General features: G+C 62.3%; 93 protein-coding genes, 5 tRNA genes and 2 pseudogenes (1 of these 100 cut by a window edge). 53 read left to right on the top strand and 47 right to left on the bottom strand.

Annotated elements, in window-relative coordinates:
* Positions 1 to 351 precede the first annotated feature (351 nt).
* From HU750_RS15730 to HU750_RS15685, 10 genes are all read left to right on the top strand, one after another.
* Positions 352 to 1,995: an acetolactate synthase large subunit gene (locus HU750_RS15730; RefSeq protein WP_186681032.1), complete on the top strand. Its 1,644-nt coding sequence runs from the start codon at positions 352 to 354 to the stop codon at positions 1,993 to 1,995.
* 197 nt (positions 1,996 to 2,192) lie between these two features.
* Positions 2,193 to 4,127: a flavin monoamine oxidase family protein gene (locus HU750_RS15725; protein ID WP_186681030.1), complete on the top strand. Its 1,935-nt coding sequence runs from the start codon at positions 2,193 to 2,195 to the stop codon at positions 4,125 to 4,127.
* A gap of 148 nt (positions 4,128 to 4,275) precedes the next feature.
* Positions 4,276 to 5,172 carry a nitrilase family protein gene (locus HU750_RS15720; protein ID WP_186681028.1) on the top strand — a complete coding sequence of 299 codons (897 nt, stop codon included), beginning with the start codon at positions 4,276 to 4,278 and terminating at the stop codon, positions 5,170 to 5,172.
* Positions 5,173 to 5,183: 11 nt separating this feature from the next.
* The gene (locus tag HU750_RS15715) at positions 5,184 to 6,335 is read left to right on the top strand and encodes a hypothetical protein (RefSeq protein ID WP_186681026.1); all 1,152 of its coding nucleotides are present in this window, start codon (positions 5,184 to 5,186) and stop codon (positions 6,333 to 6,335) included.
* Positions 6,332 to 7,321 carry an asparaginase gene (locus tag HU750_RS15710; protein ID WP_186681024.1) on the top strand — a complete coding sequence of 330 codons (990 nt, stop codon included), beginning with the start codon at positions 6,332 to 6,334 and terminating at the stop codon, positions 7,319 to 7,321. Before HU750_RS15715 ends, HU750_RS15710 begins: the two co-directional genes overlap by 4 nt.
* Positions 7,322 to 7,411: 90 nt before the next feature.
* Positions 7,412 to 7,963, top strand: a complete 552-nt coding sequence (locus tag HU750_RS15705; protein WP_027594714.1) for a UPF0149 family protein — start codon at positions 7,412 to 7,414, stop codon at positions 7,961 to 7,963.
* A 173-nt stretch (positions 7,964 to 8,136) separates the two neighbouring features.
* Positions 8,137 to 8,766, top strand: a complete 630-nt coding sequence (locus HU750_RS15700; RefSeq protein ID WP_027594713.1) for a glutathione S-transferase family protein — start codon at positions 8,137 to 8,139, stop codon at positions 8,764 to 8,766.
* Positions 8,767 to 8,793: 27 nt separating this feature from the next.
* On the top strand, positions 8,794 to 10,824 hold the full coding sequence (locus HU750_RS15695; RefSeq protein ID WP_186681021.1) for a pyridoxamine 5'-phosphate oxidase family protein: 2,031 nt from the start codon (positions 8,794 to 8,796) through the stop codon (positions 10,822 to 10,824).
* Positions 10,825 to 10,910: 86 nt separating this feature from the next.
* Positions 10,911 to 11,807, top strand: coding sequence for a LysR family transcriptional regulator (locus tag HU750_RS15690; RefSeq protein WP_027594711.1), 897 nt, complete (start codon positions 10,911 to 10,913; stop codon positions 11,805 to 11,807).
* A 172-nt stretch (positions 11,808 to 11,979) separates the two neighbouring features.
* Positions 11,980 to 13,275, top strand: coding sequence for an MFS transporter (locus HU750_RS15685; RefSeq protein WP_186681019.1), 1,296 nt, complete (start codon positions 11,980 to 11,982; stop codon positions 13,273 to 13,275).
* 145 nt (positions 13,276 to 13,420) lie between these two features.
* Here the strand turns inward: HU750_RS15685 and HU750_RS15680 are convergent, their stop codons facing one another.
* The 8 genes from HU750_RS15680 to HU750_RS15645 all read right to left on the bottom strand — a co-directional run bounded on the left by HU750_RS15680 (position 13,421) and on the right by HU750_RS15645 (position 21,400).
* Complete coding sequence (locus tag HU750_RS15680) at positions 13,421 to 14,290, bottom strand: aldose 1-epimerase (RefSeq protein WP_099430228.1); 870 nt, start codon at positions 14,288 to 14,290, stop codon at positions 13,421 to 13,423.
* A 25-nt stretch (positions 14,291 to 14,315) separates the two neighbouring features.
* Entirely contained in the window at positions 14,316 to 15,239 is a 924-nt protein-coding gene (locus tag HU750_RS15675) for an EamA family transporter (protein WP_027594708.1), read from the bottom strand.
* A gap of 53 nt (positions 15,240 to 15,292) precedes the next feature.
* Positions 15,293 to 16,573: a TRAP transporter large permease gene (locus HU750_RS15670; RefSeq protein ID WP_027594707.1), complete on the bottom strand. Its 1,281-nt coding sequence runs from the start codon at positions 16,571 to 16,573 to the stop codon at positions 15,293 to 15,295.
* Positions 16,574 to 17,101: a TRAP transporter small permease gene (locus tag HU750_RS15665; protein WP_186681017.1), complete on the bottom strand. Its 528-nt coding sequence runs from the start codon at positions 17,099 to 17,101 to the stop codon at positions 16,574 to 16,576. It abuts the gene before it with no gap.
* A gap of 66 nt (positions 17,102 to 17,167) precedes the next feature.
* Complete coding sequence (locus HU750_RS15660) at positions 17,168 to 18,139, bottom strand: TRAP transporter substrate-binding protein (protein ID WP_027594705.1); 972 nt, start codon at positions 18,137 to 18,139, stop codon at positions 17,168 to 17,170.
* 63 nt (positions 18,140 to 18,202) lie between these two features.
* On the bottom strand, positions 18,203 to 19,081 hold the full coding sequence (locus tag HU750_RS15655) for a glucurono-1,5-lactonase (protein WP_186681015.1): 879 nt from the start codon (positions 19,079 to 19,081) through the stop codon (positions 18,203 to 18,205).
* A gap of 25 nt (positions 19,082 to 19,106) precedes the next feature.
* Positions 19,107 to 19,913, bottom strand: coding sequence for an NAD-dependent epimerase/dehydratase family protein (locus HU750_RS15650; RefSeq protein WP_085272384.1), 807 nt, complete (start codon positions 19,911 to 19,913; stop codon positions 19,107 to 19,109).
* A gap of 248 nt (positions 19,914 to 20,161) precedes the next feature.
* A complete protein-coding gene (locus tag HU750_RS15645; RefSeq protein WP_027594702.1) occupies positions 20,162 to 21,400 on the bottom strand; it encodes an OprD family porin in 1,239 nt (412 codons plus the stop codon).
* A gap of 543 nt (positions 21,401 to 21,943) precedes the next feature.
* Here HU750_RS15645 and HU750_RS15640 point away from each other — a divergent pair.
* Entirely contained in the window at positions 21,944 to 23,164 is a 1,221-nt protein-coding gene (locus HU750_RS15640) for a type II toxin-antitoxin system HipA family toxin (RefSeq protein WP_186681037.1), read from the top strand.
* A 104-nt stretch (positions 23,165 to 23,268) separates the two neighbouring features.
* On the opposite strand, the gene pdxR is transcribed toward HU750_RS15640, so the two are convergent.
* Positions 23,269 to 24,747, bottom strand: a complete 1,479-nt coding sequence (gene pdxR / locus HU750_RS15635; protein WP_186681013.1) for a MocR-like pyridoxine biosynthesis transcription factor PdxR — start codon at positions 24,745 to 24,747, stop codon at positions 23,269 to 23,271.
* A gap of 101 nt (positions 24,748 to 24,848) precedes the next feature.
* On the opposite strand from pdxR, the gene HU750_RS15630 reads away from it, so the two are divergent.
* Positions 24,849 to 25,310: a GNAT family N-acetyltransferase gene (locus tag HU750_RS15630; RefSeq protein ID WP_186681011.1), complete on the top strand. Its 462-nt coding sequence runs from the start codon at positions 24,849 to 24,851 to the stop codon at positions 25,308 to 25,310.
* Between the two features lie 93 nt (positions 25,311 to 25,403).
* On the top strand, positions 25,404 to 25,643 hold the full coding sequence (locus HU750_RS15625; RefSeq protein ID WP_186681009.1) for a type II toxin-antitoxin system RelB/DinJ family antitoxin: 240 nt from the start codon (positions 25,404 to 25,406) through the stop codon (positions 25,641 to 25,643).
* Between the two features lie 123 nt (positions 25,644 to 25,766).
* Here the strand turns inward: HU750_RS15625 and HU750_RS15620 are convergent, their stop codons facing one another.
* The 4 genes from HU750_RS15620 to HU750_RS15610 form a co-directional block, all read right to left on the bottom strand.
* Complete coding sequence (locus tag HU750_RS15620; RefSeq protein WP_238348913.1) at positions 25,767 to 26,069, bottom strand: BRO-N domain-containing protein; 303 nt, start codon at positions 26,067 to 26,069, stop codon at positions 25,767 to 25,769.
* Between the two features lie 137 nt (positions 26,070 to 26,206).
* On the bottom strand, positions 26,207 to 27,457 hold the full coding sequence (locus tag HU750_RS15615) for a ribonucleotide-diphosphate reductase subunit beta (RefSeq protein WP_027594698.1): 1,251 nt from the start codon (positions 27,455 to 27,457) through the stop codon (positions 26,207 to 26,209).
* Positions 27,458 to 27,948: 491 nt separating this feature from the next.
* Complete coding sequence (locus HU750_RS27320) at positions 27,949 to 28,080, bottom strand: hypothetical protein (RefSeq protein ID WP_256208043.1); 132 nt, start codon at positions 28,078 to 28,080, stop codon at positions 27,949 to 27,951.
* 138 nt (positions 28,081 to 28,218) lie between these two features.
* The gene (locus tag HU750_RS15610) at positions 28,219 to 31,098 is read right to left on the bottom strand and encodes a ribonucleoside-diphosphate reductase subunit alpha (RefSeq protein WP_027594697.1); all 2,880 of its coding nucleotides are present in this window, start codon (positions 31,096 to 31,098) and stop codon (positions 28,219 to 28,221) included.
* Between the two features lie 623 nt (positions 31,099 to 31,721).
* On the opposite strand from HU750_RS15610, the gene HU750_RS15605 reads away from it, so the two are divergent.
* Positions 31,722 to 32,420, top strand: coding sequence for a response regulator (locus HU750_RS15605; RefSeq protein ID WP_099455097.1), 699 nt, complete (start codon positions 31,722 to 31,724; stop codon positions 32,418 to 32,420).
* Entirely contained in the window at positions 32,417 to 34,024 is a 1,608-nt protein-coding gene (locus HU750_RS15600; protein ID WP_027594695.1) for an ATP-binding protein, read from the top strand. The genes HU750_RS15605 and HU750_RS15600 overlap by 4 nt, the downstream gene beginning before the upstream one ends.
* Before the next feature lie 3 nt (positions 34,025 to 34,027).
* On the opposite strand, the gene HU750_RS15595 is transcribed toward HU750_RS15600, so the two are convergent.
* Both HU750_RS15595 and HU750_RS15590 read right to left on the bottom strand, forming a co-directional pair.
* Complete coding sequence (locus tag HU750_RS15595) at positions 34,028 to 34,729, bottom strand: 4'-phosphopantetheinyl transferase family protein (protein ID WP_027594694.1); 702 nt, start codon at positions 34,727 to 34,729, stop codon at positions 34,028 to 34,030.
* Positions 34,730 to 34,809: 80 nt separating this feature from the next.
* The gene (locus HU750_RS15590; protein WP_186681007.1) at positions 34,810 to 35,601 is read right to left on the bottom strand and encodes a dienelactone hydrolase family protein; all 792 of its coding nucleotides are present in this window, start codon (positions 35,599 to 35,601) and stop codon (positions 34,810 to 34,812) included.
* Positions 35,602 to 35,730: 129 nt separating this feature from the next.
* Between HU750_RS15590 and HU750_RS15585 the strand changes: the two genes are divergently transcribed.
* The 4 genes from HU750_RS15585 to HU750_RS15570 all read left to right on the top strand — a co-directional run bounded on the left by HU750_RS15585 (position 35,731) and on the right by HU750_RS15570 (position 40,193).
* Positions 35,731 to 36,336, top strand: a complete 606-nt coding sequence (locus HU750_RS15585) for an outer membrane beta-barrel protein (protein WP_027594692.1) — start codon at positions 35,731 to 35,733, stop codon at positions 36,334 to 36,336.
* 130 nt (positions 36,337 to 36,466) lie between these two features.
* A complete protein-coding gene (locus HU750_RS15580; protein ID WP_027594691.1) occupies positions 36,467 to 37,144 on the top strand; it encodes a response regulator in 678 nt (225 codons plus the stop codon).
* Positions 37,141 to 38,487 (top strand): ATP-binding protein, encoded by a 1,347-nt coding sequence (locus HU750_RS15575; RefSeq protein WP_186681005.1) that lies wholly within the window; start codon positions 37,141 to 37,143, stop codon positions 38,485 to 38,487. The genes HU750_RS15580 and HU750_RS15575 overlap by 4 nt, the downstream gene beginning before the upstream one ends.
* A gap of 383 nt (positions 38,488 to 38,870) precedes the next feature.
* Entirely contained in the window at positions 38,871 to 40,193 is a 1,323-nt protein-coding gene (locus HU750_RS15570) for a dicarboxylate/amino acid:cation symporter (RefSeq protein ID WP_027594689.1), read from the top strand.
* 58 nt (positions 40,194 to 40,251) lie between these two features.
* Here HU750_RS15570 and tsaA read toward each other — a convergent pair whose 3' ends face one another.
* The 5 genes from tsaA to rimO all read right to left on the bottom strand — a co-directional run bounded on the left by tsaA (position 40,252) and on the right by rimO (position 44,340).
* Entirely contained in the window at positions 40,252 to 40,947 is a 696-nt protein-coding gene (tsaA, locus tag HU750_RS15565) for a tRNA (N6-threonylcarbamoyladenosine(37)-N6)-methyltransferase TrmO (protein WP_099430217.1), read from the bottom strand.
* A 6-nt stretch (positions 40,948 to 40,953) separates the two neighbouring features.
* Positions 40,954 to 41,415 (bottom strand): YehS family protein, encoded by a 462-nt coding sequence (locus HU750_RS15560; protein ID WP_186681003.1) that lies wholly within the window; start codon positions 41,413 to 41,415, stop codon positions 40,954 to 40,956.
* A gap of 49 nt (positions 41,416 to 41,464) precedes the next feature.
* Positions 41,465 to 42,175 (bottom strand): rRNA pseudouridine synthase, encoded by a 711-nt coding sequence (locus tag HU750_RS15555; protein ID WP_027594686.1) that lies wholly within the window; start codon positions 42,173 to 42,175, stop codon positions 41,465 to 41,467.
* A 112-nt stretch (positions 42,176 to 42,287) separates the two neighbouring features.
* A complete protein-coding gene (locus HU750_RS15550) occupies positions 42,288 to 42,746 on the bottom strand; it encodes a GNAT family N-acetyltransferase (protein ID WP_186681001.1) in 459 nt (152 codons plus the stop codon).
* 262 nt (positions 42,747 to 43,008) lie between these two features.
* Entirely contained in the window at positions 43,009 to 44,340 is a 1,332-nt protein-coding gene (rimO, locus tag HU750_RS15545) for a 30S ribosomal protein S12 methylthiotransferase RimO (protein ID WP_027594684.1), read from the bottom strand.
* A 236-nt stretch (positions 44,341 to 44,576) separates the two neighbouring features.
* Here rimO and HU750_RS15540 point away from each other — a divergent pair, with 236 nt between their 5' ends.
* Complete coding sequence (locus HU750_RS15540; RefSeq protein WP_099455088.1) at positions 44,577 to 46,487, top strand: potassium transporter Kup; 1,911 nt, start codon at positions 44,577 to 44,579, stop codon at positions 46,485 to 46,487.
* Positions 46,488 to 46,732: 245 nt separating this feature from the next.
* On the opposite strand, the gene HU750_RS15535 is transcribed toward HU750_RS15540, so the two are convergent.
* The 5 genes from HU750_RS15535 to HU750_RS15515 form a co-directional block, all read right to left on the bottom strand.
* Entirely contained in the window at positions 46,733 to 48,025 is a 1,293-nt protein-coding gene (locus HU750_RS15535) for a virulence factor family protein (protein ID WP_186680999.1), read from the bottom strand.
* Entirely contained in the window at positions 48,025 to 50,667 is a 2,643-nt protein-coding gene (gene mprF, locus HU750_RS15530) for a bifunctional lysylphosphatidylglycerol flippase/synthetase MprF (RefSeq protein ID WP_186680997.1), read from the bottom strand. Before mprF ends, HU750_RS15535 begins: the two co-directional genes overlap by 1 nt.
* A 265-nt stretch (positions 50,668 to 50,932) precedes the next feature.
* A tRNA-Met gene (locus tag HU750_RS15525) sits at positions 50,933 to 51,009 on the bottom strand.
* A 133-nt stretch (positions 51,010 to 51,142) separates the two neighbouring features.
* Positions 51,143 to 51,219 (bottom strand) — tRNA-Met (locus HU750_RS15520).
* A gap of 134 nt (positions 51,220 to 51,353) precedes the next feature.
* Positions 51,354 to 51,430 (bottom strand) — tRNA-Met (locus HU750_RS15515).
* Positions 51,431 to 51,651: 221 nt separating this feature from the next.
* Here HU750_RS15515 and dinB point away from each other — a divergent pair.
* Positions 51,652 to 52,710: a DNA polymerase IV gene (gene dinB, locus HU750_RS15510; protein WP_186681034.1), complete on the top strand. Its 1,059-nt coding sequence runs from the start codon at positions 51,652 to 51,654 to the stop codon at positions 52,708 to 52,710.
* Between the two features lie 28 nt (positions 52,711 to 52,738).
* Here dinB and HU750_RS15505 read toward each other — a convergent pair whose 3' ends face one another.
* From HU750_RS15505 to HU750_RS15495, 3 genes are all read right to left on the bottom strand, one after another.
* The gene (locus tag HU750_RS15505) at positions 52,739 to 53,692 is read right to left on the bottom strand and encodes a YceB family lipoprotein (protein WP_027594678.1); all 954 of its coding nucleotides are present in this window, start codon (positions 53,690 to 53,692) and stop codon (positions 52,739 to 52,741) included.
* A 20-nt stretch (positions 53,693 to 53,712) separates the two neighbouring features.
* A complete protein-coding gene (locus HU750_RS15500) occupies positions 53,713 to 55,428 on the bottom strand; it encodes a proline--tRNA ligase (RefSeq protein WP_186680995.1) in 1,716 nt (571 codons plus the stop codon).
* Between the two features lie 160 nt (positions 55,429 to 55,588).
* Positions 55,589 to 56,872: an OprD family porin gene (locus HU750_RS15495; protein WP_186680993.1), complete on the bottom strand. Its 1,284-nt coding sequence runs from the start codon at positions 56,870 to 56,872 to the stop codon at positions 55,589 to 55,591.
* Positions 56,873 to 57,637: 765 nt separating this feature from the next.
* Between HU750_RS15495 and HU750_RS15490 the strand changes: the two genes are divergently transcribed.
* Together HU750_RS15490 and HU750_RS15485 are read left to right on the top strand one after the other, a co-directional pair.
* The gene (locus HU750_RS15490) at positions 57,638 to 58,060 is read left to right on the top strand and encodes an HIT domain-containing protein (RefSeq protein ID WP_186680991.1); all 423 of its coding nucleotides are present in this window, start codon (positions 57,638 to 57,640) and stop codon (positions 58,058 to 58,060) included.
* 1 nt (position 58,061) lies between these two features.
* Positions 58,062 to 58,268, top strand: a complete 207-nt coding sequence (locus HU750_RS15485) for a SlyX family protein (RefSeq protein WP_027594674.1) — start codon at positions 58,062 to 58,064, stop codon at positions 58,266 to 58,268.
* Between the two features lie 39 nt (positions 58,269 to 58,307).
* On the opposite strand, the gene HU750_RS27315 is transcribed toward HU750_RS15485, so the two are convergent.
* A complete protein-coding gene (locus HU750_RS27315; protein ID WP_186680989.1) occupies positions 58,308 to 58,901 on the bottom strand; it encodes a cold-shock protein in 594 nt (197 codons plus the stop codon).
* Positions 58,902 to 59,178: 277 nt separating this feature from the next.
* On the opposite strand from HU750_RS27315, the gene HU750_RS15475 reads away from it, so the two are divergent.
* The 18 genes from HU750_RS15475 to HU750_RS15390 all read left to right on the top strand — a co-directional run bounded on the left by HU750_RS15475 (position 59,179) and on the right by HU750_RS15390 (position 72,800).
* Positions 59,179 to 59,652, top strand: coding sequence for a Dps family protein (locus HU750_RS15475; RefSeq protein WP_027594672.1), 474 nt, complete (start codon positions 59,179 to 59,181; stop codon positions 59,650 to 59,652).
* A 181-nt stretch (positions 59,653 to 59,833) separates the two neighbouring features.
* Positions 59,834 to 60,163: a ribbon-helix-helix domain-containing protein gene (locus tag HU750_RS15470; protein WP_027594671.1), complete on the top strand. Its 330-nt coding sequence runs from the start codon at positions 59,834 to 59,836 to the stop codon at positions 60,161 to 60,163.
* 92 nt (positions 60,164 to 60,255) lie between these two features.
* Positions 60,256 to 60,477 (top strand): FmdB family zinc ribbon protein, encoded by a 222-nt coding sequence (locus HU750_RS15465; RefSeq protein ID WP_027594670.1) that lies wholly within the window; start codon positions 60,256 to 60,258, stop codon positions 60,475 to 60,477.
* Between the two features lie 93 nt (positions 60,478 to 60,570).
* Positions 60,571 to 62,346, top strand: coding sequence for an aspartate--tRNA ligase (aspS, locus tag HU750_RS15460; protein ID WP_085272419.1), 1,776 nt, complete (start codon positions 60,571 to 60,573; stop codon positions 62,344 to 62,346).
* A 114-nt stretch (positions 62,347 to 62,460) separates the two neighbouring features.
* Positions 62,461 to 63,207, top strand: a complete 747-nt coding sequence (locus HU750_RS15455; RefSeq protein WP_027594668.1) for a YebC/PmpR family DNA-binding transcriptional regulator — start codon at positions 62,461 to 62,463, stop codon at positions 63,205 to 63,207.
* Positions 63,208 to 63,331: 124 nt separating this feature from the next.
* Positions 63,332 to 63,856 (top strand): crossover junction endodeoxyribonuclease RuvC, encoded by a 525-nt coding sequence (gene ruvC, locus HU750_RS15450; protein WP_186680987.1) that lies wholly within the window; start codon positions 63,332 to 63,334, stop codon positions 63,854 to 63,856.
* A gap of 109 nt (positions 63,857 to 63,965) precedes the next feature.
* Positions 63,966 to 64,583 carry a Holliday junction branch migration protein RuvA gene (gene ruvA, locus HU750_RS15445; RefSeq protein ID WP_027594666.1) on the top strand — a complete coding sequence of 206 codons (618 nt, stop codon included), beginning with the start codon at positions 63,966 to 63,968 and terminating at the stop codon, positions 64,581 to 64,583.
* Complete coding sequence (gene ruvB, locus HU750_RS15440; protein WP_027594665.1) at positions 64,580 to 65,626, top strand: Holliday junction branch migration DNA helicase RuvB; 1,047 nt, start codon at positions 64,580 to 64,582, stop codon at positions 65,624 to 65,626. The genes ruvA and ruvB overlap by 4 nt, the downstream gene beginning before the upstream one ends.
* A 124-nt stretch (positions 65,627 to 65,750) precedes the next feature.
* The gene (ybgC, locus tag HU750_RS15435; RefSeq protein ID WP_027594664.1) at positions 65,751 to 66,203 is read left to right on the top strand and encodes a tol-pal system-associated acyl-CoA thioesterase; all 453 of its coding nucleotides are present in this window, start codon (positions 65,751 to 65,753) and stop codon (positions 66,201 to 66,203) included.
* Between the two features lie 2 nt (positions 66,204 to 66,205).
* Positions 66,206 to 66,901: a protein TolQ gene (tolQ, locus tag HU750_RS15430; protein ID WP_008090219.1), complete on the top strand. Its 696-nt coding sequence runs from the start codon at positions 66,206 to 66,208 to the stop codon at positions 66,899 to 66,901.
* A 14-nt stretch (positions 66,902 to 66,915) separates the two neighbouring features.
* Entirely contained in the window at positions 66,916 to 67,368 is a 453-nt protein-coding gene (gene tolR, locus HU750_RS15425) for a protein TolR (RefSeq protein WP_186680985.1), read from the top strand.
* Positions 67,368 to 68,492, top strand: a complete 1,125-nt coding sequence (tolA, locus tag HU750_RS15420) for a cell envelope integrity protein TolA (RefSeq protein ID WP_033694212.1) — start codon at positions 67,368 to 67,370, stop codon at positions 68,490 to 68,492. The genes tolR and tolA overlap by 1 nt, the downstream gene beginning before the upstream one ends.
* A 26-nt stretch (positions 68,493 to 68,518) precedes the next feature.
* On the top strand, positions 68,519 to 69,790 hold the full coding sequence (gene tolB, locus HU750_RS15415) for a Tol-Pal system beta propeller repeat protein TolB (protein WP_033694211.1): 1,272 nt from the start codon (positions 68,519 to 68,521) through the stop codon (positions 69,788 to 69,790).
* 54 nt (positions 69,791 to 69,844) lie between these two features.
* Entirely contained in the window at positions 69,845 to 70,342 is a 498-nt protein-coding gene (pal, locus tag HU750_RS15410; RefSeq protein WP_008090230.1) for a peptidoglycan-associated lipoprotein Pal, read from the top strand.
* Positions 70,343 to 70,348: 6 nt separating this feature from the next.
* Positions 70,349 to 71,164 carry a tol-pal system protein YbgF gene (gene ybgF, locus HU750_RS15405; protein WP_027594661.1) on the top strand — a complete coding sequence of 272 codons (816 nt, stop codon included), beginning with the start codon at positions 70,349 to 70,351 and terminating at the stop codon, positions 71,162 to 71,164.
* A 159-nt stretch (positions 71,165 to 71,323) separates the two neighbouring features.
* A complete protein-coding gene (gene queE / locus HU750_RS15400) occupies positions 71,324 to 71,971 on the top strand; it encodes a 7-carboxy-7-deazaguanine synthase QueE (protein ID WP_186680983.1) in 648 nt (215 codons plus the stop codon).
* A 17-nt stretch (positions 71,972 to 71,988) separates the two neighbouring features.
* Positions 71,989 to 72,663 (top strand): 7-cyano-7-deazaguanine synthase QueC, encoded by a 675-nt coding sequence (gene queC / locus HU750_RS15395; protein WP_027594659.1) that lies wholly within the window; start codon positions 71,989 to 71,991, stop codon positions 72,661 to 72,663.
* A gap of 61 nt (positions 72,664 to 72,724) precedes the next feature.
* Positions 72,725 to 72,800 (top strand) — tRNA-Lys (locus tag HU750_RS15390).
* 69 nt (positions 72,801 to 72,869) lie between these two features.
* On the opposite strand, the gene HU750_RS15385 is transcribed toward HU750_RS15390, so the two are convergent.
* The 3 genes from HU750_RS15385 to HU750_RS15375 form a co-directional block, all read right to left on the bottom strand.
* A complete protein-coding gene (locus HU750_RS15385) occupies positions 72,870 to 73,829 on the bottom strand; it encodes a cation diffusion facilitator family transporter (RefSeq protein ID WP_027594658.1) in 960 nt (319 codons plus the stop codon).
* A 138-nt stretch (positions 73,830 to 73,967) separates the two neighbouring features.
* Positions 73,968 to 76,034, bottom strand: coding sequence for a methyl-accepting chemotaxis protein (locus HU750_RS15380; RefSeq protein ID WP_186680981.1), 2,067 nt, complete (start codon positions 76,032 to 76,034; stop codon positions 73,968 to 73,970).
* A 66-nt stretch (positions 76,035 to 76,100) separates the two neighbouring features.
* Positions 76,101 to 77,453, bottom strand: a complete 1,353-nt coding sequence (locus tag HU750_RS15375) for an APC family permease (protein WP_186680979.1) — start codon at positions 77,451 to 77,453, stop codon at positions 76,101 to 76,103.
* 473 nt (positions 77,454 to 77,926) lie between these two features.
* On the opposite strand from HU750_RS15375, the gene HU750_RS15370 reads away from it, so the two are divergent.
* Both HU750_RS15370 and nadA read left to right on the top strand, forming a co-directional pair.
* Positions 77,927 to 79,435, top strand: a complete 1,509-nt coding sequence (locus tag HU750_RS15370) for a YdgA family protein (protein ID WP_186680977.1) — start codon at positions 77,927 to 77,929, stop codon at positions 79,433 to 79,435.
* A 215-nt stretch (positions 79,436 to 79,650) separates the two neighbouring features.
* Positions 79,651 to 80,709, top strand: coding sequence for a quinolinate synthase NadA (gene nadA / locus HU750_RS15365; RefSeq protein WP_027594654.1), 1,059 nt, complete (start codon positions 79,651 to 79,653; stop codon positions 80,707 to 80,709).
* Positions 80,710 to 80,827: 118 nt separating this feature from the next.
* Here the strand turns inward: nadA and HU750_RS15360 are convergent, their stop codons facing one another.
* Complete coding sequence (locus tag HU750_RS15360; protein ID WP_027594653.1) at positions 80,828 to 82,264, bottom strand: M48 family metalloprotease; 1,437 nt, start codon at positions 82,262 to 82,264, stop codon at positions 80,828 to 80,830.
* Between the two features lie 120 nt (positions 82,265 to 82,384).
* Between HU750_RS15360 and HU750_RS15355 the strand changes: the two genes are divergently transcribed.
* Together HU750_RS15355 and HU750_RS15350 are read left to right on the top strand one after the other, a co-directional pair.
* A complete protein-coding gene (locus tag HU750_RS15355; RefSeq protein ID WP_186680975.1) occupies positions 82,385 to 82,624 on the top strand; it encodes a sulfurtransferase TusA family protein in 240 nt (79 codons plus the stop codon).
* A 20-nt stretch (positions 82,625 to 82,644) separates the two neighbouring features.
* Complete coding sequence (locus HU750_RS15350) at positions 82,645 to 83,715, top strand: AI-2E family transporter (RefSeq protein WP_027594651.1); 1,071 nt, start codon at positions 82,645 to 82,647, stop codon at positions 83,713 to 83,715.
* A gap of 121 nt (positions 83,716 to 83,836) precedes the next feature.
* Here the strand turns inward: HU750_RS15350 and HU750_RS15345 are convergent, their stop codons facing one another.
* Entirely contained in the window at positions 83,837 to 84,310 is a 474-nt protein-coding gene (locus HU750_RS15345) for a peroxiredoxin (protein ID WP_013973794.1), read from the bottom strand.
* Between the two features lie 10 nt (positions 84,311 to 84,320).
* Positions 84,321 to 84,881, bottom strand: coding sequence for a glycine cleavage system transcriptional repressor (locus HU750_RS15340; protein ID WP_027594649.1), 561 nt, complete (start codon positions 84,879 to 84,881; stop codon positions 84,321 to 84,323).
* Between the two features lie 259 nt (positions 84,882 to 85,140).
* Here HU750_RS15340 and dapA point away from each other — a divergent pair, with 259 nt between their 5' ends.
* The 5 genes from dapA to HU750_RS15315 all read left to right on the top strand — a co-directional run bounded on the left by dapA (position 85,141) and on the right by HU750_RS15315 (position 88,836).
* Complete coding sequence (dapA, locus tag HU750_RS15335; protein WP_099430204.1) at positions 85,141 to 86,019, top strand: 4-hydroxy-tetrahydrodipicolinate synthase; 879 nt, start codon at positions 85,141 to 85,143, stop codon at positions 86,017 to 86,019.
* A 17-nt stretch (positions 86,020 to 86,036) separates the two neighbouring features.
* A complete protein-coding gene (gene bamC, locus HU750_RS15330) occupies positions 86,037 to 87,155 on the top strand; it encodes an NlpB/DapX family lipoprotein (RefSeq protein WP_186680973.1) in 1,119 nt (372 codons plus the stop codon).
* Entirely contained in the window at positions 87,156 to 87,914 is a 759-nt protein-coding gene (locus HU750_RS15325; protein WP_027594646.1) for an MBL fold metallo-hydrolase, read from the top strand.
* A 29-nt stretch (positions 87,915 to 87,943) separates the two neighbouring features.
* Positions 87,944 to 88,654 (top strand): phosphoribosylaminoimidazolesuccinocarboxamide synthase, encoded by a 711-nt coding sequence (purC, locus tag HU750_RS15320; protein ID WP_012315794.1) that lies wholly within the window; start codon positions 87,944 to 87,946, stop codon positions 88,652 to 88,654.
* Between the two features lie 92 nt (positions 88,655 to 88,746).
* Positions 88,747 to 88,836, top strand: a tRNA-Ser gene (locus HU750_RS15315).
* Positions 88,837 to 88,899: 63 nt separating this feature from the next.
* Here HU750_RS15315 and HU750_RS15310 read toward each other — a convergent pair.
* From HU750_RS15310 to HU750_RS15300, 3 genes and pseudogenes are all read right to left on the bottom strand, one after another.
* Positions 88,900 to 89,175 (bottom strand): annotated as a pseudogene (locus tag HU750_RS15310) (DUF3077 domain-containing protein).
* Between the two features lie 108 nt (positions 89,176 to 89,283).
* A pseudogene (locus HU750_RS15305) lies at positions 89,284 to 89,547 on the bottom strand (hypothetical protein).
* A gap of 384 nt (positions 89,548 to 89,931) precedes the next feature.
* Positions 89,932 to 90,549, bottom strand: coding sequence for a LysE family transporter (locus HU750_RS15300; RefSeq protein WP_186680972.1), 618 nt, complete (start codon positions 90,547 to 90,549; stop codon positions 89,932 to 89,934).
* Between the two features lie 205 nt (positions 90,550 to 90,754).
* Between HU750_RS15300 and HU750_RS15295 the strand changes: the two genes are divergently transcribed.
* A complete protein-coding gene (locus tag HU750_RS15295; RefSeq protein ID WP_027594641.1) occupies positions 90,755 to 90,946 on the top strand; it encodes a DUF4223 family protein in 192 nt (63 codons plus the stop codon).
* A gap of 85 nt (positions 90,947 to 91,031) precedes the next feature.
* Here the strand turns inward: HU750_RS15295 and HU750_RS15290 are convergent, their stop codons facing one another.
* From HU750_RS15290 to HU750_RS15280, 3 genes are all read right to left on the bottom strand, one after another.
* A complete protein-coding gene (locus HU750_RS15290) occupies positions 91,032 to 93,473 on the bottom strand; it encodes a TonB-dependent siderophore receptor (protein ID WP_186680970.1) in 2,442 nt (813 codons plus the stop codon).
* 220 nt (positions 93,474 to 93,693) lie between these two features.
* Complete coding sequence (locus HU750_RS15285; protein WP_186680968.1) at positions 93,694 to 94,659, bottom strand: FecR domain-containing protein; 966 nt, start codon at positions 94,657 to 94,659, stop codon at positions 93,694 to 93,696.
* 4 nt (positions 94,660 to 94,663) lie between these two features.
* Positions 94,664 to 95,194: a sigma-70 family RNA polymerase sigma factor gene (locus HU750_RS15280; protein WP_186680966.1), complete on the bottom strand. Its 531-nt coding sequence runs from the start codon at positions 95,192 to 95,194 to the stop codon at positions 94,664 to 94,666.
* A gap of 334 nt (positions 95,195 to 95,528) precedes the next feature.
* On the opposite strand from HU750_RS15280, the gene mqo reads away from it, so the two are divergent.
* Positions 95,529 to 97,166 (top strand): malate dehydrogenase (quinone), encoded by a 1,638-nt coding sequence (gene mqo / locus HU750_RS15275; RefSeq protein ID WP_027594638.1) that lies wholly within the window; start codon positions 95,529 to 95,531, stop codon positions 97,164 to 97,166.
* Positions 97,167 to 97,331: 165 nt separating this feature from the next.
* Here mqo and HU750_RS15270 read toward each other — a convergent pair whose 3' ends face one another.
* Positions 97,332 to 97,667 carry an ArsR/SmtB family transcription factor gene (locus tag HU750_RS15270; RefSeq protein ID WP_027594635.1) on the bottom strand — a complete coding sequence of 112 codons (336 nt, stop codon included), beginning with the start codon at positions 97,665 to 97,667 and terminating at the stop codon, positions 97,332 to 97,334.
* A 49-nt stretch (positions 97,668 to 97,716) separates the two neighbouring features.
* Between HU750_RS15270 and xenA the strand changes: the two genes are divergently transcribed.
* Positions 97,717 to 98,808, top strand: coding sequence for a xenobiotic reductase XenA (gene xenA / locus HU750_RS15265; RefSeq protein WP_085272428.1), 1,092 nt, complete (start codon positions 97,717 to 97,719; stop codon positions 98,806 to 98,808).
* A gap of 130 nt (positions 98,809 to 98,938) precedes the next feature.
* On the opposite strand, the gene HU750_RS15260 is transcribed toward xenA, so the two are convergent.
* The 5 genes from HU750_RS15260 to HU750_RS15240 form a co-directional block, all read right to left on the bottom strand.
* Entirely contained in the window at positions 98,939 to 100,195 is a 1,257-nt protein-coding gene (locus tag HU750_RS15260) for an NAD(P)/FAD-dependent oxidoreductase (RefSeq protein WP_186680964.1), read from the bottom strand.
* A gap of 3 nt (positions 100,196 to 100,198) precedes the next feature.
* Complete coding sequence (locus HU750_RS15255) at positions 100,199 to 101,776, bottom strand: aldehyde dehydrogenase (NADP(+)) (RefSeq protein WP_186680961.1); 1,578 nt, start codon at positions 101,774 to 101,776, stop codon at positions 100,199 to 100,201.
* 172 nt (positions 101,777 to 101,948) lie between these two features.
* Positions 101,949 to 102,896, bottom strand: a complete 948-nt coding sequence (locus HU750_RS15250; protein WP_027594631.1) for a dihydrodipicolinate synthase family protein — start codon at positions 102,894 to 102,896, stop codon at positions 101,949 to 101,951.
* Between the two features lie 56 nt (positions 102,897 to 102,952).
* Positions 102,953 to 103,879: a 4-hydroxyproline epimerase gene (locus HU750_RS15245; RefSeq protein WP_186680958.1), complete on the bottom strand. Its 927-nt coding sequence runs from the start codon at positions 103,877 to 103,879 to the stop codon at positions 102,953 to 102,955.
* 28 nt (positions 103,880 to 103,907) lie between these two features.
* A protein-coding gene (locus HU750_RS15240) for an APC family permease (protein WP_027594629.1) crosses the window boundary here: on the bottom strand, positions 103,908 to 104,730 show its 3' portion. It continues 794 nt past the right edge of the window; 823 of the gene's 1,617 nt are visible here — the last part of the coding sequence; its start codon lies beyond the right edge, outside the window; the stop codon is at positions 103,908 to 103,910.

The following is a 104,730-nucleotide window of genomic DNA, read 5'->3' as shown; positions in this document are numbered from 1 at the left end:
AACGATGCATCGCCGATGGTAGTGTGGGGTTTCCCCATGTGAGAGTAGGTCATCGTCAAGATTCATTTCGCAAAACCCCTATCTGCGCGAGCAGGTAGGGGTTTTGTCTTTCTGCCGTTTATAGCCGCAGATTCGCTGTCTCCAGGCAAAGATGTTTTGTCCGTCCTGTACCTCTCCAAACGCGCCCAAGGGTGCGACAATTAATCCTGTTCGTGCACGTGACTTTGCCCTGCCTAACCTGCGTCAAGACTTAGGTTCGGGGCACCCTCGCGCCCGAATAGAGCGATGCCAGCGTGCCGTGCTGCGCATTTATGGACTTTCACCGTCCTATCACTTGAGGTAGAGAGCAAGATGGCTAAGGCCGCCGATGTCGTTGTGCAATGCCTGGAAAACGAAGGTGTCGAGTATGTGTTCGGCATCCCTGGTGAGGAAAACCTCGACCTGCTGGAATCCCTGCGCAAGTCGAAGATCAAGCTGGTCCTGACCCGCCACGAACAATCTGCGGGCTTCATGGCCGCCACCTATGGCCGCCTGACCGGCAAGACCGGCGTCAGCCTGTCGACCCTCGGCCCTGGCGCGACCAACCTGGTCACCGCCAGTGCATACGCCTACCTCGGCGGTATGCCGATGATGATGATCACCGGCCAAAAGCCGATCAAGAAGTCCAAACAGGGCCGCTTCCAGATCATCGATGTGTGCGGCATGATGGCCCCCATCACCAAGTACACCCATCAGTTCGCCTCGGCCGACAACATTCCTTCGCGCATGCGTGAAGCGTTCCGCCTGGCTGAAGAAGAAAAACCAGGCGCCGTGCACCTGGAACTGCCGGAAGACATCGCTGCCGAGCAGACTGATGCCATGCCGATCCCACGCAGCCTGCACCGCCGCCCGCTGGCCGAGCACGTGGCCATCGAAGCCGCCATCGAAAAACTGCGCACCGCTCGCAGCCCGATCCTGGTGATCGGTGCCGGCGCCAACCGCAAGATGACCGCCAAGGTCCTCAAGCAGCTGATCGACAAGACCGGCATTCCGTTTGTTACCACCCAGTTGGGCAAGGGTGTGGTCGACGAGCGCAGCCCGCGCTTCCTGGGCAACGCCGCGCTGTCGTCCGGTGACTTCGTCCACCGCGCAATCGAAGCGGCCGACCTGATCATCAACATCGGCCACGATGTGATCGAGAAGCCGCCGTTCTTCATGGTCCGTGGCGGCACCGAAGTCATCCACATCAGCTTCCGCTCCGCCGAAGTCGATGCCGTGTACTTCCCGCAGGTCGAAGTGATCGGCGACATCGCCAACGCCGTCTGGCAGATCGCTGAAGGCCTGGGCGACACTTCGCACTGGGACTTCACCCGCCTCATGGCCATCCGTGAAGCCAACGAAGCGCAAATCGCCGAAGGCGCCGACGACGACCGCTTCCCGGTCTACCCGCAGCGCCTGGTCGCTGACATCCGTCGCGTGCTGCCGTCTGAAGGTATCGTTGCCCTCGACAACGGCATCTACAAGATCTGGTTCGCCCGTAACTACAAGGCCCACAAGCCGAACACCGTGCTGCTCGACAACGCCCTGGCGACCATGGGCGCCGGCCTGCCGTCGGCGATGGCAGCGCACCTGGTGTACCCGGACCGCCCGGTAATCTCGGTATGTGGCGACGGCGGCTTCATGATGAACAGCCAAGAGCTCGAAACCGCAGTCCGTCTGGGCATGCACATCACTGTGGTGATCTTGCGTGACGACGGCTACGGCATGATCCGCTGGAAGCAGGCCAACATGGGCTTCACCGATTTCGGCCTGGACTACGGCAACCCGGACTTCGTCAAATACGCCGAAGCCTACGGTGCCAATGGCCACCGCGTGGAAAGCGCCGAAGGCTTGCTGCCGCTGCTCGAGCACTGCATCAAGACCCCTGGCGTACACGTGATCGACTGCCCGGTCGACTACAGCGAGAACGACCGCATCCTCAACAGCGAGCTGCGTGAGCGCGCGCTGGCGGTGTAAGGCTTAACGGCCTATTCGCGGGGCAAGCCCGCTCCCACAAGTACTGCACAGTTCCTAAGGACTGTGCTTACCTTGGGAGTAGGCACGCCCCCGCGAATGCTTTGCGCCAGACACCAAGTGGTATTAAATAAACACCGCGCCTGTCACTCTACGATTCTCCATTCTCAGGTTCCCCAACCCTTGGCGAACACGAGAACATGACGATCGGATCGACTCACAACCACCCCGCACACTTGGCCGTTGAGCCGTCATCCCCAGCCCAGCCATGGGCTGCACGCTACCCCAATCCACCCGATCTCTGTTTTGATTACCGCCGGTTGCTCGAGCAAGCGGGAGGTATAGCCCGTGCTACTCAGCCGCATCACCGAATATGCATTATCGGTGCTGGTGTAACGGGGTTGACCGCCGCACGGGAGCTGTTGCGTTGCGGTTTTACCCATATCACCCTGATTGAGCAATCGAAGCGTGTGGGCGGGCGTCATTTGACTGTGGTGAACACGCTTGGGGATCACAAGCACCCCACCACCCCATTCGAAATGGGGGCTATGCGTATGCCGTTGTTCAATAGGACAGGAGAGCCACCCAAGGACGGTCGCTCGCTTATGGCCTATTACGCCAGTGTGTTCGAGCTGCGCCTGACTGACTTTCCCAATCCCGGTACGCCCTGGGTGAATGCCACCGGTATTTATCTGCGAGAGGGTCAGCTGGATGGGAAGGGGGATCCAACGCTGCTGATTTGGATTAACCCGGAAGGAGACACACCACCTCCCACCCTCACGCTGCAGAATGTCTACAACAAATGGCGGCGCTTTGCGGAGCATTTCGCCGAGCGGGTCGCTGCTCATTATGGGACGGGGGGTTGGGAGGCGATGTGGTCGGCAATCGTCGAACGTTATCACCGCTTGTCTTTCCGGGACCTAGTGCAGTTGCCTGCCCTTGACGCCTGGAGCGCTGAAAACCCCGGAGACTTCGGCGGGTTGGGGATGAACAGCGATGAGTCGGCAATTTTCTATGCAATCGGCATTGGAGATGGCAGCTGGGGCGCATTCTATGACGTCTGCTGCTTGTACCCGCTGCGTACTGCGATCTTTGGCTTCAGCAGCCATTTGCAGTTGGTGCATGGGCGTGTTGATGAGGGCGGCATACCCTACGTCGCACCGTATTTGGGAGCGGGCCAGTTACCCGATAGCAAAGGGCTCATGTTTCAGGCGCCTGCCTATTTGGGCCTTGCAGCGATGGATGATTGTCTGCTGTTCATGGACGTTGGGATGCAAGGTACATCGCTTTATGATCACTTCATTCAACGAGACGACGGTCTGCTGACCGACAGTTCAGTCTGCGCATTGCACAAGCAGTCTGATGGGCGTGTCCGGGTGGAGTATCGCTGGCAGCACAGTGATCCGGCACATAGCCAGGTCCTGCACGAGGATTTCGACAGCGTAATCCTCACCACGCCTTCATGGCTGATTGAAACCCAGATACAGATCGATGGCTTCAATCGAGAGATTTTGCCGCAACGGATCATCGATGCCTGGAAGCATGCCCACTGGGAAACCAGTTGCAAGGTCTATGCACCACTCAAAAAAAGCTTTCTCGACCGCAAAGTGGCCATCCCTCAAATCCTCGTCACTGACAGCTTCGTGCACGATGTTTATGCCTACCGCTACAACGACAGCTACTCCGATGACTGCATCCTGCTCAGTTATACCTGGGAAGATGACGCCACTAAATTGGGGGCGATATCAGATCAGGCGTTGGGCAACAAATGCATCCAGGAACTCGACCGGATTCTGATGCGCTGTACCAATATGGGGGAAGCCATATCGCCTTACATCGATACTCGAAACATCCGCATACAGCGCTGGATGACAGATAGAAATGCTCTCGGCTGCGCAAAGCTGTACAGGGCTGGTACCTATTACGACGCGCTCAGCCTGATGAAATACAACCGCGACCTCAGCGCGGCCTCCGGACTCTATCTGGCGGGAGAGTCCTTCTCTGTTGACGCGGGTTGGACTGAGCCGTGCCTGCGCACTGCAATCGATACCGTGATCAACCTCTGCAATCGCACGAAAGCCACCTTCAATGGTGGCTTCACCTTGGATCATTACCCGCATTATCAAGTGCGGTAATCAGGGCGTCGGCAATCAATATGTAGGACCCTTCCCTCAATAATTCTTCCTTGTCCCTACGATCTTGTGGGAGCGTCCTGACTGTCGCTCCCAGGCTCAACCCCGCTTTACTGGCGCCCTTCCACAACAAACATAAAAGGAAGCCGCCATGTCTGAACACTGCACCCCTGTCAGCCCCGTGCGCATCGCAGTCATCCAGTATGACCCTCAAGTGGGGGTCGAGCACGGTGATAGCAACGTGAGCAGGGGCCTGGCATTGGCCCGGCGCGCCGTACGCGAAGGTGCCAACCTGATTGTGCTGCCAGAGCTTGCCAACACTGGTTATACGTTCCACTCGCGGGCAGAAGCCTATGCCCATGCGCAGACTCTGCAAGACGGGCGCAGCGTCCAAGCCTGGGCGGACTTTGCGCGGGATCATCACATCTATCTGGCGGCGGGGTTCGCCGAACGGGATGGGATGAAGCTGTATGACAGCGCCGTACTTTTCGGCCCGGAAGGAATGCTTGGGCACTACCGCAAAGCGCACTTATGGAACCAGGAGAAGCTGTGGTTCACGCCCGGTAACCTCGGGTTCCCGGTGTTCGAAACCCCCATTGGGCGTATCGGCCTGCTGATCTGCTGGGATATCTGGTTCCCCGAAGTCCCCCGGCTGATGGCTGCACAAGGCGCCGACATCCTCTGCAGCCTCAACAACTGGGTGTGGACGCCGCCGCCGCTGTTCGATGAGGCCGGGCGCTGCATGGCTTCTTACCTGACCATGACCGCAGCGCACGTCAACAACGTCTATATCGCCGCTGCCAACCGAATTGGCAGCGAGCGTGGTGGTCGTTTTCTGGGCTGTTCGCTGATTGCCTGCACCAACGGCTGGCCGATCGGAGAAGTGGCAAGCGCGGAAGAGGAAAGCATCCTCTATGCCGATGTGGACCTCAGTGCGGCTCGGTCTGCGCCGATCTGGAACAGCCTCAATGATCTGCCGCGAGATCGGCGTACCGATCTTTATGACCACACCCTCGGTTATCGCCTGCATGCCCCGATGCCGCGCTGAGGAGGCAGAACATGAACGAGATAAGCATCCCGACCAGGCAAAGGCCACCGCTGGTGATATTGGCCTGCCTGAGCGTATTGCTGATAGTTAGCCTGGTTTTCGGCCAATGGCCGGACTACGCACAGCTCACCGCCACACTTGATCAACCCTTGAGCCGTTTGCGCTGGATAGTCGGCGACATCAGCGAAGTCGCTTTCTACAAGCACGAGTTGCCGGCTTTGGGCCTGCTGCTGGGGGCCTGTCTGGCGCATTGGGCCGGTCTTCGTGGCTACCGCTGGCAAGGTTTTGCCATTTGTTATGGCACTGGGCTGTGGCCGTGGGTGTTCACCAGCTCGCTGCTCGGCCTGCTGCTCAGCCACGTCTTGTGGGGGTGGACGCTGGCTGGGGGAGGGTGGCAACCGACCTTCGTCGCTTTCGTGTCGCTGCCGGCTGCCATGGTATTGCTGTTTGGCGGAGGCTGGCAGGTGACGATTACCGGGGCGCTACTCGGTGCGCTTCTGGTAACGCCTGCCAGCCTGCTCCTGGTCAATTACCTGTGCATTCCTTTGCAGTTGCCGGTGGTCATCGGCAACGTTGGCGGCATGGCGGTGGCGAGCGTAGTGGCTTTCCTGCTGTGCAAGCGTTTCCCGTCATGGGTGCAGCAAGGCAAAAGGCCCGCTGGGTTGCAGCCCGTCACCCGTCAACCTGACTACGGTGTGGTCTGGACCCTTCGACGTGTATTGGCTGACTTCAGTGAAGCGCCATTTTTCGGCAATGAGCTTGCCAGCCTCGGGTTGTTGTTGGGCCTGCTGTTGGCCTGCGTGATTGCTCCTGCTGCACCGGCCTACGGTTCGCAACTGGTCGTGCAGATGGTGGCAGGCCAGGCGCTGGCGTCATTGGTGGGGGTGCTGGTGTGGCGTCGTCAATGGCAGGCGCGCGGCTGGTACCCCACTTACATTCCCATTGTGTCGATCGTTCCGGCTGCCGTGCTGATGCACGGTGGTGACTGGCAGGTCGTGGTAACCAGCGCGGTGCTGGGTGCGCTGGTAGCGCCGCCATTGGCGGTGGCCATCAGTGGCCGGTTGCCAAGCTATATGCATGGCTACATCGGCAATGTCTTGTCCATGGCCTTCAGTACATTGGCGATCGTGCCGCTGGTGGGGCTGATAGGAGGTGCGGCATGACTGAGTCTCCACAGTTGCCTCGGCTGTCGATCGCCAGCCTGGGCGGCACGGTCAGCATGCAGGTCGATACGGTTGAGGGGGGGGTAACGCCAACGCTCGATTGTGAGAAGCAACTGTCCTTGCTGCCAGCGCTCAGGCAGATGGCGCACCTCGAAGTGGCGACGTTAGGCATGCTGCCCAGCGCTTCGCTTGGGTTTGTGACGCTGCTTGAAGTGCTGGCGTGGGCGCGTGGTCAGATAGCGCGCGGTGCGCAGGCCGTGATGCTCACCCAAGGGACCGATACGCTAGAGGAGACAGCTTACTTCTTCGACCTGCTCTGGCCATACGATGCCCCCTTGGTGCTGACCGGTGCCATGCGCTCGGCCAGCCAACCGGGAAGTGACGGGCCGGCCAATCTACTGGCGGCCGCGCAAGTGGCGTTAGCCCAGGCCAGTCAGGGGCGTGGCGTGCTGGTTGTGATCAACGACCAGATCCACAGCGCCGCGAAGGTTCGCAAGGTCGCCAGCCTGGCGATGTCCGCTTTTGAGTCACCAGGCAGTGGCCCCGTGGGCGAAGTGGTCGAAGGTGTTGCGCGCTATCACCACCAGCCTTCACCACGGGAGGTACTGCCACTGCCGCATCGTCTCGATCATCGCGTTGCCCTGTTGGAGGCCTGCCTGGATGCGGACACTGCCTTGTTACAGGCCTTGCCAGCGCTGGGTTACGAGGGGCTGGTGATTGCGGGGTTTGGTGCCGGGCACGTCTCGGGCGCCTGGTCCGAGATGCTGGGCCAGCTCACGCCTGGCTTGCCAGTGATCGTGGCTACCCGCACAGGCAGGGGGCCTACGGCACTAGCGACCTATGGGTTTGTCGGCGGCGAGATCGACCTGCAGAAAAAAGGGCTGCACATGGCTGGGCAACTTTGCCCGCGCAAGTGCCGAGTCCTGCTCTGGCTGCTGATCGGGTCAGGCAGGCAGGCCCTGCTGCCCACGTGGTTGCCACGCTAGCGAAACTGCCCGCAGCCTCGTCGCTGCGGGCAGCCTTCTGGTGCGTGCTGTGCTAGGGTGCTTGCACTTTTGCTTTTCAGGACAACCCCCATGCTCCCCGCGCTCAGCGAAAAAGAACTCGACCGCCTCGAAGACCTGCTGATCACCTACGGCAACGATTATTCGGTACTCAACCTGGCCGAGCTCAATGGTTTTTTTACCGCCCTGGCCAGTTCCCCCATCACCGTCCACCCCGAACAATGGTTGCCAGCCGTTGCGGGTGGCAAAGTGCCGAAATTCAAGAAGCCCGCGCATGAAGAGGCGTACACGGCGTTGATGTTGCGTTACGCCAGCCAAGTGGCGGACGAACTGGGTGACAACATCGATCAGTTCGAACCGCTGTTCGAGGAAAATGAAACCGACGATGGCGCTGTGATCATCATGGAAGAGTGGTGCTTCGGCTATATGCGCGGTACCCAGGTCGCCAGCTGGGACGCGTTGCCGCCTGAGCAGGATCAACTGCTCAAGGCCATTTCCCTGCATGGGCTGGAGGACAACTTCGAGTTGCTCGATCAAATGCGTGAAGAGGACATTCAAGCCTGTGTGCCTCAGGTGATCGAGGCGGCACGCCAGTTGTTCAAGTTCCATAATCAGCGGCATTGAGCCGAAGATGCAGCCTGTGCACTGCACTGTAAAAGCGGCCTAGCGCCGCTTCTACACGCATTATTCCGCCACGCGAAATTATGGTTTCCCCCCAGCACTGATTCTGCTGCCAGTCGAATCGGTCCAACATGGCCTCCACCAGCCCATTCCGGCGCTGACCAGGAGCCAAGCCCATGTCGACCAAGATCAAACTCTACAACTTCCCCAAGTCTGGCCACGCACACCGTATCGAGCTGATGCTCTCGTTGCTGAACCTGCCGACCGAGCTGGTTTTCGTCGACCTGGCCAAAGGTGAGCACAAGCAGCCTGCGTTCCTTGCCCTCAACCCGTTCGGGCAGGTGCCGGTCATCGACGACAACGGCACGGTCATCGCCGATTCCAACGCCATCCTGGTGTACCTGGCCAAGAAATACGACAACGGCACCTGGTTGCCCGAGGAGCCCGAAGCCGCAGCGCGCGTGCAGCGCTGGCTGTCGGTCGCCGCAGGCCCTTTGGCTTTTGGCCCGGCTGCCGCTCGCCTGGTGACCGTGTTCGGCGCCGCGTTCAACACCGATGAAGTCATCGGCCGTGCCCATACCCTACTCAAGGTGATCGACGCCGAACTGGCCAAGGCCCCCTTCCTGACAGGCAGTGAGCCCACCATCGCTGACGTTGCCAACTACTCCTACATCGCCCATGCACCAGAGGGCAATGTCTCGCTGGAGCCGTACGCCAACGTGCGCAGTTGGCTGGCACGGGTCGAGGCGCTGCCAGGTTTCGTGCCGATGCCGCGTACTGCCACGGGCCTGCAAGCCGGCGATTGAGCTCAACCCTTTTCGAGGAATGCCACCATGCATCAGCTCCCAGGCCATCGCGCGTCACCTTGGCACAGCGGTGAGAAGATCCTGCAGGAAAAGGTCGGTGTGTCGGAGCGCATGGAGGTGTTCGGGCAGAAGGTCATTCGCGACTTCATGCCAGACCAGCATCGCGCGTTCTATCAGCAGTTGCCGTTCATGGTGGCGGGCAGTGTGGATGCCCACGGCAGGCCGTGGGCAACCTTCCTCGAAGGCCCGCAAGGCTTCGTCAGCTCGCCCGACCCACGCCAGTTGCTGATCAACGTGGACCTGAAAGCTGATGACCCCGCCACACCAGGGCTGGCGAGCGGGCAGGCAATTGGGCTGCTGGGCATCGAGTTGCATACGCGCCGGCGCAACCGAATCAACGGCCTGATCGGCCAGGCACTTAACGGGCAACTGGAAGTGACGGTAGAGCAGTCGTTCGGCAACTGCCCTCAGTACATCCAGCTGCGCGAGTACACGCGTAGCGATGAGCTGGCAAAAGGGCGCGTCGATGCCACTGCACTGGATGCCCGCGCGGTTGCCATGATCGAAGCGGCCGATACCTTTTTTGTTGCAAGCTACGTCGAGCAAGACGATGGCCAGCGTTCGGTCGATGTGTCCCACCGCGGCGGTCGGCCTGGGTTCGTCAAGGTCGAGGGCAACCGCCTGACCATTCCCGATTACGCCGGCAATTTGCATTTCAACACGCTGGGCAACCTGTTGGTGAACCCGGTGGCAGGGCTGCTGTTCATCGACTTCGCCACCGGCAATGTACTGCAGCTTTGCGGGCATGCCGAAGTGGTACTGGAGAGCCCTGCCATCAATGCGTTCGAGGGCGCCGAGCGGCTGTGGACGCTGGACGTCGAGCACGTGGTATGGCGCCCGGCAGCCGTGTCGCTGCGCTGGGCCTTTAAAGAATACGCGCCGACCAGCCTGATGACCGGCACCTGGGCCGAGGCCGGCGAACGCCTGCAACAGCGTGAGCGTCAGCGTCAATGGCAGGCGTGGCGGGTGGTGCGCCTGGAGCAGGAGAGCCGTGATATTCGCTCGTTCTACCTGGCGGCAGATGCACCCGTGCAGTTTGCGCCAGGGCAGCATATTCCTGTGCGTATCGCGCTGGGCAGCGATGCCCCGCTGATTCGCACCTACAGCGTTTCCAGCGCCCCGTCGGACGGTTACCTGCGCATCAGCGTCAAGGCCCAGGGCGCGGCATCGCGCTATCTGCATGAGCGCATTGCGGTGGGGGACCTGCTCGATGTGCGCCTGCCCATGGGCAGTTTTACCCTGGATGAGCAAAGCGCACGGCCGATTGTACTGATTGGCGCGGGTGTGGGTATCACGCCATTGATCGCCATGCTACGAGCACAATTGGCCCAGCGCCAGTCGCGGCCTATTCACCTGTTTCACGGTGCGCGAAGCCTGGCTGACTTGCCCTTCCAGCAAGAACTGGCGGCGCTGCGCCAGCAAGCGGGCGAATGGTTGCGTGTGCACCGTTGCCTGAGCCAGCCTGAGGCCGATGCGGTCAGGGGGCGCGACTACGAGCATGCTGGCCGGCTGGGCATTGAGCAGGTGAAAGCCCAGCTGGTGCTGGATGACTACGATTTCTATGTGTGTGGCCCAGCGAGTTTTACCCAGGACCTGTACGAAGGGCTGCGTGCCGTGCATGTACCCGACGCACGTATCCATGCCGAAGCCTTTGGGCCATCGACGCTCAGGCGGCACACCGATGACGACCAGCCGGTGCTGCAGCAACCTCCGGCTGCCAGCGAACCGGTGCCGGTGTACTTCGCCAGCTCGGCCAAGGAGGCGCGCTGGGCACCGGGCAGCGGCACCTTGCTGGAGCTTGCCGAGGCGCGTGGGTTGTCGCCGGATTTCAGCTGCCGGGGTGGTTCATGCGGCACCTGCAAGACCAAGGTGGTGAGTGGGCAGGTGCATTACCCGAACCCGCCTGCCGAGATGCCGGAAAGCGGTGCGGCGCTGATCTGCTGTGCCGTGCCGGCTAAAGTGGAGGAGGGCGCGCAGGCCTTGGTGCTGGAACTGTAGTGCTGACTGTTGTGGCCTGCGCACAGGGCAGCGAAAAAACCGCAGATAATCGATAATCCACAACCCCCGACATCCCAGGAGCCGGCATGGATCAGATTCACCTGATGAAGGTGTTCGTAGCAGTCGGCGAGCTGGAAAGCTTCGCCGCTGCCGCCCGCCGGCTGGACATCTCGCCCGCCGCAGTGACCCGTGCCGTCAGTGCCCTGGAAGACCAGTTGGGGGTCAAACTGCTGCTGCGCACCACCCGCAGCGTGCGCCTGACCGAAGCGGGTGGCCGCTACCTGGAAGACACCCGGCATATTCTCGCCAGCATCCACGAGGCCAATGAAGCCGCGGCCGGTATCAACGCCACGCCCAAGGGGGACTTGGCCGTTACTGCGCCGATCCTGTTCGGCAAGAAGTTCGTCATGCCGTGCATCGTTCGTTACCTGCAGCAATACCCCGAGGTCGACGTGTCTGCGTACTTCCTCGACCGGGTGGTGAACATGGTCGAGGAGGGCATGGACGTGGCCGTGCGCATCGGCCCGCTGCCGGACTCCGGCCTGAAGGCGCTGCGGGTGGGCAGGGTGCGGCGCATGCTCTGCGCCTCGCCGGACTACCTGGCGCGCCACGGCGTGCCGCAACACCCATCGGACTTGCCAGGCCATGCGGTGATCGGCACCACCAACTTGTCGCCCCGGGCCGGTTGGCGCTTCGGCGTGACGGATGAGCCGACCTTGGTCCGCATGAAACCGCGACTGACGGTGACCAGCAATGATGGGGCGATTGCCGCAGCCAGTGGCGGGCTGGGGATCGCACGGTTGCTGTCGTACCAAGTGGCAGACGAGATAGCAAACGGGCAGTTGCAGGTCATTCTGGCCGAATACGAAGAAGCCCCCTGGCCGATCCATGTGCTGCACCGGGAGAGTAAGTACGGGTCCGCCAAAGTCAGGACCTTCATCGACATGCTAGCCCATGCGCTTCGAGCCCAAGGGCTGGATTGAGGTCGTACAACCCCCTGCAATAACACCCCCTATAGATACACATCCGTTAACAATTTATGTTGTACGACGACCTACGACATGGCAATCTTGCGCCTGAAACAAATTGTCTCAATTAGCGCTGCCAGCGTTGAGGCACTCACCCGCACCTCTAAAAATAAGATTCAGGTGACCCATGAAGATCAAAGGCATCCGTTGGTGGATGGTCAGCCTCGTCACGGCTGGGCTCGTCGTCAACTACCTCGCCCGCAATACCCTCTCGGTGGCTGCCCCCACCTTGATGACCGACCTCTCCATCACGACCGAGCAATACGCCAAGATCGTCGCCGCCTGGCAGGTGTGCTACGCCCTTATGCAGCCGATCGCCGGCTGGTTTATCGACTTCATCGGGACCAAGCTCGGTTTTGCCGTGTTCGCCATGGCCTGGTCGGTGGCGTGTGCTGGCGCAGCTTTGGCCACGGGCTGGCAAAGCATGGCCTTCATGCGCGGGCTGCTGGGCATGACCGAAGCGGCCGGCTTGCCTGCCGGGGTCAAGGCCACCACTGAATGGTTCCCAGCCAAAGAGCGGTCGGTGGCGATCGGCTGGTTCAACATCGGCTCCTCGCTGGGTGCGTTGCTGGCGCCGCCTCTGGTGGTGTGGGCGATCCTGCACAGCGGCTGGCAACTGGCCTTTGTGATGGTCGGGGTGTCCGGCATCGTCTGGACGGTTTTGTGGATGCTGTTCTACAAACACCCTCGCGATCAGAAGCGCTTGAGCAGCGAAGAGCGTGACTACATCCTGTCTGGCCAGGAAGCGCACTTCAAGGCAGAGAAGCGCGAGAAGGGCGCCTGGAAACGCATCTTCAAGACCCGGAACTTCTACGCCATCGCCTCCGCGCGAATCCTCTCGGAGCCGGCCTGGCAAACCTTCAATGCCTGGATCCCGCTGTACCTGATGACCGAGCGGCACATGAACATCAAGGAAGTGGCGATGTTCGCTTGGCTGCCGTTTCTCGCGGCGGACATCGGCTGTGTGCTCGGTGGTTACCTGAGCCCGCTGTTCCACCGTCACTTGAGGGTGTCGTTGTTCACGTCGCGCAAGATGGTGCTGGTATTCGGTGCCAGCTGCATGATCGGTCCAGCGTGCATTGGCTTGGTTGAAAGCCCGTATACCGCGATTTTGCTGCTGTGCATGGGTGGCTTTGCGCACCAGACGCTGTCGGGGGCGCTGTATTCGATCACGTCGGATTCGTTCAGCAAGGACCAGGTGGCCACCGCGACAGGTATGGGCGGGATGTGCGGGTACCTGGGCGCGGCGGTGTTTACCCTGGTGTTCGGCATCCTGGTGACGCAGATCGGCTACAGCCCGCTGTTCGTGGTGCTGGCAGCGTTCGATATCGTTGCGGCGGTGCTGGTGTGGAAGGTTGCGCGTGAGGTACGGGGTGAGCCGGTCGCGCGGCAGGGCGTGGCCACCGGCGAAGTGCTGGTTTAAAGCTTGAGATCGCGGGGCTGCTCTGCAGCCCATCGCCGGCAAGCCAGCTCCCACCCGAACGGTGTAGCCTCCAAGGCTAGCGCCGCACCTGTGGGAGCTGGCTTGCGGCGATGGGTCGCAAAGCGACCCCTATACAGGCAACCCCCTACAGCGCCCGATACTGCATCTTGAACCCCAAGCTCATCGCCTCACCCTGCTGCAACAACCGCAACCCTGGCCGCCCTGGCAGGTGATGCGCGTTGATCGGGTGGCTGACCGGCTCGAAGCAGAAAAACGCCTTGCCCGGTGGGCAGAACAACAGAAAGTGTTCACACCCACTGGCCGTGCATTCCAGGGCATAGCCTGCGCTGGGCTGTTCGATCACGCAGCTGCCAGGCCAACCACCGAACGCATGATCGACCACCCTGGTCGGCAACCCGGCCGGGGTGTCGAAGCACCAGTCATCAGGCAGCTCAGCCGGGTACGAAGGCAGCCGCCCCTCTTCTGCCAGCCACACATGCTGCGCCATAGCGCTTAGCCGGGTGTCCGGATAGCGCGGGAAGTAGGGGTGCAGCCCCAGCCCATACCAGGTGGCCGTTTCATCCAGGTGGGTTACATGCAAGTCGAGGTTCAGGCACCCGTCGAGCAGGTGCACATCCAGCGTCGCCCGGTAGGCAAAGGGCAACTGACTGTCGAGCGTCAGCCGGGCACGGCGTTCACTGTGGTGGTCCACCTGCCAGGCCTGCTGCCAGGCGGTGCCATGAATCGGGTAGGGGTCGTGTGCGGTGTTGGGCGCCAACGCCAGCCAACCTTCGGGGCGCTCGAACCCCCCTTGGGCAATCCGGTTGGACCAAGGCGCCAGTGGGTAGCACGCCAGTTGCCGCGGCGTGCCGCTGGCCAGCGCGTCTTGGTCAGAGTGGCGCAGCAGCGCCTGCCCGGTCGCTTTCACTTCCCAGTTGATCAGGCTGGCGCCCAGGTCCGGCGCCAGGCTCAGGCGGGTCAGGTGGTCTTGCAGGTGCAGTTCGGTGACAGCCATCAGCGGCTCCTTTCAGAATGTTTGCTCAGCTCGCCCGGCGATAGGTCAGCAGCACGATGCCGCACACCACCACGGCACCGCCGATCAGTTGCCAGGTACTCAGGCGCTGATCCAGCAACGCCCAGCCCAGCAGCAAGGTGGCGATCGGTTCGATGTTCATCACCGGCGCGTTCTGCGCCATGTTCAGCCGGGGCACACAGACAAACAGCAGGGTGAAGGCCACGCCATACAGCACCACCAGGCTTGCCAAGGCCGCCCACCCGCTGCTGCTGGCGGGCAGCGACAGCCCGGAAGGCATCACGCCGCTTGCGCCTGCCACCAGCATGCTGGAGAACACGATCAGCAAGGTCAGCAGGCTGCGTACCGGGCCGCGTACGGCGGCCAGTTTGTGATCGGTGATCCACAGCGCGCAGGCGAAGGCGCACGCGGCGCAGAAGGCCAGGCTGACGCCCAGGGCCCAGTGCGGGTTGGCGTCGGCGCTGTCGGCCAGCCGCGCCGGTACATCCAGCGCCAGCACCAGGCCGCAGAGGATCAGGCCCATGAACAGCACGGTGCGGCCAGTCGGGCGCGCGCCGCCCAAGGCCCACGTGAGCAGCGCCAGCAACATCGGGAAGGTATTGCCCACCAGTAGCGCCAGTGCCACCGGGATGCGCGCCACCGCCGAATACAGGCACAGGCTCTGCGTGGCGATCAGCAGCCCAAGCAGTAATTGCCAGCGCCGTGTGCCGGTCGGCAGGCCCACTGCCTGGCGTTGCCACAGCAGCAGGCAGGCCAGGACCAGAAAGGTGATGCCGGAGCGGCAGAGAATCGCCAGCAGCACGCCGGTGCCGTCATCGAAGGCGATGCGTGCGGCAACGTGGTTGGCGGCGAACGAGCAGGCCAGCAGCGCCAGTAGCGCCAGCGCCAGCTTGCGAGGAAAGAGGGGAGTGGCAGAGGAGGGAACAGCCATGTGCAGGATCCATTTGCAAAAGAGGATGGGGCCGCAAGCGGCCCCATTTGGCTTTACAGCACCACGCTGGGCAGCCAGAGCGAGATGGCAGGGATGTAGGTCACGGCCATCAATACCAGGAACAACGCCAGGTAGAAGGGCAGCAGCGCCTTCACCGTCGACTCGATGCTCACCTTGCCGACGGCCGAACCTACGAACAGCACCGCGCCCACCGGCGGTGTGATCAGGCCGATACCCAAGTTCACCAACATGATCATGCCGAAGTGCACTGGGTCTACGCCGATGCCCGTGATCACCGGCAGCAGGATCGGGGTCAGGATCAGGATCAGCGGCGCCATGTCCATCACCGTGCCCAACAGCAGCAGCATGAAGTTGATGCACATGAGGATCACGTAACGGTTATCCGACAGGGTCAGGAACGCCGTGGTGATTTTCGAGGGGATCTGCATCAGCGTCATCACGTAGCCGAAGCTTGCGGCAAAGCCGATCAGGATCATCACGATCGAGATGGTGCGTACCGTGCGGTGCATCAACTTGGGCAGGTCACGCCACTTGTAGTCGCGGTAGATGAACATGGTCACGAAGAACGACCAGACCACGGCCACGGCGGCCGACTCGGTCGCGGTGAATACGCCCGACAGGATACCGCCGAGGATGATGACCATCGCCATCAGCCCCCACAGTGCCTCGCCAGCGATTTTCAGCGCCTGGCGCAGCGGGATCACTTCGCCTTTGGGGTAGTTGCGCTTTTTCGCGAAGATCAGGCACAGGCCCATCATCACCGCGCTCAGCAACAGCCCAGGCATCACCCCAGCCATGAACAGCGAAGCGATCGACACCGTGCCCCCCGCAGCCAGCGAGTACAGCACCGAGTTGTGGCTGGGCGGGGTCAGCAGCGCCTGCACCGAGCCACTGACGGTCACGGCGGTGGAGAATTCACGCGGGTAGCCTTTGCGCTCCATCTCTGGGATCAGCACCGAGCCCACCGACGCGGTGTCGGCCACCGACGAGCCGGAAATCGCGCCAAAGAACGTCGAGGCCATGATGTTGACCAGCGACAACCCGCCCCGCACGAAGCCCACCAGTACCCCGGCGAACGCCACCAGCCGCCTGGACATGCCGCCCTCGGCCATGATCGCGCCAGCCAGTACGAAAAACGGAATCGCCAGCAACGAAAACTTGTTAACCCCACTGGCCACCTGGATCATCATCGCCTGCAGCGGGATATCGATCCACCAGGCGCCGATCAGCGCAGACAGGCCTAAGGCGTAAGCCACCGGCATGCCGATCAGGATCAGCGCGATGAAACTGCCCAACAGAATGAACGCATCCATTTACGCAGCTCCTTCGCTTTCTTCAGCCAGGTCGAAACGCACCACCTTGCGGTTGCTTTGGTCGCCCAGCAGGAGTTTTTCCACGACAAAGATCAGCGTCAGCACGCCCCCCACCGGGATCGGCGCGTAAGTCATGCCCACGCGTATGCCTGGCAGAGAAGCCAGCGACTGGTTCCAGGTGGTGATGCACAGCTTGGTGCCGTAATAGGTCATGAACACGCACACCACGATCATCAGCAGTTGCACCAGCAGTGAAACCAGCTGGCGCTGCAGGGCGGGCAGGCGGTCGGTGATCATCGCCACCGCCATGTGCGCCCCCGCCCGGTAGCTGGCGGCGGCGCCGACGAAAGTGAACACCACCATCAGCAAGATCGCGACCGGCTCAGGCCAGCTGGAACCGGTGCCCAGCACGTAGCGGGCGAAGATGCCCCACGGAATGATCAGCGTCATGGTCAGGATCGACAGGCCCGCAATCCAGATGCAGCAGCGGTACAGCGTGTCGTTCACGCTCAGGAAAAGCGATTTCATAGGCATCACCAAAGCGACAGGGCGGCGGCTGCCGCACTGTCGAGGTCGTCTTGGAAGGGGCCGGTATTACTGGACGGCGTCGATACGCTTCATCAGGTCGGCGTACGGTGCGCCGTACTTCTCGCGGACCGATGCGGTGGCGTCGAAGAACGGCTTTTTGTCGACGGTGATGAACTCGACACCGGCCGCCTTCAGCTTCTCTTCGCTGGCTGCGGACTTGGCGTCCCACAGCGCACGCTCTTCCATCTGCGCTTCACGCGCGACTTTCTTCACCAGTGCCTGTTGGTCTGCGGTGAGCTTGTTCCAGGTGGTCTTGGACATCACCACCGGTTCCGGCAGGATCAGGTGGCCAGTGAGGGTGTAGTACTTGGCACTCTGGAAGTGGTTGTGCTCGAGCAGCGTCGGCGGGTTGTTCTCGGCGCCGTCGATCACGCCGGTCTGCAGGGCGCTGAAGATTTCGCCAGTGTCCATGGCAATGCCGTTGCCGCCCATGGCGTTCATCATGTCGATGAACAGTGGGTTGCCCTGCACGCGGATCTTCATGCCCTTGAGGTCTTCAAGGCTGCGCACCGGTTTTTTCGTGTAGATGCTGCGCGAGCCGCCATCCATCCAGGCCAGGGCCACCAGGTTGAATTCGGAGTTAGTGATCTTGTCGAGGATCTCCTGGCCGATGTCGCCGTCGATGATCTTGCGCATGTGTTCATGGTCACGGAACACGAACGGCATGTTGAACACGTTCACGTCCGGCACCACCGGGCCGACGATCCCCAGGCTGACGCGGGTCATTTGTACGGCACCAATCTGTGCCTGCTCGATCACTTCCTTCTCGGAGCCGAGCACCCCACCGGCGAACATCTTGAAGGTGATCTCGCCATTGCTGGCGGCTTCGAGCTTTTTGCCCATGTTCTGTTCGGCGACCACGGTCGGGTAGCCGGCCGGGTGAATCTCGGCAAACTTGATGTCCAGCGCGGAGGCCGGCATCGACAGGCTGAAGGCGAAGGGGAGTACGGCAAGGAGCAGCTTGCGTTTGAAGGTCATGGTGAAACTCCGTGGTTTTTATTATCCGGTTTCGTGTGTGCAAGTGTGTGGCAGAGCGGGGGTTCAGCCCCGGAAGGCAGGCTCCTCCAGGCCTTTGATGCCGAGTTCGAAGGCAAATACCCCACCGGCCAGCGGCTGGTCGGAGAGGTCAATGCCCGCAGGGCGGATCGACGTGACGAACAGGGTGTCCAGGTTGGCGCCACCAAAGGCGCACATGGCCGGTTTTTTCACCGGCACATTGAGCGAGCGGTCCAGGCGGCCATCGGGGGTGAAGCGGTGGACCTGGCCGGCGTCGTTGCCGCAGATCCAGTAACAGCCGTCCTGGTCGATGGCGGCGCCGTCTGGGCGGCCAGGGTAGGCATGCATGTCGACGAACAACCGCTTGTTGTGGGGCGTACCGCTGTCGATGTCGTAGTCGAATACCCAGATCTTCTGCACGTTGGGGTGCGAGTCCGACAGGTACATGCGCGTGCCGTCGGGGCTGAAGGCCAGGCCATTGGGCACGATCATGCCGTCCTGCTGCAGGTGCAGGTGCCCTTCGCCGTCATGCCGGTACAGCGCCCCGACATGGGCACCCTGCGGCATGTCCATCAACATGGTGCCGGCCCAGAAGCGGCCCTGGCGGTCGCAGCGCCCATCGTTGAAGCGCATGCCGCCCTGGGCATGTTCGACGGTGCTGAGCAGGCGGCTGTCGAGGCTGCCGTCGGCCTTGGGTTCGAGGTGGAAGATGCCGCTTTCCATCCCCGCGACCCACCCGTGTTCGGTGCGGGCGATGCAGGCGAGCATTTCGTCACCTTGCCACGCCTGCTGGGCCCCATTGGGCTGCCAGCGGTGCAGTGTGCGGGCAGGGATGTCGACCCAGTACAGGGCCTGTTCGGTAGGGTGCCACACAGGGCTTTCGCCGGTACCGTTGCGGGCGTCGACGATCAGTTCGCAGTTCATGGCCGTGCCTCCTGGCGCGCGGGGGTCAGTTGAACGGTCCGGCCACGGCGAAGGCGCCGCCCTGATAGACCATGCTCGGGTCATCGGCGGCGGGCGCCGGTTGGGCTTCGACGGCCTCGCGGAACACCTCGGAGGTGTCTTTAGGCGCATAGCCCAAGTGCGCGGCATGGCGGTTGTCCCACCACACGGTGCGGTTGTCGGAGGCGCCATAGACGATGGTGTGGCCGACGTTGGGCGTGAACAGCCCGCGCTCGATCAGCTGGACCAGGTCGTCGTAGCTCAGCCAGGTGCAGAGCATCCGCGGGTTCTGCGGTTGCGGGAACGACGAGCCAATACGAATGCTTACGGTCTCGATGCCATAGCGATCGAAGTAGAAGCTGGCGACATCTTCGCCGTAGCATTTGGACAGCCCGTAGTAGCTGTCGGGGCGGCGCGGGGAGTGGGCGTCGATGCGCTCGTCCTGGCGGTAGAAACCGATGGTGTGGTTGGAGCTGGCGAAGATGATGCGCTTGACGCCATGCTTGCGCGCCGCCTCGTAGACGTGGAACACGCCGCAGATGTTGGGGCCGAGGATGTCTTCGAAGGAATGCTCGGTGGACACGCCACCGAAGTGGATGATGGCGTCTACGCCTTCGACCAGGGCGTGGACCGCTGCCTTGTCGGCGAGGTCGCAAGCCACCACCTCTTCATGCGGGCCCGCGGCAGGTGCCATCGGGCTGATATCGGAAAGGCGCAGGACCTCGGCGTAGCCTTGCAGGCGTTCGCGAAGGACCTTGCCCAGGCCGCCTGCGGCTCCGGTGAGCAGCAGGCGATTGAGGGGAGTTGGGGTCATGGCCGGCTCGTTGTTAGTTGTTGTAGGTTGTCGTATGACTATGTGAATTATTGGCAGTGGGGTTGGCTGTTGTCAATGAGCCGTGTTTGGGTTTTACCGGCTTACGCAATCCACTGTAGGAGCGGCCTTGTGTCGCGAAAGGGCTGCGCAGCGGCCCCAAACCTGCGCAGCCCTTACCATTACTGGGGCCGCTGCGCGCCCCTTTCGCGACGCAAGGCCGCTCCTACACGGAGCGCGCTAGCCTCTTGTTACAACAGCGACAACGGATAGTTGAAGATCAACCGGTTCTCATCAAACTCGTTGTTGCTGTAATCCCGGCGAATGCTCGAGTTCCGCCACTTCACACTCAAATCCTTGAACGCCCCGCTCTGGATCACATACGCAAGCTCCGTTTCCCGCACCCACTCCTTGCCATCGGTAACCGCACCGGTGTGCACATCCTGCCCACTGATATAACGGTTCATCAGCGTCAAACCCGGCACCCCGACGGTGACAAAGTTGAAGTCATGCCGCACCTGCCACGAGCGTTCGTTGGCATTGTCGAAACTGGAGTTGTAGCTATCGTTGGCCAGCGTCCCGCCGCTGGTGCCATTGACCCGCATCCAGGTATCGCCATCGACTTTTTGCAGCCCAACCCAGAAGGTGTTGCCGCCATACTTGGCCGAGAACATCCCCGAGTAGGTCTTGTTGTCCAACTGCCCGGCACGCTCGGAGCCGTCTTCATCGCCATGGAAGTAGCCCAGGTTGGCGCCCAGGGTCCAGTCACCCACTGGCTGGCTGTGGCTCAGTTGCAGGTATTGCTGCTGGTAGACGTCCTTGAGCACCGCATTCCACAGCCCGACCAGTGTGCGGTCCTGGTTGAACTTGTATTCGCCGCCGACGAAGTTGAAGCGATCCGAAAGCGCCCCGCCATAGCTCATGTCTTCCATGCTCGCGTCATTGCGCGGGCTGTTGCCACGGAACTGCCCGCCATACAGCGTCAGCCCGGCGATCTCGTTGGAGGTGACCTGCCCCCCGCGGAACGTCTGCGGCAGCGAACGGCCATCGTCGGAGCGCAGGATCGGCAGCACCGGCATCCATTCGCCGATCTTAAGCTCGGTCTTCGAGATCCGCGCCTTGCCCGCCACCGCGAGGCGCCCAAAGTCATCGGCTGGGCGCCCATCGTCGTGGCGCGGCAGCAGCCCGGTGCCGTAGGTGCCGCCACCGCCATCAAGCTTCACCGACCACATGCCCAGCACATCCACACCGAACCCCACCGGCCCCTCGGTAAAGCCCGAGCGGGCATCGAGGATGAAGCTCTGCGTCCATTCCTCGGCCTTGCTTTGCGGGTTGCTGGGGTTGGTGAAGTTGCGGTTGATGTAGAAGTTGCGCAGGCCGAGCGTGGCCTTGGCATCCTCGACAAAGCCCGCCGCCAGCGTGGTACCCGGCAGGCTGCCGAGCATGCCGACGCCGAGCAGGGCAAAGGGAAGGGTTTGGCAGATTCTCATTATTGTTGTGCTCCACAAAAGGGTGTGGCGGCCCGTCCACCGTGCACGCGCAAGCGGCCAGCGGTAGGGGCGGGTAGGTAACGGGCCGGTCACGGCCAGGGAGGGTGAAACGGGCTTACGGCCCTAGGTGGCCGCAGGTGACGAAATCGGGAAAGGTGCAACGCGGGGGTATAGCGCGATTGAAGTCGACATGGCGATCGTCCACGGATTGTTGTTTTTGTTATGCGTTGTCGTACAACTGTGGCGATTTTTATCAAGTGGTGGTGGGGATGTCAACGCTTTGTGGTGTGATGAGGGTCAGATGTTGTCGCGGCATTCTGCGTGGTATGAGGGGTGGTGGGCTCTATACCGGGGGCCAGGGGTTCGTGTGGAGATACGATGACTGAGTCTTGTGTAGGGTAGGGGTGTCTTGATTTTCTCTAACCTCCATGACGATCAAGATCGTGTATGCGTATCTTAATTTAATTCCATTATTTTGTTGCTAAACTGATTATTTCATCAATAAGACACAGAATATTGTGATTAGGTTGGGGTGAGCGCTGGCTGTGGGGCACGCTCGTGTCCACCACGGCCGTCTCTAGCCGTCCGCAGATTGTGTTCGAGTACAGCAGCGAAGCGAAGCTGCGTGGGCTTGAGTTGTCGTCGTATGCCATGCCGTTGCAAGGTGACGCATTGCGTAGAGGCTTCCCTGCCCATCAGTCCGGTTTGCCGGGGCCTGTCTACGATGCGATGCCCGATGGCTGGGGCATGCTGCTGATGGACCGCCTGTTCAAGCGTCGTGGGCTCAACGTTGCTCGCGTAGGGCCATTGGAGCGGTTGGCTTACATCGGCAATAACGCCATGGGTGCCCTGTCGTTCGAGCCCGTTGCGGCCGAGGGGCTGCAACCTGCGGAGCATATCCCGCTCGACCTGCTGGCCGCCGAGGTACAAGAGGTACTCAAGGGGGACGGAGCCGCGTTTGTGCAGAAGCTGCTGCTGGTAGGGGGCTCCCCTCAAGGCGCCAGGCCAAAAGCCTTGGTCTATCGCGATCCGCACACGGGGGCATTTACTACCGTTGCCAGGGCAGGCCTGGAAGCTTGGCTGATCAAGTTCCCGGCGAGAGAAGAGCACCCTGAAGTCTGCGCTATCGAAATGGTCTATGCCGAGTGCCTACGCCAGTGCGGCATTGCGACGCCTGATACCCAGCATTTCAGTTTGCCAAATGGGCTGGCCGCTTTCGCCAGCCGACGTTTTGATCGCCAGGGGGATCTGCGTGTGCCGATGCAGAGCTTGGCGGCCTATACCGGCGCCGACTTCAGGTCACCCGGTGCCCTGGATTACGTCAACTTCTTGCGGGCGACTCAGCTGTGCACCAACGACCTGCGAGAGAAAGCGCGCGCCTTTGAGCGAGTTGTTTTTAACGTGGTGTTCAATAACCGCGATGACCATCCCAAGAATTTTTCCTACGTGATGTCGCGAGCAGGCGAGTGGAAACTGGCACCCGCGTATGACGTGACCTTTTGCGAAGGCCCTGGCGGTTATCATCAGATGGATGTGATGGGGGAGGCCTTGGCGATCGACCGGGAAGCGATGCTGCGCCTGGCAAGCGAAGCAGACATTACGCCGGCGGCCGCCGCCGCCATCATCGACCGCATATGCGCAGCAGCGAGTCAGTTTAGGCGCATGGCCGAGCGTATGTATCCGCAGATGATCACCCAAGACACGCTTCAAACCGTGCAAGGCCGTATCAATGAAAACAGTGCGCTGCTCCAGTCGGTGAGTTGAAGCAGCTGCAATTGCTTCTAGACTTAGCAACGGTCTCACCCTCGACCACGTCTCTGGGCGCCCCAGTACGGCACATCGATGCCTTTGTGGCGGGGGCGAGGCCTCTACTTGAGCCCCGCAAACACCTTAGCCAGCTTCCCCACCGCTACACGCATCTCGCCAGGCGTCAGCGCCGCAAACCCCATCAACAGGCCCACATCATTCCTCGGCGATGCATACAAACTGCCGAGCCCCAGCAGGTCGATCCCCGCCGCATGCGCCGCCCTCACTACCGCATCCTCTGGCAAGACCTGCACGAAGTGGCAGGGCATCTGCAGCCCCCCGGCCGGAATGCTTGGCGCCAGAAACGCCCCCAAGTGCTTGTGCACAAGCTCGGCCAGCATGTCCCGGCGCGCGGCATACAGCGCCCGCATGCTCCGCACATGCGCCGTGTAGTGCCCGCCCTCCATGAACCGCGCCAGGGTCAGCTGGGCAATGGAGGCCGTATGCCCGTCCTGCAGCGTGCGTGCACTGGTCATCGGCGCGACGAGAGCAGGCGGCAACAGCAAGTAGCCGATGCGCAGCCCGGCGAACAGCGACTTGGTGAACGTGCCGATGTACAGCGTGCGTTCATGCGGGTCCAGGCCCTGCACGCAGGCAGTCGGCCGGCCTTCGTAGTGGAACTCGCTGTCGTAGTCATCTTCGATGATCCAGGCGCGCTGCTGCCTTGCCCACTCGATGGCCTGCAGGCGCCTGTCCAACGACAATGTGGCGCCGGTGGGATATTGATGGGACGGCGTCAGAAACACCGCCCTGGCATTGGCGGCCAACGGCGCCATGCGTTCCACCTGCAGGCCGTTTTCATCCACTGGCACGGGCACGCCTTCGAGGCCTGCTGCCGCGACGGCCTTGCGCGTGCCTTGGTAGAGCGGGTCTTCGACCAGTACCTGATCGCCTGCATCCATGAGTACCTGCGCGCATAGGCTAAGCGCCTGCTGCGAGCTGGTGAGGATCAGCACCCGGTCGGCAGACGCCTGCGCGCCCCGTTCGAGGTTAAGGTAGTCAGCGATCGCGCTGCGCAGGCAGGCCATGCCCTGTGGCGCACTGTGCTCCAATGCCTGGGTGCCAAATTCCTTGTACACCTGGCGCTCCAGCCTTTCCCAGATCGCCAGTGGGAAGTGCCGGGTCTCGGCTACGCCCGGTGCAAACGGGCGCGGCCCTTGGAAATTATTCACGCCCCCGCTCTGCAGCACGGCCATCGCCCGGCGGCTCAGTTGAGGTGGCTCATCGCAGCGCGTTTCGCGTTTTTGCTGTCGCCGTGGCAGATGCCGTGCGCGTTGCGAGACGAAGCTTCCGCTGCCCACCCGACGCTCGATGAAGCCCTCTGCATGCAACTGGCTGTAAGCCGCCTCCACGGTATCCCGCGAGACGCCCAGCGACTGGGCCAATGGGCGTGAAGCCGGCAGCGATTTACCGACCGGCAGCGCGCCATCAAGGATCAATTGGCGAATCGCCCGCTGGATCCGCACATGCAACGACAACGCGCCATGGGCCGGGTCGCTCATCCAGGCTTTGACCGATTGCAGTTGTGCGTGTTTGAACATTGGTCTGGTTCGCTTGCAAAAAGTGGCGGGGCTATTCAGGCCATTCTATCGCTATAAATGCATCTGTTTTCAGACCATTCCCACATTGAAAGGGGTCCACGATGACAGCACAAGCGTTGGTTTCGGTTCGTGAGTTGGAACAGAGCGATTTTCCACAATGGTCCCCCTACTGGGACCAGTACCAAGCGTTCTACAAAGTGGAACTGAGCAAGGCCACCACCGAGCTGACCTGGGCGCGGTTTTTCGACCCGGCAGAGCCCGTGCACTGCGCCGTCGCCACGGACGGTGAGCGCATCCTCGGTTTCGTCCATTTTGTGTTCCATCGCTCGACTTGGGGGCGTAACGACTTCTGCTATCTGGAAGACCTGTACGTTTGCCCAAACGCGCGAGGGAGGCAGGTTGGCAAGCAGTTGATCGAGTACGTTCAGGGCCAGGCACGGGAGAAACAGTGCGACCGGCTGTACTGGCATACCCAGGAAACCAACCAGACTGCACAGCGGCTGTACGACTGGATTGCTGAAAAGCCGGGGGTGATCGAGTACCGGATGGCGCTGCCTGCGTAGGGCACTGAGGCCAGCAAGAGACGAGACGCGCTTGCACTGCACCGGCAAACGGTGCAGTGTAATGACGAATGTCTTTACCTGGAGAGAGCGCCCATGGCATCCATCAACGTTCGTGTCGACGATGAGCTCAAGGCTCGTGCCTATCAGGAGTTGGAACGTCTTGGTGTTACACCCTCCGAGCTCATGCGCCAAGCGCTGCAATATGTAGCCGAGCGGGGCAAACTGCCCTTTCGGCCGGTGCTGATGACCGAGGAGGATGAAGACCTGATCGCGACCGTAAGCGAGCGGCTAGCCGCCCCGCAGCGCGTGAAGGTAGAGCTGGATGACCTATAGTCTCGAGTTCGAAGCAGCCGGCCTGCCAAGCCCGCTCCCACAGGCCCCGCTGAATCACTAATGAATGGGTTGTTCTACGAATGCGGTATTGCCGAGCGCGCGGGCAAAGCTGTAGCCGCTTTTTTACACCCCATGGAGCCGCAAGGCCCGCTGGGCACTCTGCCAATACAACAACGTTGCCGACACCCCACCAGGCCAACACATCTGCCCCAGCTGCGGTACACCCTCGACATCATCAACCTGCCTATCACGAAGCATCGCCACTACCTCATGGGTCAGCCACCAGCGCAGGTGCCGGTTCTCCGGAATAGGGTGATGTGCTAGCAAGGTATGGGTCCCGGACTCGCTGACCATGGTGGTCAGCTGGTACTGACCGTTGCGCAGTAACAGCACGCTACGGTGCTGGTCTGTGTCGAGCTTTCGCATGCAGTGTTCGTCAAAGAAGTGACCGCTCAGGCGGCCGAGCGCCTTCTCGAAGCTGAGCGGTGCGCTTCATAGAAGCGTTTAGTAAAGAATAAAAAAGGCTGCCATTCGGCAGCCTTTTCGATGCTCAGCCCGGACAATCAGTCCCAGCTCAACGCCCCACCGGTCTGATACTCGATCACACGGGTCTCAAAGAAGTTCTTCTCCTTCTTCAAGTCCATGATCTCGCTCATCCACGGGAACGGGTTGGTGGTGCCTGGGTACTCTTCCTTCAGGCCAATCTGGGTCAGGCGACGGTTGGCGATGAACTTGAGGTAGTCCTCCATCATCGCTGCGTTCATGCCCAGTACACCGCGCGGCATGGTATCGCGGGCGTATTCGATCTCCAGCTGGGTCCCTTGCAGGATCATCTGGGTCGCTTCTTCTTTCATCGAGGCATCCCACAGGTGCGGGTTCTCGATCTTGATCTGGTTGATCACGTCGATACCGAAGTTCAGGTGCATCGACTCGTCACGCAGGATGTACTGGAACTGCTCGGCAACGCCGGTCATCTTGTTGCGGCGGCCCATCGACAGGATCTGGGTGAAGCCGCAGTAGAAGAAGATGCCTTCCAGCACGCAGTAGTAGGCGATCAGGTTGCGCAGCAGCTCTTTGTCGGTTTCCGGGGTGCCGGTGTTGAATTCCGGGTCGGAGATGGCGCGGGTGTACTTCAGGCCCCAGGCGGCTTTCTTCGCGACCGACGGGATCTCGTGGTACATGTTGAAGATCTCGCCTTCATCCATGCCCAGCGACTCGATGCAGTACTGGTAGGCGTGGGTGTGGATCGCCTCTTCGAAGGCCTGGCGCAGGATGTACTGGCGGCACTCCGGGTTGGTGATCAGGCGGTACACGGCCAGGGCTAGGTTGTTGGCAACCAGGGAGTCGGCGGTGGAGAAGAAGCCGAGGTTACGCATGACGATGCGGCGCTCGTCTTCGGTCAGGCCGTCCTGGCTCTTCCACAGGGCGATGTCGGCGGTCATGTTGACCTCTTGCGGCATCCAGTGGTTGGCGCAGCCGTCGAGGTACTTCTGCCAGGCCCAGTCGTACTTGAATGGCACCAGCTGGTTGAGGTCGGCGCGGCAGTTGATCATGCGCTTTTCATCGACCGCAACGCGGGCAGCAGAGCCTTCCAGCTCGGCCAGGCCTTCGGCAACGTCGAGGGCGTCAAGGGCAGCCTTGGCGCGTTTTACGGCTTCGGAGTCAGAAGCGGTAGCGGCACGGGCTTCCAGGGCGGCGGCACCGCCGGCGCTGTCGAGCTTGTCGAGGGTGGCAGCGGCGTTGGCCTGCGCAGGGGTGTTGCCTTTGGCGGCTACTTCGCCGTCTTCCTTGTCGAATTCGTCCCAGCTCAGCATGGTTTGGCTCCTGCTTGAGGGTCGCCCTCAGGCAACCGGTTGGATTTTAAGAATGTGATGCCTGACGCAAGGCCGTTACGGCGAATGGACAGCTCGAGAGGCTGACTCTCGTTACATCTGGATGTGCTTGTGCCTGGCCAGGCCTCACCGAGGGGCCAGGGACTTGAAAGGTGCCCTTTTCAGAGGGGGCGCAGTATACCGGAATTCGCCTTCGATCGGGGTGCGAGTCTGGCCGGCGAGGGTAACTTTTTCGACCGGTTTAGCGCGCATCCGTTCACCAAGGGTGTGCCGTTCGTTCGGGCAAGAGTGTAGCCGCTAAACGAAGGTTTGGCACTATATGTTGTGGTTTTTTGTTTGTTAAACACTGTATATGGGGTTTGCGCGTCATGTAGGAGCAGCCTTGTGCTGCGAAGAGGACGGCGCATGCACAGCACATTTCGCTGCCATCACCGGCCTCTTCGCAGCACGAGGCTGCTCCTACACAGTGCGTGTTAGCTGCACTGCTTGCGCAGGGTCTCGACCACATGGGTCTTGGGGTGCTTGCGTGCTTCTTCGACCGAGGTGAAGCGGCCGGTTTCAGCATTGCGACCAATTTTGCGAGTTGCCACTTTTTTCCGCGCCATGGGGTACATCCTTTTTTTGAGAGGTCCTGCTCTTTTACCGAGCCGCGCGAGCGGTGGGCAAAGGGCAAGGCTTCTCTGGAGCGCGGATACAAAAATGCCGCAAGGGGCGCTCGTGGGCACCCCTTGCGGCATCAGGCCTTACTGGCAGGCTTCGCAGTCAGGCTCGTCGATCGCACACGCCTTTGGCACAGGTGCCGGGCCGGCGGCCTGAACCGGGGCGCTGTCGCCGCCGCTGGAAACGGCGTTGAGCTTGCCGGTGTTGATGGTCGACTTCTCGGTGCTGGTCGCAGCCAGGGCACGGAGGTAGTAGGTGGTTTTCAGACCACGGTACCAGGCCATGCGGTAGGTCACGTCCAGCTTCTTGCCCGAAGCGCCAGCGATGTACAGGTTCAGCGACTGAGCCTGGTCGATCCACTTCTGGCGACGCGAGGCAGCATCGACGATCCACTTGGTCTCGACTTCGAACGCGGTGGCGTACAGGTCTTTCAGCTCTTGCGGGATACGCTCGATCTGCTGCACCGAACCGTCGTAGTACTTCAGGTCGTTGATCATCACCGAGTCCCACAGGCCGCGGGCTTTCAGGTCGCGAACCAGGTACGGGTTGATCACGGTGAATTCGCCCGACAGGTTCGATTTCACGTACAGGTTCTGGTAGGTCGGCTCGATGGACTGCGACACGCCAGTGATGTTGGCGATGGTCGCGGTCGGCGCGATGGCCATGATGTTCGAGTTACGAATACCTTTTTGTACGCGAGCACGCACCGGCGCCCAGTCCAGGGTCTCGTTCAGGTCGACGTCGATGTACTTCTGGCCACGGGCCTCGATCAGGATCTGTTGCGAATCCAGCGGCAGGATGCCTTTGGACCACAGCGAACCCTGGAAGGTCTCGTAGGCGCCACGCTCGTCGGCCAGGTCGCAGGACGCCTGGATCGCGAAGTAGCTCACCGCTTCCATCGACTTGTCGGCGAACTCGACAGCAGCGTCGGAACCGTAGGCGATGTGCTGCAGGTACAGTGCGTCCTGGAAGCCCATGATGCCCAGGCCAACAGGGCGGTGCTTGAGGTTCGAGTTACGCGCTTGCGGCACCGAGTAGTAGTTGATGTCGATCACGTTGTCGAGCATGCGCACGGCGGTGTTCACGGTGCGTTGCAGTTTGGCGGTGTCCAGCTTGCCATCGACGATGTGGTTCGGCAGGTTGATCGAGCCCAGGTTGCAGACCGCGATCTCGTCCTTGTTGGTGTTCAGGGTGATCTCGGTGCACAGGTTCGAGCTGTGGACCACGCCCACGTGCTGCTGCGGCGAACGCAGGTTGCACGGGTCCTTGAAGGTCAGCCATGGGTGGCCGGTCTCGAACAGCATCGACAGCATCTTGCGCCACAGGTCTTTGGCCTGGATGGTCTTGAACACCTTGATCTTGTTGTACTCGGTCAGGGCTTCGTAGTACTCGTAGCGCTCTTCGAAGGCCTTGCCGGTCAGGTCGTGCAGATCAGGCACTTCCGAGGGCGAGAACAGGGTCCACTTGCCGTCATCGAAGACGCGCTTCATGAACAGGTCAGGGATCCAGTTGGCGGTGTTCATGTCGTGGGTACGACGACGATCATCACCGGTGTTCTTGCGCAGCTCGATGAATTCTTCGATGTCCAGGTGCCAGGTTTCCAGGTAGGCACAGACAGCGCCCTTGCGCTTGCCGCCCTGGTTGACCGCAACGGCGGTGTCGTTGACCACTTTCAGGAAGGGTACGACGCCCTGGGATTTACCGTTGGTGCCCTTGATGTAGGAGCCCAGTGCACGCACAGGGGTCCAGTCGTTGCCCAGGCCACCGGCGAATTTCGACAGCATGGCGTTGTCGTGGATCGCGTGGTAGATGCCCGACAGATCGTCCGGCACGGTGGTCAGGTAGCAGCTGGACAGCTGCGGGCGCAGGGTACCGGCGTTGAACAGGGTCGGGGTCGAGGCCATGTAGTCGAAGGACGACAACAGGTTGTAGAACTCTATTGCACGGGCTTCTTTTTCTTTCTCTTCCAGCGCCAGGCCCATGGCCACACGCATGAAGAACACCTGTGGCAGCTCGAAGCGCACGCCATCCTTGTGGATGAAGTAGCGGTCGTACAGGGTCTGCAGGCCCAGGTAGGTGAACTGCTGGTCGCGCTCGTGGTTGATCGCCTTGCCCAGTTTTTCCAGGTCAAAGTCAGCCAGCGCCGGGTTCAGCAGCTCGAACTCGATACCTTTGGCGACGTAGGCTGGCAGCGCCTTGGCGTACAGCTCGGCCATCTCGTGGTGGGTGGCGCTGTCGGCAACACTGAGGAAGCCCAGGCCTTCGGCACGCAGGGTGTCCATCAGCAGGCGGGCGGTGACGAACGAGTAGTTCGGCTCGCGCTCGACCAGGGTACGGGCGGTCATCACCAGGGCGGTGTTGACGTCCTTGATGGCCACGCCGTCGTACAGGTTCTTCAGGGTTTCGCGCTGGATCAGGTCGCCATCGACTTCGGCCAGGCCTTCGCAGGCTTCGCTGATGATGGTGTTCAGGCGCGCCATGTCCAGCGGCGCCAGGCTGCCGTCGGCCAGGGTGATGCGGATGCTTGGGTGCGGCTCGACCACGGCGTCGGTGTTGGCGCGGGTGGCGCGCTCTTTTGCACGCTGGTCGCGGTAGATCACGTAGTCGCGGGCGACTTTCTGCTCACCGGCACGCATCAGGGCCAGTTCGACCTGGTCCTGGATTTCTTCGATGTGGATGGTGCCACCCGATGGCATGCGACGCTTGAACGTGGCAGTGACCTGCTCGGTCAGGCGCGCGACGGTGTCGTGGATACGCGACGAGGCGGCGGCGGTGCCGCCTTCAACTGCGAGGAACGCCTTGGTGATGGCCACGGTGATCTTGTCGTCGGTGTAGGGGACGACAGTGCCGTTGCGCTTGATCACGCGCAGTTGGCCGGGGGCGGTGGCAGCCAGATCCTGGTTGGAATCGGCGGCCTGCGGCACCTGGGCCTGCGGGTTCTCGCGAGTTGTGTCGGTTTGCATGGGTGGGTGTCTCCACAGTTTCTATATTGTACAGGCGCCTTTTGGGCGCCCACCGTTCCGTCCACTTGCTCGATCACCCGTGCGGGGATGCGTCATGCGCGCGCATCCGCCCGCTCGGGCGTACCGACTTCGGGACAGACTCAGGAATAAGGGGCAATAGCTTGCCGCTCCCTGGCCGAAGTCAAAGGTTTTGGGCAGTACCCAAAAGCTGTTGCAGTTCAGTAGTCCGCTGGAGCGGTATGGCTGGTCAAATCACCTGAAGTTCAACCGGAAAATCGAATAATTTGCCGGGTTGACTTTTGTGTGTGATTTTGCACGAACCCCAACATGTAGTGGTTCGCTGCGATCGGGATACAAGATAATGCGGTATCAGGGTCTTTGCAAGGCGAGCGCCTGTGGATAAGTTGTGCGTACTTTGTGGGTATGGCCTGTAGGCCTTGTGCCAAGTGGTTTGCAGTATTTTTCTTCAGCGCACTGCCCCAAGGCAGAATTTTGAGGGCGCGAACCCTACCACAAAAAACGGTTCAGTCCAGTGGCGAGTGCGGTACTGCAGGTCGGTTGGCAGTGCTCGGGGCGGAACGTAGTATCGGGCATAGAAAAACAACAATTGAAAGGCAAAGGCCATGGACCAACCCACCCCCCGCATCCTCATCGTCGAAGACGACCAGCGCCTGGCCGAGCTCACGGCCGAATACCTCCAGGCCAACGGCTTCGAGGTGGCCGTCGAGGGCGATGGCGGCCGCGCGGTGCGACGCATTGTCGACAGCCAGCCTGACCTGGTGATTCTTGACCTCATGCTCCCCGGTGAAGACGGCCTGAGCATCTGCCGCCGGGTGCGTGGCCAATATGCGGGCCCGATCCTCATGCTCACCGCCCGCAGCGACGAACTCGACCAAGTGCAGGGCTTGGACCTGGGCGCCGACGACTATGTGTGCAAGCCGGTGCGCCCGCGCGTGTTGCTGGCGCGTATCCAGGCCCTGCTGCGGCGCAGCGAAGCGCCCGAAAGCAAGCGCCTGGACCTGGCCTTCGGCCCGCTGCGCATCGACAACCGCCTGCGCGAAGCGCGGCTGGGCGAGCAACTGATAGACCTGACCGGCGCCGAATTCGACCTGCTCTGGCTGCTGGCCAGCAACGCCGGCCGGGTTTTGTCGCGCGAGCAGATTTTCACCGCCCTGCGCGGTGTTGGCTACGACGGCCAGGACCGCTCCATCGATGTGCGCATTTCCAAGATCCGCCCCAAGATCGGTGACGACCCGATCCACCCACGCCTGATCAAGACCCTGCGCAGCAAGGGTTACCTGTTCGTCGGCGAGGCGCCATGAACAACTCGATCTTTCTGCGCATCTATGGCGGCATGCTCGCCGTGCTGGTGCTGGTGGCGCTGCTCGGGGTGCTCAGCCTGCACCTGGTCAACGAAGTGCGCGCCGCCCAGCACCGCGAGGGCCTGGCCCAAGGCACTTTCAGCCTGATGGCCGACAACCTGGCCGTGCAGAACGAAACCGAACGCAAGCGCTCATTGCTGATGTGGGAGCGCCTGCTTGGGGTGCCGTTGGCGCTGCAGCCGATGTCGGCGCGCACCCTTGACGGTGGCCAGCGGGCCCGGTTGTATCGCGGCCTGGTGGTGGTCGAAAAGACCGGCCCGCACGCCGCCCAGGTGCTGCGCAAGGTTGGCCGCGAGGATGTACTGCTGGTGGCCCAGATTAAGCAGGTCAGCGAGCAGTTGGCCCGGGCCACCCTTTACCTGTTGGCGGACGAACTGGTGCGCTACCCGGTGACCGAGCAGCAGCAGCGCCTTGCGCAACTCAAGCAGAGCAAGGGGTTTGGTTTCGACATCGCCCTGCAACGGCTGGAGCGGGTCGGCCTGGATGACGACCAGCGGCGGCGGGTAGAGGAGGGCGATACCGTCATGGCCCTGGGCAAGGATGGCGATTCGATCCGTGTGTTCTCCGGGCTCTCGGGGTCTCCCTGGGTGCTGGAAATCGGCCCGTTGCATCAGCTCAACCCGTACCCGCCGCAGTTGCTGATCCTGATTGCCTTTCTCGGGCTGTGCCTGATCGGGCTGGTGGTGTATTTGCTGGTGCGCCAGCTGGAGCGGCGTGTGTCGGGCCTGGAGATTGCGGCCACGCGTATTGCCCAGGGCAGCCTGGACACCCGTGTACCGGCCGGTGACGCCGATTCGGTCGGGCGCCTGGCTGCAGCATTCAATGGCATGGCCGAGCACCTGCAGCGCTCGTTGACCATGCAGCGCGAGCTGGTGCGGGCGGTGTCCCACGAGCTGCGCACACCGGTGGCGCGCCTGCGCTTTGGCCTGGAGATGATCGAGACCGCGAGTACCGACCAAGCCCGCGCCAAGCACCTGGCCGGCATGGATGGCGACATCCAGGACCTGGACAAACTGGTCGACGAGATGCTGACTTACGCGCGCCTTGAGCAAGGTGCGCCGGCGCTGAAATTCCAGCGGGTCGACCTCGATGCCTTGTTTGACCGGGTGATCGAGGAACTCGCGCCGCTGCGGGCCGGCATCAAGGTGGTGCGCGGTGCTTGCCAAGGGGCTGAAACCGATGGGGCCTGGGTCGAGGCCGAGCCGCGCTACCTGCACCGGGCGCTGCAGAACCTGGTGAGCAACGCCATGCGCCATGCCGAGGGCGAAGTTCGGCTCAGTTACCAACTGGGGCAGCAACGCTGCAGGGTCGATGTGGAAGATGACGGGCCAGGCATCCCGGAGGGCGTCTGGGACCGCATCTTCACGCCTTTCACCCGGCTCGACGACAGCCGCACCCGGGCTTCTGGTGGGCATGGGTTGGGCCTGTCGATCGTTCGGCGGATCATCTACTGGCACGCTGGCAGGGCCACGGTAGGGCGCAGCGAGGCGCTGGGCGGCGCCTGCTTCAGCCTCAACTGGCCGCGTGCACAGGCGCCCCAGTAAAGGTCAGACGCTGATCAGGCTCAGCAGGTGGCCGTCCTGAAGGCAGAACTGGCCCTGCAGTTCACTGCCGCGTTGCCATTCGGGTGACAGGTCGGTGAGCAAGCGCAGGCGGGCCAAACCCTCGGTGGACCACTCCAGCACTTCGGCGTGCTCGAAATAGAAACGCTGGCGAGTCAGCGGGTAGAGGGTCTTGAACAGGCTTTCTTTGAGCGAAAAGGTCAGCGTCACTGTCAGGCCGAGCTGGCGGCGGTCCAGGCGCTCACGTTCGGCGGGGGTGAGGATTTCCGCCATCAGGCGCTCGGCACGCTCGTCATCCAGCAGCGACTCCTGATCCAGGCCCAGGCCGCGGCAGCTGCCTTGGCCCGCGACGACGGCGGCGGCCCAACCTTTGCCGTGGGTGATCGAGCCGTGGATGCCGGCCGGCCAGATGGGCGAGCGGTCTTCGTGGGTGCCCGGCACAAAGTCGCGGCCATCCAGCCGTTGCAAGGCGGCGCGGGCGCAGACACGGCCGGCCAGGTACTCGGCCTGGCGCTTGGCCACCGAGCGTTGCAGGCTGGCGCTTTGTGCAATGCCGGCACGCTGGAAGTCGTCGGCAGCCAGGTGGGCCGGGTCGAAGGCACAGCTGACCAGCACTGCACCCGGCAACGGGCGGGGCAGGGGCCAATGGTGCTGAAGTGGGGAGCAGCAGGTGGGAAGTGTGTTCATGGGGGCTATTGTGCCAGCCGCGACGGCGGTGTGGGAGCGGCCTTGCGTCGCGATGGGCCGCAAAGCGGCCCCGGCGATCGTTACTTGAACACGTTCTTGAAGAAGGCCTGCATATCCGCCCATGAGCTTTCATCGGCTGCCTTGTTGTAACCAATGTCCGGGCCACCATGCTCGCCATGGCTCAAACGGTCGGCGTCCGGGTTGGTGAAGCCATGCTTGGCCCCGGGGATGCTGACGAATTTGTAGTTGACCTTGGCCGCGTCCATTTCCGCCTTGAACGCATCGACCTGTTGTTCGGTGACCATGCTGTCCGCCGCGCCGTGCTCGACCAGTATGTCGGCCCTGACCACGCCCGGCTTGGCTGGCGTCTGGGTGGCCAGCGCGCCATGGAAACTCACCACGCCATCGAGTTTTTCTCCCCGGCGCGCCGCATCGAGCACCACCTTGCCACCGAAGCAGTAACCCACTGCGCCCAGTTGGTGCTTGTTGACGTTCGGCTGCTTTTTCAGCAACTCCAGGCCAGCGTCGAAGCGCGCGGCCGCGGCAGCCGGGTCTTTCATCGCTTCGGCCATGAACGCCTGAGCATCCTGCGGATGCTCGGTGTGCTTGCCATCGCCGTACATGTCGATCGCCAGCGCTTTGTAGCCCAAGGCTGCCAGGTCGCGGGCGCGGCGCTTGGCGTAGTCGTTCAGGCCCCACCACTCATGCACCACCACGATGCCCGGGCGTTTGTCGTCCAGCGCATCGTCATAGGCGTAGTAGCCGACATAGCGCTTGCCATCGTCGTCCTGGTAGGGGATCTCGCGGGTAACTACCGCCGCCTGGGCGAGGGCGGCGCTGCACATCAAGGTCAGGGCCAGCAGGGCGCGCATGTTTACTACTCCTTGTCTTGCAGACAGTTCGTTCAGCCCTGGTTCAGCCAGGGTTCAGTCACGGTTCAGGGTGCCCTCCTTACTCTAGCTTCCAGACAGAAACAGCGCATCCAACTGGAGTACGAAGCCATGAAAACCTTCAACACCTTGCTCGCCGCCATGGCCGTCTGCGCCGCAGGCATTACCACCGCCCAGGCCGCCGATGAAAACTTCGCCAGCCTGACCTACGGCCAGACCAGCGATAAAGTCCGCAAGTCGGGCCTGTTGCAACGCAACACCGACAACCTGAACGCCGACGGCATCATCGGCAAGGACGACACCTGGGGCGTGCGCGTGGGTAAGATCAACGACCAGGGTCGCTACTACATGACCTACGATAACGTCTCAGGCGACCACAGCGGCCTCAAGTTGCGCCAGGAAAACCTGCTGGGCAGCTATGACCTGTTCCTGCCGGTGGGCGATACCACCAAACTGTTCGGCGGCGGCAGCCTGGGCATGACCAAGCTGACCCAGGATTCCCCAGGTGCCAGCCGTGATACCGACTATGGCTACGCGGTGGGCCTGCAGGCAGGTGTGATCCAGGAGATCACCGACAAGGCATCGGTGGAGATGGGCTACCGTTACCTGCGCACCAATGCTGCAACCGAGGTGGGCGCCAGCGGCGGGCCGAAAGACGGCACCCTGCGCCTGACCAGCAGTGCACAAACTTATCTGTCGGCGAACTACAAGTTCTGAGGTAGTTGTTATCCTGCACTGGCCTCTTCGCAGCGCAAGGCTGCTCCTACATCGGGCAACCACTGTGCCTGTAGGAGCAGCCTTGCGCTGCGAAGAGGCCGGCACAGGCCATATAAACAAGGAGCAGCACATGAAACTGCTGGTGGTCGAGGACGAAGCGCTGCTTCGCCATCACCTCTACACCCGCCTGGGCGAAAGCGGCCACGTGGTCCAGGCTGTCGCCGATGCCGAAGAGGCCCTTTACCAGGCCGAGCAGTACCACTTCGACCTGGCCGTGATCGACCTGGGGCTGCCGGGCATGAGCGGCCTGGAACTGATCGGCCGCCTGCGCAGCCAGAACAAGACCTTCCCCATTCTCATCCTCACCGCCCGTGGCAACTGGCAGGACAAGGTCGAAGGCCTGGCCGCCGGTGCCGACGATTACCTGGTCAAACCCTTCCAGTTCGAAGAACTCGAAGCGCGCCTCAACGCGCTGCTGCGCCGCTCCAGCGGGTTCACCCAGTCGACCATCGCCGCAGGCCCGCTGCTGCTCGACCTCAACCGCAAGCAGGCGACCCTGGACGATCAGCCCCTGGCCCTGACCGCCTACGAATACCGCATCCTCGAATACCTCATGCGCCACCACCAGCAGGTGGTGGCCAAGGACCGCCTGATGGAGCAACTCTACCCAGGCGATGAAGAACGTGACCCCAATGTGATCGAGGTGCTGGTAGGGCGCCTGCGCCGCAAGCTGGAAGGTGATAACGGCTTCAAACCGATCGACACAGTGCGCGGCCTGGGTTACCTGTTTACCGAGCGCTGCCGATGATCCGTTCCCTGCGGGTGCGCCTGATGTTGGCGGCCGCAGTGCTGGCGCTGCTGTTCATGCTGGCGCTGCTGCCTGCCTTGCAGAAGGCGTTCAGCCTTGCCCTGCAGGAATCCATCGAGCAACGCCTGGCCTCGGACGTGACCACGCTGATCTCCGCCGCCCGCATCGAGCGCGGCCAGTTGCAGATGCCGACGCTGCTGCCGGACGAACGCTACAACCTGCCCTACACCGGCCTGCTCGGCTATATCTTTGACCGCGACGGCAACCTGGTGTGGCAGTCGCGGGCCACCGCAGACCAGAACATCAACTACCGCCCCCGCTATGACGGCCGTGGCAACGAATTCGCCCGCATCCATCAAGGCGATGGCGAAGAGTTCTTCGTCTATGACGTCGAAATCAAGCTGCTTGGCGGCCAGAGCGCGGCCTACAGCATCGTTGCGCTGCAACCGGTGCGCGAGTACCAGCACACCCTCGATGGCCTGCGCGAAAAGCTCTACCTGGGGTTTGGCGCAGCCTTGCTGGCGCTGCTGGTGCTGTTGTGGGCCGGCCTGACCTGGGGCCTGCGTTCGCTGCGGCGGCTGAGCCGCGAGCTGGACGAGGTCGAGGCCGGCGCGCGTGACGGGTTGAGCCGCGAGCACCCCCGGGAGCTGCTGCGCCTGACCGGTTCGTTGAACCGTCTGCTGCACAGCGAGCGCGAACAGCGTCAGCGCTACCGCGACTCGCTGGATGACCTGGCGCACAGCCTGAAGACACCGCTGGCGGTGTTGCAAGGGGTGGGCGAGAGCCTGCGCCAGCGCAGCGGTGAGCGCGAGCAGGCGCGGGTGCTGCAAAGCCAGATCGAACGCATGAGCCAGCAGATCGACTACCAACTGCAGCGCGCCAGCCTGCGCAAGAGCGGCCTGGTGCGTCACAGCGTGCAACTCAAGCCCTTGCTCGACAGCTTGTGCAGCACCTTGGCCAAGGTCTACCGCGACAAGCAGGTCAGCGTCGCGCTGGACATACCCGAGGCCGCGCAGCTGCCGATGGAGCAGGGCGCGCTGCTGGAACTGCTCGGCAACCTGCTGGAAAACGCCTACCGGTTGAGCCTGGGGCACGTACGGGTGACCCTGGAAGAGGCGCCTGGCCAACTGACGCTGTGCATCGAAGACGATGGGCCAGGGGTGCCGGCCGATCAGCGCGAGCGCATTCTGGAGCGCGGCGAGCGGCTGGACAGCCAGCACCCGGGGCAGGGCATCGGGCTGGCGGTGGTCAAAGACATCGTCGACAGCTATGACGCCGGCTTGAGCCTGGGTGATTCGCCGCTGGGTGGCGCGGCCTTCCGGATCACCTTCACGCTGGATTGATCGGCAGTACCGGCCCTTTCACAGGCATGCACATGCTTGAAAGCAGTGCTTCCCTGTGGGAGCGGGTTCACCCGCGAAAGGGCCATACCGCCATACACTATGGGCGGATTCCCGCCATCACCCCTTGTACAAATTCCGCCAACGGGCGGAAATCCGCCAGCCTTCCTCAGCTTTTTCGCCCTGTCGTTGGGCACTTGTCCCTAGCAATCTCGGCCTTTGCACCCTTCGTGGGCATTTTGGCATTGCCCTTGCTATTGATCCTGGCAGAGGCCTGCCCAGGCAGCTCGAACACAACGACAAATCCCTCCATGTGCAGGAGGGTTAGCGATTCAGGTGCCCATCACCCTGGGAAGGGTGAACCGGCACACTTGAGGAAATTAGCCATGACGACACGTCAGCCGCTGTACAAATCCCTGTATGTCCAGGTGTTGGTCGCCATCACCATCGGCATCCTGCTCGGCCACTTCTATCCCGAAACCGGCGTTGCCCTCAAACCCCTGGGTGACGGGTTCGTCAAACTGATCAAAATGGTCATCGCCCCGATCATCTTCTGCACCGTGGTCAGCGGCATCGCTGGCATGCAGAGCATGAAGTCGGTAGGCAAGACCGGCGGCTACGCGCTCCTGTACTTTGAAATTGTCTCCACCATCGCCCTGATCATCGGCCTCGTCGTCGTCAACGTGGTCAAGCCAGGCGCTGGCATGCACATCGACGTCACCACCCTGAACGCCAGCAGCGTGGCCGCTTATGCCGCCGCCGGCGCACAGCAGACCACCGTTGGCTTCCTGCTCAACATCATCCCCAACACCGTGGTCGGTGCCTTCGCCAACGGCGATATCCTGCAAGTGCTGATGTTCTCGGTGATCTTCGGCTTCGCCCTGCACCGCCTGGGCAGCTACGGCAAGCCGGTGCTCGACCTGATCGACCGCTTCGCCCATGTCATGTTCAACATCATCAACATGATCATGAAGCTGGCCCCGGTCGGTGCCTTCGGTGCCATGGCCTTTACCATCGGCCAGTACGGCGTGGGTTCGCTGGTGCAGCTGGGCTACCTGATGGCCTGCTTCTACGTGACCTGCCTGCTGTTCGTCCTGGTGGTTCTCGGCGGTATCTGCCGCGCTCACGGCTTCAGCGTCCTCAAGCTGATCCGCTACATCCGCGAAGAGCTGATGATCGTGCTGGGCACGTCCTCTTCTGAGTCCGCGCTGCCACGTATGCTGGCGAAGATGGAGCGCCTGGGTGCGAAGAAATCGGTGGTTGGCCTGGTCATCCCGACGGGCTACTCGTTCAACCTGGACGGCACCTCGATCTACCTGACCATGGCCGCTGTGTTCATCGCCCAGGCGACTGACACCACCATGGACATCACCCACCAGATCACCCTGCTGCTGGTACTGTTGGTGGCGTCCAAAGGCGCTGCTGGCGTGACCGGTTCGGGCTTCATCGTGCTGGCTGCCACCCTGTCGGCGGTTGGCCACCTGCCGGTTGCCGGCCTGGCGCTGATCCTGGGCATCGACCGCTTCATGTCCGAAGCCCGTGCCTTGACCAACCTGGTCGGTAACGCCGTTGCCACCGTGGTCGTGGCCAAGTGGGTCAACGAAATGGACAACGACAAGCTGGCTTCGGAGCTGGCATCTGGCGGCGCACCGCTGGAAGACACCCGTCCGACCGACGACCTGGGCGTGGCTGAAGGCCCTGCTCGCTGATCGCGGTTAGGCAATGAAAAAGGCGACCTTCGGGTCGCCTTTTTTGTGCACGCTCGGATCAATGATCCAGCACGACTTCCAGCACGCGGATCAGCGCCGGCTGCGGATAATGCCAGCGCACCTGCACATCCCAGAACTTGACCCCATACACCCGCTCCGGGGGTGGCACCTGATACGCCGGCCGCGGGTCTTGCCCGAGGCACTGCTCAATCAGCTCCACCAGTGGCTCGCCCAGGCGCAGCGCATGCGCGTGGGCCTGGGGCAGGGCATCGTCGTGCCATTGCACGGCGATGGCGGCAGGCGCTTCGCTGGCCATCTGGTTGCTGGCACCGGCAATGCTGTCGGCATAGGGTACGTAAGGCTTGATATCCAGCACCGGGGTGCCATCGAGCAGGTCTATCCCGGACAGCAGCAGGCGACCAGGCTCTACGCCTTCCAGGCGTACCACCGACTGGCCAATACCATTGGGCCTGTGGGTGGCACGGGTGGCGAACACGCCCATGCTCTTGTTGCCGCCCAGGCGCGGTGGGCGCACTTTCAGGCGTGGCTTGTCTTCCAGGGCCTGGTGGAACAGAAACAACAGCCAGACATGGCTGACCTGCTCCAGGCCCGCCACGGCATCACCCTGGTCGAACGGCGGCAGCAGCTCCAGCACGCCACGCGCCGCGGGTGCCAGGTGGGGCTGGCGCGGGATGGCGAACTTTTCCTTGAAGCAGGAGCGGACGATGCCGACCGGTGAAACCGTATGCTGCATGGCCACTTAGCCGCGCACGCGCAGGGTCAGGCCCTTGAGGAAGTTGCGCAGCAGCTGGTCGCCGCAGGGCCGGTAGTTGTCATGGCCGACCTTGCGGAACAGCGCGCTGAGTTCGGGTTTGGAGACCGGGAAGTTGACCGACTTGAGTATCACGTGCAGGTCTTCTTCCTTGAGCTCGAACGCCACGCGCAGCTTTTTCAGAATGGTGTTGTTGGTCACCGGCAGCTCGACCGGCTGTTGCGGGCGGCTGTCGTCCTTGCCGCGGCGATGAATCACCAGGCCATCCAGAAAGTGCGCCATGACCGGGTCGGGGCAGCGCACGAAGCCGGGCTCTTCCTCTTTCTTGAGGTAGCTGGCCAGGGTCTCGGCGCTGACCTCCAGGCCCGACAGCTTGATGATGCCGACCATTTTGGCATCGTTGATCTTGAGCATGTAGCGCAGGCTGCGCAGTACATCGTTGTGGTTCATTTGGCTGAAATCCTGTTCTGAGCCGTGCCATCCGGCGCGGCGGTATTGCTTAGAAACGTTCGCTGGTAGCCATGTAGCGCCACTGTCCCAATGGCAGCTTGCCCATGGACACACCGCCCAGGCGAATGCGGCGCATGCTGATTATCTGCAGGCGCAGGCTGGCGCACAGTTCGGAAATCTGCCCCGGCTGCGGGTTTTTCAAGGCCAGGCGCAGGTGGGTTTCGTTCTGCCAGCTGGCCTTGGCCTTGGGCAACTCCCGGTCATTGCGCATCACACCTCGGGCCAGGCGCTCCAGCGCCTGCGGGGTGGCTTCGCCGCTGACTTCGATGATGTATTCCTGCTCCAGGCGACGCAGGTCGGCGTCGATCTTGCGCGCTACGCGCCAATCCTGGGTGAAAATCTGCAGGCCGCTGGCGCCACGCTCGAGGGGGGCAATGCAGGACAGCTTGGTGAAGTGCCCATGCAGCGGCCGAACACCCTCACGGTGCGCCTCGCTGAGGGTGTCCATGGTCATGCTGATACGGGCCGACTCGGTGTCCAGGCCGGCAGGCTGGTTGAGCAGGAGGGTCACGGGTTCGAGGTTTTCGGCACGCGCACCGGGCAGCAGCTCGACGTGTTGGCCGTCGACCTTGAACTGCGGCTGCTCGACCACCACGCCATCGACCGTGACCCAGCCGCCTTCGATGTACAGCTCGGCTTCGCGGCGGGAACAGCCGAATTGCTCGATAAGGCGTTTGGACAGGCGGACGGGCTCAGACATGACGGCGATTCGCAAAGGCAGGGAAAGGCCGCCATTGTACCTGCCTGGGCGGTCGAGGGGCTGGGAATCTGTGTCATTTACGCCGTTTTGGCGAGACAACACGGCAGAAGCGTCAGGCCCCTGCGCGGATCAGCCGCAGGTGCAGCAAAGGGTAGGGCTGCCCCAGCCCATCGGTCTGCGAACGGCCAACTACCTCAAAACCTTCGTGCAGGTAGAACCCCAGCGCCTGCGGGTTCTGCTCATTGACATCCAGGCGTTCGGCATTCAGTTCATCGATGGCGTAATGCAGCAGCCGTTTACCAATGCCCTTGCCACGGCATGAGGGCGCGACGAACAGCATGTCCACCTGCCCATTGGCCACGCCGGCAAAGCCCTGGATGCGTTGCTGTGAGTCCTTGCAGCAAATCAGCATCACCGCATCGAGGTAGCGGTGCAGCACATGTTCGCGCAGCAGCAGGATATAGGCATCAGGCAGGAAATCGTGGGTCGCGCGCACCGAGTCTTCCCAAACCTGGGTCAGCTCGGGGTAGTCGCGCAGATGGGGGGTATGCAGCGTCGAAACCTGGCGCATCCGTGTATTCCTCCTGGGCACTGAGGAAAACGATAGATGCAAATGCAAAGGTCGGCGTCAGATCAGCCTAACCATTCCATTGTAGGAGCAGCCTTGTGCTGCGAAGAGGCCAGTGGCAATTCCGTAAATCTTCGCTGCTAGTACCGGCCTCTTCGCAGCACAAGGCTGCTCCTACCGGGAGTGCGCATGACCGGAGGGTGTGGGCGGATGTGGCAACACAAGGGGCGCAATGCGCCCCCGGTATTTCAGCGCTTTGCGTTGATCAGACAGGCTCTGCCCACATGTCGTACTCGTCGGCATCCACCACCCGGCAACGCACTTTGTCGCCGGGTTTGAAGCCATGGTCGCCATCGATGAACACGCTGCCGTCGATCTCTGGCGCATCAAAGAAGCTGCGGCCAACCGAACCTTGCTCCTCGACTTCGTCGATCAGCACTTCGATCTCTTTGCCGATGCGCAGCTGCAGGCGGGCGCTGCTGATGGCTTGCTGATGCGCCATGAAGCGGTCCCAGCGGTCCTGCTTGACGTCATCCGGCACTTCGTCCAGGCCCAGGTCGTTGGCCGGGGCGCCTTCGACAGGCGAATACTGGAAGCAGCCGACGCGGTCGAGCTGGGCTTCGGTCAGCCAGTCGAGCAGGTACTGGAAGTCTTCTTCGGTTTCGCCAGGGAAGCCGACGATGAAGGTCGAACGGATCACCAGCTCAGGGCACTGCTCGCGCCAGTTCTTGATGCGCGCCAGGGTACGGTCTTCGAAGGCCGGGCGCTTCATCGACTTGAGCACTTTCGGGCTGGCGTGCTGGAACGGGATGTCCAGGTACGGCAGGATCTTGCCGGCGGCCATCAGTGGGATCACGTCGTCGACGTTCGGGTAGGGGTACACATAATGCAGGCGGACCCAGGCGCCCAGGCTGCTCAGCGCTTCGCACAGCTCGAGCATGCGGGTCTTGACCGGGCGGCCGTTCCAGAAGTCGGTCTTGTACTTGACGTCGACGCCGTAGGCGCTGGTGTCCTGGGAAATCACCAGGATCTCCTTGACGCCCGCCTTGACCAGGCGCTCGGCCTCGCTCAACACTTCACCCACCGGGCGGCTGACCAGTTTGCCGCGCATCGACGGGATGATGCAGAAGCTGCAGCTGTGGTTGCAGCCTTCGGAAATCTTCAGATAGGCGTAGTGACGCGGGGTCAGCTTGACGCCTTGAGGCGGCACCAGGTCGATCAGCGGGTTGTGGTCCTGGCGTGGCGGCACCACTTCGTGCACGGCGTTGACCACTTGCTCGTACTGCTGCGGGCCGGTAACCGACAATACGCTCGGGTGCACATCACGGATGCTGCCTTCCTCGACACCCATGCAACCGGTGACGATGACCTTGCCGTTTTCCTTGATCGCTTCGCCGATCACTTCCAGCGACTCGGCCTTGGCGCTGTCGATGAAGCCGCAGGTGTTGACCACCACCACGTCGGCGTCCTCGTAGGTGGGCACGACTTCATAACCTTCCATGCGCAGCTGGGTCAGAATGCGCTCGGAATCGACCAGGGCTTTTGGGCAACCCAGGCTTACGAAACCTACCTTAGGGGTGGCGGGAGTGGTGGACATGACTAACCTCGGTATTGAATACAGGTCGCCCGACCGGAAACGGGGGCGATCTTGACGGGCGCTTTTGGGCGCCTCTGATCAAAAAGTGCGCAATTCTAGCGAGCGCAAGGTCGCTTGACTAGCAGAAATACGACGAACGCTGCGCTATGCTTCGCGCCGTTGCGTCCGGGTATCTGCCATGCCCTGACGTGGGGGTGAATTCTATCGGCCGAGAGGGCCGTCTGCGGGAGTGGTCGATGGTTCAGGCAAGCAGTCATGCCGAAGGCGGGCACGAGGGGAAGCAGGGTGCGACGCGGTCGCTGGGCCTGCTCGTGGCGGCGGTCGGGGTGGTCTATGGCGATATTGGCACCAGCCCGCTGTATACGCTCAAAGAAGTCTTTACCGGTGGCTATGGCGTGCCGGTCAACCATGACGGTGTGCTGGGGATCCTGTCGCTGATCCTCTGGTCGCTGCTGTGGGTGGTGTCGTTCAAATACGTGATGTTCATCCTGCGTGCCGACAACCAGGGCGAGGGCGGCACCATGGCGCTTACCGCGCTGGCGCGGCGGGCCACGGCGGCCCATCCGCGGCTGCGTACGCTGATGGTCATCTGCGGGCTGATCGGCGCTTCGCTGTTCTATGGCGACAGCATGATCACCCCGGCGGTGTCGGTCCTGTCGGCGGTCGAGGGCATGGGCCTGGCTTTCGACGGCATCGATCACTGGGTGGTGCCCATTTCGCTGGTGGTGCTGGTAGCGCTGTTCCTGGTGCAAAAGCATGGCACCGACAAGATCGGCAAGCTGTTTGGCCCGATCATGGTGGCCTGGTTCGTGGTGCTGGGGGCCTTGGGGGTGCATGGCATCTCGCAAAGCCCTGAAGTGCTCAGGGCATTCAACCCCGGCTGGGCGGTGAACTTCTTCATTGTTCACCCCGGCATGGGCGTGGCCATTCTCGGTGCCGTGGTGCTGGCGCTGACCGGTGCCGAGGCGCTGTACGCCGACATGGGCCACTTCGGCCGCAAGCCGATTGCCCGCGCCTGGTTCGCCCTGGTGCTGCCGGCGCTGGTGCTCAACTACTTTGGCCAGGGTGCAATACTGCTGCAGAACCCGGAGGCGGCGCGCAACCCCTTCTACCTGCTGGCACCGTCCTGGGCGTTGCTGCCGCTGGTGGGGTTGGCGACCATGGCCACGGTGATCGCTTCGCAGGCCGTGATTTCCGGGGCCTTCTCCTTGACGCGCCAAGCTATCCAGCTGGGCTACATACCGCGCATGCAGATCCAGCACACGTCCAGCGATGAACAGGGGCAGATCTACATCGGTGCGGTGAACTGGACGTTGATGGTCGGTGTCGTGTTGCTGGTCATCGGTTTTGAATCGTCCGGCGCCCTGGCCGCGGCCTATGGAGTGGCGGTCACCGGCACCATGCTGATGACCACCATCTTGGTGTCGTCGGTGATGCTGCTGTTGTGGAAGTGGCCGCCGGTGCTGGCAGTGCCGATTCTGCTGGGCTTTTTGTTCGTGGACGGGCTGTTCTTCGCCGCCAACGTGCCGAAGATCGTGCAGGGCGGGGCCTTCCCGGTGTTGGCGGGCGGCGTGTTGTACCTGTTGATGAGCACTTGGAAGCGCGGCAAGCAGATTCTTGTCGAGCGCATCGATGAAGGCGCGCTGCCGCTGCCGGTGTTCATCAGCAGCATCCGCATCCAGCCGCCGCACCGGGTTGAAGGGACGGCGGTGTTCCTGACGGCGCGCCCAGACGCGGTGCCCCATGCGCTGCTGCACAACATGTTGCACAACCAGGTGCTGCACAGCCAGGTGGTGCTGCTGACGGTGGTCAGCGAGGACCAGCCACGGGTACCGGAGCAGGAGCGTTTCGAGGTGGAGGCCTATGGCGACGGGTTCTTCCGCGTGCTGTTGCACTTTGGCTTCATGGACGAGCCGGACGTGCCGGCGGCGTTGAAGCTGTGCCACCTGGAAGACCTGGATTTCAGCCCGATGCGCACGACGTACTTCCTTAGCCGCGAAACCGTCATTGCGTCGCGGCTGGAGGGCATGTCGCGCTGGCGCGGGAACCTGTTTGCGTTTTTGCTGAAGAACGCCAACGGCAATCTGCGCTTCTTCAATCTACCGTTGAACCGGGTGATCGAGCTGGGGACCCAGGTCGAGATTTGAGCCAGGTCGGGCTGCTGGTATTGCGCAGCCCGTTCTGCCTTCATCGCCGGCAAGCCGGCTCCCACAGGTTCAACAGCGCCCTCGAGAGCTGCACACTTCCTGTGGGAGCAACTGTCTTGTGGTGCTTGTTCCGGCCTCTTCGCGGGCAAGCCCGCTCCCACAGGTGCGGCGCTAGACTTAGAGGCTACAGAGTTCGGGTGGGAGCCGGCTTGCCGGCGATTGGGCCGCATGGCGGCCCCTTTCTATCAGTTCTGCTCCGCCACGCTCGACTTGCCCTGGCGCGTCTCGATCTCGCCGATCAGGCGCTTGGCCAGCGCGGGGTAGTTTTCATCGAAGTGGTGCCCCCCCGGTAGCTTCAGTCGCTCACCAACGGCCGTCTTGTCGGTGCAGCCGCTTTCGTCGGTCTCTTCCACGCCGTAGACGCACACCACTTTGGACGCTGGCAGCTTGGCCATTTCTGGGCCGGTTGGCGCCTCCTGGCCTTCTTTGCCCAGCCAGCCCTCGACCTCGATCTCGAAGCTGCCGCTGCGGGCGAAGGCCAGCAGCATCACCGCGTCGATGCGTTGCTGGTCTTCGGCCGGCAGGCGGTTGTAGATGGCGGGCAGCACGTCGGCGCCAAATGAATAACCGGTCAATACAAAACGCTTGGTACCCCATTTCTGACGATAGTGCTGCATCAGTTCCGACAGGTCTGCGGCGCTTTGTTCCGGGGTCTTGTGTTGCCAGTAATAGCGCAAGGTGTCGATGCCGACCACCGGGTAGCCCAGCTTGGCCATTTCCCCGGCAACGTCCCGGTCCAGGTCGCGCCAGCCGCCATCTCCGGACAGGAACAGGGTGACGGTGTCGGTGGTTTGCCCAGCCGGCACCTCGACCACCGGGATGGCCAGGGCGTTGCCGTCATGCCCGACCAAGGCTTGGGTCAGCTGCGATTTGAGTACCTGGGGCAAGTGGATGTCGTAATCGCTGATGCTGGTTTCAGCGTTGGCCTGGTCGCGCACGAAGGCCGCGCTGGCGTCATCCGGGTTGTCGTTCCAGGCGACGTTCCAGTGGCCGTGGGCGGCCGACTTGGGCAGTGTGGCCTGGCAGCCGGGTTGCTCGAGGGTGAAGTCGACGGAAATGGCCCGCGCCTTGTCGTCAGTCTGTGCGGCCAACCAGCGCCAGGCTTGTGCCGCACCCGGGCCGATGCCGGCTACTAGGGTCGGTTTCTCGGCGAGCTGGGTCAGTGCCAGGTCCAGCGCTTGCTGCTGCTTGCTGCAGTCGCTAGGCGGCAGGATCACCTGCACCAGCTGGGCTTCCCCGGCCTGGCTCAGGTCCAGCAACTGCTTGTCGGTCAGGGTCTGGTCCTGGGGGACGCCGATGGCGACCCGGGCTTTGGCGTGCACGCCAGGGGTGACACGGGTGATGTGGGTGTCATTCAGGGTCAATTGCTCAAGGCGCGCCTCAGGGGCCGGGCGCGTCCACAACCAGAAGGCCGCGGCCCCGCCAAGGGCGGCCAGCAGCAGCGCAATCACCAGGTACAGCCAATAGCGTCGGATCATCAGCGTTTCACCAATCCAGTCAGGCCGCCAGCAATCAGGGCGGCAGTGTCGGCCAGTGCCACCAGCGGGTCGAGCCCTGCTGGCACAGCCATGTAACGGGGTTCCCAGTCCGGTTGGAACTTGTCCTTGAAGCGTCGAAGCCCCTGGAAGTTGTAGAGCTGTTCGCCGCGGCGGAACACCATTGAGCCCAGGCGTTGGGTCAACGGCGCGCCACGCCGTGGCTGCAGCCCGGAAAGCGGGACCATGCCCAGGCTGAAACGGCCGTAGTCATGGCTTTTGTAGTGCAGGATCAGGCCGATCATCATGAATTCCATGGTCAGCTTCGGCGCTTCTGGATGGGCGCGCATCAGGTCGAGGCTGGCCAGCTCGTTGCTGTGGGTTTCCAGCAGGTTGGCAAATGCAACGGGCCGGCCCTGGAAGCGAATCAGGGCAATCCGGAAATGCTGCAGGTACTCGGGGCTGAAGCGCCCGAGCGAGAACCCTTTCTCGCGCACGTTCTTGCCGCTGAGCCAGGCATCGGAGATTTCCTTGAGCTCTGCCAGTGGGGCGTGACCGGGCTCATGGATCTCCAGGCTAAGGCCGTCACGGCCGCCACGGTTCCAGGTGTAGCGCAGGTCCTTCATCTCCTTGCCCTTGGCGTCGAGGTCGAAACGGCGCAGGTCGACCCGGGCTTCCTCGCCCAGCTTGAGGGCGGTCAGGCCAATGTCCATATAGAAGGGCAGGTTCTCTGCGCGTACCTGATAGAACACCGGTCGGGCGTGGTGCAGGTCGCACAGGTCACGGAACTGCCAGATCATCTCGGCGCGCTCTTGGGCGGGGCCGATCGGGTCATACAGGGCCACCAGGCTGCGACCGCGACGGGCATACATCAGGAAGGCGTTGTCGCGTGGGTGGAACAGCAAGGCCTTGTCCCCCGTCAGCGCCAGGCCGCCATCGGGCTGGTCGGACGCCAGCAGAATACGATTGGCGCGTTGCAGCTCTTCGTCATCGGGCAGGTGGATGACCGGCGGTGCGGTGCGCAGCAGCCAGGTCAGGGCCACGGCCACCAGCAGCACGGCGCTGCCCATGGCTGCTCGCAGGCCGCGCGGGGCATCGGCATCCAGGGTGAACTGCCACCACAGCTGGTGGCTGTAGGGCACATCCTGGTAGGCAAACAGCAGCAACCACACCGAAGCACCCACCACACAGGCGCTGGCCACCAGGAACACCGGCGAGAAGGGCAGCTCCAGCAAGCGGCTGGGGCGGTAGAAGGAGCGGCGGAACAGGGCAAGCAGGGCAGCCGTGAACGTGAGCAGGCACGCTTCTTCCCAGTCAAAGCCCTTGAGCAGCGACAGCAAGGCACCGACCAGCAGCAATGTGGTGGTCAGCAGCCAGGCCGCCGACAGGCGCCGGCGCAGCCCTTGGGCCAACAGCAGGCAGAGCACGCCGATCAGGCTGGCGCCGAAGTGCGATGCATCGATCAGGCGATGGGGCACCAGAAAACCCATGTGCTCCAGGCGCGTGTCGATCTCCGGCGTGGCACCGGAGAACAGCAGCACGACGCCGGACAGGAACACTAGGATCGACAGCACCGGCGCGGCCAGCCCTGAAGCTACCTTGATCGCCTGTTGCGCGAACAGCAGGCGCCGTGCCTCGTTGGCCAACAACAGCACGCAGGCCAGCAGCAGCGGCAATACCACGTAGATCAGGCGATACAGCAACAAGGCTGCGGCCAGTGGCGCGGCGCCCAACTGGTCGGCAAAGGCTGCCAGCAAGATCGCCTCGAACACCCCGACACCGCCGGGTACATGGCTGAGCACGCCAGCGGCCAAGGCCAGCAGGTACACCAGGATGAACGCGCCAAAGGGCGGTGCTTCGGGCAGCAGCAGGTACAGCACGGTGGCTGCGGCGGCTACGTCCAAGGCAGTGATCAGCAATTGCAGCGCAGCCAGGCGGGCACCCGGCAGGCGCAGCGTGCGGCGGCCCAGTTGCACCAACAGGTTATCGGCCACGGGTTGTTCGGCCAGGCGCCTGCGATAGAGCCCGATCACCAACACTGCAAACAGCACCAGTACAGCAGCAGCGATACCCGCCAACAGGCCCGGCGAAAGGCCCAGCGCCGTGGAGGCGGCGGGCAGATCGCTCAAGGTCGCCAAGGCAGCCAGGGGCGGCAACGCACACCCCAGCGACAGGCTGGCAAAAACGGTCATCCGCGCAACTTCGGCAGCCCCAAGGCCCTGGCGCGCATACAGGCGGTAGCGTACCGAACCACCCGACAGCATCGACAGGCCGATGGCGTTACCGATGGCGAAGGCGCTGAAGCCGCCCAGGACCAGGCTGCGCGCGGGCAGTTTCACGCCGGCATAGCGGCTGGCCGACCATTCGTACCCCAGCAGGATCACGAACCCGACGACTGTCGCCAGCAACGCACCGAGCAACGACTGCGTCGGCACGCTGAGCATGGCATCGTGCAGCGCATAGATGTCCAGCTCGCTCAGCAGGTGGCGGCAGGCAACCAGCGCCATGGCGAATAGTACCAGCGTCACCGCCAGGCCAATGGGCTGACGATAGCGGCTCAAGCGCTCGATCATGGGCAGGCGCTGCGCAGCAGTCGGTAGCGCCGATGCGAGGGGCACCGGAGGTTCAGGGTTGTGGGAAGTCATCGATTGGTACCCCGAGCCGGCAGCGCGAGGTAGGGGAGAGGTGCGGCCAAGTGAAAGTCCCTTAGGAAAACGTATCCAATAGTACTCCGTGCACAGGCGCTTTCAGCGTTCTGGCCGGGTTAAAGATAGTTCATCCTGAGAGGGGTTTCTCAAGCCTGGGGGGCAGGCGAGTGGCAGCTTGGTGCCGTGGCGGTGGAAAACGTGGGGCCATAAAACAACAAACCCCGCGCTGCTGTTACACAGGCGGGGTTTGTTCTGACGAATATGGTTGCGGGAGCCGGATTTGAACCGACGACCTTCGGGTTATGAGCCCGACGAGCTACCAGACTGCTCCATCCCGCGTCAGAGGTGCGCATTCTACAGCTTGTTGAATCTGTGTAAAGCGTTAATTGTTGATTTCTCAACCTTTTTTCTTCTGCATCATTTTCGATGCAAAGAAAAAGGCCACTGCGTTAACAGTGGCCTTCTCTTTGTTTGGTTGCGGGAGCCGGATTTGAACCGACGACCTTCGGGTTATGAGCCCGACGAGCTACCAGACTGCTCCATCCCGCGTCTGTGGGGCGGATTCTACAGTTTATTGACGGTGTGTCAAGCGTTAGCTCTTGATTTATCGTCAATTTTCCACAATGACTTTTTCGAGACCAAAGAAAAAGGCCACTGCGTTAACAGTGGCCTTTTCTCGAATCTGGTTGCGGGAGCCGGATTTGAACCGACGACCTTCGGGTTATGAGCCCGACGAGCTACCAGGCTGCTCCATCCCGCGCCTGTGAGATCGAATTCTACGGATTTCCCGCCCTATGTCAAGCAATATTCCAAGAAAACCCTTTTTCGTTCAAACCCTTAGCGTTTGAGCAAGGCGCGCGGGGCAGGCGCGGCGGGCCTTGCAGGCCAATTGTCGAGGCATGCGCCGTGCAGGCTGTTGCGCCAGAGGGGCCATGCGATACTATCTGTATGAATCTACAGTACTGACGGTCATCCATGTCCTTGCGCAAGATCATCCATGTCGACTGCGATTGCTTCTACGCCGCGATCGAGATGCGTGATGACCCGCGCCTGGCCGGTCGGCCCATGGCGGTCGGCGGGTCGGCCGACCATCGCGGGGTCATCGCCACCTGCAACTATGAAGCCCGTGCCTATGGCGTGCGCTCGGCCATGTCCTCGCGCCATGCGCTCAAGCTGTGCCCTGACTTGTTGATCGTCAAACCCCGTTTTGAAGCCTATCGCGAGGCATCGCGTGAGATTCACGCCATTTTTCGCGATTACACCGAGCTGATCGAGCCCTTGTCGCTGGATGAAGCTTACCTGGATGTCAGCGACAGCCAGTGGTACGCCGGTAGCGCGACACGGATTGCCGAGGACATTCGCCGGCGCGTCGCCCGTACCTTGCATATCACGGTGTCGGCGGGTGTCGCCCCCAACAAGTTCCTGGCCAAGATCGCCAGTGACTGGCGTAAGCCTAATGGCCTGTTCGTCATCACCCCGGGGGAGGTCGAGGCGTTTGTCGCGGCCTTGCCTGTCGCCCGGTTACATGGGGTGGGCAAGGTCACGGCGGACAAGCTGGCGCGGTTGGGTATCGATACCTGCCTGGACCTGCGCGCGTGGTCCCGCCTGGCCCTGGTGCGTGAGTTCGGCAGTTTTGGTGAGCGGCTTTGGGGGCTGGCGAGGGGTATTGATGAGCGTGCTGTGCACAATGACAGCCGCAGGCAATCGGTCAGCGTGGAAAATACCTACGATACCGATCTGCCGGACCTGGCCAGTTGCCTGGAGCGTCTTCCTGCGTTGCTCGACAGCCTTAATGAACGCATTGCCCGCATGGACAGCAGCTATCGGCCAGACAAGCCTTTCGTCAAGGTCAAGTTCCATGACTTCAGCCAGACGACCATGGAGCAGGCGGGGGCAGGCAGGGACCTGGAGAGTTACCGGCAATTAATGAAGCAGGCCTTCGCGCGGGGTGACAAGCCGGTGCGCTTGCTGGGGGTTGGGGTGAGGTTGCGGGATTTGCGCGGTGGGCATGAGCAACTGGAGCTGTTCCCACCTAAATGAACAAGGGCCGCTAAGCGGCCCCTTTCATTTATTGCACCCCTGGGTCAGCTACCAGCCGCCCGGTGGCCTTGGTCAGGGATTGTAGGAATTCCTGCTGCAGTTCCGGATCGTTGCGCGTCAGCTCGATCAGGCTCTGCTCCATTTCACTGGCTTCCTCTTCCAGGCCCAGTTCGGACAGGCGTTTGACCCGGTGCACCCACTGGCTGACATCATCGTCTTCCAGGTCGTCAAAGATCAGCTCATGCGCTTCAAGCAGCTTGTTGCGCAGGGTGGCGCTGACCAGCAGGCTGGCGTCACCGCGCACCGCATTGTCCTCATCGACCACCTGCAGGTGCAGGGTGCCGATGTGGTTGAGGTTCTGCTCGGAGAACGGGCTGTCGAGCAGGTTCAGGCGCAGCACGCCGTTTCTGTCGGTGGTCAGCTCGTGGGTGAGTTTGCCGGCCTTGACTTCGACCAGGCGCTCGCTCCAGGGCAGGCTGGTGGACTCCTCGCGCTGGTCCTTCTGCACTTCGCTGATCCCGGCAAGGTTCTGCTGGGCGCGACCGTTGGACTGCACGTTCATGAACGGGTTAAGCCCCGCCACGCCGTAGCTGAGCCAGTCGTGGGTCACGCTTTCAGGCAGGTTGCCCAAGGCGAACACGTTGACCACGTTGGCACCCACGCCCGCCACTACAGCCACCGCACCCAGTGGGATCTCGTAGATCTCCCGCCAGGGCTGGTAAGGCGTGTAGCGGTCGTAGCGCCGGGTTACTTCGAACTCGGTGACTTCGAAGCGCTTCAGCTCATGCACGCGCACACGTCGTTGCGGCAGCTCCATCACCTTCGGCTCGCCGACATCGATCTGCAGACTGTGTTCGAGCAATTTTCGCTCGACGCGCTCCTCGTGCTCGCTGCGCTGGGACATCTGGTTGGCGCAGCCGCTGATGAGCAGGGCGCCGCACAGTGCGGCGCCCCCCAGGGGAAAGGTACTTCGCTTGGACATGATCACTCGTGCATTGATTATCAGCGGCGAACGCGGGCCTGCAGGAACGACAGCACTTCATTGAGTGGCAGCGCTTGAGCATCCTGTTCGGTGCGGTGCTTGTATTCCAGGTTGCCTTCGGCCAGGCCGCGGTCGCTGACGACGATGCGGTGCGGGATGCCGATCAGCTCCATGTCGGCAAACTTGATGCCTGGGCTGGTCTTCTTGTCGCGGTCATCCAACAGCACTTCGAAGCCGGCGGCGGTCAGTTCGGCGTACAGCTTGTCGGTCGCTTCGCGAACCACGTCGGTTTCATAGCGCAGCGGCACCAGGGCGATCTGGAAAGGCGCCAGGGCGTCGTTCCAGATGATGCCTTTGTCGTCGTAGCTCTGTTCGATGGCGGCGGCGACCACGCGGGACACGCCAATGCCATAGCAACCCATGGACAACACGACAGGCTTGCCGTTCTCGCCCAGTACCTGGCACTTGAGTGCCTCGCTGTACTTGGTGCCGAGCTGGAAGATGTGGCCCACTTCAATGCCGCGCTTGATCACCAGGGTGCCCTGGCCGTCTGGGCTTGGGTCGCCTTCGACGACGTTGCGCAGGTCGGCGACTTGCGGAACCGGCAAGTCGCGCTCCCAGTTGACGCCGAAGTAGTGCTTGTCATCGATGTTGGCGCCGATGCCGAAGTCGCTCATCAGGGCAACCGAACGGTCGATGATGCACTCCAGTGGCAGGTTCAGCGGGCCGAGCGAGCCTGCACCGGCGCCGATGGCGTCGCGCAGTTCAGCTTCGGTCGCCATGACCAGCGGGTCGGCAACCTGTTCCAGCTTGGTGGCCTTGATTTCGTTGAGCTCGTGGTCGCCACGGACGATCAGGGCGATCAGCTTGCCTTCTTCGGCGCCGCGCACGATCAGGGTCTTGACGGTCTTCTCGATCGGCAGGCCGAAGTTTTCGACCAACTGGGCGATGGTCTTGGCGTCCGGCGTGTCGACCAGGCGCAGCTCCTCGGAAGGGGCAGGGCGCACGGTTTCACGCGGGATGGCCTCGGCCTTCTCGATGTTGGCAGCGTAATCGGAGCTGTCGCTGAAGATCACATCGTCTTCACCGGATTCGGCCAGCACGTGGAACTCGTGCGAGTAGCTGCCACCGATGGAGCCGGTGTCGGCTTGCACAGGGCGGAAGTCCAGGCCCAGGCGGGAAAAGATGTTGCTGTACGCCTGGTGCATGCGGTCGTAGGTTTCCTGCAGGGAAGCCTGGTCGGCATGGAAGGAGTAGGCGTCCTTCATGATGAACTCGCGGCCGCGCATCAGGCCGAAGCGTGGGCGGATCTCATCACGGAATTTGGTCTGGATCTGGTACATGTTGAGTGGCAGCTGTTTATAGCTGGACAGCTCGTTACGGGCCAGGTCGGTAATGACTTCTTCGTGGGTCGGGCCGACGCAGAAGTCGCGGTTGTGGCGGTCTTTCAGGCGCAGCAGCTCTGGGCCGTACTGCTCCCAACGGCCGGATTCCTGCCACAGTTCGGCGGGCTGGATGCTGGGCATCAGCACTTCCAGGGCGCCGGCGGCGTTCATTTCCTCGCGTACAACGGCTTCGACCTTGCGCATCACTCGCAAGCCCATCGGCAGCCAGGTGTACAGGCCAGAGGCCAGTTTGCGGATCATGCCGGCGCGCAGCATGAGCTGGTGGCTGATGACCACTGCGTCGGCAGGGGTTTCTTTCTGGGTGGCGAGCAAATATTGACTGGTGCGCATGGTGGGCCGTGTCGATTGCCTAAGACGTTGAAATGACCCCGCATTGTACGGGGGCGAAACGAAGGCGTACAGGATGCCCCAGGGCGTGACACTTGTCAGCCAAGAAAAAGCCCGGCGTGATCGCCGGGCTTTTTCAAGTGCGGGGCACTGCAAGCCAGGCTTACAGGATGCTCAGCGGGTACTCGACGATCAGACGCAGTTCGTCGATCGAGCTCGAACCGTAGTACACACCGTCGCTGGAGCGGTAGGTGGCCTGGCGGACACGGAAGCTCAGGTCTTTCGCTGGGCCGCTCTGCATGACGTACTTGACGTCTACGTCGCGTTCCCATTCCTTACCGTCGTCGGTGGTGCGGGTGGTTGCACCGGTACCGCGTGCGTAACGGGTCATGAAGGTCAGGCCTGGTACGCCGAACTCGGCGAAGTTCAGGTCGTAGCGAGCCTGCCAGGATTTCTCGTCTTCGGCGTTGAAGTCGGAACGGGCGATGGAGTTGGCCAGGAACACGGTGCCGCCGCCGTCCACGCCGTAGGCGTAGTCACCGTCGCCGCTGACTTTCTGGTAGGCCAGGGTGAAGGTGTGGGCGCCGATGTTGTAGGCAGCCGACAGGCTGGCTGCGATGTTGTCGAGCTCGTTGGTGCCGTCGGACTTGGTGACGAATGCACCGGTGCGGTTGGCGCCGATCGACTTGGTGTCATAGATGTTGAAGTCGAACACCAGGCCTTGATTGTCGCTGATCGGCAGCGCCCAGTTGATGTTGCCGTACCACTTACGGAAGTGATCTTCGATGTGCGAGTAGTAAACGCTGGTGCTGAGGCTGTCAGTGAACGCGTAGGTACCGCCGAAGATGTTGGCTTCGGTCAGGTTCAGGCTGTCATGGTAGGTCTGAGCCTGGGCGTTCATGGCGGTGAAGTGACCGGCGTTCAGGGTCAGGCCATTGATCTCGTTGCTGGTGATCAAGCCGCCTTCGGCAACTTCCGGCAGCAAGCGGCTGTCGTCAGTGGCGAATACTGGCATGGCGGTGAACTGGTCACCGAACTTCAGCACGGTATTGGAGATGCGCATTTTTACAGCGCCGCCGCCTTCGGAGTAATCATCCTGCGAACGGCCGTCGGAGCCTTGTGGGAACAGGCCGGTGCCGGCGCGACCTTTGCCGCTGTCCAGTTTCAGGCCGAGCATGCCGATGGCGTCGACGCCGAAGCCTACGGTGCCTTGGGTGAAGCCCGATTCGTAAGTGCCGAGGAAACCAAGGCCGGTTTCTTCCACGCGGCTTTGACTGCCGGCTGGGTTGTTGCGGAAGTCACGGCTGAAGTACAGCATGCGAGTTTTAACGTTCAGCTGGCTGTCTTCGATGAAACCCTTGGACTCGTCTTGTGCAGAGGCGAAAGCCAATTGCGAGGTCCCTGCCGAAACGGCCAGGGCGATCATGCTCCACTTCATCACGCGCATCGTGATTTGCTCCTTTGGTTTTTTAGGAAGAGTACCGCTGCGCCCAAGTCTTTTAGTTATATGGGGCAGCTCTTTCTTGTTATGTCGGCGGAAATGTATAACACGCTGACTGTTGTTGGCGATATGGGCATATCCAAGGTTTCGGGAACTTTATGGCCATGTCGCTTTCAGGTATTTCCATGTCGCAAATCACGTCCCGGATTCCCGGGTCGTACAACGCCAGCGCTGTTCCTGTCACCGTAACGAATCTGTAACTACAGGTTCCGGTTAGGGAAACTCCCTGGTGTATCCAAAGCGGCTGTTGTTATTTGTTGCGTACATCGCTTGATGCAGATGTCGTGCCGACTTGGCGGGAGAGGAATGCAACAAGCGTGCTCAAAATTACCACCGGTTCATGAAATTTTCACAAATGGGGCTGCCGAAGGTCGGAAAGTACCGTAAATACGGGGCGGGGCTTGTCTGATGGTGTGCCACAACACGGGCGGTTTTCAAATTCAAAACCTGCCATAAAAGTCAATGTGTTACCGGCAACTGTTCATGCGGAGTCATTCGTGTGGGTAAAAGCGTAGTGGTGTGCTCGTTTGCGGCCTCATTTTGGTGCGAAAAGTAGCGGTGTGTTACCGCGACTGTGCAGGCAGCAGGTATTCATGAACTTAAAGTGTGCAGTGCCGGGCTGCTGCTGCATGCCGGCGTGCGCGAAGCAAGGTATCCTTGCGCAATGTTCCCGTGTCTCACGGGCCCGTTATCGAGTATTGGAGGTTGGCAGTGGTTGAGATGGATTCGCGTTTGCAGCAAGACACATTTGTACTTGGAGACTTCCCGTTGTGCCGTGTGTTGCTCAGCAAAGACGCCAATTACCCCTGGTTCATCCTGGTGCCTCGTCGCCCTGGGGTGAGCGAATTGTTCGACTTGAGCCAGGAAGACCAGGTGCAGTTGTGGAAAGAAACCTCGTACTTGGCTGAGGCGCTGAAGGGCGAATTCAAGGCTGACAAGATGAACGTTGCCACCCTGGGTAACGTTGTCAGCCAGATGCACATGCACGTCATTGTCCGTCACACGCATGACGCCGCTTGGCCAGCGCCGGTATGGGGCAAAGTGCCCGCCGTCGAGTATGCGCCGGGGCAAGTCGACGCCATTGGTCAGCGCCTGCGCGCGCTGCTCAACGATGACTATCAGCAGGTGGCCTGAAGTGTCCTCTGAATCGCGAATCATCGAGCTGGAAACCCGCCAGGCCTTCCAGGACGACACGCTTCAGGCGCTCAATGATGTAGTGGTCGAGCAAGGGCGTGTGATCGAGCGCCTGCAACTGCAGATGGCCGAGCTGCTCAAGCGTTACGAAGAAATGGTGGGGCAATACGGCAGCGAAGGTGAAGAGGCGCCGCCCCCTCATTATTGAGTTGAGGCAGCCCTGGCCTTGCACCAGGGCTGCACACGGTCAGCGACGGGTTACCGCGACCACATCTTCGGCCTGCAGGCCTTTGTCACGGTGCATGACCGAAAACTCGACGCGTTGGCCTTCGACCAGAATGCGGTGGCCTTCGCCGCGGATGGCGCGGAAGTGCACAAAGATGTCATCGCCCGAATCGCGGGAAATGAAGCCAAAGCCTTTGGACGTGTTGAACCACTTGACGGTGCCCGTATCGCGGTTGCCGGCCTCCAAGGGGGCGCTTTGGTTGGTGCGGGCTTTTCGGTTGGCTCGGGCGAAGCCCGCAGCCAGGTGCAGCGCCACGGCCAATGCCGCGCAGACCAGGGCGGCCAGGTTGCCCATCTCGGGGCGAGCCAGCAGCGTCAGGGTCTGCAATACCACGGCCACCACCAGCAAGGCGCAAGCCAGGTGCTGCAATTGTTGCCGGGCGCCTCGGTAATACAGCGGCACGACCGGGGCCAATACCAGGTTAAGCAGGCCGAGCAGTGCCAGGTAGACCGCGTCGGGTTGCTGCAGGAAGGGTGTTGCGTCGGTTTTCAGGCTGGGTATGAGCGATAGCAGCAAAGCCGCTACGCCCGTCACCAGATGGACGATCTTGAACATGGGTTGGCTCACAGTTGACAAGCTGATCACAGGAAGAGCTGGCGACACGGTGCGCATGAGGTGTAAAGCGCGAACACGTGATGGGCCAGCCTATGCACCCGGCAATAACAGTCCGCACGGGTGGCACCCTGCCTATTTAACAGCAAAGGCGCAGGCTACTCAAACCGCAGGCCGCCACAGCCGATGTGTTGCGCCATGTCACAGGCGGGTTGCGCCAAGTGTTGATACAGTTGGAAGGGCCTGCTTGATCATCAAGCCTTATGGAAAGGGGAACTTCATGGCAATTGATATCGGTATCAGTGAGGAAGATCGCAAGTCCATCGTCGATGGGCTGTCCCGCCTGTTGTCGGATACCTACGTGCTGTATCTGAAAACCCATAACTTTCACTGGAACGTCACCGGTCCGTCGTTCCGTACCCTGCACCTGATGTTCGAAGAGCAATACAACGAGCTGGCGCTGGCGGTGGACTCGATTGCCGAGCGGATCCGTGCCTTGGGCTTCCCGGCACCGGGGTCCTATGCTTTTTATGCGCGGCATTCTTCGATCAAGGAAGAGGAGGGCGTGCCGGCCGCGGAGGAGATGATCCGTCAGCTGGTGCAGGGCCAGGAGGCGGTCGTGCGCACCGCGCGCAGCATCTTCCCGGTGGTGGACAAGGTCAGCGATGAACCGACCGCCGACCTGTTGACTCAGCGTATGCAGGTGCACGAGAAGACCGCCTGGATGCTGCGCGTCTTGCTGGACGGTCAATAGTCGCCGCGTAGCGTCAGAAGCGTCTGAAAAGCCCGGCTGCCGGCAGTGCAGCCGGGCTTTTTGCGTTTCTGCGGGAAGGTTTTGCCGCTGCTTCGAAGGCGCAGGCTGGCGCTTCATGGTTGCCCTAGGGCCCCGGGTACAGGGGCAATGGCAGTCGCGATGGAGTGGCCGGATGGTAGGCATGATGCAACAAGACAAGCGAGGCGGTGGTCAGGGGCGTTGGCCGGGCAAGCAATGCGTTGACCCCTTCAAGGCCGACTTCGACATGCTACAGATCAGGCCGGTGTCGCGCTCGGTCCGGCTCAACGGGTTTTCCACCTGCCTGCGCCTGGAAGCGGTCTACTGGGGGATCCTGGAGCGTATCGCCGAGGCCAACCGCTGCTCGGTCAGCGCGGTGTTGTCCTACGTGGACCGCGAGGTGCATCTGCGCCAGGGCGGGGTGCGCAACTTCAGTGGCCTGATTCGCGTTATCTGCGTCGCCTGGTTGCTTGATCCGCCGAGTGCACGCTGATCGCCAGGCGGGCTGCGCAGTGCTTGCTAACCATATATAATCCCGCTTTTTGCTGCCCCAGCAGCCAGTGTTATGGTTGACGAGAGACACCCATGCCCCTTTATGACTATCAATGTGCGTCCTGCGAGCACCGCATGGAAGTGCTGCAGAAGATCAGCGCTGCGCCGCTGACCGATTGCCCGGCCTGTCAGGCGCCGGCACTGAAGAAGCTGCTGTCGGTACCCGGCTTTCGTCTGAGCGGCACCGGCTGGTACGAAACCGACTTCAAGACCGGGGCCAAAAAGAACCTTGCAGGCGGCGACAAAGCCGACTGAGTTGAATGCTGTGACCGGGTCTTGCAGTATTAGCCCTCTGGGCGGCCAAGGCCTCCACCGAATACACGAATCACGAGAAGCGAAACCACCATCATGATGCGCAGCCATTATTGCGGCCAACTGAACGAGAGCCTGGACGGCCAGGAAGTCACCCTTTGCGGCTGGGTCCATCGTCGCCGCGACCACGGCGGGGTGATCTTCCTCGACATCCGTGACCGCGAGGGCATGGCCCAGGTCGTATTCGACCCCGATCGCGCCGAAACCTTCGCCGCCGCCGACCGTGTGCGCAGCGAATACGTCGTGCAGATCACCGGCAAGGTACGCCGCCGTCCGGAAGGCGCGGTCAACCCGAACATGGCTTCCGGTGGCATCGAAGTCCTGGGCTACGAGCTGCAAGTGCTCAACGAGGCTGAAACGCCGCCGTTCCCGCTCAACGAATACTCCGACGTTGGCGAGGAAACCCGCCTGCGCTACCGCTTCATCGACCTGCGTCGCCCGGAAATGGCCGACAAGCTGCGCCTGCGTTCGCGTATCACCAGCAGCATCCGTCGCTTCCTCGACGAGAACGGCTTCCTCGACGTCGAGACGCCGATCCTCACCCGTGCCACGCCAGAAGGCGCGCGCGACTACCTGGTACCGAGCCGTACCCACGCAGGCAGCTTCTTCGCCCTGCCGCAGTCGCCTCAGCTGTTCAAGCAGCTGCTGATGGTGGCCGGTTTCGACCGCTACTACCAGATCGCCAAGTGCTTCCGTGACGAAGACCTGCGTGCTGACCGCCAGCCGGAATTCACCCAGATCGACATCGAGACCAGCTTCCTCGATGAGTCCGAGATCATGGGCCTCACCGAGAGCATGATCCGCAAGCTGTTCAAGGAAGTCCTGGACCTGGAGTTCGGTGAATTCCCGCACATGACCTTCGAAGAAGCCATGCGCCGTTACGGTTCCGACAAGCCAGACCTGCGTAACCCGCTGGAGCTGGTCGACGTTGCCGATCAGCTCAAGGATGTCGACTTCAAGGTATTCGCCGGCCCGGCCAACGATCCGAAGTGCCGCGTTACCGCCCTGCGCGTGCCAGGCGCCGCCAGCATGCCGCGCAGCAAGATCGACGAGTACACCAAGTTCGTCGGCATCTACGGTGCCAAAGGCCTGGCGTACATCAAGGTCAACGAGCGCGCCAAAGGTGTTGAAGGCCTGCAGTCGCCGATCGTCAAGAACATCCCTGAGGCTAACCTGAACGTGATCCTCGATCGCGTTGGCGCGGTCGATGGCGACATCGTCTTCTTCGGTGCCGACAAGTTCAAGATCGTCAGCGAGGCCCTGGGCGCACTGCGCATCAAGGTCGGCAACGACTTCAACCTGCACACCTGCGAGTGGGCACCGATGTGGGTCGTCGACTTCCCGATGTTCGAAGAGAACGAAGACGGCAGCTTTACCGCGCTGCACCACCCGTTCACCGCGCCGAAGTGCTCGCCAGAAGAGCTCGAGGCCAACCCGGCCACAGCCCTATCCCGTGCCTACGACATGGTCCTGAACGGTACTGAGCTGGGTGGCGGTTCGATCCGTATCCACCGCAAAGAGATGCAACAGGCGGTGTTCCGTCTGCTGGGTATCGAAGCGGCGGAACAGGAAGAGAAGTTTGGCTTCCTGCTCGACGCCCTGAAGTTCGGTGCACCGCCTCACGGTGGCCTGGCCTTCGGCCTGGACCGCCTGGTCATGCTGATGACCGGCGCCCAGTCGATCCGTGAAGTGATCGCCTTCCCGAAAACCCAGAGCGCTGCCTGCGTCATGACCCAAGCCCCAGGCATGGTCGACGCCAAGGCCTTGCGCGAGCTGCACATCCGCCTGCGCGAACAGACCAAGGTCGAGTAAGCGGGCCCCCGGCGCATCCAGATGGATGCGCCTTTGCGTTACGGCGCAGGTATTTTTGTCGTTGCGCCCCGTCAGGGGCGCAACTGTTTGTGTTTCAAAGAATTTGGAGTCGTTATGGCTGGTCATTCCAAGTGGGCGAACATCAAGCACCGCAAAGAGCGCCAGGATGCCAAGAGAGGCAAGATCTTCACCAAGTGGATTCGCGAGCTGACCGTTGCCGCCAAGCAAGGCGGTGGTGACCCGGCGTCCAACCCGCGTCTGCGCCTGGCCCTGGACAAGGCGCTCGGCGCCAACATGAGCCGCGATATCATCGACCGTGCCGTGGCCCGTGGTGCTGGCACCAACGAAAGCGACAACGTCGAAGAGCTCAGCTACGAGGGTTACGGCCCAGGTGGCGTGGCGATCATGGTCGAGGCCATGACCGACAACCGCAACCGTACCGCGGCTGCCGTGCGTCATGCCTTCACCAAGTGTGGCGGCAACCTCGGTACCGACGGTTCGGTGGCTTACCTGTTCGAGCGCAAGGGCCAGATCAGCTTCGCGCCGGGCGTTGATGAAGACGCCTTGATGGAAGCCGCGATGGAGGCCGATGCCGACGACGTCGTCGCCAATGACGATGGTTCGTTCGACGTCTTCACCTCGTTCAACAGCTTCTATGCCGTGCGTAATGCCCTGGAAGAGGCTGGCTTCAAGGCCGATGACGCCGAAATCGTCATGCAGCCGACCACCAGTGCCGAACTGGATCAGGAAGGTGCGGAGAAGGTGATCAAGCTGATCGACATGCTTGAAGACCTGGATGATGTGCAGAACGTCTATTCCAATGCGCAGATTTCCGACGAGATCATGGAAAAACTCGGCTAAGGTTTTCCTTTGGCCTTTGCGGCCATTCGCGGGCAAGCCCGCTCCCACAGCTACCGCACGGTTCCTGTGGGAGCGGGCTTGCCCGCGAATGGCCACTACTGATTGCAACAACATTGCAGGCGTTATGACTCTGATTCTTGGTATCGACCCCGGCTCGCGCATCACCGGGTATGGCGTTGTGCGCCAGACCACCCGTGGTTGCGAGTACGTGGCGTCGGGTTGTATCCGCACGGGCAGTGGTGAGTTGCACGAACGTCTGCAGATTGTCTTTCGCGGTGTCAGTGAGATCATCAAGCTGCACGAGCCGGTGACCATGGGCATCGAACGGGTGTTCATGGCCCGCAACCCCGACTCGGCGCTCAAGCTCGGCCAGGCCCGCGGTGCGGCAATCGTCGCCGCCGCCGAGGCCGGCCTGGAAATCGCCGAATACAGTGCCACCCAGGTCAAGCAGGCCGTGGCGGGTACGGGTGGGGCCAACAAGGAGCAAGTGATGATGATGGTCATGCACCTGCTCAAACTCACGAAGAAGCCGCAGATCGACGCCTCCGACGCCCTGGCCATCGCCCTGTGCCATGCCCACACCCGCTCCAGCCTGGTACCGCACGGCCTGGCCACGGCACGGCGTCGCGGCGGGCGCTTGCGTCTGTAGTCGCTTCATGCGGTGATACACATTTTGTTCAGGTGAAGCGTTCACCTGAGGCATTTGCTGATAGGGTTGAGCGGTCTTTGATCGGCTCCCCAAGAGGAAGGATCGGAACGTGATTGGACGTTTGCGCGGCACCCTGGCGGAAAAGCAACCGCCACACCTGATTATCGACGTCAATGGCGTGGGCTATGAGCTGGAAGTGCCCATGACCACCCTGTATCGCCTGCCCAAGGTCGGCGAAACGGTTACCGTGCATACCCACCTGGTGGTGCGCGAAGACGCGCACCTGCTCTACGGGTTCCACGAAAAGCGCGAGCGTGAACTGTTCCGCGAACTCATTCGCCTCAATGGTGTTGGGCCGAAGCTGGCGCTGGCCTTGATGTCGGGCCTGGAAGCCGACGAGCTGGTGCGCTGCGTGCAGGCACAGGACACCTCGGCCCTGGTGCGCGTACCCGGTGTCGGCAAGAAGACCGCCGAGCGTTTGCTGGTCGAACTCAAGGACCGCTTCAAGGCCTGGGAAACTTCACCGGCCATGTTCACCCTGGTGTCGGACGGGCCGGTGCCGGTCAGCAGTGCCTCCACGGCCGAGGCCGATGCCGTCAGTGCACTGGTTTCCCTGGGCTACAAGCCGCAGGAAGCCAGCAAGGCAGTGTCCGCCATCAAGGACAAGGCAGGCCTGAGCAGTGAAGAGCTGATCCGCGCCAGCCTTAAAGGGATGATTACCAAGTGATCGAAGCCGACCGTCTGATCGCCGCCAGTGGGCGTGACCGCGAAGAGGTCCAGGACCGCGCGATCCGCCCCCTGCGCCTGGACGAATACATCGGGCAGCCGGTGGTGCGTGAGCAAATGTCGCTGTTCATTCAGGCGGCCCGCGGTCGCAGCGAATCACTCGACCATACCTTGATCTTTGGCCCGCCCGGCTTGGGTAAGACCACCTTGGCCAACATCATCGCTCACGAGATGGGCGTTTCGGTCAAGAGCACCTCGGGGCCGATCCTCGAGCGCCCGGGTGACCTGGCGGCGATGCTGACCAACCTCGAACCCCATGATGTGCTGTTCATCGACGAAATTCACCGGCTTTCACCGGTGGTCGAAGAAGTGCTCTACCCCGCGATGGAAGACTTCCAGCTCGACATCATGATCGGCGAAGGGCCCGCAGCCCGCTCGATCAAGCTCGACTTGCCGCCGTTCACCTTGGTGGGTGCCACCACCCGCGCCGGCATGCTGACCAACCCTTTGCGTGACCGCTTCGGCATCGTCCAGCGCCTGGAGTTTTACAGCGACAAGGACCTGGCAACCATCGTCAGCCGCTCCGCTGGCATTCTGGGCCTGGTCATCGAAGACCAGGGCGCCTTCGAGATTGCCCGCCGTGCCCGTGGCACGCCGCGTATCGCCAACCGCCTGCTGCGCCGTGTGCGCGACTATGCCGAAGTGCGCGGCAAGGGCCAGATCACCAAGGCTGTGGCCGACCTGGCGCTGAACCTGCTGGACGTCGACGAGCGTGGTTTCGACCATTCCGACCGCCGCCTGCTGTTGACCATGATCGAGAAGTTCGACGGTGGCCCGGTGGGGGTAGACAACCTCGCCGCCGCCATCAGTGAAGAGCGTCATACCATCGAAGACGTGCTTGAACCCTACCTGATCCAGCAGGGTTACATCATGCGTACGCCGCGCGGCCGTGTGGTCACCCGGCATGCCTACCTGCACTTTGGCCTGAATGTTCCTGGGCGTTTGGGGGAGGGTGGTGATTTTTCCGAGCCAGGCGATGAATGACAGATCAAAACCGGCTTTTTGTGGTCCTACCGCTGGCATGCCCTCGGCGCGCTGGCAATAAGACATTAATGAGAAAAAACAGTTGCCGCAGCGGATTGGCAAGCTGAGGAGTAAGCACTAGAGTATGCGCGCGCAAAATCAGCTCGAACCGTTCGCCCACCGTTGTCGCGTCTACTACGAAGACACCGATGCGGGCGGCGTGGTGTATTACGTCAACTACCTGAAATTCATGGAGCGCGCGCGTACCGAGCGGCTGCGGCACCTGGGCTTTTCCCAGTTGCAGTTGGCCGGGGAGAACCTGCTGTTCGTGGTCCATTCCAGCGAGGCGCGCTACCACGCGCCGGCGCGGTTGGACGATGAACTGCGGGTGACCGCGCAAGTACTTGAACTCAATCGTGCCAGCCTGCGCTTCGTGCAGCAGGTCTGGCGGGAAAAGGATGAAACGCTGCTCTGCGAGGGGCAGTTCCTGGTGGCCGCCGTGCGCGCCGACACTTTCAAACCCCGAGCCATACCCCCCAAGCTGCGCGACGCCTTTATGGCGGACGGCTCGGGTACTCAATCGAATGCAGGAGAATAAGCGTGGAAGCTAACGTCGTCGACCATACCTCCATGTGGAGTCTGGTCAGCAATGCCAGCGTGGTAGTACAGCTGGTAATGCTGATCCTTGTGGCCGCCTCGGTCACCTCATGGATCATGATCTTCCAGCGCAGCACCATGCTGCGCGCCGGTCGTCGAGCGCTGGATGCCTTCGAGGAGCGTTTCTGGTCGGGTATCGACCTGTCCAAGCTGTACCGTCAGGCCGGCAGCAACCCAGACCCGGATTCGGGTGTGGAGCAGGTCTTCCGTGCAGGCTTCAAAGAGTTCTCGCGCCTGCGTCAGCAGCCGGGTGTAGACCCGGATGCGGTCATGGAAGGCGTTGGCCGAGCCATGCGCGTGGCCATCTCGCGTGAGGAAGAAAAGCTCGAGCAGAGCCTGCCGTTCCTCGCCACTGTCGGTTCGACCAGCCCATACATCGGCCTGTTCGGTACCGTATGGGGCATCATGAACTCCTTCCGCGGCCTGGCCAGCGCCCAGCAAGCCACCCTGGCCACGGTTGCCCCCGGTATTGCCGAAGCGTTGATCGCCACGGCGATCGGCCTGTTCGCAGCAATCCCAGCCGTTATCGCGTACAACCGTTTCGCCGCGCGCAGCGAAGTGCTGATCGGTCGTTACTACACCTTCGCCGACGAGTTCCAGGCGATCCTGCACCGCAAAGTGCACACCAGCGAAGAGTAATCAGGTAGAAGCCCATGGCCCGAGTTCGCCACAAACGCAAGCCGGTCGCCGAGATGAACGTGGTGCCCTACATCGACGTGATGCTGGTGCTGCTGGTCATCTTCATGGTGACGGCCCCAATGCTCAACCAGGGCGTGAAGGTCGACCTGCCCAAGGTTTCCAGTGAAGCCTTGCCGCAGGACAACAACGTCCAGATCCTCACCATTTCCATCATGGCCGACAAGACCTACTACTGGAACCTCGGCAGCGAAGTCGATACCGACAAGCAGATGGACAAGGCCATGACCTTGCCCGACATGACCAACGCAGTGACCAAGATCATTGCCGCCGGCCGTGACCAGGGCAAGCAGACACAGGTCTTCATTCGTGGCGACAAGGCTGTCGACTACGGCGCGGTCATGGGTGCCATGGGCGGGTTGCAGAAGGCCGGTGTCGGTAACGTTGGCCTGATTACCGAGGCGCCCTGATGCAACAGCGAGAGCCATCCGCCTCGGAAAGCTACTTCTGGCCCAGTGTCTGGGCCATCGGTCTGCACGTGCTGGTGTTCGGCATGCTGTTCGTCAGTTTTGCCATGACGCCTGAACTGCCGCCTTCCAAGCCGATCGTCCAGGCTACCCTGTATCAGCTGAAGTCCAAGAGCCAGGCGACTACCCAGACCAATCAGAAGATTGCCGGGGAAGCGAAGAAAACCGCCTCGCGCCAGACCGAAGTCGAGCAGCTGGAACAGAAGAAGGTCGAGCAAGAGGCCGTGAAGGCCGCGGAACAAAAGAAAGCCGACGCCGCTCAAAAGGCCGAAGAGGCTCGCGAAGCCGCCGAGGCCAAGAAGGCTGAAGCCGCTGAAGCCAAGAAGGCTGAGGAGGCTGCCAAGGCCACCGAGGCCAAGAAAGCCGCCGAAGCCAAGAAAGCCGAGGAGGCGAAGAAGGCCGCCGAGAAACAGCAGGCCGACATCGCCAAGAAGAAGGCTGAGGAAGAGGCCAAGAAGAAAGCCGACGAGGAGGCCAAGAAAGAGGCCGCCGAAGAAGCGAAAAAGCAAGCCGCCGAGGACGCCAAGAAAAAGGCAGCCGAAGAGGCCAAGAAGAAAGCAGCCGAGGACGCCAAGAAGAAAGCGGCGGCCGAGGACGCGAAGAAGAAGGCAGCTGAAGAGGCCAAGAAAAAGGCCGCTGCAGACGCCCAGAAGAAAAAGGCACAGGAAGCGGCCCGCAAGTCGGCGGAAGACAAGAAAGCCCAGGCCCTGGCCGAGCTGTTGTCCGACACCACAGAGCGGCAGCAGGCACTGGCTGACGAGCAAGGCGACCAGGTGGCCGGCAGTTTCGACGACCTGATCCGTTTGCGAGCGGCCGAAGGCTGGGCGCGTCCGCCTTCCGCGCGTAAGGGCATGACGGTGGTCCTGCAGATCAACATGTTGCCAGATGGCACCATCACCAATGCCAGCGTTCTGCGCTCCAGTGGCGACGGTCCGTTCGACAGTTCGGCGGTGGCAGCAGTGAAGAACATCGGTCGTCTGACCGAAATGCAGGGTATGAAGCCGAGCGATTTCAATCAGTATCGTTCGTTCAAGATGACATTTACACCTGAGGATCTAGCGTTGTGATTAAACGTCTGAGAGGACTGCTGGTCATGCTCTGCTGCGTAGCAGGCATGGCGGTAGCAGATGAAAAGAACATCCTGGTCACCAGTGGCAGCGACCGGGCCACTCCCATCGCGGTAGTGCCGTTCGGTCTGCAGGGCGGCAGCGTGCTGCCCGAAGACATGGCCGAGATCATCGGCAACGACCTGCGCAACTCCGGCTACTACTCGCCGATTCCGCGTCAGAACATGATCAGCCAGCCTTCCCAGGCCAGCGAAGTCATCTTCCGTGACTGGAAAGCGTTGGGCGCGCAGTACGTCATGGTCGGCAGCATCGTGCCGTCCGGCGGTCGCCTGCAGGTGCAGTACGCCCTGTTCAACGTCGCCACCGAGCAGCAAGTGCTGACCGGTAGCGTGGCGGGCAGCGTCGACCAGTTGCGTGACATGTCGCACTACATCGCCGACCAGTCGTTCGAAAAGCTCACCGGCATCAAGGGTGCGTTCTCGACCCGTATGCTGTACGTGACGGCCGAGCGTTTCTCTACCAACAACACCCGTTACACCCTGCAGCGTTCGGACTACGACGGTGCCCGGGCAGTGACCCTGCTGCAATCGCGCGAGCCGATCCTGTCGCCACGCTTTGCACCGGATGGCAAGCGCATTGCCTATGTGTCGTTCGAGCAGAAGCGCCCGCGCATCTTCGTTCAGCACATCGACACCGGTCGCCGTGAGCAGGTCACCAACTTCGAAGGCCTCAACGGCGCGCCCGCCTGGTCGCCGGATGGTTCGCGCCTGGCGTTCGTGCTGTCCAAAGATGGCAACCCGGACATCTACGTGATGAACGTGGCGTCGCGTCAGATCAGCCGTGTCACTGCCGGCCCGGGTATCAATACCGAGCCGTTCTGGGGCAAAGATGGCAACACCCTGTACTTCACCTCCGACCGTGGCGGCAAGCCGCAGATCTACAAGCAGTCGGTCAGTGGTGGTGGTGCCGAGCGCGTAACTTTCGTGGGTAACTACAACGCCAACCCGAAACTTTCGGCGGACGAAAAGACGCTGGTGATGATTCACCGTCAGCAGGGCTTCACCAACTTCAAAGTGGCGGCACAGGACTTGCAACGCGGAAGTGTAAAGATTCTCTCGGAAACAAGTCTTGATGAGTCTCCCACTGTTGCGCCAAACGGCACCATGCTAATCTACGCCACCCGCCAGCAGGGCCGGGGAGTCTTGATGCTCGTGTCGCTTAATGGCCGCGTGAGGCTCCCACTTCCTACCGCTCAAGGCGAAGTCAGAGAACCGTCCTGGTCCCCTTTCCTGAACTGATTGCGGCGTAATACGTTTTGCTTAACACACTGGGGTTTCATTAGGAGTTTCACGATGGAAATGCTGAAGTTTGGTAAATTCGCTGCGCTGGCTCTGGCCATGGCTGTAGCTGTAGGTTGCTCCTCGAAAGGCGGTGACAACGCTGGTGAAGGCGCTGTTGACCCGAACGCTGGCTACGGTGCCAACACTGGCGCTGTTGACGGCTCCCTGAGCGAAGAAGCCGCCCTGCGCGCAATCACCACCTTCTACTTCGAATACGACAGCTCGGACCTGAAGCCAGAAGCCATGCGCGCTCTGGACGTTCACGCCAAGGACCTGAAGTCCAACGGCAACCGCGTTGTTCTGGAAGGCAACACCGACGAGCGCGGTACCCGCGAGTACAACATGGCTCTGGGTGAGCGTCGTGCCAAGGCCGTTCAGCGTTACCTGGTTCTGCAGGGCGTTTCCCCTGCTCAGCTGGAACTGGTCTCCTACGGTGAAGAGCGTCCGGTTGCCACTGGCAACGACGAGCAATCCTGGGCTCAGAACCGTCGCGTAGAACTGCGTAAGTAAGTTCCTATGCGAATGTGCCGCCGTGTTGTAACCGTCCTCGCACTCAGCCTGCCGCTCGCGGCCTGGGCTGAGGTCCCTGTAGTAGATGACAACGCGGGTGGGTATCCACCTGCGGGTTATGGCACGAGCGGCGCCTATGCCGGGGCAGGGGCTTCGACCCCTGCCTCAGCACAGGGCCAGCTGTTCATGCAGCTGCAACAGATGCAGGATCAGCTTTCCCGCCAGCAAGGCATCATCGAAGAGCTGCAAAACGATGTGTCGCGCATGAAGCAGGAAAACCTGGAGCGATACCAGGATCTGGACCGTCGCATCAACAGTGGTGCCGCGCCTGCCGCGACCCCTGACAATTCCGCTACCGGTGGCGCATCCAATGCCGCCGCCGGTGCAGCAGCAGGCGCCGCTGGCGCTGCTGCACAACAACCGGCCGCCAGCAGCGAGCCCGGTGATCCGGCGAAAGAAAAGCTCTACTACGATGCTGCTTTCGATCTGATCAAGCAGAAGGACTTCGACAAGGCCAGCCAGGCGTTCAACGCCTTCCTGCGCAAGTACCCCAACAGCCAGTACGCCGGCAATGCCCAGTACTGGCTGGGTGAGGTGAACCTGGCCAAAGGCGACCTGCCGGGTGCCAGCCAGGCCTTCGCTCAGGTGAGCCAGAAGTACCCCAAGCACAGCAAGGTGCCTGATTCGCTGTACAAGCTGGCCGACGTCGAGCGCCGCATGGGCCACACCGACAAGGTCAAAGGCATTCTGCAACAGGTCATCACCCAGTACCCCGGCACCTCTGCCGCACAGCTGGCGCAGCGCGACCTGCAGAAGCTCTAAGCAGCACCTCTCAAAAGAAACCCGCGCGAGTCGCGGGTTTTTTCGTTAGAATCAGTGCCCTTTTTCCTAAACACGCTGCTGCGGATAACGCCATGTCGAGTCCGCGACAGTGCCTGACGGAGGCGGACAGCCTGTTTAGCTGTCACGCCCGTGGCGATCATGCAAGACACATTACGCATCACCGAAGTCTTTTACTCGTTGCAGGGTGAAACACGAACGGCTGGGCTGCCCACGGTATTCGTGCGCCTGACCGGTTGCCCCCTGCGCTGTCAGTACTGCGACAGTGCCTACGCCTTCACTGGCGGCACTATTCGCTCCCTCGATTCGATCATGGAACAAGTGGCCGGCTTCAAGCCGCGCTACGTCTGTGTCACCGGTGGCGAACCGCTGGCCCAGCCCAATGCCTTGCCTTTGCTCCAGCAGCTGTGCGATGCCGGCTACGAGGTCTCGCTCGAGACCAGTGGCGCCCTGGATATTTCCGGCACCGACACCCGCGTCAGCCGTGTGGTCGACCTGAAGACCCCAGGCTCCGAGGAGTCGCACCGCAATCGCTATGAGAACATCGAGCACCTGACCCGCAACGACCAGGTCAAGTTCGTGATCTGCTCCCGTGAGGATTATGACTGGGCCGTGTCCAAGCTGATCCAGTACAACCTGGCCGAGCGTGCCGGCGAGGTGTTGTTCTCGCCCAGCCACCATCAGGTGAGCGCAAGTGACCTGGCCGACTGGATCGTTGCCGACAACCTGCCCGTACGTTTCCAGTTGCAGCTGCACAAGTTGCTGTGGAACGACGAACCCGGACGTTGATTGAGGAGTTGCAGTACATGACTGAGAAACGCGCGGTAATCTTGCTGTCCGGTGGCCTGGACTCGGCCACGGTGGTGGCCATGGCCAAAGCCGAAGGCTACAGCTGCTACACCATGAGTTTCGACTATGGCCAGCGTCATCGGGCCGAGCTCGATGCTGCCGCCCGTGTGGCGCGTGACCTGGGTGTGGTCGAGCACAAGGTCATTGGCCTGAGCCTGGACGGTATCGGTGGCTCGGCCCTGACCGACAGCAGCATCGACGTGCCGGAAACCCCAGGTGAAGGCATCCCGGTCACCTACGTACCGGCGCGCAACACCGTTTTCCTGTCCTTGGCCCTGGGCTGGGCGGAAGTGCTCGAAGCGCGTGACATCTTCATCGGCGTCAATGCCGTGGATTACTCCGGTTACCCGGACTGCCGCCCCGAATTCGTCGAAGCGTTCGAGCGCATGGCCAACCTGGCGACCAAGGCGGGTGTCGAAGGGCAGGGCTTCCGCATCCAGGCACCGTTGCAGAACTTGAGCAAGGCGCAGATCGTTCAGGCGGGCATCGCCCGGGGTGTGGATTACAGCTTGACGGTTTCCTGCTACCAAGCCGACGATCAAGGCCGTGCTTGCGGCAAATGCGACAGCTGCCGCCTGCGTGCTGATGGCTTCAAGGCTGCCGGGGTGACCGACCCAACGCGTTATTTTTGATTTTTTTTATGGCGAGGTGTTGATTTCTCGTTAGAAATCAGTATTATACGCGCCATCCAACGGGTCGTTAGCTCAGTTGGTAGAGCAGTTGGCTTTTAACCAATTGGTCGTAGGTTCGAATCCTACACGACCCACCATATGCAGTAAGTCAAAGCCCGCTACCGGCAACGGTAGCGGGCTTTGTCGTTTCTGGCGCGAACTGCCGGTTACTCAGCCCACTCCGGATCCCCGGTAAACACCACGGTCAACCAACGGTCCGGCCCTTCGCCGCCCACGGCATCGCCGATCTCGTTGCGCAGCGCATCCCACTCATCGATGGTTTTCGCGCCCATGCCGGTAGGCACGATGAAGTACAGCTCGATCTCCCGCGAGCGCCCTACCTTGGCCACATAGGCGCGGTACGACTGCAGCCCGTGGCGCGCAACGAAGGCCTTGGCGACTTCGTCGACATGCAGTTTGAGGTCCCCTGGCGTCACCAGGAATATCTCTGAAAACGCCTGGCGTACCACCGACAGCGGCAGTGGAATAATCACCAGGCAGACCAGTGCCAGCACCGCCGGGTCGATGTACGGGGACATCCATTCCCACTGCGTGCCCTGTACCGCATAGCCAAAGCAGAAAGCGATCAGCAACGCGGCGGTGATGCTTGCCGACATCACCCAACCCTTGACGTCCATGCGTACGAAGTCCGACCCCAGCTTGCGATTGGCTCGGGCTTCGACGACTGCGATGGTCACGCAGGCGATCACGGTCAGTACCGCGTAGACCATGGCGATGCCGAACTCCAGGTGCCGCCCGCCTTGCAGCACGCTGCTGACGGCGTTGATCAGCGCATAGATGGCCACGCCGCTGAGCAGGATGCCATTGAGCGCTAGCACCATGGGTTCCAGGTGCCAGAAGCCCATGGTGAAGCGCTCACGCAGCTTGCGTGACATCTGCAGGCTGGTGGCGTGAGAGGTGATCAGCTTGACCACCACCAGCGACAGGCCGCTCATGCTGGCGTCGACCAGCGAGTAAACGCCGTCGAAGATGATCGAGAACGAGCCCGAGGCCAAGCCGAAGGCAATGCCGATGGTGGCGATGAACAGGGTAACGGCGATCGAGGTGCGTAGCAGGCCTTGTTCGCTGGTGATGTCGAAGAACGGGGTTTTGTTTGTTGCTTGCATGGGTAAAGCTCTTTCAAAAGGTGGGTTGCCTGTGCTGGCCCTTTCGCGGGCAAGCCCGCTCCCACAGGGTAAAGTGCAGTTTCGAAGGTTGCACAGGTCCTGTGGGAGCGGGCTTGCCCGCGAAGAGGCCGGTACCGGCTAAACGCGAAACTGCTCCATCAAGGCTTGCTGCTGATTGGCCAGCCGGTTCAGCGCCTGGCTGATCCGCGCCGATTCATCGGCCTGGCCAGCCAGCGATTCTGTCACATCACGAATACCTGCCACGTTACGGTTCACTTCCTCGGCCACCGCACTTTGCTCCTCGGCTGCCGACGCGATTTGCAGGTTCATGTCGCTGATCACCGCCACCGCCTCGCCGATACGCTGCAGGGCCGGCAGCGCCTGTTCCATGCGCGTTGCGCTGGCCTGGGCCTGGCGCTGGCCCTCGTGCATGGCGCCCACCACATCCTGGGTGCCTTGCTGCAGGCCCTCGATGACCTGGCGGATTTCCTCGACCGACACCTGAGTACGCTGGGCCAGGCTGCGCACTTCATCGGCGACCACGGCGAAGCCACGGCCAGCCTCGCCGGCGCGGGCCGCTTCGATGGCGGCATTGAGCGCCAGCAGGTTGGTCTGCTCGGCAATCGCGCGGATCACCTCCAACACCGAGCCGATCTGATCGCTGCGGCTTTCCAAGGTGCGCGCCTCGTCCATCGCGGTGTTCATGTCGGCTGCCAGGCGGTCGATGGTCTGGCGTGTGCTGGCAATCAGTTGCAGGCCTTCGCGGCTTGCCTGGTCGGCGCCACGTGCCGCCTGGGCGGCTTGGGAGGCGTTGTGGGCTACATCCAGCGCGGTGGCGCTCATTTCGTTGGCCGCGGTGGCGACCTGCTCGATTTCCCGGTGCTGTTGCTGCATGCCGCTACTGGTCTGGCTGGCGATGGCGGCGGACTGGTCGGCAGTGCCACGGGCTTCCTGCAGCGAGCCTTTGACCTGGGCGATCACCGGCTGGAGTTTGTCGAGAAAGCGGTTGAACCAGCCGGTCAGTTGGCCCAGTTCGTCCTCGCGGGCATAGTCCAGGCGGCGCGTGAGGTCACCTTCGCCGCTGGCGATGTCTTTCAGGCGCCCGGCGACGACAAGGATTGGCCGCGTCACGCCGCGTGCGGTCAGCCAGACCAGTGCCAGGCCCAGTACAGCGGCGCCAAGGCCGATCAGCAGGCTGGTGAGGTTGGCGGTTTGGTTGTGCGCATCCAGGCGTTGGTTGAGCGCCATGGCCGGTGCTTGCAGCACGCTTTCAGGCAACTCCAGCAACACTTGCCAGGGCGCTGCGTCGGGGATGGGGCTGAACGGGTGAGCAACGCGCAGCAAGCCGTTCGGTACCGCCGCGTCCAGCGCCTTGCCGAGCTGGCTGCTGTCGCGGCTGTGGCCCGCCAGCAGGCCGGCCGGGCTGACGATGCTGACCTGGCCCTGGCCGTCGAACAGCTCCTGGCGGCCGTTCAGGCTCAACTGCTGCAGGTTGTCCAGGCCTATGTCCAGGCCGACCACACCGACGACCTTGCCGTTTTCCAGCAGGGGCAGGGCAATGCTGGTCATCAGCACCTGGCGGCCGTTGACCTCGTCGAGGTACGGCTCGAGCATGCAAGTCCGCGCGGTTTCTTGCGGGCAGGTCAACCAGCGGTTCTGCGGGCTGCCGCTGGTGCTGGTGCGGGTGTCGGCGAGCATCGCCTCAGGCATGGCTTCTTGCTCCAGGGTGCCTGGGCGTGGCTGCGACCAGTACAGCGAGAAGCGCCCGCTGTCGTTGCTGCCCACGGCCTCCTGCGCGACGAACTGGCGGTCCTGGTGGTCCAGCGCGTCCGGCTGGAACACCAGGTACAGGCCGATCACGTCCGGGTTGCTGGCCAGGCTGGCGCGCGCCTCGCGGGTCAGCTCGCCACGCAAGTCGTTGCCGCCGCGGGCCTTCAGCACCTGTACCAGGCGTCGGAAGCCATTACCGTGCTGATAGGCATCCATGAAGTAGCGCTGGATACGCAGCGCCTGGGTTTCGGCGTGCGCCTGCAGGCGCAGGCGCGCGCTGTGGTCGAGCATTTCCGAGTTGGCCTGGCTGACCAATGCCGCGCTGCGCCGGGCCTGGGTCAGCGAGGTGGTGACCAGCAGTGCGACGATGGCCAGCAGGCACAAGCCGGCAAGCAGGGTGATCTTCCACTGGATGGAGAGGCGACGCAGCGACATGAGGGCTTTCCTTTTCGATCAAGGACAACGCCCGCGGTCAGGCGCGGGCGTTGTCGGCAGCGTGGGTCATTCAGCAATGCAGTTCGGTGGCGCAACCCTGAAGGCCTTGGTCAGCCAGGCCAGGTAGATCACCCCGAGCAGTGCCCAAAGCCCGCCGAACATCAAGGAGTGCTCGTTCAGGTCCAGCCACAGCGAAACGATGATGCAGAAGCCGATGGTCGGCAGTACCAGGTACTTCAGCTTGTTGGCCAAGCCTTTGCGGTTGCCTTCGCGCAGGTAGCAGTGGTTGATCACCGACAGGTTGACGAAGCTGAACGCGACCAGGGCGCCAAAGTTGATGATCGACGTGGCGGTGACCAGGTCGAAGAAAATCGCCGACAGCGAAATCAGCCCGACCACGGCGATGTTCATCACCGGCGTCTTGTAGCGTGAATGCAGGCGGGCAAAGATGCTGGCCGGGATTACATTGTCGCGGCCCATCACGTACAGCAGGCGCGAGACGCTGGTCTGCGAGGCCAGGCCCGAGGCGATGGTATTGATCACGGTGCAGGCGATGAACACGGACTGGAACAGCTTGCCGCCCACGTACAGGGCGATCTCCGGCAGGGCGGCTTCCTGGTCATGGAAGCGCGCCATGGTCGGGAAGTAGGCCTGGATGAAGTACGACACCAGGATGAACACCATCCCGCCGATCAGCGCGGTCAGGAAGATGGCCCGTGGGATGGTCTTGCCCGGGTCGCGGGTTTCTTCCGACAGGCACGTCACTGCGTCGAAGCCCAGGAACGAGAAGCACAGGATGGTGGCACCAGCGGCCAAGGCGCTGAGGTGGGTCTGGTTGTCGGCGAACGGCAGCAGGCTCCAGGTAGTGCCCAGCCCTTCGCCGTGGCCCAGGCCACGCACGCAGAGGTAGATGAACACCGCAATGATCGCGACCTGCACCGCCACGAACAATAGGTTGAAGTGGGCCACCAGGTTGATGCTGCGCATGTTGATCAGGCTGATCAGGCTGACGAACCCGGCCACCCAGACCCACGCCGGCACTTCTGGGAACATGGCCGACAGGTAGAGCTTGGCCAGCAAGGCATTGACCATGGGCAGCAGCAGGTAGTCCAGCAGCGATGACCAGCCCACCAGGAAGCCCACGTGCGGGTTGATGGCGCGCTGGGTGTAGGTATAGGCCGAGCCCGATTGTGGGAAGCGTCGTACCAGGGTGCCGTAGCTCACCGCCGTGAACAGGATACCGGCCAGCGCCAGGATGTAGGCGCTGGGCACGTGCCCGGCGGTGATGCCGGAAACAATGCCGAAGGTGTCGAACACGGTCATCGGCGTCAGGTAGGCCAGGCCGATGATCACCACGTGCCAGAGGCGCAGGGATTTGCGGAATTGGTCGCCGCCGGAAGCGCTGTGGTCAGGCTGCATGCTGGCATGGCTCCTGCGGCTGGACGTGAACGGCGGGCACAGTGAGTTGCGCATGCGGCAAGGGCGAGCGGGTGGGCTCCATGTTGTTCACCTTTATTGTTCGGAGCAGAGGGAGGCGCGTGCGAGGCGCCGGTTGTTCTTTGTGGGGTGGGCGCGGTGCAAGTGGTGAAAATAAAAAACGATGGGTAGGTTGGTGTCAAGTTAAACATGACAAGATGTTGCCAAACTGAAACATTTATCGATTTCAATGGGGTTTTGTTCAGTTTGTGCGCGTTTTTTTGCTCTTTTGATCGATTTAGATGTTCGTAAAAATGAACAAATAGGATGTTGCCTATGGGCCTATCAGACGGATCCTAAACGCGGGATTTCTCGGTTTCGGCCACCACCTGGCCGTGGCTGCGGTGATATTCTTCAGGCCTTGCGTGGCACCTTGGCCACGTGTAAGCCCTTATGGACAGCATTCGGTTCTATTCATGAAGAAATCAGTAGGCATCCTTACCGGCCTGGCCATTGCCATTGCCGTCGCAACCACCGCTGGCGCCTGGTACACCGGCGAGCGCTTGCCTGCGGAGCTGGAATATTCCGTCAACCGCAGCAACGCCGAACTGAAAAAAGCCCTGGTGGGCGTCGGTGGCAGCCTGACCGTCGAACTGGTCTCGCTGGATCGGCACTTCTTCAGCAGTACCGCCCAGTACCGGCTCAAGGCCAAGGACATCAACCTGGGCGACGACGAAGTGGTCAGTTTCGATGTAGGCATGACCGACCAGATCGAGCACGGCCCATTCCCGTGGTCGCGGGTCAAGGCACTGAAGCTGATGCCCGTGCTGGCTGTCAGCAACAGCACCCTGCAGAAGGACGATTTCACCGCCCCCTGGTTCGCGGCAGCGGGCGAACAGGCGCCGGTCAGCGCGCAGACTAGCCTAGGCTACGGCGGCAACGTCGACAGTACGGTCCTGCTGGCCCCGCTCAAGGTCAACGAAACCGACGGCAACAGCCTCGCGTTCTCGGGCATGCAGTTGCAGCTCAGCGGCGACCGCGAAGGCAAGGCGACGAAATTCCAGGGCAGCGCCGAGCGCTTCGAAATGAAGTGGGTGCACGACGATCAGCCGCCTGCCACCTTCGAGCTGAAGGGCTTGAAGGTCGACGGCGACCTGGCCGCCACCCAGCATGATGCGATCTATGTCGGTAAGGTCGACCTGTCGCTGGCGGAAACCAAGGTGACCTTGGGGCCCAAGCAGCAGGTGCTGTCGATCAAAGGCTTTGAGCAGAAAGCCCAGCAAGCCCTCGACGGCCCGGACACCGTCGGTGGGCGCGCGGATTACACGCTGGCGGATATCACCTGGGACGGCCGCGCCGTCGGCAATGCGCAGATGGCCGTGAGCATCAAGTCGGTCAACGCACCGGCGCTGCAAGCGCTGTCGCACTGGTACCAGGCGCACTTGCCGGAGTTCGAGGCTGCGGCCGCAGCGGGCCAGGCAGTGCCACAGATCCAGATGGACGAAGCCGAGAAGGCCAAGTTCCAGGCTGACCTGCAGCAGCTGCTGGCCTCCAAGCCCAAGCTCGCGGTAGAAAACCTGTCGTTCAAGACCGCCAACGGCGAGAGCCGCTTCAACCTGGCAATGGACTTCGCCAGCCCGGCCTCCTTCGACCTGCCGCCCGACCAGCTGAGCAAACAACTGATCACCGAGGTCAAGACGTCGCTGTCGCTGTCCAAGCCGATGATCGGTGACCTGGCAACTTTGCAGGCGCTTTTGGACGGGCAGACCGATGCCCAGGCCATCGCCATGCAGTCGAGCCAGGCAGGTGAAATGGTTGGCATGATGGCGCTGCAGAGCGGCATGGCCACGGTGCAGGGCAACGACGTGGTGACCCGCCTGCACTATGCCGATGGCATGGTCGACTTCAATGGCCAGAGGATGACCGTAGAGGAGTTCGCCATGCTGATGTCCATGCGTCTTGCCGCCTTGCAGCCGCAAGGTTGATTCGCTAAGCCTGCCCCGGCTCGTTCGCCGGGGCAGGCTGCATAAAAACCCCTTTTGAATTCCCTCGATTGTCTGTAGCCTTCGGCGTCCGATAATAATCCGCGCCCGCAGAGGGCCGTGATGGCCTGCGCGCCGTCCGGCGCCCTTAGCCGATCTGCCAGGGCCGGGTGATACACTCGATTTGATGCGCGCACGCGCTTGCAGGTCCAGCGATCATGACCCAGATTTCCGAACGCCTGTTGGTTCAGGCCCACCTCGACGCCAAACAGCTCAACCCGCTGACAGCCGAGCAGGAGGCCGAATACCGTGCGGCCATCGCTGCCGAGCTCAAGGCCCAGAACGCCGTGCTGGTCGCCCATTACTACTGCGACCCGGTGATCCAGGCGCTGGCCGAAGAAACCGGCGGCTGCGTATCCGACTCGCTGGAAATGGCCCGCTTCGGCAAGAACCACCCCGCCGAAACCGTGGTCGTCGCCGGCGTGCGCTTCATGGGTGAGACGGCAAAAATTCTCACCCCCGAAAAACGCGTGCTGATGCCCACCCTTGAAGCCACCTGCTCCCTCGACCTGGGTTGCCCGGTCGAAGCGTTTTCGGCCTTCTGCGACCAGCACCCGGAACGCACCGTGGTGGTGTATGCCAATACCTCGGCGGCCGTGAAGGCCCGTGCCGATTGGGTGGTGACCTCGAGCTGCGCACTGGAGATCGTCGAAAGCCTGATGGACAACGGCGAGACCATCATCTGGGGCCCGGACCAGCACCTGGGCCGTTACATCCAGAAGCAGACCGGTGCCGACATGCTGCTGTGGGACGGTGCGTGCATCGTCCACGAAGAGTTCAAGTCGCGTCAGTTGGCCGACATGAAGGCGCTTTACCCGGATGCCGCAATTCTGGTCCACCCCGAATCGCCAGAATCGGTGATCGACCTGGCTGACGCGGTTGGCTCCACCAGCCAGTTGATCAAAGCCGCGCAGACCCTGCCGAACAAGACCTTCATCGTCGCGACCGACCGCGGCATCTTCTACAAGATGCAGCAGCTGTGCCCGGACAAGGAATTCGTCGAGGCCCCGACTGCCGGTAACGGTGCTGCGTGCCGCAGCTGCGCGCACTGCCCGTGGATGGCGATGAACACGCTGGAGCGGGTGTTGGAATGCTTGCGCACGGGCAGCAACGAGATTTTTGTTGACCCGGCGTTGGTGCCCAAGGCGATCAAACCGCTTAACCGCATGCTGGATTTCACCCAGGCGGCGCGCTTGAAGCTTTCGGGTAACGCCTGAAAATGCTGGGGCCGCTCTGCGGCCCATTCGCAGCACAACACTGCCCCTACAGGGGAATGCGATCTCCTGTAGGAGCAGCCTTGTGCTGCGAATGGAGCGCAAAGCGCTCCCGAAAAACTCAGCGCCCCATCATCTCCCTGACCATCCGCTGCTGCTCCATGACCTCGCGCTGGCGCTGATCAATCTGTGACGCCAGCGGGAAGTTGCTCCCCGCACGACGCTTGGCGTAATCCAGCTGCTGGATAGCCTGGTCGAAGTCACCGACCAAGGTGAAGTACTCGGCACGCGCCCGGTGCAAGCCGATGGTATTACCCGACAACCCCCGCACTTCGGCAACGTCGTACCACACATCCGGATCGTCCGGCCGGCTCTTGAGCAGGTCGTTCAGTACTTTTTCCGCTTCAGCTGGCTTGTTCTGCTTCACCAGCAGGTCGGCCCGCACCTGTTTCAGCGGGTAGTTGCCCGGGTACAGCCCCTGCATGCGCTCGGCACGCTGCTGGGCGTCAGCGAGGCGGTTGTTGGTGATGTCCAGGTCGATCTGCGCGAGGTTATAGGTAATGTCGTTGGGCGCTTTGGCCAGCAACGGCTTGAGCAGTTCGCGGGCTTCGTTGAGCTGGCCGCCCTTGATCTGCGCCAGGGCCAGGCCATAGCGTGCGGCGTCCAGCTTGGGGTCTTCATCCAGCTGGGCGCGGAAGCGCTTGGCGGCAAGGCCTGGGGTGCCTTCGTAGGTGAGGGCCACGCGGGCGCGGATCAACTGGTAGCGCTGGGTGTCTTCGATGCCGCCCTTGGGCGCCTGTTCGGCGCGGTTGCGGGTGTCGGCAACACGCGACTCGGTAACCGGGTGAGTCAGCAGGAATTCTGGCGGCTTGGCATCGTAGCGGTACTGACGCGCCAGGCGCTCGAACATGCTCGGCATGTTGCGCGGGTCGTAGCCGGCCTTTTCCAGGTTCTGGATACCGACGCGGTCGGCTTCCTGCTCGTTCTGCCGCGAAAAGCGCCGCTGCTCTTGGATCGCCGCCGCCTGGGTGCCGGCAATCATGCCGATGCCAGCGTCGCCAGCGCCCCCGGCCGCCAGCACGATGCCAGCCAGCAGCGCTGCCATCATGGGCAGTTGCATGCGTTGCTGGGCTTCGACGCCACGGGCAAAGTGGCGCTGCGACAAGTGCGCCAGTTCGTGCGCCAGTACCGAGGCGTATTCGCCCTCGGTCTGGGCATTGAGGAACAGGCCGCCGTTGACCCCGACGATGCCCCCAGGGGCGGCGAATGCGTTGAGCTCGCGGCTGTCGATCAGGATGAATTCCAGGCGTCGGTCCTGCAACTGGCTGGTTTCTGCCAGGCGGTACACGCTGGTTTCGACGTAGTCTTTGAGCTGCGGGTCGTTCAGCTGGTTGACCTGGCCACGCAACAGGCTGAGCCAGGCGCGGCCGAGCTGGTGTTCCTGCTGCGGCGAGACGATCGCAGAGCTGGCATCACCCAGTGATGGCAGGTCGTCAGCATGGCCGGGAAGGGCCATCAGGCAGGCCAGCGTCAACAGGGTAGGGCGCAGTAGATTCATGCACGAAGCTCGCGTCGGGTCAAAGGCCTCTACTGTAGCCCGCTCACACGTTGGCGACCAGTGGCGGTATCCTAGCGGGTCTGTTACCAAAGACGTCTACCCGCGTGTGGAGAACCCCTGATGAGTGACACCCTGACCTGCGACGCCGAACTCGACGCCAGCGGGCTGAACTGCCCCCTGCCACTGCTGAAGGCGAAGATGGAACTCAACCGCCTGGCCAGTGGCGGGGTGCTCAAGGTGATTGCCACCGATGCCGGCTCGCAACGTGACTTCCGCACTTTTGCCAAGCTGGCCGGTCATACGCTGCTGCACGAAACGGCCGAGGCCGGTACCTACACCTACTGGCTGCGCAAGGCCTGAGTCTTAACCAAGGATCGTCAATGTTCAAAGTGCTTCGCGACTGGATGCAGCGCTACTTCTCCGATGAAGAAGCGGTGGTGCTGGCGGTCCTGCTTTTTCTGGCGTTTACCGCAGTACTGACCCTGGGCGGCATGCTCGCGCCGGTGTTGGCGGGGATGGTCCTGGCGTTCCTGATGCAAGGCCTGGTCAACGCCTTGGAGCGTCTGCGCGTGCCTACTCGGCTGGCGGTGGCGGTGGTGTTCGCGCTGTTCATGGGGGCGTTGGCGGTCATCCTGCTGGTGCTGGTGCCGTTGCTCTGGCATCAGCTGATCACCCTGTTCAACGAGTTGCCCGGCATGCTCGGCAAGTGGCAGTCGCTGTTGTTGCTGCTGCCTGAGCGCTACCCACACCTGGTGTCGGATGAGCAGGTGTTGCGAGCTATCGAGTCGGTGCGCGGTGAAATCGGCAAGTTCGGCCAATGGGCGCTGACCTTCTCGCTGTCGAGCCTGCCGCTGCTGGTCAACGCCATGATCTACCTGGTGCTGGTGCCGATCCTGGTGTTCTTCTTCCTCAAGGACCGGGAAATGATCGCCCGCTGGGTCAGTGGTTATCTGCCACGCCAGCGCACCCTGTTGAACCGGGTGGGCAGCGAGATGAACCGGCAGATTGCCAACTACATCCGTGGCAAGGGTATCGAGATCCTGATCTGCGGGATTGCCACCTACATCGCCTTCATCAGCCTGGGGCTCAACTATGCCGCGCTGCTGGCGCTGCTGGTGGGCTTGTCGGTGGTGGTGCCTTATGTGGGCGCGGTGGTGGTCACCGTGCCCGTGACGCTGATTGCCTTGTTCCAATGGGGCTGGGGGGACCAGTTCATCTACCTGATGACGGTGTACGCGATCATTCAGGCACTGGATGGCAACGTGCTGGTGCCGCTGCTGTTTTCCGAGGCGGTCAGCCTGCACCCGGTGGCGATCATCTGCGCGGTGTTGTTGTTTGGTGGGCTCTGGGGCTTTTGGGGGATCTTCTTCGCGATCCCGCTGGCGACGCTGTTCAAGGCCGTGCTGGATGCCTGGCCGCGGCAGGAGCCGAGTGTTTCGCCACTGCTCTGAATGACATGGGGGCCGCTTTGCGGCCCATTCGCAGCACAAGGCTGCTCCTACAAGGGTTAACGCTGCTGTTGTAGGAGCAGCCTTGTGCTGCGAATGGGGCGCGAAGCGGCCCCAACCAATCTCAAGCCTTGTTCAAAGCCTGGGCCGCCGCCAAAACGGCATCCACATGCCCGGGTACCTTCACCCCACGCCATTCCTGGCGCAGCACACCGTCCTTGTCGATCAGGAAGGTGCTGCGGTCCACACCCATGTATTCCTTGCCATACAGCTTCTTCAGCTTGATCACGTCGAACAGCTGGCACAGGGCCTCGTCCTTGTCGCTGATCAGCTCGAACGGGAAGCCTTGCTTGGCCTTGAAGTTCTCATGCGACTTGATGCCATCGCGCGACACGCCGAACACCACGGTGTTGGCTGCGGCGAAGGCGTCATGCTGGTCGCGGAAACCCTGGCCTTCGGTGGTGCAGCCCGGGGTGCTGTCCTTCGGGTAGAAGTACACCACCACCTGGCGGCCCTTGAGCTCGGCGAGGCTGACCGTCTGGCCGCTGGTGGCCTGGGCCTGGAAATCGGCAACGGGTTGGTCGAGTGCTACGGCCATAGGGGCTTCCTTACACGGGGTTCTGTGGGCGCCAAGGCTCGATCAGCGCATCCAGGTTCAAGGCATCGGCAAAGTCCAGGAACTGGTCACGCAGCCAGCTGATCTGGGTGCCGGCGGGCAGGATCACGGTGAACTGGGCGTTGAGCATGCTGCTGCCGGTTTGTGGCGCCAGGTAGGTGTCGCAGGTCATGGCTTCGAGCTCGACGCGGTGGTCGAGGAAGAACTGGCACAGCTCATTGATGATGTCCGGGCGGTAGGCCGCACTGACATAGGCCACGTAAGGCAGCGCCTGCGGGCGCACCTCCTGGTCGGCGCTGCGCACCACATCGAGGGTCAGGCCGTGCTTTTTGCCCAGGCCCGGCAGGGAAGCTTCAAGACGCGCCAGGGCGTCCCAGCTGCCACCGACCTGCAGCACCAGGGCGCTGGTCTCGCCATGGCGGCTCAAGCGCGAAGTGACGACCGCGCAGCGGTTTTCGAAGGCAGCGCGGCTGAGGACGTTGGCCAGTTCCATGGGGTTTGGGCCCAGGGCACTGATGACAAGGAATTGTTCGCGGACGGTGGGGGTGGACATGCAGCATTCCTAAAGCGATGAGCGGTCGGTGCAGGACAGGCAAAAGCCTCCAGTCGGCAGGGCCCGGGGCTCGCATGCGAGGTCGTGGACGCCGGCGGGGAGCAAGGTCGACGGCCCGGCGGGCCGCGCTGCACCGATCAAAGGGCCAAGGGTAGCGAAATAAGCCGCCGAGGGGAATGCTCCGCCCGCCTGCTTCGCTTGTGCAAGGCCGATGCCCCCAGTACCATTACCGCTCTCTTTTTCCGGCAGGAGCAGTTACATGATTGCGGGCAGTATGGTGGCATTGGTCACTCCCATGGATGCACAAGGGCGTCTTGACTGGGACAGCCTCGGCAAACTTGTAGACTTCCACCTGGAAAACGGCACTCATGCGATCGTCGCCGTCGGCACCACCGGCGAGTCGGCCACCCTGACTGTTGAAGAACACATCGAGGTCATCGAATTTGTTGTCAAACGTGTCAATGGCCGCATCCCGGTCATCGCGGGCACCGGCGCCAACTCCACGTCGGAAGCCGTGCACCTGACCCAGAACGCTAAAAACGCTGGCGCCGATGCCTGCCTGCTGGTCGTGCCGTACTACAACAAGCCGACCCAGGAAGGCTTGTACCAGCACTTCAAGCACATCGCTGAAGCCGTCGACATCCCGCAGATCCTCTACAACGTGCCCGGCCGCACTTCGTGCGACATGCAGGCCGAGACCGTGATCCGCCTGTCGACCGTGCCGAACATCATCGGCATCAAAGAAGCCACCGGCGACCTGGCCCGCGCCAAAGCCATCCTCGATGGCGTCAGCAAGGACTTCATCGTCATGTCCGGCGACGACCCGACCGCTGTCGAGCTGATCCTGCTGGGCGGCAAGGGCAACATCTCCGTGACCGCCAACGTCGCCCCGCGCGAAATGGCCGATCTGTGCGAGGCCGCCCTTGAGGGCAATGCCGAGAAGGCCCGCGCGATCAACGAAAAACTCATGCCGCTGCACAAAGACCTGTTCTGCGAAGCCAACCCGATTCCGGTGAAGTGGGCGCTCGTTGAAATGGGCCTGATGCACAAGGGCATTCGCCTGCCGCTGACCTGGCTGAGCGAAGGCTGTCACGAAAAAGTCCGTACTGCCTTGCGCCAGTCCGGCGTACTGGTTTAATCGAGGAAGTACACCGCATGAAGCGACTGGCTGGTCTTTCCGCCCTTGCCCTGATCATTTCCAGCACCAGCGGTTGCGGCTGGCTGTGGGGCGACGAGGGTTATTTCCGCGACCGCGGCAGCGATTACCTGCAGGCGCATCCGACTGCGCCGATGCAGCTGCCGCCGGACGCCAGCAACGTCAAGCGCCTCGACCCGCTGTTGCCTATTCCGCGTAACGTTGCTGATGACCGTGCCACCGGCGAGTTCGAAGTACCGCGCCCGCAGCCCCTGACTGCGGGTGCCGAAGTCAGCGATTTCAGCCTGCAGCGCAGCGGCAACAGCCGTTGGGTCCTGGCCCAGCGCTCGCCCGCCGAAGTCTGGCCGGCAGCCCGTCAGTTCTTTGAAGACAATGGCTTCCGCATTGCTGAAGAGCGCCCACAGACTGGCGAATTCAACACCACCTGGCAGCGTTTCGACGAACTCTCCGCGTCACTCGGTCAGCGCCTGGCGAGCACCGCCAGCAGCGCAGACAGCGAAGTGCGCGTGCGTGTACGCATGGAGCCCGGCGTGCAACGCAACACCTCCGAGGTGTACATCGTCAGCGTCGAGCGCCCGGCCGGCAGCACCGCCGAACCTGGTTTCCCGTCCTCGTCCAGCAACACCGGCGCTGATGCCCTGCTGGTCGACGAAATGCTTGCCAGCATGAACCGCAGCGCCGAGAAGGGCGGGTCGGTCTCGCTGTTGGCCGCACGCGATTTCGATGCCCCGAGCCGCGTCAGCCTGAGCGAAGACGGCAGCGGCAACCCGGTGCTGTACCTGGGCGCCGACCTGGATCGCGCCTGGTCCAGCGTAGGCCGCGCCTTGGAGCAAGGTGGCGAGTGGCGTGTCGAAGACATCAACCGCAGCTTGGGCCTGTACTACATCAACCTGTCCGAAAAGCCTGAGGACAAGCAGAACGAGCCGGGCTTCTTCAGCCGCCTGTTCGGCAGTGCGCCGTCCAAGGAAGAGCGTGAAGCCCGTGCCGAACGCTACCAGGTGCGCCTGAGCAAGGTCGGTGAAAGCGTCCAGGTAACGGTCGAGAAAAACATCAACACCGTGGCTCCGGCCGATGTCGCCCGCCGCGTGCTGAGCGCCATTCAGGACCACCTGGGTTAAGTGCGCTTCGCGGTACTCGGAAGCGGCAGCCAGGGAAACGGCACGCTGATCGCCAGTGGTGACACGCTCATCTTGGTCGATTGCGGGTTTTCCCTGCGTGAAACCGAGCGGCGCCTGGCGCTGCTCGGGGTTAGCGCAGCACAGCTGAGCGCCGTGCTGGTCACCCACGAACATGCCGACCACGTGCATGGGGTGGGGTTGCTGTCGCGGCGCTACAATGTACCGGTCTACCTCAGCCAAGGGACCTTGCGCGGCCTGCGCAAGCCGGTGGAGGTGGCCGGTTTTCTCGCGTGTGGCGACAGCCTGCGCATCGGTGGCCTGGAGGTGACGGCGGCGCGCGTCGAACATGACGCCTACGAGCCGTTGCAGTACGTGTTCAGCGACGGCCGACGGCGTTTCGGCATGCTCACCGACCTGGGCTCGTACGATGCCTTGTTGCTGGAGCGCTACCAAGGCCTGGATGCCTTGTTGATCGAGGCTAACCACTGCCGTGACCTGCTGGCGCGCGGGCACTACCCGGCCTTCTTGAAGCTGCGGGTGGGTGGCGCGCAAGGGCATTTGAACAATCACCAGGCTGCGCGCCTGGTGGACGAGTTGGGCTGGAGCAACCTGCAACACCTGGTGCTGGCCCACCTCAGCAGCAAGAACAACCTGCCACAACTGGCCCGCCAGTGCTTCGTCGACACCCTTGGGTGCGACCCGGACTGGCTTCAGGTGGCGAATCAGGAACACGGGCTCGACTGGCGCGAAATCGCCTAGCCCAACTACTCAAGCAAGCGGAGCCCATCATGGAAAAACGCGAAGAACTTTACCGCGGCAAGGCCAAATCGGTTTACAAGACCGACGACGCCGACCGCTTGATCCTGTTGTTCCGCAACGACACCTCGGCGTTCGACGGCAAGCGCATCGAACAGCTCGACCGCAAAGGCATGGTGAACAACAAGTTCAACGCCTTCATCATGCAAAAGCTCGAAGAAGCCGGCGTGCCGACTCAGTTCGACAAGCTGCTGGGCGACAACGAGTGCCTGGTGAAGAAGCTCGACATGATCCCAGTCGAGTGCGTCGTGCGTAACTACGCCGCGGGCAGCCTGGTCAAGCGCCTGGGCGTGGAGGAGGGCATCAAGCTGGAGCCGTCCACCTTCGAACTGTTCCTGAAGAACGACGAGAAGGGCGACCCCTTCATCAACGAATCCCACGTTGTCGCGTTCGGCTGGGGCACCGCCGAACAGCTGGCCGAAATGAAAAAGCTGTCGCTGAAAGTCAACGAAGTGCTGAACAAGCTGTTCGATGACGCCGGCCTGCTGCTGGTCGACTTCAAGCTGGAGTTTGGCGTATTCCACGGCCAGATCGTCCTGGGCGACGAATTCAGCCCAGACGGCTGCCGCCTGTGGGACAAAGAAACCCGCAAGAAGATGGACAAGGACCGCTTCCGTCAGGGCCTGGGCGACGTGATCGAAGCCTACGAAGAAGTTGCCAAGCGCCTGGGCGTGCCGCTGTAAGCGGCCTGTTCACGCAAGCGCCTGATACCACGCGAATTTTTTTGAAATAAAGGTTTGCGTTTCAGAAATTCGCTGGTATGATGCGCGCCATTGGAGAGATGCCGGAGTGGTCGAACGGGACGGATTCGAAATCCGTTGTACTGGCAACAGTACCTAGGGTTCAAATCCCTATCTCTCCGCCATACATGTGGTAGATGAAGCCCCTGAAAACGATGAGTTTTCAGGGGCTTTTTCGTTGTTTGGCCTTAATGCTTCATCATCCCCAGCCCCGCATCATCAAGCAGCGCTTTGGCCATCGCGCTCAGGTAATGCGAAGCCCAGATCAACTTCTGATCGCCCTCCTTCAACCCTGTCAGGGTCATGTCGCGTACATAGCCCATCAGCTCGGATGCCTGTTCGCGGGCGCTTTGGCAGCAGATGCCTGGCTCGATGCGAAAGAGTGGGTGGGTTTGGTTTTCGCCTTAGTAGAACGTTGTCAGGCCGACCGTGGTGGGCGGCTTTGGGGGGGCTGTAGTCGTCATTTAACTCCCTGGAATCTTTAGTGCCGGGCCTGGCCTCTTCGCGGGTGAACCCGCTCCCACAGGTATAAAGAAGAGCCCTGTGGGAGGGGTACGCAGCTACTCGAACGTTCAATGCACCGTGCCCGGCGCTGCGGGGATGTGCGGCTGCATCTGCAATTGCATCAATGCGGACTCAACCAGGCTTTGTACTGCCTCCATCTCGTGGATGACTGCCTGCATCACGATCGAGTTGGGGGAGGTGGGCTTGAGTTGCACTGATTAGCGGGCTACAGACAGGGCACAGAGGACGTACTCTGTGGATTGGATCAGGGTGTCCTGCAATATCTGCGAGGAATCGAGGGAGTAGGGCGGATCGGGGACTATCTTGCGCATGAAAGCTCCTTGGGTAAGTGGAGCTGCCTGGCAACGCTGTCAAACGAATGGAGGCAGTTATACACAGGTTGACAGACCGGTACCCAAGCACTAGCAACAGTTTGAGCGGATCGTGAGTATGTTTGGGAAATGGACTACAAGATAGGGGAAAAAACTGAAGGTTAGCTGTAGGGCGGAAGGCTGATTTGCCGTCCTTTACAGTTCAAGAAATGACAACTGCGCTCTTCTGTTGTTTATGCGTTTTGGGTAAACCTGGGGCCGCTTTGCGGCCCATCGCAGGCAAGCCAGCTCCTACAGGTACAGCGCAAGCCTTGAAGGCAGTGCAGTACCTGTAGGAGCTGGCTTGCCTGCGATGGGCTGCGCAGCAGCCCCGGAAATCTCGAATCAGCGCATCGCCGCCAGCTTGATCCCGAACCCAACCAGGCAAACCCCCGCCAACCGCTCGAACAGGTTGGCAATCCGTGGGTTCGCGCGCATGCGTTCGGCCAGCTTGTGGGTCAACACCACCGCAATCAGCCCATACAGGAACGTCACCACCGCCACGGTCGCCGCCAGAAAGCCAAAGGTCAGCAACCCCTGGTGCTTCACCGGGTCGACGAACAACGGGAAAAACGCCATGTAGAACATGATCGCCTTCGGGTTGAGCAAGGTGATCATCATCGTTTGGCGCAAGTAGTGGCCGTTGTCCATGCGGCTTGCACGCGGGGCGCCGCCGGGTTTGCTCAGCACCATGCGCAGGCCCAGGTAGGCCAGGTACGCAGCACCCGCCCATTGCACCACGTGGAAGGCGGCAGGGTAGGTGGCAAGTAAGGTGGCAACGCCGGCCACGGCCAGCCACAGCAGTACCTGGTCACCCAGGATTACCCCGAAGGTCGCCGCCAAACCGGCCTTGATGCCACCCTTGCCCGTGGCCGTGATCAAGGCAAAGTTGCCCGGGCCAGGGATGGCCAGGACGATGATAAAGGCGATGACGAAGGCGCCGTAGTCGGTAACACCGAGCATGGGGGGAACTCCTGTAATAGTGCAGGTGCAAGGCAGAACTACAGACTATCTTCCCCGGCGGCTTACTTTTCAACTGTCCGTTAATGCTGCGATAACGCGACGTATTGTTACATCGAGCCCTCTGTGACTTGGATCCAATGCTTTGGTTCTGTATGATCCGGGCGCCATCAGTACGATGGCCGACGATTCATTTAAAGGACTTAGTATGAAAAAGCTGTTGAAAGCCACTGTTGCTGTTGCTGTCGTTTCGGGCGTTGCCCTGCTGTCCGGCTGCACTGGTCAAGTCTACAACCAGCAGAAGAACTGCTCGTACGACTACCTGTTCCACCCTTCGGTTTCCATCTCCAAGGTCATCGGTGGCTGCGGCCCAATCGATAAACTGCCTCAGCCGCAGTAATCTTGGCGATACCCTGATCGCGACGCTTGCGGCGTGATCCAAGGACCCCGGTCATGCAGATGCCCGGGGTCTTTTGTTTAAGGGATCACCAGCGCAACGAAACGGTACCGAGCAAGGTCCGCTCTTCACCCCAGTAGCAACGCCCGGCGTTGTTGCAGCCTGCTACATACTCCTTGTCGAACAGGTTGCGGGCATTGAGCTCGACTGACCAATTTTCGTCGAGGGTATACCCCACCTTGGCATCCACCAGCGTGACATCACCGGTATCGAGCTTGCCGTACAGGCTCGCCGGGGTATAAGCGAAGGTGCTGTCGAAGTGACGCACGCCACCGCCTATCTGCAGCCCCTTCAACAGCCCGTCACGAAAATGGTAGGTGCTCCACACCGATGCCTGGTTGCGCGGCACGCCGGTCATCTGGTGGTCTTCATACAGCGAGCCCGCCACGTCCTTGGTTATGCGCGAATCGGTGTAGGTGTAGGCCGCGGTGATGTTGAGGTTTTCGCTCAGGTCGCTGTTGAGCTCCAGCTCCACACCCTTGGCGCGGCTGGCGCCGATCTGGCGGTAGTCGCCGACGCTTGAGTCGAACAACACATCGTCCTTCTTGCGCAGGTCGTACACCGACGCGGTAAAGGCGGTGTTCCAGCCCTTGGGCTCGTACTTGATACCCACTTCGTACTGTTCGCTGGTGGTCGGGTCCAGCGGGCCGCTCTTGCTCTCGGTCTGCTGGGTGGGGGCAAAGGCGGTGGAATAGCTGAAGTACGGCGACAGGCCGTTTTCGAACTGGTACATCACGCCGGTCTGCCAGGTGAAATCGCTGTCCCAGCTGTCCATGTCGGCTTGTGCGTTGAGGGTGCCAGCTTTGTTGCGGAACTGGCTGTTGACCCGGTCCAGGCGCCCGCCGAGCAGCAACACCCAGTTGTCGACCTTGGTTTGAAGCTGGCTGTAGAGGCCGTACATGGTCTGTTCGAGCAAGGCGTTCTGCACGTGTAAAGGCGTGCTTGGCTTGCCATTCCAGACCGGGTTGAACACGTTGAGGGTGCCGCCGTTGCCGGCATCCCAGTCCTGGTTGAACGAAGTGCGGTCAAGGCTCGCCCCCAGCAGCAGGGTGTGCTCGAACTCACCGTTGTCGAAGTGGCCTTCGAACTGGTTGTCCAGCGAGTAGGCGATGGACTTGTTGTAGCGGTCGTAGGCAGTGTTGCCCAAGGTGGTGCCGAAGCCGCCGTTGTTCAGGCTGCCTGGCCACATCTCCTGGCGGTCGATGCGCGACTGCATATAGCGCGAATTCTGGCGGAACTGCCAGGTGTCGTTGAAGCGGTGGCTGAACTCATAGCCTAGGCTCCAGGTTTCGCGTTTGAAGTTGTCCCAGTCCGGGTTGCCGGACAGCTGGTCCTTGTCGATCTTGCCGTTGGGGTTGTGCAGTAAGGTGCCGGCCGCGGGGTAGCCCAACTCCATCAAGGTACGGTCGCGCTGGTAGGTGGCCAGCACGGTCAGGCTGTTGAACTCGTCGAAGTTCAGGGTCAGCGACGGGGCGATGTAGAGGCGGTCATCAGGCTGGTGATTGACCTGGGTATCGGCGTTGCGGCCCATCATTACCAGGCGGCCAAGCACATTGCCTTCATCGTTCAACGGGCCGGAGACGTCGACACCCAGTTGGCGGCGGTTGTGCGAGCCATAGCTCAGTTGCACTTCGCCGCGGGCCTCGGCGGTCGGTCGTTTGCTGACCAGGTTGACCACGCCACCTGGGGCGTTCTCGCCGTACAGGATCGAGGTCGGGCCGCGGAACACTTCCACCCGCTCGAGGCCATAGGGTTCGCTGCTGGTGTCGTAACGGTTGCCTTGCACCCGCAGGCCATCGCGCAGCAGGCCGTAGCCATAGTCGGTGGCGTTGAAACCACGGATGAAGAACAGGTCGCCCGCCTGGCCGTCACCGCCGGCAAAGGGTGGCGAGAAAATGCCCGGTACATAGCCGAGCACTTCGGTGAGGGTTTGCGATTGCTGGTCGTCCATGCGCTGGCGCGTCACCACCGAAACCGAGCGCGGGGTGTCGGCCAGGGCGCTGCTGGTCTTGCTGGCCGTGGCGCTGGAGACCGCACGGTAGCCTGTGTCGCCCTGGCCATTGCTGACGGCCAGGGTGGCGGCGTTGATGGCGGTGGCGTCCAGTTGCAAAGCGTTGCCGTCTTCGACCGGTTGCAGCACATAGCCGCTGCTGCCTTGCGGTACAGCCTGCAGGCCGCTGCCTTGCAGCAGACGGGCCAGCCCTTGGGTGACGCTGTAGCGGCCTTGCAGGCCCTGGCTGGTTTTACCGGCGGCCAATGCGTTGCTGCCGGCCAGGTAGATGCCGGCCTGGCTGCTGAACTGGTTGAGGGCGCTGGTCAGCGAGCCGGGGGCGATGTTGAAGGCAGCCTCGGCATTGATCGCTTGTTCGGCGTGCGCCAAGGTCGCCGGCAGCATCAGCGGTGCAGCGGCACAAAGGGAAAGCGGGGCGGCAAGCGCCAGGCGAAAGGCGGGGTGGAGGGGCGTCGGCATGCTGGTCCCTGAGGTCGATACGGTCAGTTGAGGGAGGTTGTGAGGGGTTAACCGAACGAGATTGGGAAAAGGGAACCGGTTGGTGCGGTTTTTTTGCATGAGGATTGTGGGGGGTATGGCGTTGTTTTTATAGCGCCTGTGAAATCGAGCGCCGCCCGCGCGGCGCTCGATTTCACAGGCGCTACAAACCTATCGGCAACCACCCATCAGCCCCCACTCCTCACGCCGGCTCGACGCTCACCCACCAGGGCGTCAGCCTTTGCACACGAACCGGCAGCGCCGCCTGCAGCAGGTCGAGTGCGCGGTCGGTATCGTTGAGCGGAAAAGCCCCCATCACCGACAGCTGTGCCACCGACGGGTGCCAGCCCAGGTGGCCATGGCGATAGCGGCCCAGCGTCTGCAACAGCTGCGCCAGGGGCATGTCCTCGGCATTCAGGCGTTGATGAATCCATGACTCACCCGCGCTTTGCGCCGGGCGCGGCGCGCTGATGCCCTGGGCGGTGAAGACCACCTGCTGCCCGGCCTGGACGATAAGGCGCTCGGCCCGCTGCGCAGTGCACACTTCGACCGCACCGGCGTACACGTCCAGCCGCGTGGTCTCGCCCTGCTGGCACACCGCAAAACGGGTACCCAGGGCTTGCATGCGCCCTTGCGCGGTGTCGACAAAAAATGGCCGGCGCGAGTCGGCGGCGGTTTCCACCAGGATTTCGCCAAAACGCAACGTGAGCACGCGGCTCAGCGCCGAGAACTCCAGGTCCACTGCACTCTGGGCGCCCAGCCACAGCTGGCTGCCGTCGGCCAAGCGGGTTTGGCGGGTTTCACCAATGCCGGTGGCAAGGTCGGCACCCCAGCCCGGCAGTGGCGCACCCCGCCAGGCCTGCCAGCCGAGCAGCGAGCTGGCGCCGAGCACCAGCAACGTCTTGAGCCCGGTGCGCCGGCTGAAGCGGCGCGGCTCGTGCTCGCGCAGGGCCCGGCCCGCGGTAGCGCCTTCGGCCTGCAAAGGCGCGAAGCGCTGGCCGACACGTTGCACGTAGTGCCAGGCTGCGCGGTGGTCGCCGTGCTGGTCGAGCCAATGTTGCCACTGGTGGTGCACCTGCGGGCCGGCGTCCTCGTCCTGCAATTGCACGTACCAATGCGCGGCTTCCTGCAAACTGGCGTGGCTGAGTTTCTGTGTGGGTGTGCTCATGGCGTCATTCCACCAGCACGCCGTCGAGTTCGGCTTCAAGGATGGCGCAATGCAAGAATGCCTGCGCCAGGTACTTCTTGATCATGCGTTCGCTGACGCCAATGTGCGCGGCGATATCCCGGTAGGCCAAGCCATCGATTTGTGCCAGCAGAAACGCCTGGCGCACCTTGCCGGGCAAGCGCAACAGCATCGCGTCCACCTCGTGCAGGGTTTCGACGATGATCGCTCGCTGCTCGGGGGAGGGCTGCACGGCTTCGGGCTGCAACGCCAGCTGTTGCAGCCAGGCATGCTCCAGCCGCTGGCGCCGCCAGTGGTCCACGCACAGGCCACGGGCGATGGTGGCCAGGTAGGAGCGTTCAGCGCGCTCCCCATCGAATTGGCGCGGGCGGTTGAGGATGCGCAGGAACGTGTCCTGAACCAGGTCGGCAGCATCGCAACGGCTGCCCAGGCGCCGGTACAAAAAGCCAAGCAACCAGCGCGAATGGCTGTGGTACAGGGTATGGATCGAGGTGTTCAACTCAGGTATCGAAACCACGGCGGCATCCGGCGCGAGCGCGTACTGGTGCGAATGAGAAATGGTCGCAATAGTAGGGGTGGCGGAAGAATACTGCAATCGCTGTCGAATATTCCCGCGTGGCTGGGACAACCTGTCGCCTTGACGCGCAGCCCCTCAATTTGTTTGTGCTGGCAATTCAGATACAATCGGAAAAACGTTTCAGCGATGGCGGGTCAATTCGACCATTGGCTGGGCGTTCACTGTTTCTCTTGGCTGCTGACTCCAATGATCAATAACAAGCGCGCGCTGAAGGACAGAACGACACGAGGCCCCGCCTAGGCCTCCCTTACGTGCTAACCATTGGGATTGATCAATGTTCAAGAAAGCTGGCAAGACCTTGCTGGGTCTGGCTGTCGCGGCGAGCGTCATGCAAGCGCACGCGGTAGAAACCAAGAAAGTCGACGTGCTGCTGGTCGGCGGCGGCATCATGAGTTCCACCCTGGCGGTCTGGCTGCACGAGCTGGAGCCGAGCTGGTCGATGGAAATGGTCGAACGCCTGGACGGCGTCGCCGAAGAAAGCTCCAACGGCTGGAACAACGCCGGTACCGGCCACTCCGCGCTGGCCGAGCTGAACTACACCCCGGAAGACAAAGACGGCAACGTCAACATCACCAAGGCCATCGAAATCAACGAAGCCTTCCAGATCTCCCGCCAGTTCTGGTCGTGGCAGGTGCGTCAGGGCGTGCTGAAGAACCCGCATTCGTTCATCAACAGCACCCCGCACATGAGCTTCGTCTGGGGCGATGACAACATCAAGTTCCTCAAGAAGCGTTATGACGCGCTGCAGGCCAGCCCGCTGTTCCGCCCGATGCAGTATTCCGAGGACCACGCGCAGATCGCCAAGTGGGTCCCGCTGATGATGGAAGGCCGCGACCCTAACCAGAAGCTGGCCGTGACCTGGACGCCGATTGGCACCGACGTCAACTTCGGCGAGATCACCCGCCAGTTCGTTGGCCACCTGAAGACCCAGGACAAGTTTGACCTGAAGCTGTCCAGCGAAGTGCAGGACATCACCCGCAACAAGGACGGCTCCTGGCACGTCGAGTACAAGAACCTGAAGGACGGTACCGAATCGGCCACCGACGCCAAGTTCCTGTTCATCGGTGCCGGCGGCGGCGCGCTGAAGCTGCTGCAGAAGTCGGGCATCCCTGAGGCCAAGGAATACGCCGGCTTCCCGGTGGGCGGCTCGTTCCTGGTGACCGAGAACCCAACCGTTGCCATGCAGCACATGGCCAAGGCCTACGGCATCGCCTCGACCGGCGCGCCACCCATGTCGGTACCGCACCTGGACACCCGCGTGCTGGACGGCAAGCGCGTGATCCTGTTCGGGCCATTCGCGACCTTCTCGACCAAGTTCCTGAAGAACGGCTCGTACCTCGACCTGCTGGGCAGCACCACGCTGCACAACGTGTGGCCGATGACCAAGGTCGGTATCGAACAGTACCCGCTGGTGGAGTACCTCGCGGGCCAGCTGATGCTGTCTGACGACGACCGCTTCGAAGCCCTGCGCACCTACTTCCCGAACGCCAAGAAAGAAGACTGGCGCCTGTGGCAGGCCGGCCAACGCGTGCAGATCATCAAACGTGATGCCGAGAAAGGCGGCGTGCTGAAGCTGGGCACCGAAGTCGTGGCCTCCGAGGACCGCACCATTGCTGGCCTGCTGGGTGCCTCGCCAGGTGCTTCCACTGCTGCGCCGATCATGCTGAACGTGCTCGAAACCGTGTTCAAAGAGAAGGTGGCGACGCCTGAGTGGCAAGCCAAGATCAAAGAGATCGTGCCGAGCTACGGTACCAAGCTGAATGATTCGGCAGCCGCCACGCAGAAAGAGTGGAACTACACCGCTGAAGTGCTGCAGTTGGAGAAGCCGCCAGTGATCGATGCCAGCGTCGATTTCGGTGCTGCGCCAGGCAAAGCGGTTGAAAGCAAGCCTGAGAACGACATGGCGCTGTAAGCGACACTGTTGTGAACGAAAGCCACGGGGGTGACCTCGTGGCTTTTTTATTGCCTGTACCGGCCTCTTCGCGGGCAAGCCCGCTGCTACAGGTACAGCACTGCCTTTGAGGTCAGTGAGGGCCGTGTGGGAGCGGGCTTGCCCGCGAAGAGGCCCGCGCAGGAATCACTGCTGCCGCAGAATGCACGCCAGTAACCCAGGGAACCGTTCGTCGAGCATTTCGCTGCGCAACGAGTTCATGTGGGTCGTGCCGACATTACGCGTATGCACCAACCCCGCATCGCGCAACACGCGAAAATGGTGCGACATGCTCGACTTCGGCCGGCCGCCGTCCAGCTCGCCGCAGCTGGCCTCCGCCACGCCCGCCAAGTGGCGCACGATCTCCATGCGCACGGGGTCGCTCAAGGCGTAAAGCAGGCGCTCGAGGATCAGGTCTTCAGGGTTGGGATGTTTGTAGGCTCGCATGGTCGACATGATAACGGGCCTTTCAATTATTGCCATAGTTCGATTATGATCGAACTATCGTATTCAGATGAACCCGGAGTCCCTCATGTCCGCATTGTTCGAACCCTATACCCTCAAAGACGTCACCCTGCGCAACCGCATCGCCATTCCGCCCATGTGCCAGTACATGGCCGAGGACGGCATGGTCAATGATTGGCACCACGTCCACCTGGCCGGCTTGGCCCGGGGTGGTGCCGGCCTGGTGGTGGTCGAAGCCACTGCAGTCGCGCCGGAAGGGCGCATTACCCCCGGCTGCGCCGGCATTTGGAGCGACGCCCATGCCCAGGCGTTCGTGCCGATGGTGCAGGCGATCAAAGCAGCAGGCTCAGTGCCGGGCATCCAGATTGCCCATGCCGGGCGCAAGGCCAGCGCCAACCGCCCGTGGGAAGGTGACGACCACATCGCCGCCGACGACGCCCGCGGCTGGCAAACCATCGCCCCGTCGGCCATTGCCTTCGGCGCTCACTTGCCGAAAGTACCGCGCGAAATGACCTTGGACGACATTGCCCGGGTCAAGCAGGACTTCGTCGATGCCGCGCGCCGTGCGCGCGAGGCGGGCTTTGAGTGGATCGAGCTGCACTTTGCCCACGGTTACCTGGGCCAAAGCTTCTTCTCCGAGCATTCCAACCAGCGTACCGACGCCTACGGTGGCAGCTTCGAGAACCGGAGCCGCTTCTTGCTGGAAACCCTGGCAGCCGTACGTGAGGTGTGGCCGGAGAACCTGCCGCTGACCGCCCGCTTTGGTGTGCTGGAATATGACGGTCGCGATGAGCAGACCTTGGACGAGTCCATCGAGTTGGCCCGCATGTTCAAAGCCGGTGGCCTGGACCTGCTGAGTGTCAGCGTCGGCTTCACCATCCCTGAGACGAACATCCCGTGGGGCCCGGCATTCATGGGGCCGATTGCCGAGCGCGTACGCCGCGAGGCCGGCCTGCCGGTGACGTCGGCGTGGGGCTTTGGTACGCCGCAGCTGGCTGAAGGCGCGCTGAAAGCCAATCAGCTCGACCTGGTGTCGGTAGGGCGTGCGCACCTGGCGGACCCGCACTGGGCGTACTTCGCGGCCAAGGAGTTGGGGGTGGATAAAGCGTCGTGGACCTTGCCGGCGCCTTATGCGCACTGGCTTGAGCGTTATCGCTGAGTTGCTGATTATTCAGTAGCCTGGGCCGGCCTCTTCGCGGGGCAAGCCCGCTCCCACAGGTAACCGCCAACCTCAAGGCCAGCGGAGTACCTGTGGGAGCGGGCTTGCCCCGCGAAGAGGCCGCCCCTGATCAAAACCGATCCAACCGATAGGCCTCCATCTGCGGCCCTCTTTCCTGTTCGGCCAGCCGCCCCACCCATTCGGCCGTCACCGCCGCCTGGGTCAACCCCAGGTGCTGATGCCCGAACGCAAGCATCACCCGTCCCTCGCACACCTGGTCGATCACCGGCAATGAATCCGGCAATGACGGCCTGAAGCCCATCCACGGCGTCGCCCCTTCGGCATCGAGATCTTGCTGGAACAAGCCCTTGCTCAGCCGATGCAACTGCCATGCCCGCTGCATGCTTGGCGGCGCATCGAGCCCGGCGAATTCCACCGTGCCGGCCAGCCGCAACCCGTCGGCCATCGGCGTCATGATGAACTTGCGCTCCAGCGAGGTGACGGCAAAGGGCAGCCGTTGATGTTCACCCGGCAACATCAGGTGGTAGCCACGCTCTGTGTCCAGCGGCACCCGCTTGCCGGTCAGGGCAGCAGTGAGTTTGGCCGATTGCGCGCCGCAACTGATCAGCACCTGACGTGCAGTGAACGTGCCTTGGTCGCTGGCCAGGCTGACGCCGCTGCCGTGCAGGTGCCCACCGTCGACGTGCGCCCGGACGAAGCGAACCCCACTGGCCTTGGCCGCTTCGAACAGCTCACAGACCACGCGGTATGGGTCGATGAAATGCCCGGTACGGGGGAAAAACAGCCCGCCCAGGATCGAGCGGCTCAGCTGAGGCGCCGTTGCCCGCACGCTGTCGGCCGACCAGTACTCTGCCGGCACCGCCTGCTGCTGCATGCGCGCCTGCAAGGCCGCCAGTGCCTGGCGCGACTCGTTGCGTTCGAACACCAGCAACGACCCCTCTTCCTTGAACAGGTCGCTGCGCCCAATCGAGCCGAGCAACCGCTGCCAGGCCGCCAGGCTGCCTTCGTTCAGCGCACGGATGCCAGCCACGCTGCGCTGAAACGGCGCGGGCCGCAGGTTGAGCAGCAAGCGGGTGAACCAGGGCATGGCCTTGGGCAGGTACTTCCAGTCCAGGCGCAGCGGGCCCATCGGGTCCATCAGCATGCTGGGCAGGCGCTTGAGAATCGACAAGTCGGCAATCGGGAACACCTGCTCGGTGGCCAGGTGCCCGGCGTTGCCGAATGAGGCGCCGTGGCCAGGTGGCTGGCGGTCGATCAGCAGCACCCGACGGCCTTGCCTTGCCAGCTGCAGGGCACAGGCGACGCCGACGATGCCGGCGCCGACCACGGCGATATCAGTTTCAGCAGCGTTGAGCGGCTCGACCATGGTTCAGCCTTCCCGCTTGCCGTCGAGCAACCGGCGCAGTTGCAGCGGGTTGCCGTGGCGCAAGGCCTCTGGCAGCAGCCCGTCTGGGAAGTCCTGGTAGCACACCGGGCGCAGGAAGCGCAGGATCGCCGCCGTGCCCACCGACGTGGTGCGGGCATCGGAGGTAGCCGGGAATGGCCCGCCATGGACCATCGCATCGCACACCTCGACCCCGGTCGGCCACCCGTTGACCAGGATGCGCCCGGCCTTGCGTTCCAAGGTCGGCAACAGCGCGCGGGCACTGTCGATGTCGGCCTCATCCAGTTGTAGCGTCGCGGTCAGTTGGCCTTCCAGGTGCTCGGCCACCTGGCGCACCTGCGCGTCGCTGTCGCACGCCACCACCAGTGAGGCAGCGCCGAAGACCTCGGCTTGCAGCGCCGGGTCGGTCAGAAACGCGCTGGCCTGGGTCACGAACAACTGGGCTTGGCACTGGTTAGGGCCTTGCGCCGGTTGACCGCTGGCGGCCACGTGGGCGTTGCTGTTCTCGGCCAATGCGCCAACGCCCGTTTCATAAGCGCTGAAAATACCGGGGGTGAGCATGGTTTGTGCGGCTGCACGTTGCACCTGCTCGCTGGCGGCGTCGACGAAGCGTTGCAGCGCCGGCCCTTGGCGGGCGATCACCAGGCCAGGGTTGGTGCAGAACTGCCCGGCGCCTTGGGTCAGCGAAGCGACGAACCCTTGCGCCAGTGCTTCGCCGCGACGCTGCAGGGCGGCGTCAAACAGGAACACCGGGTTGATCGAACTCATCTCGGCGTACACCGGGATAGGCTCTGGGCGGGCCTGCGCGGCGTGGCACAGGGCGATGCCCCCGCTGCGCGAGCCGGTAAAACCGACGGCCTTGATGCGCGGGTCGCTGACCAGGGCGATGCCCACTTCACGGCCCGCGCCGTACAACAGCGAGAACACGCCTTCAGGCAGGCCACAGTGCTTCACGGCGTGCGCCACTGCCTGGCCCACCAGCTCGCTGGTGCCAGGGTGGGCGCCGTGGGCCTTGACCACCACCGGGCAACCCGCGGCCAGTGCCGAAGCCGTGTCGCCGCCGGCCACCGAGAAGGCCAGGGGGAAGTTGCTGGCGCCAAACACCGCTACCGGCCCCAGGGCCACCTGGCGCTGGCGCAGGTCGGGGCGCGGCAGGGGCTGGCGCTCGGGCAGGGCATTGTCGACCCGCACGTCCAGCCATTCGCCGGCACGTACCACGCGGGCGAACGTGCGCAGTTGCGTGCAGGTGCGGCCGCGTTCGCCTTGGATGCGTGCCTTGGGCAGGCCCGTCTCGGCGACGGCGCGGTCGATCAGTGCATCGCCCAGGGCCTCGATCTGTTCGGCGATGGTTTCAAGAAAGTGTGCCCGTTGTTCGAGCGAGGTCTCGCGGTATTCATCGAACGCCGCCCAGGCCAGTGCGCAGGCCTGGGCCACGTGTTCGCCGGTGCCGCCGAGGTAGGCGGGTTCGAGCGCTTGGCCGGTGGCCGGGTCGATGGCGCGGATGGCGTCGCGGCTGCCGGTTACCGGCGTTTGGCCAATCAGCAGGTTGCCTGTCAGGGGCATAGAGCCTCCTTTGGAGTCGGATTCAGGTGCAAGGGTGTAGCGCATACCCTGTGGGAGATCCCCCAGCGGCATTGTGGGAGCGGGCTTGTCCCGCGAAGGGGCCGCGGTGCATGGCACCAGCTTTGCCGGTGTTCGCGGGGCAAGCCCGCTCCCACGGTTACGCCCACAGTGATCAGGCGACGTTTTGCTCGGCCGACCAGTTGGCGTACCACTGGCGGAACAGCGCGTATTGCTGTTCGGCGTAGTTGCGCTGGGCATCGGTCAGGGCGTCGGTCTCGTTGAAGTGCAGGCTGTACTCGCGGTCGCCGTTGAGCACCATCAGGTGCTTGTAATACAGCACCAGGTCGCAGCCTTCATCGAACGACGACAACACCGCCAGCGCCGCTTCCAGTTCGCGGGCCAGGCGCCGGGCCTTGGCATCACCTTTGGCAGCCTGCTTGCTCAGGCTCACCAGTTGCAGCACTTCACGGGGCAGTGCGTTGCCGATGCCGGTGATGGCACCGGTGGCATTGCAGTTGACGAAGCCATGCACCACTTGGGTGTCGACGCCGACCATCAGGGTCACGTCATCGTCCTTGGAGGTGATGTGCTCGGCGGCGTAGCGCAGGTCGGCGCCACCGCCAAATTCCTTGAAGCCGATCAGGTTCGGGTATTCGCGGCGCAGTTCGAAGAACAGGTCGGCGCGGGTGGCAAAGCCGTAGTAGGGGCTGTTGTAGATGACTGCCGGCAGTTTCGGCGCGGCGGCCAGGATGGCCGAGAAGTGGTGCTTCTGGGCGATCAACGAAGCGCCGCGGGACAGTACACGCGGGATCACCATCAGGCCGGCCGCACCAACTTCGGCGGCATGGGCCGCGTGGGAAACCGCTTCACGGGTATTCACCGCGCCGGTACCGACGATGGTCGGGATGCCGGCAGCCACCAGGCGCGCCACGCCTTCCTGGCGCTCGGCCTCGGTCAACAGCGGCCAGTCGCCCATCGAGCCGCAGTACACCACGGCGCTCATGCCGGCTTCGATCAGCTCGCGGCCTTTGCGTACCAGGGCATCGAAGTCCGGTTTGCGCGCGGCGGTGCAGGGGGTCATCAGGGCAGGCATGCAGCCGGTGAAGATGTTGTCGCTCATGGGTGTCACTCCTTGCAGTATTCAGTCTGGGTTGCGAATAAAAAGGCCTAGGCAGGTCAGATGCCCCAGGCGAAAGGATCCTGTTCGTCGATCAGCAGGGTGCTGTCGGCAGTCATGTAGGCGCGGCCGGTGATGAACGGGCGAATGCGCTCGCCCTCGCGCTGGTAGCGGCCCTGGAACTGGCTGCCGGTGATGCTCGCCTGGACCCAGGTCTGGCCTTCATCGAGCTTGCCGTCGGCGGCCAGGCAGGCCAGCTTGGCGCTGGTGCCCGTGCCGCAAGGGGAGCGGTCGTAGGCCTTGCCGGGGCACATGACGAAGTTGCGGCTGTCGGCGTCGGGGTCGTCGGCAAACAACTCGACATGGTCGATCGGCTCGCCGTTTTCGCCGGTGATGCCCTGGGCCTCCAGGGCCTTGAGCATCGCCCAGGTGTAGTCGGTGAGCGCTTCGACGTTGTCCAGCTCGATGCGCTGGCCATGCTCGGACACCAGGAAGAACCAGTTGCCGCCCCAGGCGATATCGCCGTGCACCACGCCATGGCCCGGTACCTCGACCGTCACCTGTTGGCGATAGCGGTAGGCAGGCACGTTGCCTACGGTGACCGCGCCGTCTTCATGCAAGGTGGCGCTCACCTGGCCGACCGGCGTGTCGACCTTGTGCACGCCTGGCGCGATCAGCCCCAGGTGCTGCAGCGAGGCGATCAGGCCGATGGTGCCGTGGCCGCACATGTTCAGGTAGCCGGCGTTGTTGAAGAAGATCACCCCACACGTGGCGTCTTCCGAGACCGGTGGGCAATACAGCGCACCGACCAGCACATCGTTGCCGCGAGGCTCCAGCAGGCAGGCGCGGCGCCAGGGGTCGTGCAGTTCGCGCAGTTCGTCGCGCTGTTCGGCCATGGTGCGGCCATTGAGCGGTGGGAAGCCTTTCATCACCAGGCGGGTCGGTTCGCCGCCGGTATGCGAGTCGATGACGTGAATGTGTTTCATGGGCAGGTCCCTTGAATGGTGGCCGAGGTCAGGAGGCGACAGCGGCAGGGCGGTGGCCCAGGTGTGTGTCGGCGGTGGCTTCGCTCTCGTCTTCGCCATCCAGGCGCACCAGGTGCGCCGGCACGCCGGTCGCGGCGCCCCAGTAGTAGATGCCCAGGGCACAGGCGGCCACGACCACGGTGTCGAATGGGTGGCCGATCACGCCCAGGCCGCCGAAGCTGCCCAGCCAGGACAGCAGAATGGTCACGGCGTAGAAACCGATCAGCCAGGCCGACGAACGCACTTGCTGGCCGATGGACAGGTGCTGGGTTGGCACGAAGCGGGCGCACAGCAGGTAAAGCACGAACATCACGATTTGCAGGGCCAACAGCCACGACACGGTGTTCCAGCCAGACCAGTAGACGATCAGCGCGGCGATGATGAACGACAGCGGGCCGAGCACGCTCATGCCCTTGACGCGGAACGGGCGCGGCATGTCGGGTGCGTTGCGGCGCAGCGCGGCGACGGTGACCGGGGCCACGGCATAGCTCAGTACCAGTGCCGCCGAGACCACGTTGATCAGCGCTTCCCAGGACGGGAACGGCAGGGTCCAGAACACCGACAGGGCAAAGGTCAGCCACAGCGCCGGGCGGGGGATGCCGGACTGCTCGTCGATGCGGGTGAAGACTTTGAAGAAGGTCCCGGTCTGCGCCCAGCCATAGATCACCCGCGGGGTGGCGTTCATGTAGATGTTGCCGCAACCGCTTGGCGAGATGACCGCGTCGGCCACCACCAGGTAGGCCAGCCAGCCCACGCCCAAGGCCAGGGCGATGTCGCGGTAAGGCAGGGCGAGTTCCTTGGTCACACCGGCC

Origin of the sequence: Pseudomonas sp. SWRI50, assembly GCF_014269095.1 — a bacterium.
Lineage (GTDB): Bacteria > Pseudomonadota > Gammaproteobacteria > Pseudomonadales > Pseudomonadaceae > Aquipseudomonas > Aquipseudomonas kermanshahensis.
The sequence above is the reverse complement of the archived record's forward strand: the minus strand, read 5'-3'. Positions and strand labels throughout refer to the sequence as shown.

What these genes read in the sequence shown, in the direction of transcription:
- HU750_RS15730 (WP_186681032.1), top strand. Translation starts at nt 352, where the DNA reads ATGGCTAAGGCCGCCGATGTCGTTGTGCAATGCCTGGAAAACGAAGGT.
- HU750_RS15725 (WP_186681030.1), top strand. Translation starts at nt 2,193, where the DNA reads ATGACGATCGGATCGACTCACAACCACCCCGCACACTTGGCCGTTGAG.
- HU750_RS15720 (WP_186681028.1), top strand. Translation starts at nt 4,276, where the DNA reads ATGTCTGAACACTGCACCCCTGTCAGCCCCGTGCGCATCGCAGTCATC.
- HU750_RS15715 (WP_186681026.1), top strand. Translation starts at nt 5,184, where the DNA reads ATGAACGAGATAAGCATCCCGACCAGGCAAAGGCCACCGCTGGTGATA.
- HU750_RS15710 (WP_186681024.1), top strand. Translation starts at nt 6,332, where the DNA reads ATGACTGAGTCTCCACAGTTGCCTCGGCTGTCGATCGCCAGCCTGGGC.
- HU750_RS15705 (WP_027594714.1), top strand. Translation starts at nt 7,412, where the DNA reads ATGCTCCCCGCGCTCAGCGAAAAAGAACTCGACCGCCTCGAAGACCTG.
- HU750_RS15700 (WP_027594713.1), top strand. Translation starts at nt 8,137, where the DNA reads ATGTCGACCAAGATCAAACTCTACAACTTCCCCAAGTCTGGCCACGCA.
- HU750_RS15695 (WP_186681021.1), top strand. Translation starts at nt 8,794, where the DNA reads ATGCATCAGCTCCCAGGCCATCGCGCGTCACCTTGGCACAGCGGTGAG.
- HU750_RS15690 (WP_027594711.1), top strand. Translation starts at nt 10,911, where the DNA reads ATGGATCAGATTCACCTGATGAAGGTGTTCGTAGCAGTCGGCGAGCTG.
- HU750_RS15685 (WP_186681019.1), top strand. Translation starts at nt 11,980, where the DNA reads ATGAAGATCAAAGGCATCCGTTGGTGGATGGTCAGCCTCGTCACGGCT.
- HU750_RS15680 (WP_099430228.1), bottom strand. Translation starts at nt 14,290, where the DNA reads ATGGCTGTCACCGAACTGCACCTGCAAGACCACCTGACCCGCCTGAGC.
- HU750_RS15675 (WP_027594708.1), bottom strand. Translation starts at nt 15,239, where the DNA reads ATGGCTGTTCCCTCCTCTGCCACTCCCCTCTTTCCTCGCAAGCTGGCG.
- HU750_RS15670 (WP_027594707.1), bottom strand. Translation starts at nt 16,573, where the DNA reads ATGGATGCGTTCATTCTGTTGGGCAGTTTCATCGCGCTGATCCTGATC.
- HU750_RS15665 (WP_186681017.1), bottom strand. Translation starts at nt 17,101, where the DNA reads ATGAAATCGCTTTTCCTGAGCGTGAACGACACGCTGTACCGCTGCTGC.
- HU750_RS15660 (WP_027594705.1), bottom strand. Translation starts at nt 18,139, where the DNA reads ATGACCTTCAAACGCAAGCTGCTCCTTGCCGTACTCCCCTTCGCCTTC.
- HU750_RS15655 (WP_186681015.1), bottom strand. Translation starts at nt 19,081, where the DNA reads ATGAACTGCGAACTGATCGTCGACGCCCGCAACGGTACCGGCGAAAGC.
- HU750_RS15650 (WP_085272384.1), bottom strand. Translation starts at nt 19,913, where the DNA reads ATGACCCCAACTCCCCTCAATCGCCTGCTGCTCACCGGAGCCGCAGGC.
- HU750_RS15645 (WP_027594702.1), bottom strand. Translation starts at nt 21,400, where the DNA reads ATGAGAATCTGCCAAACCCTTCCCTTTGCCCTGCTCGGCGTCGGCATG.
- pdxR (WP_186681013.1), bottom strand. Translation starts at nt 24,747, where the DNA reads ATGTTCAAACACGCACAACTGCAATCGGTCAAAGCCTGGATGAGCGAC.
- HU750_RS15630 (WP_186681011.1), top strand. Translation starts at nt 24,849, where the DNA reads ATGACAGCACAAGCGTTGGTTTCGGTTCGTGAGTTGGAACAGAGCGAT.
- HU750_RS15625 (WP_186681009.1), top strand. Translation starts at nt 25,404, where the DNA reads ATGGCATCCATCAACGTTCGTGTCGACGATGAGCTCAAGGCTCGTGCC.
- HU750_RS15620 (WP_238348913.1), bottom strand. Translation starts at nt 26,069, where the DNA reads ATGCGAAAGCTCGACACAGACCAGCACCGTAGCGTGCTGTTACTGCGC.
- HU750_RS15615 (WP_027594698.1), bottom strand. Translation starts at nt 27,457, where the DNA reads ATGCTGAGCTGGGACGAATTCGACAAGGAAGACGGCGAAGTAGCCGCC.
- HU750_RS27320 (WP_256208043.1), bottom strand. Translation starts at nt 28,080, where the DNA reads ATGGCGCGGAAAAAAGTGGCAACTCGCAAAATTGGTCGCAATGCTGAA.
- HU750_RS15610 (WP_027594697.1), bottom strand. Translation starts at nt 31,098, where the DNA reads ATGCAAACCGACACAACTCGCGAGAACCCGCAGGCCCAGGTGCCGCAG.
- HU750_RS15605 (WP_099455097.1), top strand. Translation starts at nt 31,722, where the DNA reads ATGGACCAACCCACCCCCCGCATCCTCATCGTCGAAGACGACCAGCGC.
- HU750_RS15600 (WP_027594695.1), top strand. Translation starts at nt 32,417, where the DNA reads ATGAACAACTCGATCTTTCTGCGCATCTATGGCGGCATGCTCGCCGTG.
- HU750_RS15595 (WP_027594694.1), bottom strand. Translation starts at nt 34,729, where the DNA reads ATGAACACACTTCCCACCTGCTGCTCCCCACTTCAGCACCATTGGCCC.
- HU750_RS15590 (WP_186681007.1), bottom strand. Translation starts at nt 35,601, where the DNA reads ATGCGCGCCCTGCTGGCCCTGACCTTGATGTGCAGCGCCGCCCTCGCC.
- HU750_RS15585 (WP_027594692.1), top strand. Translation starts at nt 35,731, where the DNA reads ATGAAAACCTTCAACACCTTGCTCGCCGCCATGGCCGTCTGCGCCGCA.
- HU750_RS15580 (WP_027594691.1), top strand. Translation starts at nt 36,467, where the DNA reads ATGAAACTGCTGGTGGTCGAGGACGAAGCGCTGCTTCGCCATCACCTC.
- HU750_RS15575 (WP_186681005.1), top strand. Translation starts at nt 37,141, where the DNA reads ATGATCCGTTCCCTGCGGGTGCGCCTGATGTTGGCGGCCGCAGTGCTG.
- HU750_RS15570 (WP_027594689.1), top strand. Translation starts at nt 38,871, where the DNA reads ATGACGACACGTCAGCCGCTGTACAAATCCCTGTATGTCCAGGTGTTG.
- tsaA (WP_099430217.1), bottom strand. Translation starts at nt 40,947, where the DNA reads ATGCAGCATACGGTTTCACCGGTCGGCATCGTCCGCTCCTGCTTCAAG.
- HU750_RS15560 (WP_186681003.1), bottom strand. Translation starts at nt 41,415, where the DNA reads ATGAACCACAACGATGTACTGCGCAGCCTGCGCTACATGCTCAAGATC.
- HU750_RS15555 (WP_027594686.1), bottom strand. Translation starts at nt 42,175, where the DNA reads ATGTCTGAGCCCGTCCGCCTGTCCAAACGCCTTATCGAGCAATTCGGC.
- HU750_RS15550 (WP_186681001.1), bottom strand. Translation starts at nt 42,746, where the DNA reads ATGCGCCAGGTTTCGACGCTGCATACCCCCCATCTGCGCGACTACCCC.
- rimO (WP_027594684.1), bottom strand. Translation starts at nt 44,340, where the DNA reads ATGTCCACCACTCCCGCCACCCCTAAGGTAGGTTTCGTAAGCCTGGGT.
- HU750_RS15540 (WP_099455088.1), top strand. Translation starts at nt 44,577, where the DNA reads ATGGTTCAGGCAAGCAGTCATGCCGAAGGCGGGCACGAGGGGAAGCAG.
- HU750_RS15535 (WP_186680999.1), bottom strand. Translation starts at nt 48,025, where the DNA reads ATGATCCGACGCTATTGGCTGTACCTGGTGATTGCGCTGCTGCTGGCC.
- mprF (WP_186680997.1), bottom strand. Translation starts at nt 50,667, where the DNA reads ATGACTTCCCACAACCCTGAACCTCCGGTGCCCCTCGCATCGGCGCTA.
- HU750_RS15505 (WP_027594678.1), bottom strand. Translation starts at nt 53,692, where the DNA reads ATGTCCAAGCGAAGTACCTTTCCCCTGGGGGGCGCCGCACTGTGCGGC.
- HU750_RS15500 (WP_186680995.1), bottom strand. Translation starts at nt 55,428, where the DNA reads ATGCGCACCAGTCAATATTTGCTCGCCACCCAGAAAGAAACCCCTGCC.
- HU750_RS15495 (WP_186680993.1), bottom strand. Translation starts at nt 56,872, where the DNA reads ATGCGCGTGATGAAGTGGAGCATGATCGCCCTGGCCGTTTCGGCAGGG.
- HU750_RS27315 (WP_186680989.1), bottom strand. Translation starts at nt 58,901, where the DNA reads ATGTTCAAGATCGTCCATCTGGTGACGGGCGTAGCGGCTTTGCTGCTA.
- HU750_RS15475 (WP_027594672.1), top strand. Translation starts at nt 59,179, where the DNA reads ATGGCAATTGATATCGGTATCAGTGAGGAAGATCGCAAGTCCATCGTC.
- HU750_RS15470 (WP_027594671.1), top strand. Translation starts at nt 59,834, where the DNA reads ATGATGCAACAAGACAAGCGAGGCGGTGGTCAGGGGCGTTGGCCGGGC.
- HU750_RS15465 (WP_027594670.1), top strand. Translation starts at nt 60,256, where the DNA reads ATGCCCCTTTATGACTATCAATGTGCGTCCTGCGAGCACCGCATGGAA.
- aspS (WP_085272419.1), top strand. Translation starts at nt 60,571, where the DNA reads ATGATGCGCAGCCATTATTGCGGCCAACTGAACGAGAGCCTGGACGGC.
- HU750_RS15455 (WP_027594668.1), top strand. Translation starts at nt 62,461, where the DNA reads ATGGCTGGTCATTCCAAGTGGGCGAACATCAAGCACCGCAAAGAGCGC.
- ruvC (WP_186680987.1), top strand. Translation starts at nt 63,332, where the DNA reads ATGACTCTGATTCTTGGTATCGACCCCGGCTCGCGCATCACCGGGTAT.
- ybgC (WP_027594664.1), top strand. Translation starts at nt 65,751, where the DNA reads ATGCGCGCGCAAAATCAGCTCGAACCGTTCGCCCACCGTTGTCGCGTC.
- tolR (WP_186680985.1), top strand. Translation starts at nt 66,916, where the DNA reads ATGGCCCGAGTTCGCCACAAACGCAAGCCGGTCGCCGAGATGAACGTG.
- tolA (WP_033694212.1), top strand. Translation starts at nt 67,368, where the DNA reads ATGCAACAGCGAGAGCCATCCGCCTCGGAAAGCTACTTCTGGCCCAGT.
- tolB (WP_033694211.1), top strand. Translation starts at nt 68,519, where the DNA reads ATGCTCTGCTGCGTAGCAGGCATGGCGGTAGCAGATGAAAAGAACATC.
- pal (WP_008090230.1), top strand. Translation starts at nt 69,845, where the DNA reads ATGGAAATGCTGAAGTTTGGTAAATTCGCTGCGCTGGCTCTGGCCATG.
- ybgF (WP_027594661.1), top strand. Translation starts at nt 70,349, where the DNA reads ATGCGAATGTGCCGCCGTGTTGTAACCGTCCTCGCACTCAGCCTGCCG.
- queE (WP_186680983.1), top strand. Translation starts at nt 71,324, where the DNA reads ATGCAAGACACATTACGCATCACCGAAGTCTTTTACTCGTTGCAGGGT.
- queC (WP_027594659.1), top strand. Translation starts at nt 71,989, where the DNA reads ATGACTGAGAAACGCGCGGTAATCTTGCTGTCCGGTGGCCTGGACTCG.
- HU750_RS15385 (WP_027594658.1), bottom strand. Translation starts at nt 73,829, where the DNA reads ATGCAAGCAACAAACAAAACCCCGTTCTTCGACATCACCAGCGAACAA.
- HU750_RS15380 (WP_186680981.1), bottom strand. Translation starts at nt 76,034, where the DNA reads ATGTCGCTGCGTCGCCTCTCCATCCAGTGGAAGATCACCCTGCTTGCC.
- HU750_RS15375 (WP_186680979.1), bottom strand. Translation starts at nt 77,453, where the DNA reads ATGCAGCCTGACCACAGCGCTTCCGGCGGCGACCAATTCCGCAAATCC.
- HU750_RS15370 (WP_186680977.1), top strand. Translation starts at nt 77,927, where the DNA reads ATGAAGAAATCAGTAGGCATCCTTACCGGCCTGGCCATTGCCATTGCC.
- nadA (WP_027594654.1), top strand. Translation starts at nt 79,651, where the DNA reads ATGACCCAGATTTCCGAACGCCTGTTGGTTCAGGCCCACCTCGACGCC.
- HU750_RS15360 (WP_027594653.1), bottom strand. Translation starts at nt 82,264, where the DNA reads ATGAATCTACTGCGCCCTACCCTGTTGACGCTGGCCTGCCTGATGGCC.
- HU750_RS15355 (WP_186680975.1), top strand. Translation starts at nt 82,385, where the DNA reads ATGAGTGACACCCTGACCTGCGACGCCGAACTCGACGCCAGCGGGCTG.
- HU750_RS15350 (WP_027594651.1), top strand. Translation starts at nt 82,645, where the DNA reads ATGTTCAAAGTGCTTCGCGACTGGATGCAGCGCTACTTCTCCGATGAA.
- HU750_RS15345 (WP_013973794.1), bottom strand. Translation starts at nt 84,310, where the DNA reads ATGGCCGTAGCACTCGACCAACCCGTTGCCGATTTCCAGGCCCAGGCC.
- HU750_RS15340 (WP_027594649.1), bottom strand. Translation starts at nt 84,881, where the DNA reads ATGTCCACCCCCACCGTCCGCGAACAATTCCTTGTCATCAGTGCCCTG.
- dapA (WP_099430204.1), top strand. Translation starts at nt 85,141, where the DNA reads ATGATTGCGGGCAGTATGGTGGCATTGGTCACTCCCATGGATGCACAA.
- bamC (WP_186680973.1), top strand. Translation starts at nt 86,037, where the DNA reads ATGAAGCGACTGGCTGGTCTTTCCGCCCTTGCCCTGATCATTTCCAGC.
- purC (WP_012315794.1), top strand. Translation starts at nt 87,944, where the DNA reads ATGGAAAAACGCGAAGAACTTTACCGCGGCAAGGCCAAATCGGTTTAC.
- HU750_RS15300 (WP_186680972.1), bottom strand. Translation starts at nt 90,549, where the DNA reads ATGCTCGGTGTTACCGACTACGGCGCCTTCGTCATCGCCTTTATCATC.
- HU750_RS15295 (WP_027594641.1), top strand. Translation starts at nt 90,755, where the DNA reads ATGAAAAAGCTGTTGAAAGCCACTGTTGCTGTTGCTGTCGTTTCGGGC.
- HU750_RS15290 (WP_186680970.1), bottom strand. Translation starts at nt 93,473, where the DNA reads ATGCCGACGCCCCTCCACCCCGCCTTTCGCCTGGCGCTTGCCGCCCCG.
- HU750_RS15285 (WP_186680968.1), bottom strand. Translation starts at nt 94,659, where the DNA reads ATGAGCACACCCACACAGAAACTCAGCCACGCCAGTTTGCAGGAAGCC.
- mqo (WP_027594638.1), top strand. Translation starts at nt 95,529, where the DNA reads ATGTTCAAGAAAGCTGGCAAGACCTTGCTGGGTCTGGCTGTCGCGGCG.
- HU750_RS15270 (WP_027594635.1), bottom strand. Translation starts at nt 97,667, where the DNA reads ATGGCAATAATTGAAAGGCCCGTTATCATGTCGACCATGCGAGCCTAC.
- xenA (WP_085272428.1), top strand. Translation starts at nt 97,717, where the DNA reads ATGTCCGCATTGTTCGAACCCTATACCCTCAAAGACGTCACCCTGCGC.
- HU750_RS15260 (WP_186680964.1), bottom strand. Translation starts at nt 100,195, where the DNA reads ATGGTCGAGCCGCTCAACGCTGCTGAAACTGATATCGCCGTGGTCGGC.
- HU750_RS15255 (WP_186680961.1), bottom strand. Translation starts at nt 101,776, where the DNA reads ATGCCCCTGACAGGCAACCTGCTGATTGGCCAAACGCCGGTAACCGGC.
- HU750_RS15250 (WP_027594631.1), bottom strand. Translation starts at nt 102,896, where the DNA reads ATGAGCGACAACATCTTCACCGGCTGCATGCCTGCCCTGATGACCCCC.
- HU750_RS15245 (WP_186680958.1), bottom strand. Translation starts at nt 103,879, where the DNA reads ATGAAACACATTCACGTCATCGACTCGCATACCGGCGGCGAACCGACC.